Raw genomic sequence first — 112911 nt, 5'->3', positions numbered from 1 at the left:
CCTCGCGGCTGACGCTGCTGGACGAGACGGGCATCGCGTTCCGGGACGCCCACTGGCGGGACGACCTGCGGGAATGGCTCGCCCGGGGCGCCGACGGCAAGCCCGGGGTCTTCGACGCCGACGTCAGCGCGGTCCGGTACTGGAGCGCCGGCGACCTCGCCGCGGGGCCGTCCTCCGGGTCGTACCCGGCGAAGGGCATGCTGATCGTGCCCGCCTCCACCGCGTGCGTGGCCGGCGTGGCGCTCGGGCTGTCCAAGGACCTGCTCCAGCGTGCGGCGAGCGTCACCCTGAAAGAGCGCCGGACGCTGGTCGTGGCCGTCCGGGAGACCCCCTTGAACGGCCAGACCCTGCGGCATCTCGTGGCGCTGGACGACGCCGGCGCCCGCGTCGTGCCGACCTCGCCCGCCTTCTACGCGGGCGCCACCCACATCCAGGACCTGGTGGACTTCGTCGCCGGGCGGGTGCTGGACGCGGCGGGCGTCGGGCACGGCCTGTACCGGCGCTGGAAGGGCGAGCTGGGCGGCGGCGCACCGGGCGAGTAAGGCAAGCAGCAGTACCTCTCATCACTTCAGGAACTTTCACCGGAAGGCTTCGATCGCATGGACGCGGTGGACAGGCAGCTCATCCAGGCCCTGAGGGAGAACGGCCGGGCCTCGTACGCGGAGCTGGGGCGCCTCGTCGGCCTGTCGGGCCCCAGCGTCACCGACCGGATCAACCGTCTCGAGGCGGCCGGTGTCATCACCGGCTACCGCGCCACGGTGAACGCGGCCTCGCTCGGCCTCGGCGTCACCGCGCTGATCGGCATCTCGCTCTCCGACGCCGCCGACCACGAGGACGTCGCCCAGCGCCTGCGGGACCTGCAGGAGATCGAGGACTGCTGGTTCATCGCCGGCGACGACTCCTACATGCTCAAGGTGCGCGCGACCGACGTGGACGGGCTGGAGCGGATCATCCGGCGGCTCAGCGGCACCAAGGGCGTCTCGCGGACCCGTACCACGATCGTGCTCTCCACCAAATGGGAGAACCGGGTCGGGGAGCTGCCCGAAGAGGTCTAGGGATACGGTTGGCCGTGCTGTCGTAGAAAGGGCGTGTTGGCATGGACGTCGGGCTCAAGCGCGAGCTGGAGGAGAAGGTCCGCTCCGGTGAGCGGCTGACCCGCGAGGACGGCATCGCGCTGTACGAGTCGGACGACCTGGCGTGGCTCGGCGGTCTCGCGCACGAGGTACGGACCCGCAAGAACGGTGACGTGGTCCACTTCAACGTCAACCGGCACCTCAACATGACCAACGTGTGCACGGCCTCCTGCGCCTACTGCTCCTTCCAGCGCAAGCCGGGGGAGAAGGACGCGTACACGATGCGCATCGAGGAGGCGGTGAAGCTCGCCAAGGCGATGGAGTCGGAGAACCTCACCGAGCTGCACATCGTCAACGGCCTGCACCCGAACCTGCCGTGGCGCTACTACCCGCGCTCGCTCAGGGAGCTGAAGAAGGCCCTGCCGGACGTCTCCCTGAAGGCGTTCACGGCGACCGAGATCCACCACTTCGAGACCATCTCCGGGCTGAGCGCGAGCGAGATCCTCGACGAGCTGATCGACGCGGGCCTGGAGTCGCTGACCGGCGGCGGGGCGGAGATCTTCGACTGGGAGGTCCGGCAGCACATCGTGGACCACAGGACCCACTGGGAGGACTGGTCCCGCATCCACCGCCTGGCGCACGAGAAGGGTCTGAAGACCCCGTGCACCATGCTGTACGGCCACATCGAGGAGCCCCGCCACCGGGTCGACCACGTGCTGCGGCTGCGCGAGCTGCAGGACGAGACCGGCGGCTTCCAGGTCTTCATCCCGCTGCGCTACCAGCACGACTTCGTGGACATGAAGGACGGCAAGATCCGCAACCGCCTTCAGGCCCGTACGACGATGGCGACCGGCGCCGAGGCGCTGAAGACGTTCGCGGTGTCGCGGCTGCTGTTCGACAACGTCCCGCACGTGAAGGTCTTCTGGGTGATGCACGGCGTGCAGACCGCCCAGCTGGCCCTGCAGCACGGCGCGGACGACATGGACGGCTCGGTCGTCGAGTACAAGATCACCCATGACGCGGACAACTTCGGCACGCCGAACAAGCTGACCCGCGAGGACCTGCTGGAGCTGATCCGCGACGCCGGCTTCCGTCCGGTGGAGCGCAACACGCGCTACGAGATCATCCGCGAGTACGACGGCCCCGACCCGGCGCGCCGGGACTCGCCCCAGCCGATGCGCGTCTGACCTCCCGGCGGGGGTACCCGGGGGCCATGGCTGTCACCAGGGCCCCCGAGGACGCGTACACGGCGGAGCCCTTCGTGCCGGAGGGCGCCGGTCTTGCCGCGCTGCGCAAGGCCGCGGCCGGCTGCCGTGGCTGCCCGCTGCACGAGAACGCCACCCAGACGGTGTTCGGCGCGGGCAACGAGCACGCGCGCGTGATGCTCGTCGGGGAGCAGCCCGGCGACCAGGAGGACCGGCAGGGCAGACCGTTCGTCGGCCCGGCCGGCAAGCTGCTCGACAAGGCGCTCGCCGAGGCCGGCCTCGACCCGGGGGACGCCTATGTGACCAACGCGGTCAAGCACTTCAAGTTCACGCAGGCCGAGCCCCGCAAGCGCCGGATCCACAAGGCGCCGAGCCTGCGGGAGATGACGGCGTGCGGGCCCTGGCTCGCGGCGGAGCTGGCGGTCGTCGAACCGGAGCTGATCGTGGTTCTCGGCGCCACCGCGGGCAAGGCGCTGCTCGGCTCGTCGTTCCGGGTGGGCGAGGTGCGCGGCACCGTCCTGGAGCGGGAGATCCACGGCCGGCCCGAGCGGCTGGTGCCGACCGTCCATCCGTCGTCCGTGCTGCGGGCGCAGGACGAGGACCGCAGGGCCGCGTACGAGGGGCTGGTGGCCGACCTGAAGGTGGCTGCGCGAGCACTGGGGTAATAGCTAGCATCGCCGCATGCCACTTACCTTCACCCTGGACCCCGCCGTCACGCCCGAGCTCCGCGACGGCATCCTCGACCTGTGGACGGACGTCTCCGACGCGGGCGGCGCCGTCGGCTTCGTGCCGCCGGTGAGCCGGGAGGACGTCCGGCCGGAGCTCGTGAAGCACTTCGTGGCCATGGCCGAGGGCCGGCACCGGCTGCTCGTCGGGTGCGACGAGACGGGCACGCCCGCCGCGACCGCGTTCCTCGCCTTCAACACCCACCGCCTGATGCGGCACTGGGTGTGGCTCTACACGGTCATGGTCCACCCGAAGCACCAGGGCAAGGGGTACGGCCGGGAGCTGCTGGCCGCCGCCGCGGACGCGGCCCGCGGCTTCGACGGCATAGACGCGATACGGCTCACCTGCCGGGGCGGCCTCGGCCTCGAGCGGTTCTACGGCTCCTGCGGCTACAAGGAGGTCGGCCGCGTCCCCGGCGCCATCCGGGTGGCGCCCGGCGACGACCGCGACGACGTGATCATGCTGCTGCCGCTGCGCTGACGGCCCCCGGCCCACCCCCCTGCAAGATCGGCTGTCTGTCATGCTTCACTGGACGATGACCCTGTTTGGAATCGGACGACTGGATTGAGATGCTCCGCTACACGCTGATGCGCCTCGGCATCTTCGCCGGCTGCCTCGTCGTCGTCTGGGGAGCCGTCTACTCCGGCATCTTCCCGCGCGGCTTCGGCAACTCCAACGGCCTGTGGGTGCTGCTGCTCGCTCTCATCCTCTCGGCCCCGATCAGCTGGGTGGCGCTGCGCAAGGAGCGGGACCGGGCCTCGGTGCAGATCGTGAACAGGGTGGACCGGATGAAGGCCAACCTGGACGCCAGCCGCAGCCAGGAGGACGTCGCCGACGACGCCGCGCGGGCGCAGGGCGGGGCAGCCGCGTCCAACTAGTCTTGCCCCCATGGGCGGGGCGAGGACCAGGCGGATGCCGCGGGAGGTGCGCGAGCAGCAGATGCTCGACGCCGCGGTACGGATTTTCGGCCGGCGCGGCTACATGGCCGCCTCCATGGACGAGGTAGCCGAACTCGCCGGTGTCTCCAAGCCGTTGGTCTACCTCTACCTGAACTCCAAGGAAGACCTCTTCACCGCCTGCATCCGGCGCGAGGCCGCCGCCCTCACGGAGGCCGTCCGCGCCGGGATCCGCCCGGACCTGCCCGCCGACCGGCAACTCTGGGACGGCCTGAAGGCGTTCTTCGCGCACACCGCCGAGCACCCCGACGCCTGGTCCGTGCTGCACCTGCAGGCGCGGACGCACGGGGAGCCCTTCGCGGCCGAGGTCGCCGCGATGCGCGCGGAGATCGTCGCGTTCGTGACCCGCCTGTTCGCGGTCGCGGCCCGGGAGGCCCACCGCGCCCCCGACCTGCCCGAGCATGAGGTCGCGGGCCTGGCCGAGGCGCTGGTGGGCGCGGCGGAGTCGCTGGCCGCGTGGGCCAACGCGACCCCCGGCGTCACCGCGAGCCAGGCGGCGGCCACCCTGATGAACTTCGCGTGGTCGGGGCTGGGGAATCTGCTGAGCGGCAACGCCTGGACGCCGCAGCGTCCTGACGGCGCCTAGCTCACCTCACCGCACAGGTGCAGCCGGCCGCCGTCGCCCCGCAGCTCGAACCGGCCGGACCCGTCCGCCCCGTAAGCCACCGTCCCCGGCAGCAGCACCGGCGCCAGGAACCGGACCCGCACCTCCGCGGAACCGCGCGTGCCGTGGGCGGCCACGCAACGCGCCGCCGTCCACATCCCGTGCGCGATGGTCCGGGGGAAGCCGAAGAGCCGGGCGGTGAACGGGGACAGGTGGATGGGGTTGCGGTCGCCGGACACGGCGCCGTACCGCCGCCCGATGTCCCCGCCCAGCCGCCACTCGGCGACGACGGGCAGCGGGTCCGGCCGCTCGTCCCGGGGGCCGGCGGCCGCGCCGGTCCGGTGCCGCGCGAGATACGTGCTGCGCGACTCCCACACGACCGCCCCGGCGGCCCGCATCCCGGTGGCCACCGTGACTTCGGTGCCGCGCCGGTGCGGGGCCAGGCCCTCGATGCGCACGGCGAGTTCGTACTCCCCGGTCGCCGGGAGCGGGGCGTGCCGGGTGATCCGGATCGACGTGTGGACGAGACCGAGCAGGGGCAGCGGGAAGGCCCGGTCGGTCATCAGCCGCATGGCCAGCGGGAAGCCGAGGACGTGCGGATAGGTGACCGGGAGGTCGCCGTGGTCGGTGGGGAAGCCGCAGACGCGCTCGTAGGCGGCCAGCCGGTCCTGGTCGACCCGCACACCGGGCCGCACCAGGCGGGTGCGCGGGAAGCCGGCCTCGGGGGAGGGCCGTTTGAACGGGGATCGCAGCGCGCCGCGTACCAGTACCAAGCCGAGACCGTCGGCTGCCATGTCCTGCCCCCACTGCTTACTCTGGAGTAAGTTACCGGCGGTAATGCTACGTCACCAGGGAGCCGACGCTCAAACATGAGCCTTGCTCGCATAACCCCCGAGGTTGCACATCCCCGGCCCGGGACCACCCCCGAACCCGCACAACCCCCTCACGGCCGACCCGTACCATCACCTCCCTAACCTGCGGTAACCCCTTTCCATCGAGGCGCCGCGGGTGCACGCACGCCACAGGAGCCGCCCGTGTCCAGCCCGTTCCCGAACACCCCCGTGTCCCCCGGGCCGACCGTCTCCGCCACCGACTACGACGGCCGGCCGGTTCTCGTGGAGCCCTGGGTCCAGCGGCTGGACGGCGCCGTGCGGGAGGTGTCCGTGCCGCCGTTCGCACCCCCGGTCAAGCACGGCTCGCTCGCGGACCTGCCGTTCGACAACGCGGACGCCGCCCCCGCCGCCGTCGTGCTCAGCCGCAAGCTGGAGGACGGCCGCTGGCGGGACGTCACGGCAGCCCACTTCGCCGAACAGGTCCTCGCCGTGGCCAAGGGGCTGATCGCCGAGGGGCTGGCGCCGGGCGACCGGATCGCCGTCATGGCGCGCACGAGGTACGAGTGGACGCTGCTCGACTTCGCCGCCTGGGCCGCCGGCCTGGTCACCGTGCCGATCTACCCCACCTCCTCGGTGTTCCAGACCCGGTGGATCCTGCACGACTCCGGCGCGGTCGCCCTGATCGCCGAGACCGCCGCCCAGGCCTCCGCCATCGGCCCCGAACTCCAGCACCTGCCCGACCTGCGCCATCTGTGGGTGATGGAGAAGGACCACGTGACCCGGCTCGCCGAGGCCGGGGTGCAGGTGCCGGACGCGGAAGTCGCCGTACGGCGCGGCATGCTGGGCCCCGACACCCTCGCCACGCTGATCTACACCTCCGGCACCACCGGCCGCCCCAAGGGCTGCGCGCTCTCGCACGGCAACTTCTTCGCCGAGGTCGACAACGCCATCGAGCTGCTCTACCCGGTCTTCAAGGCCAAGGACGAGATCCCGTCGGTCCTGCTCTTCCTTCCCATGTCGCACGTCTTCGGGCGCATGGTGGCCATCGCCTGCGTCCGGGGCCGGGTCCGCCTCGGGCACGCGCCGAGCCTGGCCGCCGAGGATCTGCTGCCGGACCTCGCCGCCTTCAGACCGACCTGCCTGCTGACCATCCCGTACATGCTGGAGAAGATCTACAACTCGGCCCGCGCGAAGGCCGAGTCGGGCGGCCGGGGCGCGGTCTTCGACCGGGCCGCGGCGGTCGCCGTCCGCTACGGCGAGGCGCTGGAGGCCCGGCAGACCGGTGCCGGCAGCGGTCCGGGCCGCTCCCTGAAGACGGCCCGCACCTTCTACGACCCGCTGGTCTACCGCAGGATCCGCACCGCCATGGGCGGCCGGGTGCGGCACGTCATCTGCGGCGGCTCCCCGCTCGGCCGGCGCCTCGCCGCGTTCTACGCCGGCGCCGGCATCGATATCTACGAGGGCTACGGCCTGACCGAGACCACCGCCGCCACGACCGTCACCCCACCGCTCAAACCCCGCCTCGGCACGGTCGGCTGGCCGCTGCCCGGCACCCGCGTCCGCATCGCCGCCGACGGCGAGATCCTCGTCGCCGGCGACCATGTGCTGCGCGGCTACTGGGACCCGCAGGCCGGCGGCGTCGTCCCCGCGACCCGGGACGGCTGGCTGCCGACCGGCGACATCGGCGAGCTGGACGACGAGGGCTATCTGACGATCACCGGCCGCAAGAAGGAGCTGCTGATCACCTCGGGCGGCAAGTCGGTGGCCCCGGCCCCGCTGGAGAACTGGCTGCGCCAGCACCCGCTGATCTCCCAGGTGATGCTGGTCGGCGACGACCGCCCGTACATCGCGGCCCTGATCACCCTCGACCCCGACGGCATCGTGCACTGGCGCCAGATGATCGGCAAACACCCGGTGCCGCCCGAACTGCTCGTCGGCGACCCGGAGCTGGAGGCCGTCCTGCAGCGCGCCATCGACGAGGCCAACAAGCTGGTGTCCCGCCCCGAGTCCATCCGCCGCTTCACCGTCCTGCCCACGGACTTCACCGAGGAGGCAGGGCACCTCACCCCGTCGATGAAACTGCGCCGCGCGCAGATCATGGCCGACTTCGCGGCCGAGGTGGAGGCCCTGTACGGCCCGGCCACCGGCCCCTGAGCGGGCCGAGGACCCTCTCCTGAGGGTCGGCACCCGCTCCTCGCGCGCGGAGCGGGTTGCCGCCCGGACCGGCCGTGTCCCGTCAGTGATCCTCGTACGCCCCTGACATCCAGTCAATCCTTGGGTTTAGTGTCCAGACCCAAGGGACAGCTTGGGTGTTGTGACGCTCGACGACCTCCGTGTGTTCGTGGCCGTGTGCCGCGCCGGCAGCCTCAGTTCCGTCGCCCGGGACCTCGGCTGCACCCAGTCCGCCGTCAGCCAGCACGTCAAGCGCCTGGAGCGGGAGACGGGGACCGCGCTGCTGGAGCGGCTGCCCAGGGGAGTCCTGCCGACCCAGGCCGGGCGGATACTGGAAGCCGCCGCCGCGGAGGGCATCTCCGGGCTCGACATCGCCGTACGGCGGCTGCGCGACCTCGTGGACGGGCACAGCGGGTACGTCCGCGTCGCCACCGGCGCCACCACCGTCCGGCACTTCATGTCCGACGCCGTGGTCGCCTTCCGCCGCCGCCACCCGCAGGTCAACCTCGAGTTCCGCACGGTCAGTTCGGGACGCGGCACCTTCGACGCCCTCGCCGACGGCACCCTGGACCTGGCCTGGATCACCGTCGGCTCCCCGGTGCGCGGCATCGAGCAGCGGACCGTCGCCGAACTGCCCTGGGTGCTCGCCGTCGCCGCCGACGACCCCCTCGCCGGGCGCCCCCGTCTCGACGCGGCCGAGCTGACCGGCGTACGGCTGATCCGGCTGCCCCCGAACTCCACCTCGGCCGTCCACCTCGACGCGGCCTGCGCCGAGCTGGGCGTCCGCTTCACCTACGACACGAGCGTCGCCGACTGGGACACGGCCCTGCTCCTCGCCGAGCTGGGCGTGGGCCGGGCGGTCGTCCCCGCCGTACCCGGCCTTCCCGTGCCCGGCACGGGCGCACTGCGGCTCGTCCCGCTGCCCGGCCTGCGCCCGCTGCCGGTCGGCTGGGCCGTCCGCCGCTGGGACGCCCTCAGCCCTCCGGCACGGGCGTTCGCTGACACGGTCGCCGCTGCCCGGGGCTGAGCGGGAGCTCCGCCCAGACCGTCTTGCCGACGGTCCGCTCGGTGACGCCCCATCGCGCGGAGAGGACGAGGACGACCACGAGCCCGCGCCCGTGCCCGTCCTCCGCCCCGCCGTCCCGCAGCCGTGGCGCCCTGTCCCCTCGGGCGTCGCTCACCTCGATACGCAAGGTGTCCTTCTCCCGCAGCAGCCGCAGCCGCAACTCGAAGTCCCGGCCGGGCACGCGACCGTGGGTGACGGCGTTCGAGGCCAGCTCCGACACCAGCAGCTGTGCGGTGCCGTTCTGCTCGCTGTCGTGGGGATACCCCCAGGTGGCGAGCTGCTGACCGGTGAGCCGCCGGGCCAGCCGCGCGCCGAGAGGGGTGGCGCTGAGGCGCTGGACGAGTTCGGTGGCGTCGGTTGCGGGGGTGGAGATTTCTACGTTCACGTCACCGAGAGTGGTCGGTTCTCCCTACGCTGACCAGGGGACGCCCGGCGACTGAGCGTAGTCGTACGGGTGCGATCGGTTTGGTGTACGTGAGTCGGAGGTGACGGTGGAGGAACGCAGGCCGGAGACGCCCGCCGAGGCGAACGGATCGGCGACTGTCTTCGTCGTACTGGGTAAGCAGTTGAAGCTGCTGAGGGAGAAGGCGGGCCTGAACCAACGGGAGTTCGGCGACCTGGTCGGCTACGGCCCCGACCAGATCTCGGCCATGGAACGAGGGGTACGGACACCGAGGCCGGAGTTCCTGAAGAGGGCGGACGACCTCCTCAACGCCGGCGGGCTGTTCACCGAGGTCATCCCGCAGGTCGAGCAGGCGATGAGCAGGGCGCGGACACGGCATCCGGAGTGGTACCGGAGTTACGCGGCGATGGAGGCGGAGGCGGTGGAGCTGCACCACTACAACAATCACGCGGTGCAGGGCCTCTTGCAGACTGAGGAGCACGCACGAGCCGTGTTCGCCCAGCGGCGGCCGTTTCTCGATGAGGAGACCATCGAGAAACGGGTGGCTGACCGTCTCTCTCGCCAACAGGTCTTCCAGCGGTATCCCCGGCCCATCGTCAGTTACATCCTGGAAGAGGTAGTGCTCGACCGGCCGATCGGCGGGCGGCGTGTCCACGCCGAGCAGCTGCGCCACCTGGTCAACCTCAGCCGTATGCAGAATGTCGAGATCCAGGTGATGCCGACGAACATGGAGGAACACCCCAACCTAGGGAGCGCGTTCAACCTCCTGGTACCTAAAGGGCATGGCCAAGTGGCGTATGTGGAGGCGCAGGGATTCCCCCAGCTCATCACAGACCGGGAGGAGGTCCGGAAGATCGCCGACCGCTATGGGACCATGCGCGCAATGGCACTCAGTCCCAGGGAGTCCCGCTCCCTGATCATTCGGAAGCTGGAGGAGCTGTGAGCGTCGAGGACCTTGCTTGGTTCAAGTCCAGCTACAGCGATGGCGAAGGCGGCGATTGCCTAGAAGTGGCCGCGCACCCCACCGCCATCCACATCCGCGACTCCAAGACCCCCACCGCCCCCCACCTCACGGTCAGCCCCGCGGCATGGTCGGCCTTCGTTTCCTCGGGAACCGACCGGGACCGGATCGGTAACCCCCGTTCGTAGCCTGCCTTTCCACCCTCGCCGACTCCGTCCCCCCGAGCAGAGGTATGAAAGAAGACAACGAGGTTCGCCGGATCTTCCTGCTGAACCCGGACCAGCGTCTCCTCCGTGAAGCCGCGCGGACCGGCGTCCAGGTCCGGTCCGCCGAGGCCGACCCGCTGGACGAGCGGGCGCTGCGCCCCGTACTGGACGAGGCCGCCGCGGCCGGGCTGTTCGTCAACCCGGCCCGTTCCCTCCGTGTGCTCGCCGACCCGGACGCCGTACGGCGGCTCGTCCGCGACAACCGGCTGTCGCCGGACGCCGCCGGGCCCGCCACGGGCGGCACACGGCTCAGCGTGGAGACGCTGAGCGTGCACGGGATGCACCAGACCGTGGGGATCACGGCCCGCATGCCGTACGGGCTGCTGTACCCGGCGCCGCTGACGGAGGACACCGCGGCCGAGGTGCGCGCCGTGGTGACCGCCCTGCTGGATCTGACCGGATACCAGTACGGGCCGGCGCACACGAACGTCGAGCTGACCGCGCACGGGCCGGTGATCACCGGCTGCCGTGCGGGACTGGCCAGGGACCCGGTGCCGGAGCTGCTGAAGGCCGCCGGCGGGTTCGATCTGGCGGCCGGGGCCGTGCAGGTGCTGGCCGGGCGGCTGGTGGACACGGTCCGGCCGGGCCGGTACGCGGCGGCGGCCGTGCTGAATCCGCCGTGGCGGCTGGAGACCGGCGAGGTGGGCGTGCTGCCGCACGTGCGGCACGTGTCACCGCCGGACTCGCTGCGCCCCGGGCATCTGGTCGTGCACGCGGACTCGCCCGAGGTGGCGGCCCAGCGGGTGACGTCCCTGACGGAGCTGGTGACCGGGAACGGATCGGGAACGAACCGGTAGAGCCGCGCCGCACTGTTGATACGTCGCCGGAATCAGGACGACGACGCCAGCGACGTCGACAGGAGGCCGAGTCAGGTGCTGAAGTTCTCGATCCTCGGGGCACTGCAGATCCGTACCGTGGCCGGGCCCGCGGAGATCTCCGGCGATCTGCAGCGCGTCCTGGTGCAGACCCTGCTGGTCAGCGAGAGCCGTCCGGTGTCCGGGGAGAGCCTGGTCGAGGAGATGTGGGGCGAGGCCGTACCCGACAACCAGGCGAACGCGCTGCAGGCGCACGTCAGCAGGCTGCGCCGCAAGCTGCGCGCGCTGGAGCCGGACCGGCCGGCCTCCCGGGTCACCATCCACCCCTCCGGCTACCGGCTCGTCGTCGCCGACGGGGAACTGGACGCGGCGGAGTTCGTCGGGGCGGTACGGCAGGCGGAGTCGGCCTCGCCCGACGACGCGGCGCACGTGGCCCGGCTGCTCGGCGAGGCGCTCGGCCTGTGGCGCGGTCCGGTCTTCGGAGGCTTCCCCGGCGGAACCCTGTGCCAGCTGGCCGGGGCCCGCTACGAGGAGTACCGGATGCGCGCGATGGAGCTGCGGTTCGACGCCGAGCTGCGGCTCGGCCACCACGCGGCCGTGCTCGCCGAGCTGGCCGAGGCGCACACCAACCACCCGCTGCGCGAACGCTTCTGCGAGCAGCTGATGGTCGCCCTGTACGGCTCGGGCCGGCAGGCCGACGCCCTCGACGTCTTCCGGCGCATGCGCGGCCGGCTCGACGCGGAACTCGGCATCGAGCCGTCCCCGGCGCTGCGCAAGGTGGAGAGCGCCATCCTCCGCCACGATCCGGCACTTGCCCCGGACATGGGCCCGGTCCTGCTTCAACTGGCTTGAAAACACTGCTCGTCCGGCTCGTACCGAGAGACGTCGGGCGGTAGCGTGGAGATGCCTTCACGCGCCTCCCGGTTCGGGTACAACCTAGGATTGGCCCGAACTCACGGGCTGGGCGACGAAACGTAGCGGGGGGAACGGTACGTGGAATCGGCGGCATTGGGCCATCCTGTCGTACGGTTCAACATCCTCGGCCCGCTGGAAGGCTGGCACGGTGAGCACCGGGTGCGACTGGGCAGCCCCACGCAGGAGCGGGTGCTCGTCACCCTGCTGCTGGAGCCGGGCCGGATGGTGCCGCTCAGCCGGCTGGTGGCCGCCGCCTGGGACGAGGAGCCGCCGCAGACCGCGGGCCACCAGGTCCGCAAGGCCGTCGCCGCGCTGCGCACCCGCATCCCGGACGGCACCCGGCTGATCGTCACGGACGGCCCCGGATACCGCGCCGTCCTCGGTGAACACCAGCTGGACCTGCACGAGTTCGGACAGTGGTCCCGGCAGGCCCGGCAGGCGATGGCCGACGGCCGGCCCGAGGAGGCGGTCGGCCATCTGCGGGCCTGCCTGGACCTGTGGCGCGGCCCGGTCATGGCCGGCGCCGGCGGCACCGTGATCTCCGCCGCCTCCCTGGCGCTGGAGGAGCGCCACATGGCGATCGCCGAGCAGTACTACGAGCTGCAGCTCGAACGCGGCCAGTCCGCCGAACTCATCGGCCCGCTCCGGGAGCTGGTGACCGCGCACCCGCTGCGGGAGACCCTGCGCGGCCGGCTGATGCTGGCCCTGTACCGGGCCGGCCGGCAGGCGGAGGCGCTGGAGGAGTTCGGCCGGGTGCGCGAGCTGCTCGTGGAGGAGCTGGGCATCGACCCGGGCGTCGAACTCACCGGGCTGTACGAGGCGATCCTGCGCGACAGCCCCGAGGTCGCCCCCCGCCTGCCGCAGTCCGTGGCCGACCGCGCCGCCCTGCTGCTGCCGGCCCCGCTCGCCGGAACCGCCGGCCCCGAGGCCGCGCCCTGCACCCTGCCCTACGACCTGCCCGACTTCACCGGCCGCGACGAGGAACTGGCCCGCCTGCTCGAGGTGGGCCGGGCCCCGGCGGGCGGGGGCACCCGGATCATCGGTGTGGACGGCATGGGCGGCAGCGGCAAGACAGCGCTCGCCGTGCACGCCGCCCATCTGCTCGCCGCCGACTACCCCGACGGGCAGCTCTTCGTCGACCTGCGCGGTTTCAGCCCCGGCGAGAAGGCCCAGGAGCCGGGCGCCGTGCTGCACTCGCTGCTGCGCACCCTGGGCGTCCCCGACGAACGCATCCCGGACGACCTGGAGCGGCGTACCACTTTGTGGAGAACCGTTTCCGCACAGCGGAAGCTGCTGCTCGTCCTCGACAACGCCGCGGGCGCCGCCCAGGTACGGCCCCTGCTGCCCGCCTCCGAGGACTGCCTCGCCGTCCTCACCGGCCGGGTCCGCATGCTCGACCTCGACGGCGCCGAGTGGCTCTCCCTCGGACTGCTCTCCGCCGACGACAGCGTCACCCTGCTCACCCGCATGCTCGGCGCCGACCGCACCGGCGCCGAACCCCAGGCCGTCGCCCGGCTCGCCGGCCTGTGCGGCGGGCTGCCCCTCGCGCTGCGCGTCACCACCGCCCGGCTGCGCAACCGGCCCCGCTGGACCGTGCAGTACCTGGTCGACCGGCTCGCCGACGAGACCCGGCGGCTGCGCGAGCTCAGCGCGGGGGAGCGCAGCGTCGAAGCCACGCTCCGGCTGTCGTACCAGGCCATGGAGCAGGAGCAGCGCGCCGCCTTCCGGCTGCTCGGGCTGCACCCCGGCAGCGCCATCGACGTCCACTCGGCCGCCGCCCTGCTCGGCGCCGCCGCCCATGACGCCGAGGACGTCCTGGAGGACCTGCTCGACGCGCATCTGCTGGAACAGCACGAGGCGGGGCTGTACGTCTTCCACGACCTGGTGCGGACGTACGCGATGAGCGTGCGGGAGGCGGAGGACGACGCGGAAGGCGCGGTGGAGCGGCTCGTCACGTACTACACGCTCGCCACCGACCAGGCCTGCGAGATCCTCTTCCCCGGCCGCAACCGCTACGGCGACGTGCCCGAGCCGGGCGCGGCCGAACTGCCCCGCCTGGACGACGACGAGCAGGCGCTGTGCTGGTTCGACCGGGAGCGCGAGGCGCTGCTCGCGGTCGTCGCCCAGGCGGGCACGCACGGCATGCACCGCACCGCCGCGCTCCTCGCCCGCAACGTGCTCTTCTACCTCCATCTGCGCGGCCACTACCAGGAGTTCCGCGTCGTCAACCGGGTCGCGGTGACCGCCTGCCGGCAGCTCGACGACCCGGTGCTGCTGAGCCTGAGCCTGTGCAACCTGGCCGTGGGCCAGTGGTGGCTCGGCCACTTCCACGACGGCATCACCACCGCCCAGGAGGCCCTGGAACTCGTCCACGGCACCGATCCGCGGACCCGCGCCTTCAGCATCGAGGTGCTCGGCCTGCTGCACGGGGCGCTCGGCGACTTCGACGAGGCCCGCGCCTACCTCACCCAGGGCATCGCCCTGCACCGGGAGCTGGGCATGGACCGGGCGGAGGCGGAGGCGCTGGTCAACCTCAGCACCGTGCAGACCTGGTCGGGCCACTACGCCCAGGGCGCCTCGCTCGCCGCCCGCGCCACCGAGCTGAACCGGCGCCTCGGCGAACGCAACCACGAGATCTCCTCGCTGGCCTGGCTGGCGCTGGCCCACTTCGGCCTCGGCGAGGACGAACGGGCGCGGGCCGTCCTGTCCCAGGCGCTCGAACTGTGCGACGAGTCCCGCCAGCCGGGCAACGTGGCCTTCGTCCTCGCCCACTGGGCCCGCGTCTGCCAGCGCTTCGGCGAGGTGAGCCTGGCCGCCGAACACGCCGAGCGCGCCCTGGACCTGGTCGCCACCGGCGGCACGGTGCTGCGCCAGTCGTCCGTGGTGAACGTGGTGGGCGCGGTCCAGCTGCGCGCCGGCGCGGCCGACCGCGCCATGGAACTCCACCGCCGCGCCCACGAACTGGCCACCCGCCTCGGCTACCGCATCGAGATCGCCCGCGGCCTGCACGGCATGGCCGAGGCGGCCGAGGCCCTGGGCGACGGCCGAACGGCGTCCCGGCATCTGCGGGCGGCGCAGGCGCTGTACGACGCGATGGGGGTCACGGAGGCGGGACGGCGGTTGTAGCGCGGATGCCCGGGCCGGCCGACGGCCGGTGATCCCGGAGTCCCCGGAGTCCCCGGAGTCCCCCGGAGTCCCCGGTGTTCCCGGTGTGCTCGTGGAAACGGCACCGGCCGGGGGATGAGCCCGGACGGTGCCGTGGTCGCTGCGCTGACCGGCGCGCGGGGCGCGGTGCGGTCAGTGGCCGACGCTGAAGGTGAACCTTGAAGCTGAAGCGCTGAAGCGCTGAACGCCGAAGCGCCGGTTGCTGAACGCGGGGCGCCGGGTGCGTCAGCGTGCGACGACGAAGGGGTCGCGGTCGTCCGCCAGGGCCGGGCCGGGGTGCGCCGGGTGACCGGTGAGGTCCGCGGCGACGCGCACGAGCGGGCCCGGCACACCGGCCGCCGGAACGGCCGCCGCGGCGCCGAGCGCGATGACGCCCGTGCCGGTGAGCGCGACCAGAACCGTCTTCGTACGCGATGCGATGGCACGCATGTGGAAACCCCCAGGAAGAGACGGATCGGCGGTGACGGATCACAGGAGCGGATCGTCATCCGGCCGCCGGCTGCTCCCCGGCGACGCGACTGATGCTCTTGGCCGCCGATCCCCATGCCTTCCCCGCTGGTTCCCGGAGCAGGTCAGCCCACCGGTACTCCTGGTTTCAAGTGATTCTCGAGTGGTCCTCGAGCGTTTCTCCAGCGGTTCTCGAGCGCTCAAAATCGCTCTTGCGCGCCTGCCCGGCCGGAGTGCTTACGGGCGAACAGAAACGCCTGCGGGCTGGACTCCCCGGCCCGCTCGTCCGATGCGCGCACGGTGCTGGAGCCGAGCGCGAACCCGGCGTCCTCCAGCAGCCCGGCGATCCGCTCGGGGCGGCGCCGGTGGAAGTCCAGGACGACGGGGTGGCCCCACGGCTGGTCGTGCCGCCGCGTCTCCTCGCCCACCTGGAAGGCGAGGAGCAGGTGTCCGCCGGGCCTCAGCACCCGGTGGAACTCGGCGAACAGAGCGGGAAGTCCGTCGACGGGGGTGTGGATGCTCGAGTACCAGGAGACGGCGCCGGCGAGCGAGCCGTCGGCGAGGTCCAGGTCCAGCATCGAGCCCTGCCGGAAACGCAGTTCCGGATGGCGGCGGCGGGCGACGGCGAGCATCGACTCGGACAGGTCGATCCCGAAGACGTCGACACCGAGGGAGGCGAGATACGCGGTGGCCACGCCGGTTCCGCACCCGAGGTCGGCGACGCGTCCACCGTCGCCCACCATCTCGGCGAACCCGCCGAGCAGGGCCCGCTCCAACGGCCTCTCGCGCAGGTGGTCCCGGAACTGCTCGGCGTAGTCCTCGGCTACGGCGTCGTAGAAGGTACGGGTGGCAGCAAGAAAGTCGTCCTCGATCACGCCGCGCGACGCTACAGCCCGGCACCGACAACCCTGTCGCCCCGGGCGGGTGGGCGAGTCAGGCGACTCCGGTCGCCCTCAGCAACGCCGTCACCCCCACCGCCCCCAGGACCACCATGACGAACGGCGCCCTGAACCACGCCAGCAGCACGCCCGCCGCCACGCCGCCCACCCGGGCGGCCCCGGCGAATCCCCCGCCCTCGGTCAACGCCCCCGTGCCGGCCAGCGCCACCAGCAACACCACCGCCCCGGCCGACGCAAGCTCCGTCACCCGCTCCGGTATCGCGACGCGTCCGTGCAGCACCGGCCCCACCAGCCGCAGCGCATACGTCCCCACGGCCAGCACGAGAATCACGACGACACCGGCACTCATTCCGCGCCGTCCGCTCCGCCCCGCCGACGGCGGAAAAGCAGCAGCCCGCTCAGGGCGAGCAGCACCGGCACCCCGGACGGCACCGCGGGCGTGACCGCCAGAGCCACCACCGCCCCGGCCAGCGCGCACCGCCGTACCACCGCATCGGCCCGCACCTGAGGCAGCACCAGCGCCACCAGCACGGCCGGAAACGCCGCGTCGAGCCCGTACCGCGCCGTGTCCCCCAGCGCGCCCCCGGCCAGCGCGCCGCCGAGCACCCCGGTGTTCCACACGGCGAACAGCCCGAGCCCGGAGATCCAGAACGCCTGCCGCCGTCGTACCGGATCGTCCTGGGCGAGAGCGAAGGCGACGGTCTCGTCGGTGACCAGATGCGCCCCGAGGAACCGGCTCGCCCGCCCGCTCCCGAGGACGTCCGCCACCGCCAGACCGAACGCGGCCGTACGGGTGTTGAGCAGCAGCCCCGTCGCCGCCGCGGCGGCCGGACCGCCCCCGGCGAGCAGCACCCCCACCGCGCTGAACTGGGCCGACCCGGCGTACACCACCAGGGACATCACCACCGGCACCCACACCGGCAGCCCCCCGGCGACCGAGACGGCCCCGAAGGACACGCCGACGACACCGGTGGCGAGCCAGACGAGCGAGCTGTCCCGCACCAGGGACATGGCACCGGAGTGCTCCGGATCCTCCACGCGTGTTCGCTGCACCGAACGCATGTTTTCTACAATGGACAGTGACGCACCCGTCCGTCAAGCCGAACGATCGTACCGATGGAGCGAACGAACGCCATGTCCGAGCCGCCGCTTCCCCGGCCCCCCGCAGCCGCCCGCCTCCCGCTGGAATGGATCGCCGCCTCGCTCAAGCGGGAGCGCACCCGCACCGGCCTGTCCCTCTCCGAGCTGGCCAAACGCGCCGGCATCGCGAAGTCCACGCTCTCCCAGCTGGAGGCGGCGAGCGGCAACCCGAACGTGGAGACGCTCTGGGCGCTCGCGGTCGCGCTGGGCGTGCCGTTCAGCACCCTGGTCGAACCGCCGGCGCCGAGCGTGCGGGTGATCCGGGCCGGCGAGGGCCCGTCGGTCGCCTCGGGGCAGGCCGCCTACGTCGCCACCCTGCTGTCCGCGAGCCCGCCCGGGGCCCGCCGGGACATCTACCGCCTGTGCGCCGAGCCCGGCGCGGCCCGCGTCTCCGAACCCCACATCCCCGGCACGGTCGAGCACCTGATCGTCGCCTCGGGCCGGGTGAAGGCGGGTCCGGCGGGGGAGGAGGCCGAACTCGGCCCCGGCGACTACATGACCTGCCGGGGAGACGTGCCGCACTCCTACGAGGCGCTGCTGCCGGGCACGACTTTCCTTCTCGTCATGGAGCACACGTAGAGAATTCGCCGGAAATTCATCAGTGCGATGACGGCGGAAAAGGGCAGGAGCCCCGTCGCCGGAACGGCGCGGGGCTCCTTGGGTACTGCTCTCAGGTTCTGCGACCAGGGCGATCGGATCAGAAGATCAGATCGCGGTGACGTTCTCCGCCTGCGGGCCCTTCGGGCCCTGCGTGACGTCGAAGGACACCGCCTGGTTCTCCTCGAGGGAGCGGAAGCCAGTGGCGTTGATCGCGGAGTAGTGAACGAAGACGTCGGGGCCGCCGCCCTCCTGGGCGATGAAGCCAAAGCCCTTTTCGGCGTTGAACCACTTAACGGTTCCGGTAGCCATAAGCCCTCCTTGGGCTCAAAAAGGGTTGCCCTGCTCCAGAACCTGCAAGTGTGAAACTGGTGCTGCACAACTGCATACGTCTGAAAACGACGAGAGCCCGCGGTCACATGCTCCGCAGGCTCTGTACTGCAAGGGAAACCAAACTGCAACTTGCGGCAAGCCTAGCATCCGTGCAGCCGAATGCAATAGAGGTCAAGATCACGTCACCCGGATGTTTGAACCGCCGCTAACCCGTTCGGCGGTGGGGCCGGTACCGGCACCGTACAGGACGGGGTCTAGTCTCGCGATGTGGACAATTCTCGCACCCGGCCGCGCGTCGGCCACATCCAGTTCCTGAACTGTCTCCCCCTCTACTGGGGCCTGGCGAGAACCGGCACCCTGCTCGACTTCGAGCTCACCAAGGACACCCCGGAGAAGCTCAGCGAGCAGATCGTGCGCGGCGACCTCGACATCGGCCCCGTCACCCTGGTCGAGTTCCTGCGCAACGCCGGCGACCTGGTCGCCTTCCCGGACATCGCCGTCGGCTGCGACGGCCCGGTGATGTCCTGCGTGATCGTCTCGCAGGTTCCGCTGGACCGGCTGGACGGCCGCCGGGTCGCCCTCGGCTCGACCTCCCGCACCTCCGTCCGCCTCGCCCAGCTGCTGCTCGCCGAGCGCTACGGCGTCCACCCCGACTACTACACCTGCCCGCCCGACCTCAGCCTGATGATGCAGGAGGCCGAGGCCGCCGTCCTCATCGGCGACGCGGCGCTGCGGGCGAACCTGCACGACGGCCCGCGTTTCGGCCTGGACGTGCACGACCTCGGCACGCTCTGGAAGGAGTGGACCGGCCTGCCGTTCGTCTTCGCGGTGTGGGCGGCACGCCGGGACTACGCGGAGCGCGAGCCGGCCATCACCCGCAAGGTGCACCAGGCCTTCCTCGAGTCCCGCAACCTCTCCCTGGAAGAGGTCGCCAAGGTCGCCGAACAGGCCGCCCGCTGGGAGGCCTTCGACGAGGAGACCCTCGCCGAGTACTTCACCACCCTCGACTTCAGCTTCGGCCCGGCACAGCTGGAGGCCGTCGCCGAGTTCGCCCGCCGCGTCGGCCCGACCACCGGCTTCCCGGCGGACGTGAAGGTGGACCTGCTGCAGCCCTGAGCGCACGTCACTAGGCTGCCTCCCACAGGCGCTCGAGTCGGCGGCGCCGGGGTCGCCAGGCGGTGGGGGGAGCACGGCATGCAGCCGTTGGACGCGGACGAGCCGGCCGCCGTCGGGCCGTACCGGCTGCTCGGCCGGCTGGGCTCCGGCGGCATGGGCCGGGTCTACCTCGGCCGCAGCGCGGGCGGCCGTACGGTCGCCGTGAAGGTCGTGCACCCGCACTTCGCGCAGGACGAGGAGTTCCGCGCGCGGTTCCGGCGCGAGGTGGCGGCCGCACGGCGGGTCGGCGGCGCCTGGACGGCGCCCGTCCTCGACGCCGACCCGGACGCGGCCGTCCCGTGGGTCGCCACGGCGTACGCGGCCGGCCCCTCCCTCGCCGCCGCCGTCGCCGACACCGGCCCCCTGCCCGCGCACACCGTACGGGCCCTCGGCGCGGGCCTCGCCGAGGCGCTCGCGGCCGTGCACGAACTCGGGCTCGTGCACCGGGACGTGAAGCCGTCCAACGTCCTGCTGACCCTGGACGGGCCGCTGCTCATCGACTTCGGCATCGCCCGGGCCATGGCCGGCACGGCATCCCTGACCTCCACCGGCGTGTCCATCGGCTCGCCCGGCTACATGGCCCCCGAGCAGATCCTCGGCAAGGGCGCCACCGGCGCCGCCGACGTCTTCTCTCTCGGCGCGGTCCTCGTCCACGCGGCCACCGGTGAACCGCCCTTCCGCGGCGACACCTCGGCCGCGCTGCTCTACAAGGTCGTCCACGAGGAACCCGAACTCGGTCCCCTCACCGGTGAGTTGCGGGAGCTGGCGGCGGCCTGCCTGGCGAAGGACCCGGCCACCCGCCCGGCCCCGGCCGACATCGGCCGCCGCCTCGCCCCCGAAGGCGCCGGCCGCCTGATCTCCGGCGGCTGGCTCCCCGGCCCCCTGGTGGAACAGGTCAGCCGCAGCGCCGTACGCCTGCTGAACCTGGACACACCGAACACGGGGGAGCCGGTGCGCTCGGGACCGGTGGCCTTCGACACGCCCGCGGTGACGGGTCCGGCGGTCCTGCCCGCCCCCAACCCGGCGAGCCAGAGCGGCACCTTCGGCCCGGCACCGGTGATGCATGCCGGGGGCCCACCGCCCATGCCGCCCGGCCCACCAGGGGTTCCCCTGCCCGGGGCTCCACCGAAGACGGCGGCCGGTGCGGACGGGGCCGCGCCCGGGGCGCCGACCGTCGTGCCCGGACCACGGGACGCGGACGCGCCCGGCCGGCTCTCCGTCAGCGTGGCGGCGGCCTCCGCGCCGGGGGACGGCGGCCGCGGGCGCAGGCTGAGCTGCACGGTCGTGCTGGCGGTCGCCGGGGCGCTGGTCGTGGGCGGCCTGGGGGCAGGGCTGCTGCTGCGGCCCTGGTTCCACGACGACACCGCGGGGGGCGAGGGCAGCCGTCCCCCGGTCTCGACGGCGCCGTCGGCAGCCTCCAGCGACGCCGCCGAGCCAGGCGGCAGGCGCGGCGCGGTCCCGGCCCGCTACCTCGGCACCTGGGAGGGGCAGGCCGCCGCCCTCGGCGGCAGCCTCCCCGCGGGCACCTTCCGGCTCACCGTCCACCAGGCCGCCGTCGGGCAGGAGTTGGGGCGCCTGCGGCAGACCGACCAGATCGGCGGCGTGTGCACCGACGTCCTCACCCTGAAGAAGGTGACGAAGACCCAGGTCCTCGCCACCTCCAAGGGTGCCGCGGACAACCCCGGCCACTGCGTGCCCACCGCGCACCAGGTCGAGTTGACCCCGGTCGGCGACGATCTCAGGTTCACGTCGGACAGTTCCGCCGAGGGCAACCCGGTGGCCCGTCTGTCGAAGGCCGGTACGGCACGGTGAGCACGGGCGCGCTGGCCGCCGTCGCCGCCCTGTGGGGTGCGCTGGCCGGTGCGCTGCTGCCCCGCGCCGCCTACCGTTTCGCCGTACCGTCCGGTGAACCCTGGCGGGACCGCTGCCCGGACGGCCACCCGATCCGAGGCTGGCTCGGCCGGCTCGCGTGCGGCGCCTGCGGTGCAGCCGCCCGCCGAACGGCCGCAGCCCCCACCGCGGTCGCCACGGCCCTCACCTGCGCCGCCCTCGCCGCCGCCACCGGCGCCCGGCCCGAGCTGGCGGTGTGGCTGCTGCTCGCGCCCGTCGGGGTGCTGCTCGCCGTGGTCGACCTGAGGGTGCGGCGGCTGCCCGATCCGCTGACCCTGCCCCTCGCCGCCGCCGCCCTCGCCCTGCTGGGCCTCGCCGCGCTGCTGCCCGGGCACGCCGGCCACTGGCCCACCGCGCTGTACGGCGCCCTCGCGCTCGGCGCCGGCTACTGCGCGCTGTACCTCGTCAACCCGGGCGGCATGGGCTTCGGCGACGTGAAACTGGCCGTCGGGGCGGGCGCCGTACTCGGCTGGTACGGCTGGCCCACCGTCCTGCTCGGCGCCTTCGCCGGGTTCCTGCTCGGCGCGCTGTACGGCGCGGCGCTCCTCGTCGCACGGCGGGCCGGCCGCAAGACCGCGGTCCCCTTCGGCCCGTTCCTGCTGGCCGGTGCCCTCGCCGGGCTGCTGCTCGGCGCGTGCGCGGCCTGACGTCGGTCCGGGGAAAGCGCTGGCGTAGGCTGGTTCGGTCCGTCCACACCCTGTGACGAAAGGGAGCCGGTGACCGAGAAGGCCGACCTCCAGTCCGTGCTCGACCGAGCCGCAGCGGGCGGACGCATCACGCCCGAGGAAGCCCTCGCGCTCTACCGGGACGCCCCGCTGCACGCGCTGGGCGCCGCCGCCGACGCCGTACGCCGCCGCATGTACGCCGGGACCGAGCACATCGCGACGTACATCATCGAGCGGAACATCAACTACACGAACGTGTGCGTCACGGCGTGCAAGTTCTGCGCCTTCTACGCGGCCCCCAAGGACACGGAGAAGGGCTGGACCCGCGACCTCGACGACATCCTGCGCCGCTGCGCGGAGACGGTCGAGCTGGGCGGCACCCAGATCATGTTCCAGGGCGGCCACCACCCGGACTACGGCGTCGAGTACTACGAGAAGCACTTCCGGGCCATCAAGGAGGCGTTCCCGCAGCTGGTCATCCACTCCCTCGGCGCGTCCGAGGTCGAGCACATGGCCCGTATCTCCGGCGTGTCGGTCGAGGAGGCCATCACCCGCATCCACGAGGCGGGCCTGGACTCCTTCGCGGGCGCCGGCGCGGAACTGCTCCCCGAGCGCCCCCGCAAGGCCATCGCGCCGCTGAAGGAGTCCGGCGAGCGCTGGCTGGAGATCATGGAGACGGCGCACCGGCTGGGCGTGGAGTCCACCTCCACCATGCTGATGGGCACGGGCGAGACCAACGCCGAGCGCATCGAGCACCTGCGGATGATCCGGGACGTGCAGGACCGCACGGGCGGCTTCCGCGCCTTCATCCCGTACACCTACCAGCCGGAGAACAACCACCTGAAGGGCCGCACCCAGGCCACGATCTTCGAATACCTCCGCATGATCGCCATCGCCCGCCTCTTCCTGGACAACGTCCGGCACATCCAGGGCTCGTGGCTGACCACGGGCAAGGAGGTCGGCCAGCTGTCGCTGCACTACGGCGCGGACGACCTGGGCTCGATCATGCTGGAGGAGAACGTGGTCTCCTCGGCCGGCGCCAAGCACCGCTCCAACCGCCTGGAGATCATCGACCTGATCAGGAAGGCGGGACGGGTCCCGGCCCAGCGCTCCACGACCTACGAGCACCTCGTCGTCCACGACGACCCGGCGAACGACCCCGTCGACGACCGCGTGGTCTCCCACATCTCCTCCACGGCCATCGAGGGCGGCACGGCCCACCCGGAACTGAAGCTGCTGACCTCCAACTGACCGCGCCTTGCTGACGATTCACGCCGACTCCAGGGGGCGGGCCCTCGCCGTCGAGGGCGCGCTGATCGCGGGCGCGGGCCCCCTGGAGGAGCTGGCCGCCGCGTACCCGCACGCGCGCGTGCGGACCTGGCCCGGCATCATCACCCCCGGGTTCGTCAACCCGCATGGCACGGAGCTGCTGGAGGAGGCGTACCACCCGGATCCCCGGGAGGCCGACGCCCTCGGTACCGAGCCGCTCACCGGCGACGCGCTCTCCGGGCTCGCGCTGGACGACGTCCGCTGGGGAGCGAGCGCACGGCGCGGAGTGCAGCGGATGCTGGCCCACGGCACGGTCGCGGCGGCCTGCGAGCCGCTGCGCAACCGCGCGGTCCGGGACGCCGTGCGGCGCACCGGACTCACGCTCGCGGGCCGTGCGGAGCGGCCCGGGGGCGTCCCGTCCCTCGACCCGCTCGCCTCCGGTCTGCCGCCCGTGACCGCACCCCCGCGCACCCCGGGCTCCGCCGCCCGCTTCGCGGTCTTCGACGTCCACGACGAGACGGAACTGACCGAGCGCGGAGCCGGCACCTGCGTGGCGACGGTCATCGACGGCCGCCTGCTCTTCCGCCGCCGCTAGCCTCCGCGGACGCCCCGCCGAACGCGCCCTCCTCCTGCTCCACCCCGCTGCAGTCGGTCGCCGCGTCGTCCGCCCCCGACTCCTCTTCCGCGCCACGAGATCGCCCTGGTCCTGGCCGTCCCGCTGATCGACCGGTTCTGGGACGTGCCCGCCTTCGAGACGTACCTGCCGCTGGACAGCCAGTGGTTCATGTTCGGCATCGGCTGGATCCTGATCGCCGTCTTCGTCCTGCTGTGCGGCTGGGCCGAGGACGTCGCGGCACGCAGGAAGCCGAGGCTCCTGCCGTGAGAGGGGGCTGCAACAATGGGCGGGTGACCCGCGCTTCCCTGAACAAGCAGCCGCACGAAGTCGCCTCGATGTTCGACGACGTGGCGGAACGGTACGACCTGACGAACGACGTGCTGTCGCTCGGCCAGGACCGGCGCTGGCGCAAGGAGGTGGCGAAGGCGGTCGACGCACGCCCCGCGCAGAAGGTCCTCGACCTCGCCGCCGGCACGGCGACCTCGTCGCTGCCCTTCGCCCGCACGGGCGCCTACGTGGTCCCCTGCGACTTCTCGCTGGGGATGCTCCAGGTCGGCAAGAAGCGGCACACCTGGCTGCCCTTCACGGCCGGCGACGCCACGCGGCTGCCGTTCAAGGACGACACCTTCGACGCCGTGACGATCTCCTTCGGGCTGCGCAACGTGCAGGACACGGACGCGGCCCTCGCCGAGATGCACCGGGTGACCCGGCCCGGCGGACGCGTGGTGATCTGCGAGTTCTCGCACCCGACCTGGGCGCCCTTCCGCACCGTCTACACCGAGTACCTGATGCGGGCCCTGCCGCCGGTCGCGCGCGCCGTCTCCTCCAACCCGGACGCCTACGTCTACCTCGCCGAGTCCATCCGCGCCTGGCCCGACCAGCCCGCCCTCGCCGAGCGGCTGCGGAAGGCGGGCTGGTCGAAGGTGGCGTGGCGCAACCTCACCGGCGGTGTGGTCGCGCTGCACCGGGGGTTCAAGGAGAGCTGAGGCCCGCGCCGGGCGTCAGCGGTCGATCATCTCGAAGGCGTCGCCTGGCTCGCCGAGTTCGCGTTGCAGCCCTCCGGCCGGCGGTCGCGGGATGCGCGGCTCGCGCACACCCCCGCCGCCCTCGCCCTCACCGAAGTCGAACCACACGTACACCATCGAGTCCCGCGGCACCTCGGCGCCGGGCTGCGGATACTGGCGTACGACGTAGTCGACGACCGCGCGGTGGAAGTCCGGGCGGTCCGGCGCATTGAGGAACAGGCCCTGCGCCCGGGCCGTCTCGCGCGCGTCCACGGCCATCAGTCCGACCAGCCGTGGCACGCGCACTTCGGGTGTTTTGGGTGTTATGCGCACAGATGTCACCCCCAGCGGTACTGGAAGGGTAACTCCCGCGCGCCCCGCCCGGAAGGGATCGGTGTCTTTCCGTAACAGACGACTACTGTCCGTCATCGAGACGGAGGCGGAAGCAGAGGGCGTCCTCGTCCAGCGTGGGATGCGGATAGGTCTCCGCCGGCTTCATGCCGAGCCGTCGGGTCACCGCGATCGACCGCTCGTTGCCCGGCCGTACCATCGCCACCACCTCCGGGACCCCGGCCGCCCGCAGCCGGCGCAGCGTCTCGTGCGCGGCCGCGGTGACGTACCCCTTGCCCCAGTGCGCGCGCCCGAGCCGCCAGCCGATCTCCGTCTCGCCGACCGGTCCCCAGCCGGGCCGCCAGGGCTGCGCTCCGGTGAACCCGAGGACCTCACCGGACTCGTCCAGCACGGTCCACAGGCAGAAGCCGAGTTCGGCGTCGTGCCGCCGCTGCCGCGCGGTGAGTTCCTCGTAGACCGACAGGGCCGCCGACCTGCCGCCGTAGAACTCCATGACCTCGGGGTCGTCGAAGACCCGGTGCCAGGCGATCGCGTCCTCATGGGTGGGAACACGCAGCCGTACCGCGGGGAGAGGTCGGTTCACAGGGCAGCCCTTCAGCCGGGTGATCAATTCTGCTGAATAGACTGCCCCTGTCCAGTGCCGGTCGGCACGCAGATTTCGAACTTGGGGAGATCCCGCCGTGACCGTCGTGAAGGAGCCCCTCTCCGAGAACACCGCCGACGTCATCGTCGTCGGCGCGGGGCCGGCCGGCTCCACGACCGCGTACCACCTCGCCAGGGCCGGTCTCGACGTCCTGCTGCTGGAGAAGACCGAGTTCCCGCGCGAGAAGGTGTGCGGCGACGGCCTCACCCCGCGCGCGGTCAAGCAGCTCGTCGCCATGGGCATCGACATCTCCGAGGAGGCCGGCTGGCTGCGCAACAAGGGCCTGCGCATCATCGGCGGCGGCTCCCGCCTCCAGCTGGACTGGCCGGAACTCGCCGCCTACCCGAACTACGGACTGGTCCGCAAGCGCGACGACTTCGACGAGCAGCTCGCCCGCAACGCCCAGAAGGCGGGCGCCCGCCTCTTCGAGCGCTGCAACGTCTCCGGCCCGGTCGTCGACGACCGCACCGGCCGCATCACCGGCGTCACCGCCAGGCTCGGCGAGGAGAAGCGCGAGGTCACCTTCCACGCGCCGCTCGTCGTCGCCGCCGACGGCAACTCCACCCGCCTGTCCCTCGCGATGGGCCTGCACCGCCGCGAGGACCGCCCGATGGGCGTCGCGGTGCGCACCTACTTCACCTCGCCCCGCCACGACGACGACTACCTGGAGTCCTGGCTGGAGCTGTGGGACCGCCGCGGCCCCCAGGACCGGCTGCTGCCCGGCTACGGCTGGATCTTCGGCATGGGCGACGGCACGTCCAACGTGGGCCTCGGCGTGCTGAACACCTCCGCCGCCTTCAAGGAGCTGGACTGGCGCGAGATCCTCAAGGCCTGGTGCGCCTCCATGCCCGAGGACTGGGGCTACACGCCCGAGAACATGACCGGCCCCATCCGCGGCGCCGCCCTCCCCATGGCCTTCAACCGCCAGCCCCACTACACGCGCGGCCTGCTGCTCGTCGGCGACGCCGGCGGCCTGGTGAACCCCTTCAACGGCGAGGGCATCGCCTACGCCATGGAGTCCGGCCAGATCGCCGCCGACGTCATCGTGCAGGCACACGCGCGTGCCACCCCCGCCCAGCGCGAGATCGCGCTGCAGCGCTACCCGCGCGTGCTGAAGGACACCTACGGCGGCTACTACACCCTCGGCCGCGCCTTCGTGAAGCTCATCGGCAACCCGAAGGTCATGCAGATCGCCACCCAGCGCGGCCTGACGCACCCGCTGCTGATGAAGTTCACCCTCAAGCTGCTGGCCAACCTCACCGACCCCACGGGCGGCGACGCCATGGACCGCATCATCAACGGCCTGAGCAAGGTGGCCCCGAAGGCCTGACCAGGAGCCGACGGCCGCACTAGGTCCTGTCGTCAAACTCCCGCCGTCCGCCCGGAGGGCGGGCCTCGCGCCCGCTGCGGAGCAGCTGATGCATGCCGTAGGTGCGTGCTCTGGGGGTCCCCCCGGCCGAAGGTTGGGGGAGTGCCGGGCCCTGGCCCTCGTACTGGACGTACTTGGGCCTGGGCCCGGTGCGGCGAGTGGGGGCACCTCCCACGCCCTTAAGGCAGTGGGGGAGCGTGCATGGCGTCGCGGGGCTGGGGGTCCCCCCGGCCGAAGGCTGGGGGAGGGAGTTTGACGACAGGGCCTAGGAGGCGAGAGCCGCGGCGTTGGCGGCCCGCCGGGCGAGCACCTCGTCCCGCCGGGCCGCCATCTGCCGCAGCGCGTCCTTCTTCTCCCGCTTGGAGAGCCGGTCCAGGTAGAGGTGGCCGTTGGTGTGGTCGGTCTCGTGGGCGAGGCAGCGCGCGAAGTACCCCGTGCCCTCGACGACGATCGGGTTGCCGTCCCTGTCCTGCCCGCGCACGACGGCCCGGTCCGGCCGCGGTACGGCCATCACCGCGCCCGGCACCGACAGGCAGCCCTCGCCCTCGTCCAGCAGCCGTCGCCCGATCGTAGGCGTTTCCAGCACTGGATTGACGATGTGTCCGACATGTCGGATTCCATCGTCATCGGGGCAGTCGTACACGAACAGCCGCAGATCAACCCCGACCTGATTCGCCGCCAGGCCCGCGCCTTCGGCGACGTACAGGGTCAGGAACATGTCATCGATGAGGGCGGCGAGGTCCGGCCCGAACTCCGTGACGTCCCGGCACGGCTTGTGCAGGACCTCCTCGCCCACCTCGGTGATCCGGCGCACCGCGCCGCGCCCGGCCTCGGGGGCGTGGCGGGGGTAGTGGGCGGCGGGCCTTCCCTGGACGAACACGCGTGGCATCGCACGGTCTCCTTCGCTCGTGGAGGACCGCCGGACGGCGGCCCGAGCGAGAGCATGCCAGGAAGACCGCCGGGGCGCGCCGGGAACGGCGCAAGGGCCGCTGCCCCCGAGCGGCTGCGGCCCTACGCGCGTGAGAGGTGCCAGGTGCCCTCAGAGCACCCGCACGGCGCCGCTCGGCGGGTCGTACGACAGCGGGTGCTCCCCGACGCCGCTGGAGGGGTTCTGTGCGCCGACGAACATGCCGTCGCCCACGTACACCGCGACGTGGTAGGCGCTGCCCGCGCTGCCCCAGTACAGGATGTCGCCCGGCTGCAGGTTGCTCAGCGACACCTGGGTGCCGGCCGTGGACTGGTCCTGGGAGACGCGCGGCAGGCTGATGCCCACCTGCTTGAAGGCGGTCTGCACCAGGCCGGAGCAGTCGTACGCCGACGGGCCGGTGGCGCCGGAGACGTACGCCTTGCCGATCTGCGCCTTGACGAAGGCGACGACGGCGGCGGCCGAACCGGTGGCCGTGGAGCCGCTCGTGGAGGTGCCGGCGCTCGTCGTGGCGGCGAGCGTGGTCCGCTCGGCGTTGCGGGAGGCGCGCTCGGCGGCGGCCTTGCGGGCGGCCTCCTCGGCCTTCTTCTTCGCCTCGGCGGCCTTCTGCTTCGCCTCGGCGAGGTCCGCCTTGGCCTGCTTCGCGGCCTTCGCGGCGGCCGCGTCACGCTCGGCCTGCAGCTGGTAGTTCGCGGCGGCCTGCTGGGTGGCGTCCGCGGACTGGGCGGCCTGAGCGGCCAGGTCGGCCGTCAGGGTGGGCAGTTCGAGGGTCTGCGTCACCGGCTCGGCCGCGTTCGCCGAGCCGGACGCCCCGGCGACTGCCAGGGTGCTGAGGACGCCACCGGCAACTCCGGCCCGCATCGCGAGGGACGACGCGCTGCGGCGGGGCTTCCGGTGGCTGCGTATGTGAGCGGTGTGGGACATGGGAACAACCGGTACCAGGGGCTCCTTCATATCTTCAAGAAACGTGTGCTCCGCCACAGTTGCTCAATCGAGACCGAGAATCCCGGGTGCGTCGCTCTTTATTGACGCCGTAACGGACATTGCGGACGCCGGTGATCAAGGGCTTGATCACGGTCTTTGATCATTACGTCCGAATTGCTCCCCACCTACCACCGGTTGGGGTGATTGGCCAAGCCCGGTTCTCGGGGGTCTCTCATCGATGTGGCGGAGGTCACGGAACGGTTACCTGAAACGCGGCGTCCTGTATGCGCACGGCTCGTGAACGCGTGCACGCGTCCGGACCCCGTCCACATCGCACCCCGCGCCTCCCTCTGATGTGTGAACGCGCCCCTCTATCAGCCGTCCGTGTCCAGCGCCAATTTGCATGCACCGGAACACTCTTGATATGGAGACGCGCCCTCCTGCCTGCGACGACGAGCGAGAATGTCACTTCTGGTGATCAACTGAACGCTTCGCGTATGAAGATCACTCATCATCCGACTTCATGATCCTTCGTCAGGTGGTGGAGATCACAAAGGTCGTGCAATACCCCGTGTCGCAGATCACAGAGCGACGGGCATAAGATGCGTGGCAACTGGGCTTGTGACCTGCTTCACATGTTCTCGATCTTCGCCCGGGACGGCGGGGTTCCGAGGGACTTGTGAGGCGGAAGTGAGCGCAGTGCACCAGTGCAACCGCCAGCAGTCAGTGCCGACTGAGAGGAGCGAGGAGCGGTGAACGCGTATGCGCCCATCCTCGTACTGGGAGCCCTCGGGGCAGGCTTTGCGATCTTCTCCGTGGTCATGGCCACGCTGATCGGTCCGAAGCGGTACAACCGCGCCAAGCTCGAGGCCTACGAGTGCGGTATCGAGCCGACCCCCACGCCGGCCGGCGGCGGGCGCTTCCCCATCAAGTACTACCTGACGGCGATGCTCTTCATCGTCTTCGACATCGAGATCGTCTTCCTCTACCCCTGGGCCGTCACCTTCGACGCCCTGGGGATTTTCGGGCTCGTGGAGATGCTGCTCTTCGTGCTCACCGTCTTCGTCGCGTACGCGTACGTATGGCGGCGCGGCGGCCTGGAATGGGACTGAGGGGCCTTTAGACATGGGACTCGAAGAAAAGCTGCCGAGCGGCTTCCTGCTGACCACCGTCGAGCAGGCCGCGGGCTGGGTGCGCAAGGCGTCCGTCTTCCCCGCGACCTTCGGCCTCGCCTGCTGCGCCATCGAGATGATGACCACCGGCGCCGGCCGCTACGACCTGGCGCGCTTCGGCATGGAGGTCTTCCGCGGCTCACCGCGCCAGGCCGACCTGATGATCGTCGCCGGCCGGGTCAGCCAGAAGATGGCGCCGGTGCTCAGGCAGGTCTACGACCAGATGCCCAACCCCAAGTGGGTGATCTCCATGGGCGTCTGCGCCTCCTCGGGCGGCATGTTCAACAACTACGCGATCGTCCAGGGCGTCGACCACATCGTCCCGGTCGACATCTACCTGCCGGGCTGCCCGCCCCGCCCCGAGATGCTGATGGACGCCATCCTCAAGCTCCACCAGAAGATCCAGTCCTCCAAGCTCGGCGTCAACGCCGAGGAGGCGGCCCGCGAGGCGGAGGAGGCGGCGCTCAAGGCCCTGCCCACGATCGAGATGAAGGGGCTGCTGCGGTGAGCGACGCGAACGGCAACGGCACGCACGGCGTGAACGGGTCCGCGAACGGGGTGAACCCCGAAAAGGACCTCTCCGCCTCCAACCTCCCCGGCCAGCGCGGTCAGGGCGGCGAGGAGATCCGCGTCCAGCGCGGCATGTTCGGCGCCAACAACGGCGGCGACACCTCCGGCTACGGCGGCCTGGTCCGCTCGGTCCGACTCCCGGGACCGGCGAGCCGCCCCTACGGCGGCTGGTTCGACGAGGTCGCCGACGAGCTGGAGGGCGCCCTGGAGGAACAGGGACTCCTCCCCGGCAACGCCATCGAGAAGACGGTCGTCGACCGCGGCGAGATCACCTTCCACATCGAACGCGAGCACCTGGTCCGCGTCGCCCGCACGCTGCGCGACGACCCGGCCCTGCGGTTCGAGCTGTGCACCGGCGTCAGCGGCGTCCACTACCCGCACGACAAGGGACGCGAGCTGCACGCCGTCTACCACCTGCGCTCGATCACCCACAACCGGCAGATCCGCCTCGAGGTCAGCGCCCCCGACAGCGACCCGCACATCCCGTCGCTCGTCTCCGTCTATCCGACGAACGACTGGCACGAGCGCGAGACGTACGACTTCTTCGGAATCGTCTTCGACGGTCACCCGGCCCTGACGCGGATCATGATGCCGGACGACTGGCAGGGCCACCCGCAGCGCAAGGACTACCCCCTCGGCGGCATCCCCGTCGAGTACAAGGGCGCCCAGATCCCGGCTCCGGACCAGCGGAGGTCGTACTCGTGAGCAGCACCCAGTCAGCAGCCGCCCGGGAAACCACCGAGGGCACCGTCTACACGGTCACCGGTGGCGACTGGGACGAGGTCGTCCAGTCCGCGACCCGCGCCGACGACGAACGCATCGTCGTCAACATGGGTCCCCAGCACCCCTCCACCCACGGAGTGCTCCGCCTGATCCTCGAGATCGAGGGCGAGACGGTCACCGAGGCCCGCTGCGGCATCGGCTATCTGCACACCGGCATCGAGAAGAACCTCGAGTACCGCACGTGGACGCAGGGCACCACCTTCGTCACGCGCATGGACTACCTGACGTCCTTCTTCAACGAGACCGCCTACTGCCTCGCCGTCGAGAAACTCCTCGGCATCGAGGACGACATCACCGAACGCGCCAAGATCATCCGAGTGCTCCTGATGGAGCTGAACCGGATGTCCTCCCACCTGGTGTGCATCGCCACCGGCGGCATGGAGCTCGGCGCCACCACGATCATGATCTACGGCTTCCGTGATCGTGAAATGATTCTCGACCTCTACGAGCTCATCACGGGCCTTCGGATGAACCACGCGTACATCCGACCCGGCGGACTCGCCCAGGACCTGCCGCCCGGCGCGGTGGACCAGATCCGCGAGTTCGTGAAGAAGATGAAGAAGAACCTCCCGGAGTACGACAAGCTCGCCACCGGGAACCCCATCTTCAAGGCCCGCATGCAGGACATCGGCTACCTCGACCTGGCCGGCTGCATGGCCCTCGGCGCCACCGGCCCGATCCTGCGCTCCACCGGCCTGCCGCACGACCTGCGCAAGGCACAGCCGTACTGCGACTACGAGACGTACGACTTCGAGATCCCGACCGCCGACACCTGCGACGCCTACGGCCGCTTCCTGGTCCGCCTGGAGGAGATGCGCCAGTCACTCAGGATCATCGAGCAGTGCCTCGACCGGCTCCAGCCCGGCCCCGTCATGGTCGCCGACAAGAAGATCGCCTGGCCCGCCCAGCTCGCCCTGGGCCCGGACGGACTCGGCAACTCCCTCGACCACATCAAGAAGATCATGGGCACCTCCATGGAGGCCCTGATCCACCACTTCAAGCTCGTCACCGAGGGCTTCCGCGTCCCGCCGGGACAGGCGTACGCGGCCGTCGAGTCCCCCAAGGGCGAGCTCGGCGTGCACGCCGTCTCCGACGGCGGGACCCGCCCCTACCGGGTCCACTTCCGCGACCCGTCCTTCACCAACCTGCAGGCCATGGCGGCGATGTGCGAAGGCGGCCAGGTCGCCGACGTCATCGTCGCCGTCGCGTCCATCGACCCCGTGATGGGAGGCGTCGACCGGTGACCACCTCTTCTTCGGAGCGGGGCGTCAGCCTGGGCATGCCCGAACTGCCCGCACCCGCGTATCCGGACGACGTCCGGGCCCGGCTGGAGGCGGACGCGCGCGAGATCATCGCGCGCTACCCGGACTCCCGGTCCGCCCTGCTTCCGCTGCTCCACCTCGTGCAGTCGGAGGAGGGCCATGTCACGCGCACCGGAATGCAGTTCTGCGCGGACATGCTGAACCTGACCACGGCCGAGGTCACCGCCGTCGCCACCTTCTACACCATGTACCGGCGCAAGCCGTCCGGCGACTACCAGGTCGGCGTGTGCACCAACACGCTGTGCGCGGTGATGGGCGGAGACGCGATCTTCGAGACCCTCCAGGAGCACCTGGGCGTCGGCAACGGCGAGACCACCGACGACGGCAAGATCACCCTGGAGCACATCGAGTGCAACGCGGCCTGCGACTACGCGCCGGTCGTGATGGTCAACTGGGAGTTCTTCGACAACCAGACGCCCGCCGGCGCCAAGCGCCTGGTCGACGACCTGCGCGCGGGACGGCCCGTACAGCCCACGCGCGGGGCGCGGCTGTGCACGTTCAAGGAGACCGCGCGGATCCTGGCCGGCTTCCCCGACGAGCGGCCCGGGGCCGTCGAGGAGGGCGGCAGTGCGGGACCCGCGTCGCTGGTGGGCCTTCGCCTGGCGAAGGGAGAGGCCGCACCCGCGCGCGTGGTCCATCCGCGCGGAGGTCCGCATGAGGAGCCGCAGGGCAGGGTGCACGAACCGTCGCCGTCCGAGCACCTCAGCTCCCATGACGCGCCGCAGGAGACATCGGCCTCCGACCCCGCCCACCCGGCAGGGCCTACCGCCGAGGAGGGGGAGTGATGACCGTGGTACCCGAGGTCAAGGACACGAGCCCCGAGAAGCTGCTCGCACCCGTGCTGTCGGCCTTCTGGGACGAGGACCGGTCCTGGACCCTGGACGTCTACCGGAGGCACGAGGGGTACGAGGGGCTCCGCAAGGCGCTCGCCATGTCACCGGACGACGTGATCGCGTACGTCAAGGACTCAGGTCTGCGCGGCCGCGGCGGCGCCGGATTCCCGACCGGAATGAAGTGGCAGTTCATTCCGCAGGGAGATGGAAAACCGCACTATCTAGTTGTCAACGCCGACGAGTCGGAGCCCGGAACCTGCAAGGACATCCCGCTCCTCTTCGCGAACCCGCACAGCCTCATCGAGGGCATTGTGATCGCGTGCTATGCCATCAGGTCGTCGCATGCCTTCATCTATCTGCGTGGTGAAGTCGTCCCCGTTCTGCGGCGGTTGCACGAGGCCGTGCGCGAGGCCCACGCGGCGGGCTACCTCGGCGAGAACATCCTGGGCAGCGGACTCGACCTGACCCTCACCGTGCACGCCGGCGCCGGCGCGTACATCTGCGGTGAGGAGACCGCGCTGCTGGACTCGCTCGAAGGCCGCCGTGGTCAACCGCGGCTGCGTCCCCCCTTCCCTGCCGTGGAAGGCCTCTACGCCTGTCCGACTGTTGTGAACAACGTCGAGTCGATCGCGTCGGTTCCCGCGATCCTGAAAAACGGCAAAGACTGGTTCAGGTCGATGGGCAGCGAGAAGTCCCCGGGCTTCACGCTCTACTCGCTCAGCGGCCACGTCGCCGCCCCCGGCCAGTACGAGGCCCCGCTCGGCATCACGCTGCGCCAGCTGCTCGACATGAGCGGCGGCATGCGGCCCGGCCACCGGCTGAAGTTCTGGACGCCGGGCGGCTCCTCGACGCCGATGTTCACCGACGAACACCTCGACGTCCCCCTCGACTACGAAGGAGTGGGCGCCGCGGGCTCCATGCTCGGCACCAAGGCCCTGCAGTGCTTCGACGAGACGACCTGCGTGGTGCGCGCGGTGACCCGCTGGACCGAGTTCTACGCCCACGAGTCCTGCGGCAAGTGCACGCCCTGCCGCGAAGGGACGTACTGGCTGGTGCAGTTGCTGCGGGACATCGAGGCCGGCAAGGGCACCATGGCCGACCTCGACAAGCTCGCCGACATCGCCGACAACATCAACGGCAAGTCCTTCTGCGCCCTCGGCGACGGCGCCGCGTCCCCGATCTTCTCCTCGCTGAAGTACTTCCGCGAGGAGTACGAGCAGCACATCACGGGCCGGGGCTGCCCCTTCGACCCGGCCAAGTCGACGGCCTGGGCGGACCGCCCGGAGGTGAACGCATGACCGTGACCACCAGTGCTCCCACAGGTGGGGGCGAGGCGGCGGTCCCGCCGGAGGACCTCGTCACGCTGACGATCGACGGCATCGAGACCAGCGTGCCCAAGGGCACCCTGGTCATCCGCGCCGCCGAACAACTCGGCATCGAGGTCCCCCGGTTCTGCGACCACCCCCTGCTCGACCCCGCCGGCGCCTGCCGCCAGTGCATCGTCGAGGTCGAGGGCCAGCGCAAGCCGATGGCGTCCTGCACCATCACCTGCACCGACGGCATGGTGGTGAGGACACAGCTCACCTCCCCGGTCGCGGAGAAGGCCCAGAAGGGTGTGATGGAGCTGCTGCTCATCAACCACCCGCTGGACTGCCCGGTCTGCGACAAGGGCGGCGAGTGCCCGCTGCAGAACCAGGCCATGTCGCACGGCAACGCCGAGTCCCGCTTCGACGGCAAGAAGCGCACCTACGAAAAGCCGGTGCCGATCTCCACCCAGGTGCTGCTCGACCGCGAGCGGTGCGTGCTGTGCGCCCGCTGCACCCGGTTCTCCAACCAGATCGCGGGCGACCCGATGATCGAGCTGATCGAGCGGGGCGCCCTCCAGCAGGTCGGCACCGGCGAGGGCGACCCCTTCGAGTCGTACTTCTCCGGCAACACCATCCAGATCTGCCCCGTCGGCGCGCTCACCTCCGCGGCCTACCGTTTCCGCTCCCGCCCCTTCGACCTCGTCTCCTCGCCGTCGGTGTGCGAGCACTGCTCCGGCGGCTGCGCCATCCGCACCGACCACCGGCGCGGCAAGGTCATGCGGCGCCTCGCCGAGAACGACCCCGAGGTCAACGAGGAGTGGATCTGCGACAAGGGACGCTTCGCGTTCCGGTACGCGCAGCTCAAGGACCGCCTCGACACCCCGCTCGTCCGGGGCGCCGACGGCGTCCTGGAGCCCGCCTCCTGGCCGGAGGCCCTGGAGGCCGCCGCGCGCGGACTCGCCGCCGCCCGCTCGCGGGCCGGCGTCCTCATCGGCGGCCGGCTGACCGTCGAGGACGCCTACGCCTACAGCAAGTTCGCGCGCGTGGCGCTCGACACCAACGACATCGACTTCCGCGCGCGCGTGCACAGCGGCGAGGAGGCCGACTTCCTCGCCTCCCGGGTGGCCGGCCGCGGCCGCGACCTCGACGGCACGGGCGTCACCTACACCTCCCTGGAGAAGGCGCCCGCCGTCCTGCTGGTCGGCTTCGAGTCGGAGGAGGAGGCCCCCGGCGTCTTCCTGCGGCTGCGCAAGGCCTGGCGCAAGCGCAAGCAGAAGGTGTTCGCGCTGGCCACGCACGCCACCCGGGGCCTGGAGAAGGCGGGCGGCACCCTGCTGCCGGCCGCGCCCGGCACCGAGACCGAGTGGCTGGACGCCCTCGCGAGCGGCGTCGGCCTGGAGGAGCCCGGCACGCGGGCCGCGGAGGCGCTGCGCGCCGAGGGCGCGGTCATCGTCGTCGGCGAGCGGCTCGCCGCGGTCGCCGGCGGCCTCACCGCCGCCGTACGCGCCGCCACCGCCACCGGCGCCCGGCTGGTGTGGATCCCGCGCCGGGCAGGTGAACGCGGCGCCATCGAGGTCGGTGCGCTGCCGTCGCTGCTGCCGGGCGGCCGCCCGGCAACCGACCCGCGCGCGCGGGAGGAGGTCGCCGCAGTCTGGGGGCTCGCCGAACTTCCGGTGCGCTACGGCCGCGACACCCACCACATCATCGAGGCCGCCGCCACCGGTGAACTGTCGGCCCTCCTGGTCGCCGGGGTCGAGGTCGCCGACCTGCCCGACCCGGCACGCGCGCGTGAAGCGCTCGACAGCGTCGGCTTCCTGGTGTCGCTGGAGCTGCGGCCCAGCGAGGTCACCGAGCACGCCGACGTCGTCCTGCCGGTCGCCGCGGCCCCCGAGAAGGCGGGCACGTTCCTCAACTGGGAGGGCAGGGTGCGGTTCTTCGAGGCCGCCCTCAAGCCCGACCAGATGACCCGCCGTCTCGCGCCGACCGACGCGCGCGTGCTGCAGATGCTCGCCGACGCCATGGACGTCCACCTGGGCCTGCCGGATCTGCGCACCACGCGGGCGGAGATCGACCGGCTCGGCCTCTGGGAGGGCCCGCGCGCCCTCGACCCGCACGAGACCGCGGGCACGCTGCCCCGCCCCGCCGCCGGGGAGGCCGTGCTCGCCGGGCACCGGCTCCTCCTCGACCAGGGCGTCCTCCAGGAGGGCGACGAGGCGCTCGCCGGCACCCGGCACGCCGCGCACGCGCGCGTGTCCGCCGCGACAGCGGCCGAGGCAGGGGTCCAGGACGGCGGGATCCTCGCCGTCACCGGCCCGGCCGGCGTCGTGGAACTGCCGCTGCAGATCACCGAGATGCCCGACCGGGTGGTCTGGCTCCCGCTGAACTCGGCCGGCGCGGGCGTCGCCTCCGACACCGGGGCACGACCCGGCTCACTCGTCCGCATCGGCCCGGCGGCATCCGCCGAACAGGCCCCCGAGGAGGTGGAGGCATGAGCCCGTACCTCGCAGCTGAAGACCTCTCGATGTTCGGCCGCGACCCCTGGTGGCTGGTCGTCGTGAAGGCCGTGTTCTGCTTCGCCTTCCTGATGGTGACCGTGCTGTTCTCCATCGTCTGGGAACGCAAGGTCGTCGCCTGGATGCAGCTGCGCATCGGCCCGAACCGGCACGGCCCCTGGGGCCTGCTCCAGTCGCTCGCCGACGGCGTGAAGCTGATGCTCAAGGAAGACATCATCGTCAAACGCGCGGACAAGGCGGTCTACGTCCTTGCGCCGATCGTCGCGGCCATCCCGGCCTTCATGGCGATCGCGGTGATCCCCTTCGGCCCGGCCGACAACGAGATCTCGATCTTCGGTACGCGCACCGCGATGCAGCTCACCGACCTGCCGATCGCGATGCTCTACATCCTCGCCATCGCCTCCGTGGGCATCTACGGCATCGTCCTGGCGGGCTGGAGCTCCGGATCCACCTACCCGCTGCTCGGCGGCCTGCGCTCCTGCGCGCAGATGATCTCCTACGAGATCGCCATGGGCGCCGCGTTCGCCTCGGTGTTCCTGTACTCGGGGTCGATGTCGACCTCCACGATCGTGGCGCAGCAGCACGACCGCTGGTACATCCTGCTGCTGCCGGTCTCGTTCATCCTCTACATCGTCACGATGGTCGGCGAGACCAACCGCGCCCCCTTCGACATGCCGGAGTCCGAGGGCGACCTCGTCGGCGGCTTCAACACCGAGTACTCGTCCATCAAGTTCGCGATGTTCATGCTCGCCGAGTACGTGAACATGGTGACGGTCTCCTCCGTGTCGACCACCCTGTTCCTCGGCGGCTGGCGCGCACCCTGGCCGATCAGCACCTTCTGGGAGGGCGCGAACCACGGCTGGTGGCCGCTGCTCTGGTTCGTGATCAAGGTCCAGCTGCTGCTGTTCTTCTTCATCTGGCTGCGCGGCACGCTCCCCCGCGTGCGCTACGACCAGCTGATGAAGCTCGGCTGGAAGGTCCTGATCCCGGTCTCCGTCACCTGGCTGATGCTGGTGGCGACCGTACGGGCCCTGCGCAACGAGCACTACGACTTCGCCGACATCGCCCTGCCCGTCGGCGGCGCGGTCCTCGCCCTGGTGGTGATCTCCTACCTCGTCGACATGTTCCGCGAGAAGGCCAAGGCGGCCGGGCAACCCGCCGCCGAACCGGCCGGATTCGACCCGATGGCGGGCGGGTTCCCCGTGCCTCCGCTGCCCGGACAGGAGCTGCCGCCGGTGCCGAGGCGCCGGCCGCGCCGCGAGCGCGAGCTGATTGTCAGTGGCGGGTCGGACACTGTTAGTGACGGATCTACGGAGGGAAAGGAGGCGTCCGATGGCTGAGGAGCCCAAGGAGACCAAGCCCGGTTTCCTGAACCCCGTGGCCGGCTTCGGCGTGACCTTCAAGGCCATGTTCAAGAAGCGGCTGACCGAGCAGTACCCGGAGCAGAAGAAGACCACGGCTCCGCGGTTCCACGGACGGCACCAGCTCAACCGCCATCCGGACGGCCTGGAGAAGTGCGTCGGCTGCGAGCTGTGCGCCTGGGCCTGCCCAGCCGACGCCATCTACGTGGAAGGCGCCGACAACACCGACGAGGAGCGCTACTCGCCGGGCGAGCGGTACGGCCGCGTCTACCAGATCAACTACGCCCGCTGCATCCTGTGCGGCCTGTGCATCGAGGCGTGCCCCACGCGCGCGCTGACGATGACCAACGAGTTCGAACTGGCCGACTCCAGCCGCGCCAACCTCATCTACACCAAGGAGCAGCTGCTCGCCGGCCTCGAAGAGGGCATGGTCGACACACCGCACGCGATCTTCCCCGGGACGGACGAGCAGGACTACTACCGGGGCCTGGTGACCCAGGCCGCGCCCGGCACGGTCCGCCAGGTCGCCCTGTCCAAGGGCGAGGTCCCGCAGGAGGCCGCGTCCACCTTCGGCGAGGACGAGCCGGCCTCGGAGAAGGTGATCGGCCGATGACCGCACAGCTCGCCGCCTACACCACCTCCACCGGTGAGGCCTTCCAGTTCTGGGTCCTCGGCACCGTCGCGGTGATCGGCGCCCTGTGCACCGTCTTCATGAAGAAGGCCGTGCACAGCGCCCTCTGCCTCGCCGGAACCATGATCGTCCTGGCGGTGTTCTACCTCGCCAACGGCGCCTACTTCCTGGGCATCGTGCAGATCGTCGTCTACACCGGCGCGATCATGATGCTGTTCCTGTTCGTGGTGATGCTCGTCGGCGTCACGGCCGCGGACTCCCTGAAGGAGACCATCAAGGGCCAGCGCTGGCTGGCCCTGGTGTGCGGGATCGGCTTCGGCGTCCTGCTGTTCGCCGGCATCGGCAACGCCTCCCTGAAGGAGTTCGCCGGCACCGGCCAGGCGAACGCCAACGGCAATGTGGAGGGCCTCGCCTCCCTCATCTTCACCAAGTACGTCTTCGCCTTCGAAATCACCGGCGCCCTGCTCATCACGGCCGCCGTCGGCGCCATGGTGCTCACCCACCGCGAGCGCACCGAGCGCGCCAGGACCCAGCGCGAGCTGTCCGAACAGCGCGTGAGGGACGGCAAGTACGTACCGCCGCTGCCCGCCCCGGGCGTCTACGCCCGGCACAACGCGGTCGACATCGCGGGTCTGCTCCCAGACGGCACCCCGTCCGAGCTGACCGTCAGCAAGACACTGCGCGAACGCGGCCAGATCCGTGACGTGTCGGCGGAGGCGCTCAACGACCTGCGGGCGCTGGAGCAGCGCGCGGAGGAACGCCTGGAGCGCAGGGCCATCGAACCGGCGACGTTCAAGCGGCCCGAGGAGGCGTCGAAGTGAACCCGGTCAACTACCTCTACCTCGCCGCCCTGCTGTTCACGATCGGCGCGACGGGCGTCCTGATCCGGCGCAACGCCATCGTGGTCTTCATGTGCATCGAGCTGATGCTGAACGCCTGCAACCTCGCGTTCGTCACCTTCTCCCGGATGCACGGCAACCTCGACGGCCAGATCATCGCCTTCTTCACGATGGTCGTCGCCGCCGCGGAGGTCGTGGTGGGCCTCGCGATCATCGTGTCGCTGTTCCGTACCCGCCACTCGGCCTCGGTCGACGACGCCAGCCTGATGAAGCTGTAAGGGGTCGGAAGAATCGTGGAGAACCTGATCGCGCTGCTCATCGCGGCGCCCCTGCTCGGAGCGGCCGTCCTCCTGGTCGGCGGCCGGCGGCTCGATGCCGTCGGCCACTGGATCGGCACGCTGCTGTCGTTCGTCTCCTTCGCCTTCGGTATCGCCCTCTTCGCCGACCTGCTGGGCAAGGGGGCCGACAACCGGACGCTGACGCAGCACCTGTTCAGCTGGGTGCCGGTGGCCGGCTTCCAGGCGGACATCACCTTCCGCCTGGACCAGCTGTCCATGACGTTCGTCCTGCTCATCACGGGCGTCGGCTCGCTGATCCACCTTTACTCGGTCGGGTACATGGAGCACGACGAGCGGCGCCGCCGCTTCTTCGGCTACCTGAACCTGTTCCTCGCGGCGATGCTGCTGCTCGTCCTCGCCGACAACTACCTGCTGCTGTACGTCGGCTGGGAGGGCGTCGGCCTCGCCTCCTACCTGCTGATCGGCTTCTGGCAGCACAAGCCCAGCGCCGCGACGGCCGCGAAGAAGGCCTTCCTGGTCAACCGCGTCGGCGACATGGGCCTGTCGATCGCGGTCATGCTGATGTTCACCACCTTCGGCAGTTTCGCCTTCGGCCCGGTCCTCAGCCACACCGGCGACACCTCCGAGGGCAAGCTGACCGCCATCGGCCTGATGCTGCTGCTCGCCGCCTGCGGCAAGTCCGCCCAGGTGCCGCTGCAGTCCTGGCTCGGCGACGCCATGGAGGGCCCGACGCCCGTCTCGGCCCTGATCCACGCCGCGACGATGGTGACCGCGGGCGTGTACCTGATCGTCCGCTCCGGAGCCATCTTCAACGCCGCCCCCGACGCACAGCTCGCCGTCACCGTGGTCGGCGCGGTCACGCTCCTGTTCGGTGCGATCGTCGGTTGTGCCAAGGACGACATCAAGAAGGCGCTGGCCGGCTCGACCATGTCGCAGATCGGCTACATGGTGCTCGCCGCGGGCCTCGGCCCCATCGGCTACGTCTTCGCGATCATGCACCTGGTGACGCACGGCTTCTTCAAAGCCGGCCTGTTCCTCGGCGCCGGCTCCGTCATGCACGGCATGAACGACGAGGTCGACATGCGCAAGTACGGCGGCCTGCGCACGTACATGCCGGTCACCTTCATCACCTTCGGCCTCGGCTACCTCGCCATCATCGGCTTCCCGGGCCTGTCCGGCTTCTTCTCCAAGGACAAGATCATCGAGGCGGCCTTCGCCAAGGGCGGCACCGAGGGCTGGATCCTCGGCGGCGCGGCCCTGCTGGGCGCGGCCATCACCGCCTTCTACATGACGCGCGTGATGCTCATGACGTTCTTCGGCGAGGAGCGCTGGAAGAACCAGCCCACCCGCTCCCCTGAGGCCCCGAGCGCGGAGCCCGCCGCCGAGCACCACGGCGAGCACGCCGAACCGCACCCGCACGAGTCCCCGAAGGTCATGACGATCCCGATGATCGTGCTGGCCGTCGGCTCCGTCTTCGGCGGTGGCTTCTTCAGCATCGGCGACCGCTTCCTCAAGTGGCTGGAACCGGTCACCGGACACAGCGAGGGCCACTCCCCGGTCGGCGCCGCGACGGTCACCGCCGCGACCATGGTCTGCCTGGTCATCGGTGTCGGCATCGCCTGGGCCCAGTACGGCCGCAAGCCGGTGCCCGCCGTCGCCCCGCGCGGCTCGCTCCTCACCCGCGCGGCCCGCCGCGACCTGCTCCAGGACGACTTCAACCACGTGGTCCTGGTGCGCGGCGGCGAACACCTCACGCGCTCCCTGGTGTACGTCGACCACACCCTGGTCGACGGCGTCGTCAACGGCACGGCGGCCGGCTTCGGCGGCCTGTCCGGCCGGCTGCGCCGGATCCAGAACGGCTTCGCCCGCTCCTACGCGGTCTCGATGTTCGGCGGTGCGGCACTCCTGGTCGCCGCCACCCTGCTGATGAGGGCGGTCTGATACCGATGTCCTTTCCTCTGCTGACAGCGACGGCGGCGCTCCCGGCCGTAGGGGCCGTCGCCACGGCCGCCGTACCGGCCGCGCAGCGCACCGCCGCGAAGTGGCTGGCGCTGCTCGTCTCGCTCGCCACGCTCGCCCTGGCGATCGTCGTCCTGGTCCGCTTCGACCCGGGCGGCTCCCGCTACCAGCTCACCGAGTCCCACGCCTGGATCAAGGACTTCGGCGTGCGCTACGAACTGGGCGTCGACGGCATCGCGGTGGCGCTGATCGCCCTGACCGCCGTCCTCATCCCGTTCATCATCCTCGCGGGCTGGCACGACGCCGACCCGCTGGAGACGGGCAGCCGCCGCTGGCGGCCCACCCAGGGCTTCTTCGCCCTCATCCTCGCCGTCGAGGCGATGGTGCTGATCTCCTTCGAGTCCACCGACGTCTTCCTCTTCTACATCTTCTTCGAAGCCATGCTCATCCCGATGTACTTCCTCATCGGCGGCTTCGGAGACCGCGCCCACGCGCAGGGCGAGGCAGCGGCCTCGACCCAGCGGTCGTACGCGGCGGTGAAGTTCCTGCTCTACAACCTGGTCGGCGGTCTGATCATGCTGGCCGCGGTGATCGGCCTCTACGTGGTCGCCGGGAACTTCAGCCTCCAGGAGATCGCGCAGGCCCGCGCCAACGGCTCGCTGCACATGGCCACGAGCACCGAACGCTGGCTGTTCCTCGGCTTCTTCTTCGCCTTCGCGGTGAAGGCGCCGCTGTGGCCGCTGCACACCTGGCTGCCCAACGCCATGCAGGAGTCCACCGCTCCGGTCGCCGTCCTCATCACCGCGGTCGTCGACAAGGTGGGCACCTTCGCGATGCTCCGCTTCTGCCTCCAGCTGTTCCCGCAGGCCAGCAAGTGGGCGACGCCGGTCATCCTCGTCCTGGCCCTGATCAGCATCGTCTACGGCGCACTGCTCGCCGTCGGCCAGCGGGACATCAAGCGCCTGGTCGCCTACGCGTCGATCTCGCACTTCGGCTTCATCATCATGGGCATCTTCGCGATGACCAGCCAGGGCCAGTCCGGTGCGACCCTCTACATGGTCAACCACGGCATCTCCACGGCCGCGCTGATGCTGGTCGCCGGCTTCCTGATCTCCCGGCGCGGCTCGCGGCTCATCGCCGACTACGGAGGCGTGCAGAAGGTCGCCCCGGTGCTCGCCGGCACCTTCCTGATCGGCGGCCTCGCGACCCTCTCGCTGCCCGGACTCGCCCCGTTCGTGAGCGAGTTCCTGGTCCTGGTCGGCACCTTCACGCGTTACCCGGTGATCGGCATCATCGCCACCTTCGGCATCGTCCTCGCCGCCCTTTACACCCTCGTGCTGTATCAGCGGACGATGACGGGCCCGGTGAAACCCGAGGTGTCGGCGATGCCCGACCTCCGTGTGCGGGAACTGCTGGTCGTCGCCCCGCTGATCGTCCTGCTGATCTTCCTGGGCGTCTATCCGAAGCCCGTCACGGACATCGTCAACCCGGCGGTCAAGCAGACCATGTCCGACGTACACAAGACCGACCCCAAGCCCTCGGTGGAGGCGGCCAAGTGAGCACAACAGCCGTCCACAGCCTGTGGACAACCGCGGCCGACCCGATCACGAAGATCCCGGCACCCAAGATCGAGTACGGACAGTTGTCGCCGACGCTGATCGTCGTCGGCGCGGCCCTGGTCGGGGTGCTGATCGAGGCCTTCCTCCCGCGCAGGTCCCGCTACTACGCCCAGGTGTTCGTGTCCGTCGTCGCGCTGTGCGCCGCGTTCGCCGCGGTGGTCGCGCTGGCCGCCGACGGCTACGGCACCACCAAGGCGCACATCGCGGCCATGGGGGCGATCGCGGTCGACGGCCCGTCCCTGTTCCTGCAGGGCACGATCCTGCTGGCCGGACTCGTCGGCCTGTTCACCTTCGCCGAGCGGCGCCTGGACCCGGCCGCGCACGGCAACCGCGTCGACTCCTTCGCCGCTCAGGCCGCCTCCGTGCCCGGCAGCGACAGCGAGAAGGCCGCGGTCAAGGCCGGTTTCACCACCACCGAGGCCTTCCCGCTGCTGCTCTTCGCGATCTCCGGCATGCTGGTGTTCCCCTCGGCCAACGACCTGCTGACCCTGTTCGTGGCCCTGGAAGTCTTCTCCCTGCCGCTGTACCTGCTGTGCGCGCTGGCCCGCCGCAAGCGGCTGATGTCGCAGGAAGCCGCCGTCAAGTACTTCCTGCTCGGCGCGTTCGCCTCCGCGTTCACCCTGTTCGGCATCGCCCTGCTGTACGGCTACGCGGGCTCCGTGTCGTACGCACGCATCGCCCAGGTCGTCGACGGCACGGTCACCAACGTCGACCCGGCGCTCGCGGGCACCATGGGCAACGACGCGCTGCTGCTGCTCGGCAGCGCCCTGATCGTGATGGGCCTGCTGTTCAAGGTGGGCGCCGTGCCGTTCCACATGTGGACGCCGGACGTCTACCAGGGCGCGCCGACGCCCGTCACCGGCTTCATGGCCGCGGCGACGAAGGTGGCCGCGTTCGGCGCGCTGCTGCGCCTGCTGTACGTCGTCCTGCCCGGAATGCGCTGGGACTGGCGGCCGGTCATGTGGGCGGTGGCGATCGTCACCATGCTCGGCGGCGCGATCGTCGCGATCACACAGACCGACATCAAGCGGCTGCTGGCGTACTCGTCCATCGCGCACGCCGGATTCATCCTCGCGGGTGTCATCGCCACCTCGAAGGACGGCGTCTCCTCGGTCCTCTTCTACCTGGCCGGCTACTCCTTCGTGACGATCGGCGCGTTCGCCGTGGTCACGCTGGTGCGCGACGCCGGCGGCGAGGCCACCCACCTGTCGAAGTGGGCCGGTCTGGGCCGCCGCTCCCCGCTGGTCGCGGCCGTCTTCGCCGTCTTCCTCCTTGCCTTCGCCGGCATCCCGCTGACCTCCGGTTTCGCGGGGAAGTTCGCCGTGTTCAAGGCGGCGGCGGACGGCGGCGCGGCCCCGCTGGTCGTCATCGGTGTGATCTCCTCGGCGATCGCCGCGTTCTTCTACATCCGCGTGATCGTGCTGATGTTCTTCAGCGAGCCCAGGCCGGAGGGCCCGACGGTGGCCGTCCCGTCCCCGCTGACCATGATGGCGATCGCCGTCGGCGTCGCGGTGACGCTGGTGCTGGGTGTGGCTCCGCAGTACTTCCTGGACCTGGCCGGCCAGGCGGGAGTGTTCGTGCGCTGACACTTCCCGGCAGCACGACGGCCCGGCACTTCGGGGGGTGCCGGGCCGTCGCGCTGCCCACGGAGGATCCACGAGCCTGTGGATAACTCCGGGGCTGTCGGTCCGGGCCCCTATGGTGGAGGCAGCGGTCGAGATACGACACACGGGGGACCGGCGGGGGACAGGACGATGGGTGCGACGGGCGGGATCAGCGAGATGCCACAGGTGACCGAGGGGCCGGACACGGCCGGCAGCGAGACGCTGGCCACACTGCACCGGGTCTTCGGATACGACGCCTTCCGGGGCGAGCAGGAAGCCATCATCGAGCATGTGGTGGCGGGCGGCGACGCCGTCGTCCTCATGCCCACCGGCGGCGGCAAGTCGCTGTGCTACCAGATCCCGGCCCTGGTCAGACCCGGCACCGGCGTGGTGATCTCACCGCTGATCGCTCTCATGCAGGACCAGGTGGACGCCCTGCGCGCCCTCGGCGTGCGCGCTGGCTTCATCAACTCCACGCAGGACTTCGACGAGCGGCGCATGGTCGAGGCCGAGTTCCTCGCCGACGAGCTGGACCTGCTGTACCTGGCGCCCGAGCGGCTGCGCCTGGACGCCACGCTCGACCTGCTCTCACGCGGCAAGATCTCCGTCTTCGCGATCGACGAGGCGCACTGCGTGTCCCAGTGGGGCCACGACTTCCGCCCCGACTATCTCACCCTCTCCCTCCTCGGCGAGCGCTGGCCGGACGTCCCGCGGATCGCCCTCACGGCCACGGCCACCCGCGCCACCCACCAGGAGATCACCCAGCGGCTCAACCTGCCGACGGCCCGGCACTTCGTCGCCAGCTTCGACCGGCCCAACATCCAGTACCGGATCGTGCCCAAGGCCGACCCGAGGAAGCAGCTCCTGGCCTTCCTCCGGCAGGAGCACCCCGGCGACGCCGGCATCGTCTACTGCCTGTCACGCAACTCGGTGGAGCGCACGGCGGAGTTCCTCACCGCCAACGGCATCGAGGCCGTTCCCTATCACGCGGGCCTGGACGCGGGCACGCGCGCCGCCCACCAGTCCCGGTTCCTGCGCGAGGACGGCCTGGTCGTGGTGGCGACCATCGCCTTCGGCATGGGCATCGACAAGCCGGACGTCCGCTTCGTCGCCCACCTGGACCTGCCCAAGTCGATCGAGGGCTACTACCAGGAGACCGGCCGCGCCGGCCGCGACGGACTGCCGTCCACGGCCTGGATGGCGTACGGCCTGAACGACGTCATACAGCAGCGCAAGCTGATCCAGTCCGGCGAGGGCGACGAGGCGTTCCGCCGCCGGGCCTCCGCGCACCTCGACGCCATGCTCGCCCTGTGCGAGACGGCCCAGTGCCGCCGCGGCCAGCTGCTCGCCTACTTCGGCCAGGACCCCGACGCGGCGGCCTGCGGCAACTGCGACACCTGCCTCACCCCGCCGGAGACCTGGGACGGCACGGTCGCCGCGCAGAAGGTGCTGTCGACCGTGGTGCGGCTGCAGCGCGAGCGCGGGCAGAAGTTCGGCGCCGTGCAGATCGTCGACATCCTGCTCGGCAAACGCACCGGCAAGGTCATCCAGTTCGACCACGACCAGCTGTCCGTCTTCGGCATCGGCCAGGACCTCACCGAGGCCGAATGGCGCGGTGTCATCCGGCAGCTGCTCGCCCAGGGACTGCTCGCGGTCGAGGGGGAGTACGGCACCCTGGTCCTCACCGAGGCGAGCGGCTCGGTGCTGCGCAGCGAGCGCCAGGTGCCGCTGCGCAAGGAGCCGAAGAAACCGGTCGCCACCCGGTCGCGGCAGCCCGGCGCGTCCGGCGACCGCAAGGCCAAGGCGGCCGCCGCGGACCTGCCCGACGAGCTGCTGCCCGCCTTCGAGGCGCTGCGCGCCTGGCGCGCCGAACAGGCCCGCGAGCAGGGCGTACCGGCGTACGTCATCTTCCACGACGCCACGCTGCGGGAGATCGTCAGCCGCCGGCCCGCCTCGGTGCGCGAACTGGGCACGGTCAGCGGTGTCGGCGAGAAGAAGCTGGCGACCTACGGAGAAGGCGTGCTGGCCGTGCTGGCCTCCCTGGACGGACCCGCCCCCGCCGCCGACAGCCCGGCCGCCGACACCCCGCCCGCCGACTGGCCCGAGCCCGACCAGGAGCCGGAGCCGGACGACTGGATATAGCGAGCCCGTCCAAGGGGATGCGGGGAACGGTCACACGCCCCGTGCCGCGTAAGCCCTGACGTCCGCGTCCGAGTCGGCCGTGGCCGTGGCGAGCGCCGCACGCGCCTCCTCGGCTGCACGGTGCCGGGTCAGAGCCAGCACCGCCGCCTTGCGGACATCGGCGTTCGAGTCGGCCAGCGCCTTGGCGAGGGCGGGGACCGCGGTCTCGGCGGAGGCGACCGACAAGGCGGTGGCGGCGCCCGCGCGGACCTGCCACGCCGGGTCGGACAGCGCGGCCACGGCACGCTCGGCGAGCGGCACCGGGCAGCCGGTACCGGCCAGCGCGGCGAACGCGGCACCGCGCACCAGCGGATCACCGTCCACGGTGAGCCGGCCCAGGGCGGCCACCGGCAGATCACGGTCCGCAGAGGCCAGGGACTCGGTGCCGACGGCGGCCAGGGCCTTGGCCACCGCGACCCGGACCTCCCGGGCGGGATCGTCCGCGGCACGCGCGAGGAGCCCGACCGCATCGACCGAGACGAGCGCCCGTACGGCCTCGGTGCGGACGGTGACGTCGGGGTCGTCCAGCGCCGCCGCGAACACCCCGGCCCCACCGAGCCGCAGCGCGCGCAGCACATCAAGGGCGGCAGCCCGGACCACGGGGTCGGCCGCGGCGAGGGCACCGGTCAGGGCGGCGCCCAGCGCGGGCTCCGGCGGCAGGGTCTCGACCAGCTCCCGCAGCACGGCCGCGGCGGTCGCACGGACCTCGGCATCGGGGTCGAGGAGGGCACCCGCCAGGGCCTGCGCGGTGCCCGGCGGCACGGTCTCGGTGAGGACCGAGACCGCCGTACGGCGGACGGCAGGATCGGCGTCGCCCAAGTACGGCTCCAGCAAGGCGAGTTCGGGCTCCGCCTCGGCCAGCTCCAGCAGTTCCAGGAGCCGGGGCGAGGCGGTGCCCGGCGTACCGGCCCGGCCGGCCGCAGCGGCGGCGCGCACGGACACCGGTCCGCCGGCGACCGGTGCCGCCTCACGCGGCCCGGCCGTGGCCACGTCCTCGGCACGGACCTCGCCCAGCCGCCGGGAAGGACCGCCGACCGGCGTGAACTCCTCGACCGGAACCAGATACGGAGCCACGGGACGAGCCGTGAACTCCATCGCACCAGAGGGGGACTTGTGCAGATCGAGATGGTGGAACCAGGACACGTCGTCCCGGCCGGGATGGTCGAGACGGTCGTGGTAGAGGCCCCAGCGGGACTCGGTGCGGGCGAGAGAGGCACGGGCGGCCATCTCGGCGCAGTCCCGGATGAACGTCACCTCGGCGCAGCGCATCAGCTCGTGCGGGGTGCGGGCGCCCATGGCCGCGATGTCGGCGCGCATCCGCTCGAAGGCCTCCAGGGCGAGCGAGAGCCGGGCGCCGGACTTCGGCGGTGCCACGTAGTCGTTCACGAAGCGGCGCAACTTGTACTCGACCTGGGGCTGCGGCGGGCCGTCCGGGTTGCGCAGCGGGCGGTAGATCAGCTCGTGCGCCTCGGCCACCTGGTCGGCGGGAAGCTCCCCCTCGTACGCGGTGTACTGAGCGGCGTCCGCGCCCGCGAGGTCGCCGAAGACGAAAGCGCCGATCATGTAGTTGTGCGGGACGCAGGCGAGGTCGCCGGCGGCGTACAGACGGGGCACGGTCGTACGGGCGTGGTCGTCGACACGGACACCGGAGGCCGAGTGGCCGCCGCACAGGCCGATCTCGGAGATGTGCATCTCGACGTCGTGGGTACGGTAGTCGTGCCCGCGGCCGGCGTGGAACGTGCCGCGAGTGGGCCGCTCGGTGGAATGCAGGATCGACTCCAGCGCGGAGATCGACTCCTCGGGAAGGTGGCTGAGCTTGAGGTAGACCGGGCCGCGGTCGCTGGCGACCTCGGCGGCGAACTCGGCCATCATCTGCCCCGACCAGTAGTCGGAGTCCACGAAACGCTCACCGTGCCGGTTGACCTGGTAGCCGCCGAAAGGGTTGGCGACGTAGGCGCAGGCCGGGCCGTTGTAGTCCTTGATCAGCGGGTTGATCTGGAAGCACTCGATGCCGGTCAGCTCGGCGCCTGCGTGGTAGGCCATCGCGTACCCGTCACCGGCGTTGGTGGGGTTCTCGTAGGTGCCGTAGAGGTAGCCGGAGGCGGGCAGGCCGAGCCGGCCGCAGGCGCCGGTCGCGAGGATCACGGCGCCCGCGCGGACGGTGACGAAGGCGCCGGTGCGCGTGTGGAAGCCGGCGACGCCCACGGCCCGCCCGCCGGCGGTCAGGACCCGCACCGGCATCACCCGGTTCTCGATCCGGATCCGTTCCCGCATCTCGCGCCGCCGCAGCTGCCGGTACAGGACCTTTTTGACATCCTTGCCCTCTGGCATCGGCAGTACGTACGAGCCGGAGCGATGCACCTGGCGCACCGCGTACTCTCCGTGCTCGTCCTTCTCGAACTTGATCCCGTACGACTCCAGCCGCTGGACCATCGCGAACCCGCGGGTCGCGGTCTGCCGGACCGTGGACTGGTCGACGATGCCGTCGTTGGCGCGGGTGATCTCGGCGACGTAGTCGTCGGGTTCGGCGCGGCCGGGAACGACCGCGTTGTTGACGCCGTCCATGCCCATGGCGAGCGCACCGGAGTGGCGGACGTGGGCCTTCTCCAGCAGCAGGACCCTCGCGCCGCGCTCGGCGGCGGTCAGCGCGGCCATGGTGCCGGCGGTGCCGCCGCCGACGACGAGGACGTCACAGCTCAGCTCCTCGGCGTCGGTGACGGCGGGAATCTCCAGGGAAGTGGACGCGGGGGTGGTCACCGGGGTGCCTTTCAGGAGCCGAGCGAGGAAAGGATGTCGCGGCGCAGGGCCACGCGGGCCGGGGCGTCGACGGCGCCGCGGTCGCGCGGCCCGGGAACGTCCCGTACGGCGGCCACCCGGCCGGAACCGAGCAGGGCCACACGATCGCCGAGGAAGAGGGCCTCGTCCACGTCGTGCGTGACGAAGACGACGGTCGCACCGGTGCCGCGCAACACCTCGACCAGCAGGTCCTGCATGCCCGAACGGGTCTGGGCGTCCAGGGCGCCGAAGGGCTCGTCCATCAGGAGGGCCCGCGGGCTGTCCGCCAACGCGCGGGCCAACTGGGCGCGCTGGCGCTGCCCGCCGGACACCCGGTGCGGCAACTGCCCCGCCTGCAGGCTGAGTCCGACCCGGCCGAGCCACGACTCGGCGCGCGAACGCCGTTCCGCGCGCGGCACGCCGCTGATGGCGAGCGGCAGTTCGACGTTCCCGCGCAAGGTGCGCCACGGCAGCAGCGCGTCCTCCTGGAAGACCAGCGCCCGGTCCGCCGACGCCCCCGCCAAGGGGACGCCGTCCGCCTCCACCGTGCCGCCCAGCGGAGACAGCAGCCCGGCGAGCGTGCGCAGCAGCGTGGACTTGCCGCAGCCGGAAGGGCCGACGACGGTGAGGATCTCACCGGGGGAGACGTCCAGGCCGACGTCGTACAGCACCGGCGCGCCCGGGCGGCCGAGCGTGGCGGCCCGGAAGGTGAGCCGGGTGCCTCGCACGGCGTCCCCGGAAACCGGCGCGACGGGAGCGGTCACGGTCTCAGACGAGGTGCTCATCACGGGCCTCCTCGGTGTCCTTCTCGCCCTGCTGCTCGCGCTGGGCCTGGTGCTCGGGATCGGGCTCGCGATCGGTGGGGACGGGGGCTGTGACGGGCCGGGGCGCGCGGGCGCGGCCGACGGGGATGTACGAGGCGCGGGGCAGCCAGTGGGTCAGGCGCCGTCCGATGAGTTCCACGGCCGTGGAGGTGACCCAGCCGAGGATGCCGATGGTGACCATGCCGACGAAGACGCCCGGGTAGTTCACCACCGTGTAGTCCTGCCAGGTGCGGTAGCCGACCCCGTACTGGCCGGAGATCATCTCGGCGGAGATCACGCAGATCCACGACACGCCGATGCCGACCGACAGCCCGCCGAAGATGCCGGGCAGCGCCCCTGGCAGCACGACCGAACCGAGGATCCGCAGCCGGCCGCCGCCCATGGTGCGCACCGCTTCCTCCCAGACAGGCGGCAGCGCGCGGACCGCGTGCCGGGTGGAGACCAGGACGGGGAAGAAGGCGGCGGTGCAGGTGATGAAGACGATGCCCTGCTCGTTGGAGGGGAACAGCAGGATCGCGACCGGGACGAGGGCGATCGCCGGGATCGGGCGGATCACCTCCAGGACCGGACCGAGCAGGTCCTCGGCCAGGCGCGAGCGGGCCACCAGCACGCCGGTGGCCACGCCGAGGACGGCGGCCAGCGCGAAACCGGTGAGGATGCGGGTGAGGCTGTCGGTGAGATCGGTCCAGTAGTCGCCGCCGGAGAGCCGGCCGGCGAAGGCGCGGGCCACGTCGGCGACCGTCGGGAACTGCGAGAAACGCAGCCACAGGTCGACGTTCAGGCTGGTCAGCACCTGCCACAGCCCGAGCAGAGCGGCGAGGGAGGCCGTGCGGAGCGCATACCGCGCCAGGGGATGCCGGGTCATGAGGCACGCTCCAGGGCCTCCCGGTACGACACCGTGTGGGCGCCGCCGTGGGCGGTGACGTACGCGTGAGCCGTTGACGGGGCGACGAACGGCAGCAGCCGGTCACCGTCGGCCACCCACACCGCCTTGTCGGCGAACCACAGGGTGCCGGTGGTGGCGTCCGGTACGTAGGCGGCGTGGATGCCGCCCTGGTGGGCGGCCACGTAGGCCAGCAGTTCGTTGGGCGACTTGAAGGAGAGGGTCTTCTCACTGCCCTTGGGCCATACCTCGCCGGCGGCCGGGGCGGGTCCGGCCGCTAGCCGCCGGGCGTAGGACGCGCCGAGGGCCTTCTTGACGTAACGGTCGTCGACGAAGGAGTCCACGTCGACGTCGCCGGTCAGCTTGGCGGCCTTCAGCACGGACACGTCCTGCTTCAGCGCGGAGACGAGCTGCGGTTTGACGGCCGGGTCGAAGGTGGCGATGCCGTGAGCGCCGTTGTAGAGGTAGACGACCTCGGCGGGCAGGCCGGTGGCCTTGGCGACCTTCTCGGCGGCGGTCACGGGATGGGCGCTGAGATAGTCCGTCGCCTCCGCCTGGGCCTTCAGGAAGGCCCCCAGAACCGCCGGATGCCGCCGGGCGAAGTCCTCGCGGGCGGTGACGCCGTGGAAGGTGGGCAGGTTCAGCTCGGCGCCGTCGTACAGGGCCTTCGCCTTGCCCTGGTAGGCGAGCAGGCCCGGCCATGCCACGAACTGCGACAGGGCGTCCACGCCGCCCGAGGAGAGCGCCGAGGCGCCCACGGCCGGCTGCTGGTTGAGTTTGGAGATGCCCTTGTCCGGGTCGATGCCGGCGCGCTGCAGGGCCCGTACGAGGGTGCCGTCGGCGGCGGATCCGACGCTGGTGGAGACCTTCTTGCCCTTCAGGTCCTGCAGGGTGGTGAGCTTGGAGTCGGGTGCGGTGACGACCGTGTTGAGACCGCCGCGCAGGTTGTAGCCGGTCACCGACACCAGGCGGGTGGGGCGTCCGAGCTGCTTTCCGCGGGCCGCGTTGAGCAGCAGCGGGAAGTCACCCATCGAACCGATGTCGATCTTTCCGGCGGTCATCTGGGCGGTGATCGGGGCGCCGGTGGCGTAGTCCTGCCAGTCGACCTTGTAGGTGTGCCCGTCGTGCAGGGAGTTGAGCTGCTTCTCGAAGGAGCCGAGGGACCGCAGCAGGGTGCCTGCGGTGACGGTGTTGATGGTCTTGGACTGGTAGCCGACGGTCACGGTGACCGTGGAGCCGCTGCCCGCCTCCGCGCTGCCGCCGCAGGCGGACAGGGGAAGCAGAAGGGCGACGGCGGATCCGGCGACGGCGGTTCGTTTCATGGTGGTTGTACCTCTCACCGGAGCAGGTAGGGCATGTTGACGGTGACGGCTCCGGTGGGGCAGCGGGCCGCGCACGGGCCGCAGTACCAGCACTCGTCGACGTGCATGTACGCCTTGCCGCTGGTCTCGTCGATGGCGAGGGAGTCCAGCGGGCACATGTCCACGCAGAGGGTGCAGCCGTCGATGCACTTCGACTCGTCGATGGTCACGGGCACGTCGGCCCGCTGGGGCGCCAAGGGCATGGCTGTCTCCAGGAAACGTGCAGGCAGGGGTGAGTGCGGCGGGTGCGCTACGACCGGTGGAGCAGGCCGCTCATCGTGATGCGGTCGCCGCGGAAGCGGATGAACTCCAGGTCGACGGGGCGGCCGTCGGCGAGGTGGGTGAGGCGTTCCAGCATGAGTACGGCGGCGCCGCGCGGGGCCTCGAGCACGGCGGCGGAGTGGGCGTCCGCCGTCACCGCCTCCAGGGTGATCTCGGCGTGGCCGAGGGGCCGGCCGGTGATGGCTTCCAGGAGGCGGAAGACATCGGTGTTCTCCAGGTCTGCGCCGAGCAGGGCGGTGCCGAGGTCGAGCGGGATGTAGGTGAGGTCGAGGGAGAGGGGCAGGCCGTTCAGGCGGCGCAGGCGTTCGATGTAGAGGACGTCGGCGCCGGCGGGGACGCGGAGGCGGTCGGCCACCGGGGCGGGTGCGGGCGCGGGGCCCATGGTGCGGACCTCGTTGGTGACGCGGCCGTGTTCGCGGAGGGTTTCCGCGAGGCCCATCAGACGGTCGAGCCCGTGCGGGTATTTGCGGGCGACGACCACGGTGCCGACGCCGGGCAGCCGTTCCACGAGGCTCTCGGCCCGCAGCAGGTCCAGGGATTGGCGGACGGTGTTGCGGGAGGCGCGGTAGTCGGCGGCGAGGGTCGATTCGTGGGGGAGGGGGCCGCCGTGGAAGGCGCCGGTGAGGATCTGGTGGCGCAGCAGATCGGCGAGTTGCCGGGCCCGGTCCGCACGCAGCCGGCGACGCGTGCGGTGGGCGGCGACGGTGGTCGCGGCGCCCTGACCGGCATGGTCGCGGGGACGGTCGGTGGCTGGCATGGCTGGAACCATACCGACGCGGTAGGGAAAGTGGTGTTGCCGCTGTGTTGCGCCGCCTGAGGGGCCGTGGGATACGGCACTGAGCTGCGCGTCTGCCTGTTCCGCCGGGCAGATGCGCCACCCGGCGGGCCGGTCAGGACAGTGCCGTCAGGCCCGGGGCGAACGTGATCAGCAGGGGCAGCAGGGGCACCAGTGCGGCCACCGTCGTCGTCAGGGCCCGGTGCCGGCGGAGCAGCCGGGGCGGCGGCTCCAGCAGGCGGTCCACGCGTTCGCCGAGGAGGCGCCGGCTGGAGGCGCAGGACAGCACGCCCCGGTGCTGGTTCAGCTCGATCAGGGCGAGAGCCGTGGTGAGGTGTCCGCAGCGCCGCGACGCGGTGTCGTCGGCGGCCAGCTCGACCAGGCGGTGCGTCTGGTCGCAGAAGTGCGCGAACAGCGGCACGCGCGGGAAGCCCGTGGCGAGCGCGGTGGACAGGTGCAGCAGCCAGTCGTGATGGGCACGCGCGTGCCCGCGTTCATGGGTGAGGACGGCATCCAGCTGGTGATCGGTGAGGCGTTGCAGCGCTCCGGTCGTCACGACCAGCTGCGGCGGGTGCCCCGGCATCCACCAGGCGTCTGGGTACTCGTCCTCCAGCACCAGCATCGGGCCGCGCGCCGCCGGAAGCCCGGCCGGCAGGTCGGGGGCGCGCTCCCGGAGCTGCGCACGGGCCTGGCCGCGGCTGCGGCGGGCCTCCACCAGTTCCCGGGCCAGCATCGCCGTCGTCCAGGCTGCCCCGCACGCCAGCAGCATGGTGAGGGCGGTGGCCCACACCGGCGTGGAGGAGAGGTCGTAGGCGGCGGTGACGGAGGGCGGCGCGGGGGCGAACACCCGGTCGCGGACGGTGTGGAAGACGGCCGCCGCGCCCAGGACCAGTGCGGCCAGGCAGCACAGCAGGACGGTGGCGACCAGGCACTGCCACACCCACAACGCGACCACCGGTTCCCGCTCGGGCCATGCGGCGCGGGTCAGCGCGCGCGGCACCGGCAGGGCGGCCGTGAGGGCGACGACGCTCAGCAGGAGCAGGCAGACGGTCATGCCGGGGCTCCGGTTCCTGATCGGAGAGTTGTCGGGTGTCGGGTGGTGCGGAGCGATGCGCGCGAGGGCGCGTCGCGTGGTGCGTGTCCGCCCAGTATGACGGTGAAGGGCGGCCGGAGTCAGGTCTCGGAGACGATCCGTTCCGCGGCTCCGGCCGCCTCTTTCGTTCGCGTCGGGGCGCCCGCCGCACGGGGGCGGAGGAGTCGCCCAGCCGCAGGGCGGCGGCCGGGGAGACGAGCGCCGGCGGTGGCGGGATCACCGAGGTGCCGGCGCCCGTGCCCAGGCCGCGCCGCCGTCCGTCAGCCCGCCACGATCCGCCCGCTGACCTCACCCAGGCCGACACGCAGTCCGTTGGCGCCAGGAGCCCAGGCCGAGAGGGTCACCACGTCGCCGTCCTCAAGGAAGGCGCGTTTGCCGTCCGGGAGGTCGAGGGGGTCCCGGCCGTTCCAGGTCAGCTCCAGCAGCGAGCCGCGCTGGCGCTCCTCGGGGCCGCTCACCGTGCCCGAGCCGTACAGGTCGCCGGTGCGCAGCGAGGCGCCGTTCACGGTCATGTGGGCGAGTTGCTGGGCGGCGGTCCAGTACATGGTCGAGAACGGCGGCTCGGAGACCACATGCCCGTTGACGGCGATGGAGATCCGCAGGTCGTAGCCGCCGGGTTCGATGCCGGGCGCCGAGTCGTCCAAGTAGGGCAGCAGCGGGTGCGTGCGCTGCGGAGGCGCCACGCGCGCGTGCTCCAGCGCTTCCAGCGGGGTGATCCACGCCGACACGGAGGTCGCGAAGGACTTGCCGAGGAAGGGACCGAGGGGGACGTACTCCCAGGCCTGGATGTCGCGTGCGGACCAGTCGTTGAGCAGGCACAGCCCGAAGACGTGGTCGCGGAAGCGGTCCAGTGGCACCGGGCTGCCCAGGGCGGAGGGCACGCCCACGACGAAGCCGACCTCGGCCTCGATGTCCAGCCGGACCGACGGGCCGAAGACGGGTGCCGGGTCGGTGGGGGCCTTGCGCTGCCCGGACGGCCGTACGACGTCCGTGCCCGACACGACGACCGTGCCGGAGCGGCCGTGGTAACCGATCGGCAGGTGCTTCCAGTTGGGGGTGAGGGAGTCCTCGGCGTCGGGGCGGAAGATCCGGCCGACGTTGCGGGCGTGGTTCTCCGAGGCGTAGAAGTCGACGTAGTCCGCCACCTCGAAAGGCAGGTGCAGGGTCACCTCGGACAGGGGGTGGAACAGCGGCTCGACGGTCTCGCGGTGCGCGGGGTCGGTGACCCAGTCCGTGAGCGCGCGCCGTACCTCGGACCAGGCCGGGCGGCCGGCGGCCAGCAGTGCGTTGAGGGTGGGCCGCGCCAGCAGCGAGTGGTGCGGCGAGCCCAGGGCGGCGGCTGCGGCGCCCGCGTCGAGGACCTGGTCCCCGAGCCGGACACCGACCCTGCGCTCCGTGCTGCCGGAGGGCGAGAACACGCCATAGGGAAGGTTGTGCGGGCCGAAGGGGTCGCCCTCGGGGACGTCGAAGGGGGGCATGGGGTGCTGCCTCACTCTCATCCGGGCCGTGCATGGCGATCGTTCCATGTGGTCGGGCCACACGTTACGGCTGTGATGCGTGTCTTGGGCAGAGCCCCATGCCGCGCTCCGAGGAGTGTCCGGGAAGTGCCCGAAAGGTATGTGTCGAGGGGCCTTCGAAAGGTTGCCCGCACCCCGCCTAAAGAGTTCGCAATGTCCGAATAGGCCTTGTCGGAGGCGGCAATTCCGGCTTAGCGTCCTTTGGGGACACGGACGGGGTGGGTCCGTTCCATTTGGGGGGACACGTGGGGGGACCCGTGGCCGGAGACACCGTCGGTGTGCCATTCGAGGCGGACCGGGACGTGCCGGGACTGATCGTCAAGTTCGGCGACTATCCGCTGCACCACGGCGGCGTCGGCGCCATCCGCAGCCTGGGCCGGCTGGGTGTGCCCATGTACGCCATCACGGAGGACGCGTACACGCCCGCGGCCTCCTCGCGCTATCTGAAGAGGGCCTTCGTGTGGCCGACGACCGGCGCGGAGGACCCCGGACACCTGGTCGAGGGGCTGCTGCGCGTCGGCCGCCGTATCGGCCGCCCCGCCGTCCTCGTCCCCACGGACGAGGAGGCCGCCGTACTGATCGCCGAGCACCAGGACGAGCTGGCCGGTTCCTTTCTGTTCCCGCGCGTCGATCCCGGGCTGCCGCGCCGGCTCGCCAGCAAGCAGGGTCTGCACGAACTGTGCGTGGAGCACGGCCTGGCCAGTCCCGCGTCGGCGTTCCCGGAGTCGTACGAGGACATCGTCGCCTTCGCCGACACGGCCCGCTTCCCGGTGGTGGCCAAGAACCGGGAGGCGTTCGTCCGGCGCAGCAAGCCCGCCGTCAACGGCACCACGAAGATCGCCACGCGCGCGGGGCTGCTCTCCCTCGCGCGTGACTGGGGCGACAGACCCGGCGTGATCCTCCAGGAGTACCTGCCGCGCGAGGAGGCCGAGGACTGGATCGTGCACGCCTGCTTCGACCAGGACTCCAGCCCGCTCGCGCTGTTCACCGGCGTCAAGGTGCGCTCGTGGCCGCCGCACGCCGGCATGACGGCGAACGCGTACGTCGTCGACAATCCGGAACTCGCCGACCTCGCCGCGCGTTTCATCAAACAGATCGGCTACAGCGGCATCATCGACCTCGACCTGCGCTTCGACCGGCGCGACGGACAGTACAAGCTCCTCGACTTCAACCCGCGCATGGGCGCCCAGTTCCGGCTGTTCGAGAACGAGTCGGGCGTGGACGTCGTACGCGCGATGCATCTGAACCTGACCGGCCGCCCCGTTCCGGAGGGGGAACAGCGGGCCGGCCACCGCTACATCGTGGAGAACATCGACCTGCCCGCCCTCCTCGCCTACCGCCGCAGCGGCTATACGACGCCGCACGCGCCGGCGAGGGCGAGCGGGACGGAGCTGGCCTGGTTCGCGGGTGACGACCCGCTGCCGTTCCTCACGATGCTCGCCCGCTTCGTGCGCCCGGGCGCGAAGCACCTGTATCAGCTGTGGCGGACCAACCGCCGCGGCAGCGGCACTTCCACGAAGTAGGCAAGGCCACCGCGCGTGGCACACCGTGTCCTGGGGAGGGACTTCGTGACTCGACCGGTTGCAGTGATCGGGGCCGGGCCGTTCGGCCTGTCCACCGCCGCCCATCTGCGGGCGCGCGGCGTTCCCGTCCGCGTCTTCGGCGACCCCGTGGTCAGCTGGCGCGACCACATGCCCGAGGGCATGCTTCTGAAGTCCACGCCCGCCGCCTCCGACTTCGACTGCCCCCAGCCCGGACACACCCTCGCCGACTACTGCGACGCGGCCGGCATCCGCCGCCTGGTGACCGACGAGGACATCATCCCGGTGGAGACGTTCATCGCCTACGGCGAGTGGTTCCAGCAGCAGCTGGTGCCCGACCTGGAGCGGGTGCGGGTCGTCTCCGTGGACCGCGACAACAGCGGCGGCTTCGAACTGAAACTGGACTCGGGTGAGATGTTCACCGCGCGCGCGGTCGTCGTCGCCACCGGGCTGTCGGGCCTGGCGTATCTGCCGGCGGAGCTCGCGGGTGCCGCGGCCGACGGACCGGCGCCCACCGCAGCGGTCTCGCACAGTTCCCAGCACCACGACCTGGGCCGCTTCGCCCGCAAGGAGCTGATCGTGGTCGGCGCCGGCCAGTCCGCGCTGGAGACGGCGGCGCTCGCTGCCGAAGCGGGGGCACGCGTGCGTGTCGTCGCGCGCGGCCGTGGCCGGGTGGCCTTCGGCGCCCCACCCTGGAAGCAGCCGAAACTGCGGCCCGAGTCCCCGTTCGGCCGCGCCTGGTCGCTGTGGGCGCTCAGCTACTACCCGCACCCCTACCGCTATCTGCCCGAGGCCGCGCGGCACTTCCTGGTCCGCCGGGTCCTCGGCCCGCTCGGTGCCTGGTGGCTGCGCGAGCGCTTCGAAAGCGCCGTACAGGTGCAGGAGGTGGAGCGGGTCGTGGCCGCGGAGGCGCCGGACGGCAGCCCCGTCCTCACCGTCCGCACCCACGGCGGGCGCACCGAGCGGCTCACCGCCGACCACGTCATCGCCGCCACCGGCTACCGCGTCGACATCGCGGCGATGGACTTCCTCGGCCACGGACTGCGCACCCGGCTCGCGGTGAGCCGCGGCGCCCCCAAGCTCGGCGCCGGCTTCGCGTCGTCCGTCCCCGGCCTGTACTTCACCGGTCTGCCGGCGGCGTCGTCGTACGGCCCGGTGATGCGTTTCGTCTGCGGCACGGAGTTCGCCTCCCCGCGCCTGGCGAAACACCTGGCGGCGGCACACGGCTGACACGGATGCGGAACCATGCGTCACGTCACCGGCCCGCGTCCGGTCACCCCTCGAGCCGGCCATCAGGGAGCGGGGGAACGCCACTTGGGGCCGATCAGCACGTAAGTGCGCAGGGCGGCACGGTGAGTCGAGGGGGCGCGGTATCCGTATTCTCTGATCATGGCAGCCTCCCCCGCATATGCACTGATCGCCACCGACCTGGACGGAACGCTGCTGCGCGGCGACGACACCGTCTCCGACCGGTCGTTCGCCGCGCTCGCGCGGGTGGCGCGGGCCGGCGCCCGGCACCTGGTGGTCACGGGCCGCCCGGCCCCGCGGGTACGGCCCCTGCTCGCGCGCCTCGGCTGCACGGGGCTCGCGGTGTGCGGACAGGGCGCACAGGTCTACGACGCCGGGAGCGGCCGGCTGCTGTGGTCGGTCCGGCTGGACCGGGAGCTCGCCGAGACCGCGCTCGGCAAGATCGAGGCCGAGGTGGGGCAGGTCTACGCGGCCGTCGACCAGGACGGCGTGGAGGGGCTCACGCTCATCGAGCCCGGGTACCGGATGCCGCACCCGACCCTGCCGGCGGTCCGGGTCGGCCGGCGCGACGACCTGTGGTGCGCGCCGATCAGCAAGGTGCTGCTGCGCCATGCCGTCCTGTCGGACGACGAGTTGGCGGCCGTGGCGCGCGCGGTGGTGGGCTCGCTGGCCACGGTCACCATGTCCGGGCCGGGGACCGTGGAGCTGCAGCCGTGCGGGGTGACCAAGGCGACCGGTCTCGCGCTGGCCGCCGAGCGTCTCGGGGTCGCGGCGGGGGAGGCGCTGGCGTTCGGCGACATGCCCAACGACATCCCGATGTTCGACTGGGCGGGGCGCGGGATCGCCATGGCCAACGCGCATCCCGAACTCAAGGCGGTGGCGGACGAGATCACCCTGTCGAACGAGGACGACGGCGTCGCCGTCGCCCTCGAACGACTGTTTCCGGTCCGCTGACCCTCGCGCACCGGACGGACCGGCCGCCGGCACATCGGTACTCGGCCGCCCGGCGAAGGCCGCGCGCGGCCCGCGTGTGCGCGTGTACGCGCGCACGCGCACGCGTGCCGGATGCCCGGCGGCCGCCCGGTACACCCCCGTCCGTCAGGTGCGGGGAACGTGCCGGGCGGCCGGGGTCGGAGCGGCCGCGGCGCCGGCGGCGGCCGGAGTCGCTGGACCGTTCAGGGGCGGGCCCGTGGAGGCGCAGGGGCCCTCAGGGAGTGGGCTGTGGAGGTGTGTGGAGGGCCGTCAGTAGGCGCTGTTGACGTTGTCGATGGACCCGTAGCGGGCGGCGGCGTAGTTGCAGGCCGCGGTGATGTTGGCGACGGGGTCGTACGGGCTGAAGGAGGTGCCGGCCACGTGGTACGCCTTGAACGTGGGATCGATCACCTGGAGCAGGCCCTTGGACGGGATGCCCGCGGCGGCGTTGGAGTCCCACAGGTTGACGGCGTTCGGGTTGCCGGAGGACTCCCGCATGATGTTGCGGTAAATGCCGTCGTAGGTGCCGGGGATGCCCTTCTGGGACATGATCGCGAGCGACTGGCGGATCCAGCCGTCCAGGTTGTTCCGGTACCCGCCGGGGGTGGCGGGGGTCGTGGTGCCGCTGGTGGTGGCCGCGGAGGCGCTGGTGGCGCCGATGAGCGGCAGGGCGAGTACGGCGGCGCCGGTGCCGGCGGCGGCGAGGACGCGGGCGAGGCGGCTGTTGCGGGGTCGGCGGTGCCGAGCGGCTGCAGGCATGGGGACGTTCCTCTCCGACGCCTGCGAGGTGAGCTGTCGGGTTCGGGCGGGGAGGTGCCCGGCCGTGCCCAAAGGAGACACGGCTTCACCCCTAGCCGTACCGGTGCGGTGCCGACCGGTCCGGCGACTTACCTGGGTCCCCCGCTCCTGCCGTACGAATGGTCCGTGGATGGGTGAGCGGGCGGCGGCAGGATTCGGCGTCCGCCCGACGGCCGGGAAGGTATGCGAGAGCACACGCCGGGAACAAGTGTCTGCGTCACATAATGCCCCATTTGGCCTTGATCGATGCCGTGTGGGGTACTTGATCCTTTGCGGTTGCCAAGTCTCAACTCGCCGCCCGGGCAAAGAGGGAGAGGGGTGCGGCGGGTTCCCGCCTGTGAGGCGGCGCGTGACCCAACTCACGAAATAACAAAGTATTCCAAATCCGACATGAGGGATTTGCGTGGATCGGCTGAGTGGCGGAACCCGTGGCATGGTGCCCGTCGTTGTCGTGGTGATCGCGATGTCTGCCGATGCCGTAGGTGATCGCGGCGGCATGGAGGAGGGTGCACGGGGAGGCTCCGCCCGCCTGTCGTTCGCGACAAAGCGGGTGGGTTCCTGTTAAGTCGATGAATGTACGTTTTTACCACTTGATCGAAAACATACCGGTCATGGCCCGGTAGCACCCGGGCTGGACCGGTGGGCGCTATCGGTGATCGAACAGGGACCGGATACGCTGACTTGAGTGATGGCAGCGACCTATCGACAAACCGTGTAATCGCCAGTAGACACCAGCAGACAGGAGACCCCTCGTGACCGTCGTCGGGCCGTTCGGGCTGAGCGTGCGGGACCAGGCTCTGGAAGCCGATGTCCAGGCCGGATTGGCGGCTGTCGAGGAAGGCTTGCTCGAGGCCACCAAGAGCGAGGTCCCGTTCATCACGGAGGCAGCGCAGCACCTCGTACGGGCCGGCGGGAAGCGGTTCCGGCCGCTGCTCGTGATGCTCGCGGCCCAGTTCGGCGACCCCTACGCGCCGGGCGTCGTGCCGTCGGCCGTGGTCGTGGAGCTGACCCACCTGGCCACGCTGTACCACGACGACGTCATGGACGAGGCGGCCGTGCGACGCGGCGTGGACAGCGCCAACACCCGCTGGGGCAACTCCGTCGCGGTCCTCACCGGCGACTTCCTCTTCGCCCGCGCCTCCCAGATCCTCGCCGACCTCGGCCCCGAGGCGGTCCGGGTGCAGGCCCTCGCGTTCGAACGGCTGGTCACCGGCCAGATCCTGGAGACCGCCGGTCCCTCCGACGGCCGCGACCCGGTCGAGCACTACCTCGACGTGCTCGCCGGCAAGACGGGCTCGCTGGTGGCCGTGTCCTGCCGGTTCGGGGCGATGATGTCGGGCGCCGACGAGACGGTCGTCGACGTGCTCACCCAGTACGGCGAGCGGCTCGGGGTCGCCTTCCAGCTCGCCGACGACGTCCTGGACGTCGCCTCCGACTCCCACGAGTCGGGCAAGACACCGGGCACCGACCTGCGCGAGGGCATCCCCACGCTGCCCGTGCTCCGGCTGCGCGAGCGCGCCGCCCGCCTGCGGCTGCCCGAGGACATCGCCCTGTGCGAGCTGCTGGACTCGGACCTCAGCGACGACGCCCGGCACGCCGAGGCGCTGGCCGCGCTGCGCGCCCACCCCGCGCTGGAGCAGGCCCGCCGGGACACCGTCCGGTACGCGGAGGAGGCCCGCGCCGCGCTCGCCCCGCTGCGGGAGTGCGACGCCAAGGCGGCGCTGCTGGAGCTGTGCGACGCGGTCGTCCACCGGGCCGGCTGACCCGCCTCGCCCGCACTCCTCCGACGACGCGCGCCACGTCGGACTCCGGCGCCACGCCACCTCGTACGGCCACGCGCGCGTGCCTGCACGAAATCGCGAGCGTACCCGTGCGACCTCCGGCCTGTACGTGTGCGACTTCGGGCCGCGTGTCCGTGCGACCTCGGGCCCCGTGTCCGAACGACCCTCCCGCCCCGTACGGCCCCCTCCGTTCCGGTGGACCCCTACGGGTCGGCGCAGCCGGATGCCCTGCGCGTCATACCGCAGGAGTACACGGAGTTGGCTCCGAGGTCTGACGCTTCCTCAAGGCCGATTTGGTGAGATGGAAACCACGGAAATCACCACTCCTCACCGATTCGGGTGAGAATGGCGGCTCAGGTGGACCAGCGTGAGGACAGCCGCCGCCGACGACGGAGGTAAGGCAGACATGGCACCGTACGAATCCGACGACGCAGTGGACGCCGCACGAGTGGACGCCACGCGGGACGAGGAAGCGCACGCCGGCCGCCGCAAGGCCGCCCGCTACGCGGTCCCGGTCGCGGTGGTGGGTGTGGCTGCGGCCACGATCGGTCTGGTCCCGGCGCTCGCCGCCTCCGGTGACCCCGACCTGCCCAAGATCACCGCCCAGCAGCTCATCGAGAAGATCGCCAAGTCGGACGTCCAGCAGATGTCCGGGACCGTGCGGATCGACACCGACCTCGGCCTGCCCGACCTCGGCGGCCTGGAGAACAGCCTGGCCTCCGGCGCCGCCAAGGGCTCCGGCGACGGCTCCTCCGCCGACCCGCAGTCCAAGCTCACCGAACTGGTCTCCGGCACGCACACCCTGCGCGTCGCCGCCGACGGCCCGGAAAAGCAGAAGCTGTCGCTGCTGGAGAGCGGCTCCGAGTACAGCCTCATCCACAACGGCAAGAACGTGTGGGGCTACGACAGCAAGAGCAACGAGGTCTACCACGGCACCGCGGCCGACTCCGGCACGGAGCACCGGGCCGAGCCCCCGGCCACCCCGAAGGACTTCGCCGGCCAGGCCCTGAAGTCGGTGGACGACACCACGTCCGTCACCGTCGACGGCACCGAGCGGGTCGCCGGCCGCGACGCCTACAAGCTGCTGGTCAAGCCCCGCCAGTCCGGCACCACGGTCGGCGCGATCAGCATCGCCGTCGACGCGAAGACGGGCATGCCGCTGAAGTTCACGCTGACCCCGAAGAGCGGCGGCGCCGCCGTCCTCGACGTGGGCTTCGCCCAGGTCTCCTTCGCCAAACCGGCCGCCTCCACCTTCGCCTTCACCCCGCCCAAGGGCGCGAAGGTGACGGAGCAGAAGCAAGACGCGGCGCCCCGGAAGCACGAGCGGGCGACCGGCGAGGGCTTCGGCAAGGGCATGAACGGCTCCGACGTCCTCGGCAAGGGCTGGACGTCCATCGCCACCTTCGACACCGGCGCCAAGGGCGGCCTGCCGGCCGGCTCCAAGACCGGTGACCTCGGCGGCTTCCTCGGCTCGCTGGGCGACAAGGTGTCGGGCGGGTTCGGCAAGGGCACGTTCTTCTCCACCCGTCTGGTCAACGCCCTGATCACCGACGACGGCAAGGTGTACGTCGGCGCGGTCACCAAGGACGCCCTGGTGAAGGCGGCCGACGCGCGAAAGTGACCCGCTTCGGGCACTACGGACCGTGACCGGACGTTGACCCTTCAGAAGAGCACGCATCGAGGGGGGGAGCCGATGGACGGACCGTCCGCCACGCAGCGGGAGGCGGGGGACGCCGAAGAGCGTGCCCCGGGGCACCCGGAAGAGCGTGCCCCGGGGCAGCCGGAGGAGCGTGTCCCGGAGGACGCGGAGGCGAGCGTCATCGCCACCCGCGGCCTGACCAAGCGCTACCGCGGCGGACAGCTCGCCGTGGACGGCCTCGACCTGACCGTCCCGGCGGGCAGCGTCTTCGGCTTCCTCGGTCCGAACGGCTCGGGCAAGACCACCACCATCCGCATGCTGATGGGCCTGATCGAGCCGACCGCGGGCACGGCCCGCGTGCTGGGCCGCCCGATGCCCCGGGCGGCCCGGTCCGTCCTTCCCCAGGTCGGCGCGCTCATCGAGGGTCCGGCCCTGTACGGCTTCCTCTCCGGCCGGGACAACCTGCTGCGCTACGACGCCGCCGACCCGACCGCCGACCCCCGCACGCGGCGTGCCCGTGTCGCCGCCGCCCTGGACCGGGTGGGTCTCGCGGCGGCCGCCGGCAAGAAGGCGAAGGCGTACTCGCTCGGCATGAAGCAGCGCCTCGGCCTCGCCGCCGCGCTGCTCCAGCCGCGCCGGCTGCTCGTGCTGGACGAGCCCACCAACGGCCTCGACCCGCAGGGCATGCGCGAGATCCGCACCCTGATCCGGGAGCTGGCCGCCGACGGCACGACGGTCTTCCTCTCCTCCCATCTCCTCGACGAGATCGAGCAGGTCTGCACCCATGCCGCGGTCATGGCACGCGGCCGGCTCATCACCCAGGGAGCGGTGGCCGACCTGGCGGCCGGGGCGCGCGGCCGGCTGGTGGTGACGACCCCGGATCCGGCCGAGGCGGCCAGGGTGCTGAAGGAACAGGGCGTCGGGGACGTCACCGCCGAGGGTGACCGGGTCACGGGCGAACCGCCGGCGCGGGACCTGGCCGAGGTGAACGCGGCCCTGGTCGCGGCGGGGGTACGGGTCCGGGGCTTCACGGTCGAACGGGCCTCGCTGGAGGACGCGTTCGTGGCACTGACGGGGGAGGGCTTCGATGTCGCGGGCTGAGACGTTTCCCGGAGGCGAGCCGGTCCCCGCCTCCGGGCCGGCCCCGGAGGCAGAGCCGGTCCCCGCGTCCGGGACGACTGAGAAGGCCGAGCTGATCTCCGAGCCCGGGCCGACCACCGAGCCCGGGCCGACCCCCGAGTCCGGGCCGACCCCCGAGTCCGGGCCGGCTCCCGCGCCGGCCGTACGCAGGCCGAGCCCCCTGTGGGCGTTCGGGCTGCTGCGCAGTGAGCTCGTCACGACGCTGCGCCGCTGGCGCACGCTCGCGCTGCTCGGGGTGCTGGCCGCCGTGCCGGTGCTGGTGGGGATCGCGGTGAAGATCCAGACGCGGGGCGGTGGGACGGCGGACCACAGTGGCCAGGGCCCGGCGTTCATCACGCAGATCACCAACAACGGCCTGTTCCTGGTGTTCACGGCACTCGCCGCGACGCTGCCGTTCTTCCTGCCGATGGCCGTGGGGGTCGTCGCGGGCGACGCGATAGCGGGCGAGGCCGGCGCGGGCACCCTGCGCTATCTGCTGGTCGCGCCGGCCGGCCGTACCCGGCTGCTGCTCACCAAGTACACGACCGTGCTGGCCTTCTGTGTGCTGGCCACGCTGGTCGTCGCCGTCTCCGCGCTGATCGTGGGTGCGCTGCTCTTCCCGCTCGGCGAGCTGACGACGATATCCGGTACGCGGATCAGCTTCGCCGAAGGCCTTGCCCGGGCCCTGCTGATCGCCCTCGTGGTCGCTGCCTCACTGGTCGGCGTGGCGGCGCTCGGCCTGTTCGTGTCGACGCTCACGAGCAGCGGCATCGCGGCGATGGCCACCACCGTCGGGTTGCTCATCACCGTTCAGATACTCGACCAGATACCCCAGCTGCACGCCCTGCGGCCGTACTTCTTCTCGCACTACTGGCTGTCCTTCGCCGACCTGATGCGCGACCCCGTCTACTGGGACGACCTGACGAAGAACCTCGGCCTGCAGGCGCTGTACGCGGCCGTGTTCGGCTCGGCGGCCTGGGCGCGGTTCACGGCGAAGGACATCAGCGCGTAGGCGTTGCCCGCCTTCCGGAGCGTGCTAGGCGGTCTGGTGCGGGAACCGCGCGAGGGGCGCGTCCTGTGCGAAGAACGTCTTCGCGCGGGCCAGCGCGTCGGTGTCCTTCAGCACGTCACCGGGCGCGCTGCCGTTGCCGAGCAGCACCCCGCCGAAGCGCATCCCCAGGTAGGCGGCCGAGTTGTTGAGCGTGCCCACGTAAGGGTCGGCGACGGACGGCTCGGAGTCGGCGAGCGCGGCGACGCCCCAGAGCGTGCGCCCGGCGAGGGTCGCCCTGAAGTCGACGCCGGGGGTGCGCAGCCAGGCCGACCAGTAGTCCAGGTAGCGCTTGGTCAGGCCGGACACCGAGTACCAGTACAGCGGGGAAGCGATCACGATGTCCGTGGCCGCGAGGGTGGCGTCCAGCAGCAGACCGGTGGTGCTGTCGGACGGCGGCCGCACATGGTCGCTGTCGTGCCGCAGGTCCACGAAGTCGGGCAGGGGATGCTCGGCCAGGCGGATCCAGCGCTGCTCGACGTCGCCGGGCAGTTGCTCGGCCGCCGCGCGGGCCAGCAGTTCGGTGTTGCCCTCGGCGCGGGCGCTGCCCAGGACGAAGAGGAAACGACGGCTCATGGGTCCCCCAGGGCGTGTCGTACGACTGATAAAGGCGCATGCATTTTATGCACACGCAAGCAAGTCGCGCCAGGGCGGTCCGCGCCGGGTGCCGGGGTGCGGCTGGTGCGAGGCTGTGACGCTGCGGTGACGCGGAAGCCGAAGCGGGCCGACACACTGGTTGGCAGGACGCGTACGACCGGATCGCGACGCCGGGGGAGTGAGGGAAGACCGATGTCTCGAGTCAGCTTCGAGAAGAAGCGGGCGCAGCAGCCCGCGGCGCATCCGGCGGTGATACCGGTCCGGGTGTTCGGCACGGGAGGCGCGTCGGTGGGCGGGACGTCGGTGGTGGCGGCGCCGGGTGAGGAGATCCAGCAGGCCGTCCTTGACCACCTCCAGCGCCTGGCCATCAGCGTCGGCGCCCCCATACGCGCCACGATCCACGACGACCGTGAGGGCTGTGTGGTTCCCCTGGAGGTCTCGGCGGACGGCTCAAGCCGGGTCACGGGCGAGGCGGTACGGGTGGCCACGCCGGTGAAGCCGAGCGTGGCGGCCGCGGCCGCACCGGGGCGGTCGGCCACGGCGGCCGGGGTGTCGCGGCAGGAGCCGGTCACGGTGCCGAGGCCGCCGAGCGCGCAGCCCGGCTCCCCGGCGCTGTCGCAGGAGCAGCCTGCCGTCGTGGACGCCGTCTCGCCGACGGGCGTGCAGGACGCGCCGCCCGTGACGCGGCCGCAGCCCGTTCCGGCCGGGACCTCACAGGCGCCGACGGGACAGTTCGGCCCCGCGCCGGTCATGCGAGCCGTGCAGGCCCCGGCACCCGTCGTCGCTGACCCGGAGCCCGATCTCGCGTCCATGGCCCCGACCACGGCCACCCCCACTCCTCCCCGGGGTTTCGACGCCGTGGCGGAGGAGGTGCTCGGGGACGGACCCCTGACCGAGACCGCGGAGGGCGCCGAACTGCTCGCCGGGCCCATGGCGCGGATCAACGAGGCCGTGCGGTCCGGCCGTATCGAGGCGGCGGCGGAACTCGCCGGCCGTACCGTCGCCGAGGCGACCACCGTGCTGGGCCCCGGCCACGCCGAGGTGCTGCACCTGCGCGAACTGTCCGCCTACATCGCCTATCTGGGAGGGGACCCGGTCCGCGCCTGCCGGCAGTCCCTGGACCTCGCCCGGCTGCGCCGGCAGGCGCGGGACGCGGAGGCCGCCTACGGGAACGTGCAGAGCGCGGCGACCGCGTGGCGCGCGGTGCGTGACCCCGAGGAGGGCCTGCGGCTCGGCCACGACCTGATCGAGCTGTGGACGGACCTCACCAACGAGCCGGGCCCCGCCGCCGACGACCCGCGCCCGCTGGAGTCGGCCCGCGCCCGCATGGTCCGCCTCACCGACCGGGCGGCCCGCGCCGCGCGGCCGTAACCGGCGTCCCGCACAGTCCCGCCTGCCGCGGGTCGGGATTCCTACTGCAGGCAGAATTCGTTGCCCTCCGGGTCGGCCATCAGCAGCCACTGCCCGGCGGGCTCGTTCACCTCGCGCACCACGCGCGCGCCCAGCGCCTCCAGCCGCGCCGCCTCCGCCGCGCGCCGCTCCGGGCCGACGTGCACGTCGAGGTGGAGCCGGTTCTTGACGGTCTTCGCCTCCGGCACGCGCTGGAACAGCAGCCGCCGCCCGAGCCCCGTGCCGGTCTCCGGGTCGTACGGGTCCTCGGGATGCCGTACGGCGATCAGATCGCGGAAGGCGGACCGGCCGCGGTACTCGACCGTGGCCTCGACGGGCAGCGCGCCGAGGGACAGCAGCCGCTCGACCAGGGCGCTGTTGTCCTCGGCCGTGTAGTGCAGTGCGGCGGCCCAGAAGTCGGCCTGGGCGTGCGGGTCGGCCGCGTCGACGACGAGCTTCCAGTGCAGCGGCGCGGGCGTGGGAGTGGGCGTGGCGCCGGGTGTCGGAGTGGTCATGGTGACCACTTATAGCCGCGCCCACCCGCTGGAGGAGGCGGTTCCGCAGGCTCCGGGTCGGCTACGGCGTCGCGGCCTCCGCCTCCGGATCGGGTCCGGGGGTCACCTTCTCCGTGTCCGGGTCGGACCCGGAGATCAGGCTCTCCGCGGTGCGTACGGCGGTCCCGGCCGTGCCGGCCGGCAGGCCGTTGCCCGCGGCCGCGGTCGCCCTGGCGAGCGCACGTGCGCCCCGGCGGGCGGAGCGCAGCGCGTCGCCCGTGAGGAGCATCAGCGCCAGCCAGACCAGCGCGAACCCGGCCCAGCGCTCGGGCGGCATGGCCTCGTGGAAGTAGAGGATGCCGAGCAGGAACTGGAAGACGGGCGCGAGGTACTGCAGCAGGCCCAGCGTGGACAGCGGGACGCGGATCGCCGCCGCGCCGAAGCACACCAGCGGTACCGCGGTGACGAGACCGGTGGAGGCGAGCAGGGCGGCGTGCCCGGCGCCCTCGTTCACGAAGCTCGCCCTGCCGTGTGCGCCGAGCCACAGCAGATAGCCGAGCGCGGGCAGGAACTGGATCGCGGTCTCGGCGGCCAGCGACTCGACGCCGCCGAGGTCGACCTTCTTCTTCACCAGGCCGTAGGTGGCGAAGGAGCAGGCGAGCACCAGGGAGATCCACGGCGGACGGCCGTAGCCGATGGTCAGGACCACGACGGCGGCGAGGCCGGTGGCGACCGCCGCCCACTGCACGGGCCGCAGCCGCTCCTTCAGCAGCAGCACGCCCATCGCGATGGTCACCAGCGGATTGATGAAGTACCCGAGGGAGGCCTCGACCACATGGCCGGCGTTCACGGCCCAGATGTAGACGCCCCAGTTCACGGTGATGACGGCGGCCGCCACGGTGACCAGCGCGAGCCGGCGCGGCTGGCGCAGCAGCTGCCCCGCCCAGGCCCAGCGCCGGGCGAACACCAGGGCGACGGCGACGACGAGCAGGGACCACACCATGCGGTGGGCGAGGATCTCCATCGCCCCGGCGGGCTTCAGCAGGGGCCAGAACAGGGGCACCAGGCCCCACATGCCGTAGGCGGCGAAACCGTTCAGCAGGCCTATCCGGTGCTCACCCTTGGACTTCTCGGCCACCGGCCCCTCCTCTCGCAGTCAGACACGCGAGAACGAAGGTAGCGCCGAGGACCCCCCGCTGTCATGCGCGTATCGGTATACGGTCATGACAGCGGGATGGTCGAAGGGCGACAGCCGGGCAGGGGCCGGTGATCAGCCCTTGAGGGCGGCGGTGACCGCCTCCGTCAGCGGGGTGGTGGGGCGTCCGATCAGCCGCGACAGGTCGCCGGAGGTGATCACCAGCTCGCCCTTCTCGATCGAGGCGTCCACGCCGGCCAGGACCGCCGCGAGCGGCCCGGGCACCCCGACGCCGGTCAGGATGCCGGTCAGGGCCTCGACCGAGACCGGGGTGTACGCGATCTCCCTGCCGGTCTGCCGGCTCAGCTCGGCCGCGTACTCGGCGAAGCTCCACGCCTCGTCGCCGCCCAGCTCGTACGTCGTGTTCTCGTGGCCCTCGCCGGTGAGCACCGCGACCGCCGCGGCGGCGTAGTCGGCGCGGGCGGCGGAGGAGACCCGGCCGTCGCCGGCGGCCTGCACGACCGCGCCGTGCTCCAGCACCGGGGCGAGGTTCTCGGTGTAGTTCTCGTGGTACCAGCCGTTGCGCAGCAGGCTGTACGGCAGGCCGGAGGCGAGCAGCGCCTGCTCCGTCGCCCGGTGGTCGTCGGCGAGCGTGGCGGTCAGGCTGCCCGGGGCGCTGGTGTACGCGAGCAGCGCCACACCGGCCGCCTTCGCCGCGTCGATGACGACCTGGTGCTGCCCCACCCGGCCCTTGTCGAACTCGTTGCCGGAGATCAGCAGCACCTTGTCGCCGGCGGCGAACAGGCCGTCGAAGGTCTCGGGCGCGTTGTAGTCGGCGACGGCCAGCCTGACACCACGGGCGGCGAAGTCGGCGGCCTTCGCCGCGTCGCGCACGACGGCGGTGATCTGCTCCGCCGGAACCTTCTCCAGCAGCTGCTCCACGACATGGCGGCCGAGGTGGCCGGTGGCTCCGGTGACGACGATGCTCATGGTTCACGACTCCTTGTGCGGTGGGTATGCCACTCACCCTAGGAAGTGCGCTTACTTATGGAAAGTACCCACTTTGAAGTAAGGTACTGGCGTGTCGGTAAGTGATCGGTCGGGCGATCCCGAGACCCTGTGCCCCCACCGCCTCGTCCTGGAGCACGTCACCAGCCGCTGGGGGGTGCTGGTCCTGATCCAGCTCCTCGACCGCCCCTACCGGTTCAGCGAGCTGCGCCGGGCAATCAGCGGCCTCGGCGGGCGCGGCGTCAGCGAGAAGATGCTCGCGCAGACCCTCCAGACCCTGGAGCGCGACGGTCTCGTGCACCGGGACGCCAAGCCCGTCATCCCGCCGCGCGTCGACTACTCGCTCACCGGCCTCGGCCGTGAGGCGGCGGAACAGGTGCAGGCGCTGGCCCGGTGGACCGAGCGGCGCATGGACGACGTGCTCAGCGCCCGCCGGGCATACGACGAGGCCCGGGACGTACGGTCCCGGGCCTCGTGATGGAACGGCGTCGTCAGCCGATGACGGTCCAGGTGTCGCCGCCGGCGAGGAGGGCGGCGAGGTCGCCCTTGCCCTTCTGCTCGATGGCGGTGTCGAGCTGGTCGGCCATGGCGGTGTCGTAGACGGGCCGGTCGACCGAGCGGAACACACCGATGGGGGTGTGGTGCAGGGTGTCGGGGTCGGCGAGCCGGGACAGGGCGAAGGCGGTGGTCGGGGACGCGGAGTGCGCGTCGTGGACGAGGACGTCCGCCTCGTTGTCGGGTGTGACGGTGACGACCTTCAAATCGCCGGTGGCCGGGTCGCGCACGACGCCGCGGCTGCCGTCGGGACCGAAGCGGATCGGCCGCCCGTGCTCCAGCCGGATGAGGGCTTCCTCGGCCTGCTGCTTGTCCTTCAGGGCGTCGAAGGCGCCGTCGTTGAAGATGTTGCAGTTCTGGTAGATCTCGATCAGCGCGGTGCCGGGGTGGCCGGCGGCCGCGCGCAGCACCTCGGTGAGGTGTTTGCGGTCGGAGTCGATGGTGCGGGCCACGAAGGAGGCCTCCGCGCCGATCGCCAGGGAGACGGGGTTGAACGGGGCGTCCAGGGAGCCCATCGGCGTCGACTTGGTGATCTTGCCGAGTTCGGAGGTCGGGGAGTACTGGCCCTTGGTGAGGCCGTAGATGCGGTTGTTGAACAGCAGGATCTTGAGGTTGACGTTGCGGCGCAGGGCGTGGATGAGGTGGTTGCCGCCGATGGACAGGGCGTCGCCGTCGCCGGTGACCACCCACACGGACAGGTCGCGGCGGGATGTGGCCAGGCCGGTGGCGATGGCGGGGGCGCGGCCGTGGATGGAGTGCATCCCGTAGGTGTTCATGTAGTACGGGAAGCGGGAGGAGCAGCCGATGCCGGAGACGAAGACGATGTTCTCCTTCGCCAGCCCGAGTTCGGGCATGAAGCCCTGCACGGCGGCCAGGATGGCGTAGTCACCGCAGCCCGGGCACCAGCGCACCTCCTGGTCGGACTTGAAGTCCTTCATCGACTGCTTGGCCTCGGCCTTGGGGACCAGCTGCAGCAGTCCGTTGCCGGCGTCAGTCATCGATGGCCTCCTTCAGCGCCTTGGCGAGCTGTTCCGCCTTGAACGGCATGCCGTTGACCTGGTTGTAGGAGCGGGCGTCGATGAGGTACCTCGCCCGGATCAGGGTGGCCAGCTGCCCGAGGTTCATCTCCGGGATCACCACCGTGTCGTACCGGCCCAGGACCTCGCCCAGATTCCGCGGGAAGGGGTTGAGGTGACGCAGGTGGGCCTGGGCGATGGAGGCTCCGGCCGCGCGCAGCCTGCGTACCGCCGCCGTGATCGGCCCATACGTCGAGCCCCAGCCGAGCACCAGCGTGGCCGCGCCGTGCGGGTCGTCGACCTCCACGTCGGGAACCTCGATGCCGTCGATCTTGGCCTGCCGGGTGCGGACCATGAAGTCGTGGTTGGCCGGGTCGTAGGAGATGTTCCCGGTGCCGTCCTGCTTCTCGATCCCGCCGATACGGTGCTCCAGCCCCGGTGTGCCCGGGACCGCCCACGGCCGCGCCAGCGTCTGCGGATCACGCTTGTACGGCCAGAACACCTCGGTGCCGTCGTCCAGGGTGTGGTTGGGGCCGGAGGCGAACTGCACCCGCAGGTCGGGCAGCTCCTGAAGGTCCGGGATCCGCCACGGCTCCGAGCCGTTGGCCAGATACCCGTCGGACAGGAGCATGACCGGGGTGCGGTAGGTCAGCGCGATCCTGGCCGCCTCCAGGGCCGCATCGAAGCAGTCCGCCGGAGTCTTCGGCGCCACGATCGGCACCGGCGCCTCGCCGTTGCGGCCGAACATCGCCTGCAACAGGTCCGCCTGCTCGGTCTTGGTCGGCAGCCCCGTCGACGGCCCGCCGCGCTGGATGTCCACCACCAGCAGCGGCAACTCCAGGGAGACCGCGAGGCCGATCGTCTCGCTCTTGAGCGCGATGCCGGGGCCGGAGGTGGTGGTCACCGCCAGGGAGCCGCCGAAGGCCGCGCCCAGCGCGGCGCCGATCCCGGCGATCTCGTCCTCCGCCTGGAAGGTGCGCACCCCGAAGTTCTTGTGCTTGGACAGTTCGTGCAGGATGTCGGAGGCCGGGGTGATCGGATACGAGCCCAGGAACAACGGCAGATCGGCCTGCTGCGAGGCGGTGATCAGGCCGTAGGCCAGGGCCAGGTTGCCGGAGATGTTGCGGTAGGTACCGGTCGGGAACGCGGCGGCCGCCGGGGCGACCTCGTAGGAGACCGCGAAGTCCTCCGTCGTCTCCCCGAAGTTCCAGCCCGCCCGGAACGCGGCGATGTTCGCCGCCATGATCTCGGGCTTCTTCGCGAACTTGGCCTTCAGGAACTTCTCCGTGCCCTCCGTGGGCCGGTGGTACATCCACGACAGCAGACCGAGGGCGAACATGTTCTTGCTGCGCTCGGCCTCCTTGCGGGACAGGTCGAAGTCCTTCAGCGCCTGCACCGTCAGCGTGGTCAGCGGCACCGGGTGCAGGCTGTAGCCGTCGAGTGTGCCGTCCTCCAGCGGGGAGACGTCGTAGCCGACCTTCTGCAGGGCGCGCTTGGTGAACTCGTCGGTGTTGACGATGATCTCCGCGCCGCGCGGGAGATCGCCGATGTTCGCCTTCAGCGCGGCCGGGTTCATCGCGACCAGCACGTTCGGCGCGTCACCCGGGGTGAGGATGTCGTGGTCGGCGAAATGCAGCTGGAACGACGACACACCGGGCAGGGTGCCGGCCGGAGCACGGATCTCGGCGGGAAAGTTCGGCAGCGTCGAAAGGTCGTTGCCGAACGACGCTGTCTCCGAGGTGAACCGGTCCCCGGTGAGCTGCATACCGTCACCCGAGTCCCCCGCAAACCGGATGATCACCCGATCCAGACGCCGGACATCCTTGGCGCCACCCGGTTTGCGCTGTTCTCCGACGACGGCTCCGTCGGTCTGCTCCGCCTGGCTGCTGACCTGGCTGGTCACTGAACTGGACCTCCTTCGAGGCGGCTGTCCGGGGCGTGGTCATCCCACGGACCATCCCAGGATCAACCCTACGTCGGTTAGGGTCGCCTTCCCGAGGCCATCCACGGATTGGACGACAATTCGAGTCGGCCTGTGGCGCTTGCGCGTGATGCTGCGGGCGCTTTCGGGTCGGCACGGCGCTGACGTGGGGGCGTCCTTTCCCGGTTGCCTCCTCCGGTCTTCCTCCCGGGTACCCGCCATCCACAGAAGCCGGACCGTCTGACGCCCCGCTGACACAGTGTCGTTCGGTCAGGAGTTCAGATAGGTCAGCACGGCCAGAACACGCCGGTGGTCCCCTTCGCTCGGAGCCAGGCCGAGCTTCAGGAAGATGTTGCTGACGTGCTTCTCCACGGCGCCGTCGCTGACCACCAGCTGCTTGGCGATCGCCGAGTTCGTGCGGCCCTCCGCCATCAGCCCGAGCACCTCGCGCTCCCGCGGCGTGAGCCCCGCCAGCACGTCCTGCTTGCGGCTGCGGCCGAGCAGCTGCGCCACCACCTCGGGGTCCAGCGCCGTACCGCCCTGGGCCACCCGCACCACCGCGTCCACGAACTCGCGCACCTCGGCGACCCGGTCCTTGAGCAGGTAGCCCACGCCCCGGCTGGAGCCGGCCAGCAGCTCGGTGGCGTACCGCTCCTCCACGTACTGCGACAGCACCAGCACCCCGAGCCCCGGATGCGCCTTCCGCAGCCGTACGGCCGCCCGCACGCCCTCGTCGGTGTGCGTCGGCGGCATCCGTACGTCCGCCACCACCACGTCGGGCAGCTCGCCCTGGGCGTCCAGGTCGGCGACGGTCTTCACCAGCGCCTCCGCGTCGCCGACGCCGGCCACGACGTCGTGCCCGCGGTCGGTCAGCAGCCGGGTCAGGCCCTCCCTGAGCAGCACTGAGTCCTCGGCGATGACCACCCGCACCCTGTCCTCCACGATCTTCCGGCCCCCCATGCCCGATCCCGCTCCACGACGACGTACGTCCGTACGGGGGCCAAGCATTCCAGCATTCAGTACGCGCCGCCTGCGGATCCCGCCGGGGGAGGGGCCGGTCCTTCGGGGGAAGGGGACGGTCGGAGGGGAGGGATCGGTGAGCGGCACGCGCCGGGCGGGGATTCGGGGCTTCCGCGGCTCGTGTCAGGTGCGCCAGGGCAGTTCCGCGATCACCCGGGTCGGGCCGCCGGCCGGGGAGTCCACCACGAGCACGCCGTCCACCGCGTCCAGGCGCCCGGCGAGGCCCGCGAGCCCCGAGCCGCGGGAGACGTCCGCGCCGCCCACACCGTCGTCGATGACCTGCACCATCAGCCGGTCCTCCGTGCACCACACGTCGACGGACGCGGACCTGGCCCTGCTGTGCTTGCTGATGTTCTGCAGCAGTTCGGAGACGGTGAAGTAGGCGATGCCCTCGATGGCCGGGGCCGGCCGGGCGGGCAGGTCCACGTCCACCCGCACCGGCACGGTGCAGCGGGAGGCGACCGCGGACAGCGCCGCGTCCAGACCGCGGTCGGTCAGCACCGCCGGGTGGATGCCGCGGGCGAGATCGCGCAGCTCCTGCAGCGCCGTCTTCACCTCGCCGTGCGCCTCCTCCACCATCCGCGCCGCCGCCTGCGGATCCTCGCTGAGCTTCTCCTTCGCCAGGCCCAGATCCATGGCCAGGCCGACCAGCCGGGCCTGCGCACCGTCGTGCAGGTCCCGCTCGATGCGCCGCAGGTCGGCGGCGGCCGTGTCGACCACCACCCCGCGGTCCGACTCCAGCTCCACCACCCGCTCCGACAGCGACGACGGCCCCAGCAGCCCCCGCACCAGCAGCGCGTCCACCGTCGTCAGCGCCCGTACGATCCACGGCGTGACCAGCGTGAACACCAGCCCGACCAGCGCGGTCACGGTGATCTCGAAGGGGTTGTCGAGATAGACGCTGTGATGCGCGTCGCCGTACAGCTGGATGCCGTCCTGGCCCACGTACGCGGGGAAGACCCAGAACCACAGCGGGTACGTCAGCAGCGCCCAGCCCGTCGTCCACAGGCTCACCACCACCGAGAACGAGAACACCGCCCACGGGAACTGCACCAGCGCGTACAGCAGGTTCCGCCACGAGGCGCCGCTCTTGAGCACCGCGCCCATCCAGGCAAGCGGCCCCGGCCGGCGCGTCCGCAGCGGCTCGGGCTCGGCCACCTCCAGCCGCAGCAGACCGCGCGCCCGCGCCCGCTCCAGCGCCGCGAACCCGCGGCAGCCGGCCAGCGCCGCCGCGAGGACCGGGACGCCGAGGAAGGTCACCAGCAGGCCCGCGCCGAGCGACGCCATGGTCACCGTCCAGGTGAACAGCATGACCGAGATCGGCAGGCTCAGCAGGACATAGCCGAACTCGCGCCAGCTGCGCGCCTCGAAGGGCGCCCGCAGCGCGGCGGGCAGCCGATGACGGGGGCCGGCGGATTCGTCGTCCCCCGGCCCGTACCCGTAGTACCCGTGCCCGTACTCCGTGGCCATCGATCCCGTCCCGTTCCTCTCGTCCCAGCGGCGCTTCAGCCGTGTCTCCAGACTCGTGCGGCGGGGCCTGCCGGGCCATGGAGTCCGTCGGCGTCTTGGGGCGGGGGTTTTCCCCACCCCTCGCCTCCGGCGGCCGCCTGTCGGCCGGTGCCGGGGCTTGTCGGTACGGCCGGTTTGCGGGGCCGTCGTGCGTCGTTGTCGTGGGGGTGCAGCGCGTCATCGTCGTAGCAGCGCGTCATCGTCATAGGGGCAGCGAGGGGGTTGCAGCCGCCGTACCCGGATCCGGAGCCGTCCGCTACCGGGCCGGACGCGGACCCCCTGTCACTCGCCCCGGTCCCGCCACGGGAGTTCCGCCGTGACCACCGTGGGGCCGCCGGGCGGTGAGTCGAGGACGAACAGGCCGTCCACCGCGCCCAGGCGGTCCGCGAGGCCGCGCATGCCGGTGCCGCCCTCGAGACGGGCGCCGCCCCGGCCGTCGTCCCGGACCTGGATGAGCAGCCGGTCCTCCGCGCGCCACACGTCCACGGACGCGGACCGGGCCCGGCTGTGCTTGCTGATGTTCTGCAGGAGTTCGGAGACGGTGAAGTAGGCGATGCCCTCGATGGCCGGGGCCGGGCGGTCCGGCAGGTCCACGGTCACCTTCACCGGCACCGTGCAGCGGGTGGCGACCGAGGACAGGGCCGCGTCCAGGCCCCGGTCCGTGAGCACGGCCGGGTGGATGCCGCGGGCGAGATCGCGCAGCTCCTGCAGAGCCAGCTTCACCTCACCGTGCGCCTCCTCCACCATCGCCGCCGCCGAGTCCGGGTCCTCCAGCAGCTTCTCCTTCGCCAGACCGAGCCCCATGGCCAGGTTGACCAGCCGGGCCTGCGCCCCGTCGTGCAGGTCCCGCTCGATGCGCCGCAGGTCGGCGGCGGCCGTGTCGACCACGACCCCCCGGTCCGACTCCAGCTCGGCGATACGGCGCTCCAGCTCGTCCGACGGCGACAGCAGCCCGCGCACCAGGAAGCGGTCCACGTTCGTCAGTCCCCGCGTGAGATACGGCAGCACAGGCCACAGCACGAACAGCGAGGTCAGCACCGTGCAGAAGGTGAGAATCCCCCAGGGCAGCCGGATCAGGTCGTACAGCAGCGTGCGCCAGCCCACCGGATCCTTCAGCGCCATCCACAGCCGCTGCGCCGGCCCGCCGCTCCTCGCGAACGGCAGTGGCGTCGGCTCCTCCACCCGCACCCCGAGCAGCCACCGCGCGCGGGCCCGCTCCAGCTTCCCCAGCTGCCGGGCGCCCAGCAGGCTCAGCGCGAGCAGCGGCAGGCCGACGACGGTGATCGTCAGCGACCCGCCGACGGACAGCACGGTGATCGCGTAGACGAAGCCGAACACCGTCACCGGCAGGTTCAGCACGAGATACAGGATCTCCTTCCACGTGTGCGCGTCGTACGCCGGCCGGACCGGAGGCAGACGGTCGGTGCCGTCGGCCCGGTCGACGGCTGAGCTGGTAGCGGTCATGCCGGTCAGCCTGCCGTGCCCGGGCCTCCGCGCGCCATGCGGTATGCCGCCCTCCGCCGACGGGGGAAAACCCCACCCCGCGCGGGTCGCGATTTCCGCGCCGCCCGCCTCTTGGTGTGTCTCATGGCGCGACTGGCTGCTTACCGCCTCTTTATCAGGGCCTAGACTCCCGTGCGTACAGATCGTCGAATCACACGCATCGCAGGATGCGTCAGGTCACGAGGTCAGGGAGCGAGGGACGACGGTGCGGGAGACGTTGGGGGACTCGACGGCCGCCGCGGCGCACGTCATCGCGGCGGGCTACTTCCGGTCCTACTCGGTCGTGGGCCTGCTCGCCCTCGTCGGCGTGCTGTTCGTCGCGGTCGCCTTCGGCGCGGGCCGGCTGCTGCGGCCGGTCGTGCCGACCCCCGAGAAACTGCTGACCTACGAGTGCGGCGTCGACCCCGTTGGCGAGGGCTGGGCCCACACCCAGGTCCGCTACTACGTCTACGCCTTCCTCTACGTGATCTTCGCGGTCGACTCGATCTTCCTGTTCCCCTGGGCGACGGTCTTCGCCGCCCCCGGCTACGGCGCGACGACGCTCGTGGAGATGTTCCTCTTCCTCGGCTTCCTCGCCGTGGGCCTGCTGTACGCATACAAGAAGGGCGTCCTGGCATGGACGTGAACCCGGAGCCCGTGTACCTGCCGGAACCCAGGCGACTGGGCGCCCTGGCACGCCTGGCCCCCGAGCCGATGAAGGTGATCCTGAACTGGGGCCGCCGCTACTCGCTGTGGGTCTTCAACTTCGGCCTCGCCTGCTGCGCGATCGAGTTCATCGCCGCGTCGATGGCCCGCCACGACTTCATCCGCCTCGGCGTGATCCCGTTCGCGCCGGGCCCGCGCCAGGCCGACCTGATGGTGGTCTCCGGCACGGTCACCGACAAGATGGCCCCGGCGGTCAAGCGCCTGTACGAGCAGATGCCGGAACCCAAGTACGTCATCTCCTTCGGAGCCTGCTCCAACTGCGGCGGCCCCTACTGGGACTCCTACTCCGTCACCAAGGGCGTCGACCAGATCATCCCCGTGGACGTGTACGTCCCCGGCTGCCCGCCGCGCCCCGAGGCGCTGCTCCAGGGCATCCTCAAGCTCCAGGAGAAGATCGCCCGCGAGTCGCTGGGGGAGCGGTACGGCGAGGCCCGCCCGTCCGCGGCCGCCCTGACCAGCGACCTGGTGAAGCCCCCGGTACCGGCCGCTGAAGGTGATGCTCAGTGACTGTCGGCTGGCTGCCCGCCCCGGTCGAGGAACTCTTCGGCACGGACGCCACGGCCGAGGAGGCGTACGACCTCCTGACCGTCGACGTGCCCGCGTCCTCCTGGCTCACCGCCCTGGAGACGGCCCGTACGACCCTGGGCTGCACCTACTTCGACTGGCTGAGCGCGGTCGACGAGCCGGGCACGGGCTTCCGCGTGTCCGCGCACGTCGTCGCCCTCGCGCCGGTCCGCCGGCTCCTCGTCCGTACGACCGTCCCGCACGACGCGCCCGCACTCCCCTCCGCCGTCGGCGTCTATGCGGGCGCCGCCTGGCACGAGCGCGAGACCCACGAGATGTTCGGCGTGGTGTTCGAGGGCCATCCGGGTCTGGAGCACCTGCTCCTGCCCGAGACCTTCGAGGGCCACCCGCTGCGCAAGGACTTCGTCCTCGCCGCGCGTGTCGCCAAGGCCTGGCCCGGCGCGAAGGAGCCCGGCGAGTCCGAGCACGGCGGCCCCAAGCGCCGCCAGATGCTGCCCCCGGGCGTACCGGACCCCAACGAGTGGGGCCCCCTCAAGGGCCAGCTCCCCCCTGCCCCGACCCGCCCGGCCCGGGGCGCGGGCCGCCCGGCGAGCGAACGCCCCGCGCGCGCGGGCACGGCCGGCGAGCGCCCGGAGCGTCCGGTACGACGCACCCGCACGGCAGCGGAGGGCTCGGCGAGCCAGACGACCGGTGCGGTGGCGGCTGATGCTGGTACTGCTGGCGCCGGTGCTGGTGGTGCTGTCGGGGCACCTACGGGTACCGCCGGTGCCGCCGGTGCGCGTCCGCGCCGGATGCGCAGCGCGAGCGAGGGCTCGCCCAGCCAGACCCGGGAGCCGGCCGCGACCGGGAGCCAGGCGGACCAGGGCGCGTCGGAAGGTCCGGCCGCCGAGGCCTCCGTGGCCCACGAGTCCACCCCGGCGCCCCGTCCGCGCCGCGCCCGCAGCGCCTCCGAGGGCTCGGCGTCCCAGCGCGCCGAGGCCGGGACGTCGGACGAGCAGCCGCAGCCCGCGGATCAAGCACAGCCGCACACACCGTCGGACCCGGCCACCGCGCCCCGCCGCCCCATCACCCCCCGCAGCTCGGACGCCCCCTGGCACCACGCGCGCCCGGCTTTCGAGGAGCCGGCGCCGGAGCCGAAGGCCCAGCCGGAGCCGGAGGACGGGCGACCGGAGTCCGAGCGCGAACAGCCGGAGTCCGAGCGCGAGCAGCCGGAGGCGTCGCGTGGCCCCTCTGGGCAGCCCGCCCCTCCAAGCCCCGCAGGCGACCCCGCCCCCCAACCCGGTGACCCCGAAACCGGACCCGGTGACCCGCACGACCCCGACCCCACAGGAGGCACGCAGTGAACGGCGCGTTGGACGTCGCCCTGCGACTCCTGGGCGTGTTCGTGGTCTTCCTCACCTTCCCGCTGATCGTGGGCCAGACCGAGCACAAGGTGATGGCCCATATGCAGGGCCGCCTCGGACCGATGTACGCGGGCGGCTTCCACGGCTGGGCCCAGCTCATCGCGGACGGCGTGAAGTTCGCGCAGAAGGAGGACGTGGTCCCGGCCGGCGCCGACCGCCGCGTCTTCCAGCTCGCCCCGGCCGTGGCCCTGCTGCCGTACCTCCTCGTGCTGCTCGCCATCCCGATCGGCCCGGGCGAGGGCGCCGTCGGCCAGGTCCTGGACGCGGGCGTGTTCTTCGTGCTCGCCGTGATGGGCGTGGGCGTGCTCGGCTCGCTCATGGCCGGCTGGGCCAGCGCGAACAAGTTCTCCCTGCTCGGCGGTCTGCGCACGGCCGCCCAGCTGCTCGCCTACGAGCTTCCGATGCTGCTCGCCGCGGCCTCGGTCGCCATGGCGGCGGGCACGGTCTCCCTGCCCGGCATCCTGCACGCCTTCCACTGGTGGTGGGTGCCGTGGCAGATCACCGGCGCCGTCGTCTTCTTCGTCGCCGGGCTCGCCGAGCTGCAACGCCCGCCGTTCGACATGCCGGTCGCCGACTCGGAGATCATCTTCGGCGCGTACACCGAGTACACCGGCCTGCGCTTCGCACTGTTCCTCCTCGCCGAGTACGCCGGCATCGTCGTCCTGTGCGGCCTGACCACCGTCCTCTTCCTGGGCGGCTGGCACGGCCCCTGGGGCCACGACGGCATGGGCTGGCTGTGGACCCTGCTGAAGACCGCGATCCTCGCCTTCCTCGTCATCTGGCTCCGCGTCACCTACCCGCGCCTGCGCGAGGACCAGCTCCAGAAGCTGTCCTGGACCCTGCTCGTCCCCCTCTCCCTCGCCCAGATCGCCCTCACCGGCATCGTCAAGGTGGTGATCTCCTAGTGGCCCCCATCCCCGGCAGCGGCCTCGCCAAGGGCCTGGCCGTCACCCTCCGGACGATGACCCGGAAGACGGTCACCGAGCAGTACCCGGACGCCCAGCCCGAACTGCCGCCCCGCACGCGCGGTGTCATCGGCCTGTTCGAGGAGAACTGCACGGTCTGCATGCTCTGCGCCCGCGAGTGCCCGGACTGGTGCATCTACATCGACTCCCACAAGGAGACCGTCCCGCCGGCCGCCCCGGGCGGCCGCGAGCGCAGCCGTAACGTCCTCGACCGGTTCGCCATCGACTTCTCCCTGTGCATGTACTGCGGTATCTGCATCGAGGTGTGTCCTTTCGACGCGCTGTTCTGGTCCCCGGAGTTCGAGTACGCCGAGACCGACATCCGCGACCTCACCCACGAGCGGGACAAGCTGCGCGAGTGGATGTGGACCGTTCCGGCCCCGCCGGCCCTGGACCCCGCGGCAGAGGAGCCCAAGGAGATCGCCGCAGCCCGCAAGACCGCCGAGAAGCTGGCGGCCGCCCAGGCCGAGCCGCAGGAGCCGCAGGGAGGCGAGTCGTGAGCCCCGCCGCAGCCGTCGGCCTCGCCCCGGCCGTGAACCTCGCCGGTGCCCGGCACGCCACCCTCGCGGCCGCCGCCCACCCGGGCTTCCTGTCCCCGGCCGGCGTCGAGATCGCCTTCCTCCTGGTCGGCGTGGTCACCCTCGGCGCCGCCCTGGTCACCGTCACCACCCGCCAGCTGGTGCACGCCGCCCTGTGGCTGGTGGTCGCGCTCGGCGGACTCGCCGTGGAGTACCTGCTGCTCACGGCCGAGTTCATCGCCTGGGTCCAGGTCCTGATCTACGTCGGTTCCGTCGTCGTCCTCCTTCTGTTCGGTCTCATGCTCACCAAGGCCCCCATCGGCCGCTCACCGGACGCGGACTCCGGCAACCGCTGGGCCGCCCTGGCCGTCGCGGTCGCCTCGGCCGTCGCCCTGGTCTGGGTGGTCGTCGACGCCTTCCGCACCACCTGGGTCGACCTGAGCGGCCCGGCCGCCGGCTCCACCCGGGTCACCGGCCAGAGCCTGTTCCGGAACTGGGTGCTGCCCTTCGAGGCCCTGTCCGTGCTGCTCCTCGCGGCGCTGGTCGGCGCGATCGTCCTGTCCCGCAAGGCGAAGACGGAGCCGGGCTCTCCTGATGTGAACTCCCGGCCGGTCACCCGGAGTTCCCCTTCCGTCACGGATTCCGGAATTCACCCGGTCGAGCAGGAAGGCGCCCGCTGATGCACCTCGCCTACCCCGCCGTGCTCTCCGCCCTCCTGTTCTGCACCGGCCTGTACGGCGTCCTCGCCCGCCGCAACGCGATCCTGGTCCTGATGTCGGTCGAGCTGATGCTCAACGCCGTCAACCTCAACCTCGTCGCCTTCGACGTCTGGCTCAGCCGCGCCGCGAAGGACACCCTGCACTCCGGCCAGGCGCTGACCCTGTTCACCATCGCCATCGCCGCCGCCGAGATCGGCATCGGCCTGGCCATCGTGCTCGCCGTCTACCGCAACCGCGGCACCTCCGACATCGACAAGCTCCGCGACACCGCAGAGGGCCCCGGCACCGAGGGACCGGGCTCCTCGGCGGCCGAGAAGGCTGAGGCCACCGCGTGACCACGACCACCCTCGCCGTCCTCGTCCCCCTTCTGCCGTTCCTCGGCGCCGCAGCCGGACTGCTGCTCGGCCGCACCACGCCCGGGTTCCTCCGCCCGCTCGCCGTGCTGCCGCCGCTGGCCTCGCTCGTCCTGGCCGCGCTCGTCGCCGTACGCCAGGGCGGCGGACAGGCCGTGGACGGCCACACCGAGCTGACGCCCACCGGCTCGGTCCCGATCGAACTGGCGCTGCACATCGACGGCTTCGCCGCGCTCGTCGCGGTCCTGGTCGCGTTCGTCGCCGCCTGCGTGCAGATCTACTCCACGGGCTATCTGCGCGACGACCCGCGCTACCCCTCGTACGCCGCTCTCGTCTCCCTGTTCACCTCCGCGATGCTCCTGGTCGTCTACTCCGGCGACCTGATCGTGCTGCTGGTCGGCTGGGAAGTCATGGGCATCTGCTCCTACTTCCTGGTCGGCCACTACTGGGAGACCCCCGAGGCCCGCGCCGCCTCCCTGAAGGCCTTCCTCGTCACCAAGCTCGGCGACGTGCCGTTCCTCATCGGCCTGTTCGCGCTCGCCGGCGACGCCGGGTCCTTCCGCGTCACCCGCGTCCTCGGCGCCGTCGCGAGCGGTCACCTGCACCACCCGACGGTGATCGCCCTGCTGCTCCTCGCGGGCGTCGCGGGCAAGTCGGCGCAGTTCCCGCTGCACACCTGGCTCCCGGACGCGATGGCGGGCCCCACGCCCGTCTCGGCGTTGATCCACGCCGCGACGATGGTCGCCGCCGGCGTCTACTTCATCGCCCGTCTCCTCCCCGTCTTCGAGGCCTCCCGGGCCGCGATGACCGTCCTCGCCGTCATGGCCGCCGTCACGATGGCCGGCTCGGCGCTCGCCGCGCTCGCCCAGGACGACATCAAGCGCGTCCTCGCCTACTCGACCATCGGCCAGCTCGGCTACATGACCGGCGCCCTCGCCGTCGGCGACCGCGGTGCCGCCGTCTTCCACCTCCTGTCCCACGGCGCCTTCAAGGCGCTGCTGTTCCTCGCGGCCGGCGTGATCATCCACGCCGCCGGCACCAACTCGCTGGCCGCCATGTCCCGCATGCACGGCCTGCGGGACCGCGTCCCGGACGCCTACTGGACGATGACCGTGGCCCTGCTCGCGCTCGCCGCGATCCCGCCCTTCAGCGGCTTCTTCTCCAAGGAGTCCGTCCTCGGCGCCGCCGAGCGGGTGGCCGACGGGCACACCGACCACGCCCCCGGCGCGGCGGGCTGGATCGTCCTCGTCGCCGGGCTGGTCACCGCCCTGCTCACCGCCGCCTACGCGGCCCGGCTGTGGCTGCTGGCCTTCCGCGGCCGGGGCGCCGAGGCCCCCGACCACGGCCGCCAGCCGCCGGCCATGACCGTGGTCCTGTGGATCCTCGCCGTGCCCTCCCTGGCCTTCGGCGGGTTCGCCTACCGCGCGCTGCCCGGCTGGTTCGACGGCCGCGACCTGACCCCGACCCTGCTCACCTCCATCCTCGGCACCGGCCTCGCCCTGGTCGGCGGGCTGCTCACCTACGGCGCCTGGCAGCGCACCGCCCGGCTCGCCGACCGGGTCCCGCTGGGCGCGGTCGCCGCCCACCCGGAGGAGGACGCCGGGCTCGTCGAGGCCGAGGCCATCGCCACCCACGAGCCGGCCTACGGCGACATCGCCTACGCGCCCGACCCCGCGGACCCGGCGCGGCTGCTGCTCGGCCCGCTGCGCCGCCACGCGGCCGCCGGCTTCCACCTGGACGTCGTGTACGCGGCGCTGTTCGTCCGCCCGGTGCAGGCCGGAGCGAGTCTCGTCCGGTTCCTCGACCGCGAGGTCGTCGACACCTACGTACGCGGCGCGGCCGCCCTGCCCCGGCTGCTCGGGGCCGCCGTACGGCGTGCGCAGACCGGCAATGTGCAGACCTATGTGAGCGCGCTGCTCGCCGGCACCGTCGTCCTGGCGGTCGCCGTCGTCCTCGTCGCCACGGGAGCGTGAGCAGGCGTGATCGATATCAACGAGTCCGTGATGCAGTTCCTTCTGGCATTCACCGTCGTCGGCCCGCTCCTCGGCGCCGTCGCCGCCCTCCTTCCGGCCCCGCCCGGCCTGAAGGGGAAGTCGCCCGAGCAGGCCGTGCTGCGGCACGGCGTGACCGTGACCGGCGCGATCCTCATCGCCGCGATCGTCCTCGCGCTCGGCTTCGACCACGGCCATCCGTCGAGGATGCAGGCCACGACCGACATCAGCTGGATCCCCGCGCTCGACGTGCGGATCCACCTCGGCATCGACGGCATCTCCCTCCCCCTCGTCGTCCTGACCGCGCTGCTGACCTTCCTGTGCGCGCTGTACTCCTACTTCAACCCGCCCAAGGGCGGGTCCCCGAAGGCGTTCGTCGCGCTGCTGCTCCTGCTCGAGTCCGGCACGCTCGCGACCTTCGCCGTCCTCGACCTGCTGCTGTTCTTCCTCGCGTTCGAGATGGTGCTCATCCCGATGTACTTCCTCATCGCCCGCTGGGGCGGCGAGGGCCGGACCCGGGCCGCGTGGAAGTTCATCCTGTTCACGCTGCTCGGCTCCGTCGTCATGCTGCTCGGCCTGCTCCTGATCGGAATCAAGGCGGGCACGTTCGACATGGTGGCACTCGCCACTGACAACGGCCGGTCGCTGACCGCGTCCGTGCAGGTCATCGCCGTTCTGGCGATCGGGATCGGGCTCGCGGTGAAGTCGCCGATGTGGCCGCTGCACAGCTGGCTGCCCGACGCCCACACCGCCGCCCCCACCGTCGGATCGGTCCTGCTGGCCGGTGTCCTGCTCAAGATGGGCACGTACGGGTTCGTCCGGATCCTGCTGCCGGTCGCGCCGCACGGCTTCCACACGTTCGCGCCGTACCTCGCCGCGTTCGCCGTGGTGGGGATCATCTACGGGTCGCTCGCCTGCCTGGCCCTCGCCAAGCGGGGCGCGAAGGGCGACCTCAAGCGGCTGATCGCCTACTCCTCCGTCGGTCACATGGGCTTCGTCCTGCTGGGCATCGCCACCATGACACCGACCGGCGTCAACGGCGCCCTGTTCGCCAACATCGCCCACGGCCTGATCACCGGCCTGCTGTTCTTCCTGGTCGGCGGGTTGAAGGACCGCACCGGCACCACCGACCTCGACACCCTCGCAGAGGAGACCGGCCTCGCCCTGTACGGCAGGGCCCCGCGGCTCGGCGGACTGCTCGCCTTCGGCGCCGTCGCCTCGCTCGGACTGCCCGGACTCGCCGGGTTCTGGGGCGAGATGCTGGCCCTGTTCGGCGCGTTCAGGCCCGCGGCCGACCTCAGCCGGCCGGCGTTCCTCACCTTCATGGCGATCGGCGCGTTCGGCACCCTGCTGACGGCCGCGTACATGCTGATCGTGGTCCGCCGCGTCTGCATGGGCGGCGTCGAGCAGGAGGTCCCGAAGCTCGCCGACGTCCGCGGTTACGAGTTCGCCGCCTGGACCCCGCTCGTCGCCCTCACCGTCGTCGCCGGACTGTGGCCGAGGGCACTGCTCGGCCTGACCGACCCGGCCGTGCACCAGCTCCTCGCAGGAGGCACCCGATGAGCGCCCAGCCCCTCGCCGAGTCGCTGGTCCAGTCCGTCGACTGGCTCGCCGTCGCCCCGCCGGCCATCGCCGCCGCGGCCGGACTCGTCGTCCTGGTCGCCGACCTGTTCCTGCCCGAGGCCCGCAAGCCCGTCCTGGGCTGGATCTCCGTGGCCGGACTGGCCGCGGCCGCGCTGATGCTGCTGCCGCTCCTCGACGGCGACCGCAGCACCTTCTGCGTGACCGGCGCCACGCGCGCGTGCAGCTACACCGCCGACCACTTCACGCTCGTCATCCAGTTCCTCGTCCTCGGCGGCGCGCTGCTCGCGGCCCTGCTGTCCGTGACGAACCTCGAGGACGACCAGCGGCGCGTCCCGCCCGGCGAGTTCTGGTTCCTGCTGCTGTCCTCCGCGGCCGGCGCCGCCCTGCTGCCCGCCTCCCGCGACCTGGCCACGCTGATCGTCGCCCTGGAGGTCGCCTCCCTGCCCGCCTTCGCCCTGGTCGGCATCCGGCACGGCGACAAGCGGTCCTCCGAGGCGGCCCTGAAGTTCTTCCTGTCCTCGGTGACGGCCACCGCGGTCAGCCTGATGGGCGTCAGCTTCGTCTACGCCTCCACCGGCACCCTCTACCTCACCCAGGTCGCCCAGCGCCTGCCCCACGTCGGCGGCCAGCTGCACACGCTCGCCCAGGCCGGCGTCGTCCTCACCCTGATCGGCTTCGCCTTCAAGACGGCGGCCGTCCCGTTCCACTTCTGGGTCCCCGACACCTACGTGGGCGCGCCGCTGCCCGTCGCCGCGTACCTGTCGGTCGTCGGCAAGGCGGTCGGCTTCTCCGGGCTGATCCTCGTCACGGTCGTCGCGTTCCCGTCGTACGCCGACGTCTGGGGTCCCGCGCTCGCCGTCCTCGCCGCGCTCACCATGACCGTCGGCAACGTCGGCGCCCTGCGCCAGCAGGCCACGCGCGCGTACAGCGCCGTACGGCTGCTCGCCTGGTCCTCCGTCGGGCAGGCCGGCTACCTGCTGGTGCCGATCGCCGCCGCCGGGTACGCCCAGGACCCGCAGAAGGCGATCGGCTCCACGGTGGCTTATGCGCTGATGTACGGCGCGGTGAACATCGGCGCGTTCGCGGTGGCCGCCGTGGTGGGTCGCAGCCGGGCCCTGAACCGCATCGCCGACTACCGGGGGCTGTACGCCGCCAATCCGCTCACCGCGCTCCTGCTGGCGTTCTTCCTGCTGTGCCTGGCGGGGCTGCCGCCGGGCGTCATCGGGCTCTTCGCCAAGGTCATCGTGTTCTCGTCGGCCGTCGACGCGGGCCTCGGCTGGCTCGCCGTCGTCATGGCCGTCAACGTGGTGATCGCCCTCTTCTACTACCTGCAGTGGACGGCCCTGCTGTTCCGCGCCCCCGAGGGCGAGCCCGCCCGGCACCGCGTGCCCGCCCCCCTCACGGCGGCCCTCGCCCTCACCGGCGTACTCGGCGTCGCCCTGTCCGGAGCACCCCAGCTGGTCCTCCGCTTCGCCGCCACCGGGCTGTTCTGAGCCTCGGCCGTGCGCGTGAGCCAGACGGTCCTGGCCACGCGCGAGTGAGGCACTCTGCCCCGGGCACGCGCGCGTGAGCCACTCGGCCCCGGGCACGCGCGCGTGAGCCACCGGTGGCGGCCTTCCCAACGCGCGTGAGCCACTCGCGGGCCCTCTACGCGCGCGGTGAGCGACCCGCGGCGGCCTCCCACATGTGTGTGAGCCTCCCCGTGGCCGGCCTCCACGCGCGTGTGGCCGTGCGCGCCGCCGTCACCCGGCCGGAGCGCTCCCTCACCCGTCCGGCCCCGGCGCGCGCCCGCACCCACCAGGGAACTCACGGCTGCCGCCTGGCGTTGTCACAGGCGGGAGGGTCCACTGGACCAAAGTGTTCCCCAGCTGCACGACTTGGAGGGCGCACGGTGCACCGCCGGCACAACGGGCTCAGGACCGCAGTACTCCTCGGGGGGCTGTCCGCACTCATCATCGTCATCGGCAGCTTCTTCGGCCGTGCCGGCCTGGTCGTCGCGGTCCTGATCGCCCTGGGCACGAACGCGTACGCGTACTGGAACAGCGACAAGCTGGCCCTGCGCGCGATGCGTGCCCGCCCGGTCAGCGAGTTCGAGGCCCCGGGGCTGTACCGGATGGTGCGCGAGCTGTCCACACAGGCCCGTCAGCCCATGCCCCGCCTGTACATCTCGCCCACGGAGGCCCCGAACGCCTTCGCGACGGGCCGCAACCCGCGCAACGCCGCTGTGTGCTGCACCGAGGGCATCCTCCGCCTGCTGGACGAGCGCGAGCTGCGCGGCGTCATCGGCCATGAGCTCAGCCACGTCTACAACCGGGACATCCTGATCTCCTCGGTGGCCGGCGCGCTCGCCTCAGTGATCATGTTCCTGGTGAACATCGCCTGGCTCATCCCGGTCGGCCGCTCGGACGACGACGACGGCCCCGGGCTTCTCGGCATGCTCCTGATCATGATCCTCGGCCCGCTGGCCGCCACCCTCATCCAACTGGCCATCAGCCGCTCCCGCGAGTACGAGGCCGACGCCTCCGGCGCCCAGCTCACCGGCGACCCGCTCGCCCTCGCCGGTGCCCTGCGCAAGCTGGAGACCGGAACCCAGCAGCTCCCGCTGCCGCCCGAGCCGCAGATCCAGACCGCCAGCCACATGATGATCGCGAACCCGTTCCGCGCCGGTCAGGGCATGAGCAAGCTGTTCTCCACCCACCCCCCGATGGCGGACCGCATCGCCCGGCTCGAGAACATGGCGGGCCGGCGGCACTGAGGGCGCGCGGGCCAGGAGCGCATGCCGCCCGTACCGCGCGTGGGCCAGGAGCGCATGCCCGCCCACACCGCGCGTGGACCAGGAGCCCTTGTCCGCCTCCTCCGGCGGAGTCTGCGCCGTTCCGCGGGCCAGGCGGTCCCAGGAGTGGATCAGCGTCCGCCGAAGCCCTGGTCGGTGGTCACGATCTCGCGGCCCAGCGGCATGAGGGAGACGGGGATCAGCTTCAGGTTCGCCCAGCCGAAGGGGATGCCGATGATCGACAGGAACAGCGGGATGCTCGTGATCAGGTGACCCAGCGCCAGCCACCACCCCGCGAAGATCACCCAGATCACGTTCCCGATGAACGACCCCGCACCGGCGCCCGGCCGCTCCACGGCAGTCCGGCCGAACGGCCACAGGACGAACCCGGCGATGCGCAGGGACGCGATGCCGAACGGGATCGTGACGATGAGGATGAAGCAGATCACCGCGGCGATCAGGTAGCCGACAGCCATCCAGAGGCCACAGAAGATCAACCACAGGATGTTGAGCAGCAGGTTGAACACCTTCATGATCGGTACCTCTCGGGTCGCACGCCGGCATGCCTGCTGCCATCAGTATCAACTGATCTTTCGTACGGGCGGAACCGCACCGGCCCTGTAGCACGATCGGGAACGTCCTGGGACGGCCTGCCGCGCGGGCGTCGAGCCGGGCCGAGCACGGCAACCGCGCGGTGGGCTCCTGACGTCCTCTCCATCGACACGGCACGGACCACGCGCGCGTGGACAGCGAGTCCTCACCGGATTCTCAGGCGCCGGACAGTGCGGACACAGCGCGGAAGGGCAGGTTCACGGCATGGGCATCATCGCTTGGATCATTCTGGGACTGCTGGCCGGAGCCATCGCCAAGATCCTCCTGCCGGGCCGCGACCCCGGCGGCTTCATCGGTACGACCCTGATCGGCATCGCGGGCGCGTTCATCGGCGGCTGGATCTCGGCCCGCTGGCTGCACCACCCGATCAGCAAGAGCTTCTACGACGGCGCCACCTGGGTCGCGGCCATCGGCGGTTCGCTGGTGCTGCTGATCGCGTACCGCATCCTGTTCGGCAACTCACGCGACTGAGCTCGGCGTCGACGACACGGTCCGGAGCACGGCGTGGACGGCACAGGGTCCGGAGCGCGGCATCGGCGGCGCCGAGGCGTCGGGAGCACGGAAGGGCGGGCACCGCTCGGGGGCGCCCGCCCTTCCTGACTGCCGGCGGTGTCCCGCCGGGATGTCCGTTCCGGCTCTCCTACCGGTAGTTCACGAACTGCAGCGCGAAGTCGAAGTCCTTGCCCTTCAGCAGCGCGATCACGGCTTGCAGGTCGTCACGGCTCTTGGAGGAGACGCGCAGCTCGTCGCCCTGAACCTGGGCCTTCACGCCCTTCGGGCCCTCGTCACGGATGATCTTCGCCACCTTCTTGGCGTTCTCCTGGGAGATGCCCTCCTGGATCGACGCGAAGATCTTGTACTCCTTGCCGGACAGCTGGGGCTCGCCCGCCTCCAGCGCCTTCAGCGAGATACCGCGCTTGATCAGCTTGGACTGGAAGACGTCGAGGACGGCCTTCACCCGGTCCTCGGAGTTCGCCTCCATGAGGATCTTGTCACCGGACCATGAGATCGAGGCACCCACGCCCTTGAAGTCGTAGCGCTGCGAGATCTCCTTGGCGGCCTGGTTGAGGGCGTTGTCGACCTCCTGCCGCTCGACCTTCGAGACGATGTCGAAACTGGAGTCGGCCATGTCCTGTGGCTCCTTGTATCGGGTGCGTATCGGGTGCGTGCCGGCGTGCGCGGCGGCGGCCGCCGGGCCCGGCGTCGTACCGGGCCGCATCCGCACCAGCCTAGCCACCCCGGGAGCCGGCAGGTGGAGATCAACCGGGTGGCGAAACACCCCCCTGTATCGGGTATTGTTTACGTCGTCGCCAGGGAGCGCCGCCGAAGAGCGGTTCGAACTGGTTGTCAACCCGGCGGTGTGCCCGAGCGGCCAAAGGGAGCAGACTGTAAATCTGCCGGCTTCGCCTTCCCAGGTTCGAATCCTGGCGCCGCCACACGGGAACGAGAGCCCCGTGACCTGCGAGAACAGCAGGTCACGGGGCTCTCGTCGCGTATCCGTGATCAGGCGATCAGGTCTCGGCGGTGGGCGGTGTCAGTGGAACCTGGCGGCCATGCCGGCCTCGTGGTGAGTGGCGGGCTGCTGGGTGATGGCGTCCGCGCGGCCGGTCGCCCCGGCTCGTGCGGCGGCTGCCGGCTCCAGCAGGGACCAGCCGTCGATCTCCACCGCGGCTCGCGTCCCCGGCTGCCATCCGCGTCTCGACGCCGCGTCGAGCAGGGCTCGGACGGCGCCGGGTTCGTGCAGGTTCAAGGTGGCGCCCCGGACGAATCCCACGTCTCCGGAGCCCAGGGGCGGCCCACCCGGAACGTACCGGCCCGGGCCCTCGGTGAAGACGATGCGCAGTGGGCCGCCACTGCCGGTCGGCTGCGGGTACAGCGTGAGGGTCTGGCAGCAGGTCCGGCCGCTGCCCGCCGCGCTGTGGCTGTGGCTGTGGCTGTGGCGGAGCGTCCACAGATACGCGCGCCCGTCTGCAACCAGCCGGCGGGGCTTCTTCGGAGGGCGGGGCACGGAGCCGAGCGTACGCGGACCGGTCAAGACAGGTGCATCCCGCTCCTCGCGCTTTCCCGACTCTTCACTAGAATCGAATGTGTGAACGAAGACCGTCCCCTGACGCGTCTCGACATGCTGCGTTTCGCCCGTCGCGTCGTCGAACACCAGGCCGCGCGGCAGCTCGCCCTGATGGACCGGTGGATCGCGGACGAGGAACGTCGGGAGGCCGAACGGCAGCGCCGCCTCGGTTCCCGGCAGGCCGCACCGGAGTGGCTGCTGGAACGCGGTCTGAACGGGCGCAGCGCGGTGTACGTCCACGTCGGCGGCTGCACAACCGCCGGCGGACGCGCCAGGGCGGTCGGTCGCGATCAGGCCGTACGCGCGCTGACGGAAGGAGGTGTCGCCGCGTGCCCGCTGTGCCGCCCCGACACCGTGCTGGGGATTCTGGAATGACCGGTGCGGGTGCGAGCCCGTCCGGTCCGGACGATGCTGGAGCCATGGCCGGGAAGCGACCCATCATCGTGCACCTGCCGTCCCCGACCGGCGGCCGCCGGGTCCGGGTGGACGGCGAGATCCTCGGCCTGGCGCACAACGTGGCGGACCTGGTGGAGTTCCTGCGCCGCGCGGGGCTGGAGATCGAGCCGGAAGAGGTGGCCGACTCGCCCCTGATCGACTGGCGCGGGGTGGGCCCCGACCGCTGGGAAGCCGAGACGCGCACCTGAGGGAGAGGCCCGCGCCGCGCGACGCCGGCGCGTACCTCGCACACCGGTGCCGCGCGGCTCGGGGCACCGGTGTTGCCCCTGCCCGCGTGCGGGCACACTGACGGCATGTCCTCGCGACGCAGAACCTGCCCGGTGTGCCACCGCGACATCGCCGTCGTCGCGGGCCGCTTCGCGCGGCACGACCCGCCCGGGGCCCGGGAGAACGGCGAACTCGTCTCCTGCTCCGGGTCGCGGCAGCCGGCGCAACTCGGAGCCGTCCAGCAGGCGTTGGACGGTTACGCCGTGCCGGAGTTTCCCGGGCAGCTGCGTCTCTTCTGAGGTCTTCGAGAGCCGGCGGATCTGACGGGGTGGCAGGCGGGCGGTGCGGCGGGCCCGGTGGCGGGTACGACCGTTCAACGGCCGGTGACCCGCCTCAGTTCCCGGCCACCGCCTTCACCGCGACCGACACCGGCGTCGAACCGCTGATCAGCTCCAGCGTCAGGCCGGCCGTCGCCGGAGTGTCCACCAACTCCGCCAGTACGGCCGCCACATCGTCCCGGGGGACCGCGCCGCGCCCGGTGTGCGCCTCCAGCCGGACCAGGCCGGTACCCGCGTCGTCCGTGAGCGAACCGGGGCGCAGGATCGTCCAGTCCAGGGACTCCTGGCGGGTGATGTACGCGTCCGCCTCGCCCTTGGCGCGCAGGTACACGTCGAAGACGTCGTCGCCCTCGTGCGCGGGATCCGCGCCCATCGAGGACACCACCAGAAAACGGCGCACACGCGCGCGTACGGCCGCGTCCGCGAACAGCACCGCCGCGCCCTTGTCCACCGTCTCCTTGCGGGCGGCGCCGCTGCCCGGGCCGGCGCCGGCAGCGAAGACCGCCGCGTCGGCGCCCTGCAGGTGCGCCGCGACCTCCTCCACCGAGACGGACTCCAGGTCGAGGAGCACAGGTTCCGCGCCGACCGCCCGCAGATCGTCGCCCTGCTCCGACTTGCGGATGATCCCCGCGACCTCGTCCCCGCGCGCGGAGAGCAGGCGCTCCAGGCGCAGCGCGATCTGACCATGACCACCAGCGATGACAATGCGCATGAATCCGACCGTACGCCCGAAGAGGCCCATCCGCCGCACGGGTTAACCGGGGTGGCCGAACCGTCCCAGGCTCACGCTCGCACGCGCTGGTGTGTACGGGTCCCTACGGTGCGTGTGTTCCGGGAAACGGTGCGCTGGGCGTGTGCCTCCCAGGCGTGCGGCATCGGCGTGGGGCGGCCGCCGCCGACCGCGCCCGGTATGCGCCTTCCAAGCTCGCGCCTCCAAGCCTGCGGCCCGGCGTGACGCTGGTGCATGCCGACCGTGCGCTCGGCGTGAGGCTGGTGCGGCCGACCGTGCGGCCCGGCGAGGCGGCTGCTGCCGACCGTGCGCCCGGCACCGGCCGCAGGACTGCGCCCGGCCCCTCACGACAGTTCTCCGCGCCCCTGCCGCGGCAGGCCCAGTTCGACCGCGGCGGCCGAGTCGCAGTACTCGCGTACGGCGCTCGTGCGGGCCACCACCCGGCCCCGGTGGACCACGATCCGGCTGTAGGCCAGGGACAGCGCGCCGGCCAGGCGGTCGCCGCGTACGGCGAGCAGGTCGGCGGGGAAGCCCGCCTCCACGCGTACCTCCGGCAGGCCCAGCACCGCACGGGCCGACGCGCTGACGGTGTCGTAGGCGTCCTCCGGGCGCAGGCCCTGGGCGGCGGCCAGGAGGTAGGCCGCCTCCAGAGGGTCACCGCGGCCGACGGGGTTGGAGAGGTCCCGTACGGCGCCGCTCCCCGCCGACACGCGCACCCCGGCCGCGCGCAGCAGCCGTACCGGAGCGGCGCCCCGGTGATCGGCGCCGCAGCAGCCGCCCTGGGGCAGGCACACGACCGTCACGCCGGCCGCCGCGAGCTGGTCGGCGGCGCGTGCGGCGGCCTCCTCGGGCAGGCGGGCGAGACCGGCGCACGGACCGATCGTCACACCGGGCCGCAAGCCCCCGGCCATGGCCGCGAGCCGGGAGAGCCGGGCCGGATCGGCCGCGTCCGTGTGCAGGTCCACCGGACAGCCGTGCTCGGAGGCCACCTCCAGGACCGTCTCCACATAGCCCGTGGGATCGGGGTCCAGGTCCGGGCAGCCGCCCACCACAGAGGCGCCCATCTTGACCGCGTCCCGCAGCATCGCCCGCCCGTCGGCCCCCGCCACGCCGGTCAGCAGCCGGGGCATCGCCACCGCCGTCAGCTCCGCCAGTCCCCGCAGCGAGCGCCGCGCCCGCAGGACGGCGACCAGTGCGCCGAGCCCCTGGACGTCGCCCACGCGTACGTGCGCGCGTACCGCGGTCGCCCCGTGCCCGAGCTGCAGCAGAGCCGCCTCCGTCGCCCGGCGCTGGACGTCCTCGGGGGCGAACGACACCGGGCCGGGGTGCTCGGCGGACAGTGCGGTGTCGCCGTGGGCGTGCGGTTCGGCCGGGGCCGGCAGGAGCAGGTAGCCGCTGAGGTCCACGCGCGTGCCGCCCGTCCGGGCCGGGCCCGGCGCCAGGCTGCCCGCCGTGCCCACCGCCTCGATGCGCCCGCCGCCCAGCCGTACGTCCACGGTCCGGCCGTCGGTCAGCCGCGCCCCGCACAGCAGCAGGGCGGCGGGGTCGGACCGGCCCGAAGGGCCCGAGGAGTCCGACGGCGGGTGGGGCTGCGGCTGACTGTCGGGCATCGCGCTCCAGGAAAGGGGCCGGGGGCTCGGGCTGGCCCGCGTGGGAAACCGGGGCCGAACCCCAAGATCACGCAGAGCGAGTCGAGCCTAGGGTGGCGCGCCGGACCCGACTGCGCAGGAGCGCAATAGTCGTACCGGTGGCTCCGCCCATGGCAGTACACGCGTCCCCCACGCGCGTGGCCCGCCGCCCGGCGTGGTGACGTCCAAGCGGTGGGCCGCTCGGCGTGGTGACCTCCACGCGCGTGACCCTGCTCGCCACGGTTACCTCCGCGCGTGCAGCGCGTGCAGCGTCTGCATCGCGGGTACCGCGAGTACGCGTGTACCGCCTCTACCCGTGTAACGCGAGTACCGCCTGTGTCCAGTGAGGCCTGCCGGCCGCACTCACTCGGCATGGCGATGGCCAAGGCCCTGCGAGGCCCGGGCGGGGGTGGGGACGGACCGCCGGATACGGATTTGGGTGAACGGCGGCGGACCGTGTAATGTCTTCATCGCTCGCCCCAATAGCTCAGTCGGCAGAGCGTCTCCATGGTAAGGAGAAGGTCAACGGTTCGATTCCGTTTTGGGGCTCTGGTGTGAGAGGTACCCGCCGAAAGGCGGGGCCCGATCGCATCGCAGCGGTGTAGCTCAGTCGGTAGAGCAAGCGGCTCATAATCGCTGTGTCACCGGTTCAAGTCCGGTCACCGCTACTCACAGTAGCCGATTGCGGGGTCGGTCCTTCGATCGGCTACTCTTTCTTGCGTTGAATTAGTCCACCTGTTCGTCTTAGGAGCACTCACGTGGCTGCCACCGACGTCCGCCCGAAGATCACGCTGGCCTGCGTGGAGTGCAAGGAGCGGAACTACATCACCAAGAAGAACCGGCGTAACAACCCGGACCGTCTTGAGATGAAGAAGCACTGCCCGCGCTGCAACGCGCACACGGCTCACCGCGAAACGCGCTGACCAGGGCTCACCAGGCTCGTACGCGAGGCCGTCCCCTCCCAAGGGGGCGGCCTCGCGGCGTTTCACCGCTCCACGGTTGACCGGAAGCTCCAGGTCGCCGAGTCACCGCATTCACGGCAGACACCGCAGTCAACGGAGTCACCGCAGTCACCCAGTCACCGGAATCACGATCAACCGAGTAACCGGGACCGCATCGCTTCACCGGCGTTCGGCGGCCGGGCGCCCGCCTGTCCCCCTGCGCATTCCCCGCCGGGATTCCCGCTAATTTGGGGCCATCACAGCAGACATCAGGAGGTGCCGGGCCATGGCGCTCGACCAGTCCTTCGTGGGACGGACCTACCCGCCCACCGCGCCCTATGAGGTGGGCAGGGAGAAGATCCGCGAGTTCGCCGAGGCGGTGGGCGAGACCAACCCGGTCTACACGGACCCCGAGGCCGCCAAGGCCTTCGGTCATTCCGATGTGATCGCCCCGCCGACCTTCGTGTTCGCCATCACCTTCCCGGCCGCGGGGCAGATCGTCGAGGACCCGCAACTCGGCCTCGACTACAGCCGCGTGGTGCACGGCGACCAGAAGTTCGCCTACAGCCGCCCGGTGCGCGCCGGCGACCGGCTGACGGTCACCTCCACCATCGAGGGCATCAAGTCCCTCGCGGGCAACGACATCCTGGACATCCGCGGCGAGGTGCACGACGAGGCGGGCGAGCACGTCGTGACCGCCTGGACCAAGCTGGTGGCCCGCGCGGCCGAGGAGGCGTGAGGACCTGATGACGGCGAAGATCGCGTACGACGACGTCGAGGTCGGCACCGAACTGCCGGCGCAGACCTTCCCCGTGACCCGCGCCACGCTGGTGCGCTACGCGGGCGCCTCCGGTGACTTCAACCCGATCCACTGGAACGAGAAGTTCGCCAAGGAGGTCGGTCTGCCGGACGTCATCGCGCACGGCATGTTCACCATGGCGGAGGCGATCCGCGTGGTCACCGACTGGACCGGGGACCCGGGCGCGGTCGTCGAGTACGGCGTCCGCTTCACCAAGCCGGTCGTCGTGCCGAACGACGACAAGGGCGCGCTGATCGAGGTGAGCGGCAAGGTCGCGGCCAAGCTGGACGACAACACCGTGCGCGTGGACCTGACGGCGACCAGCGGCGGCCAGAAGGTGCTCGGCATGTCCCGGGCGGTCGTTCGACTGGCCTGACGGCTGCACCCGAAGACGGGATGTAAGGGGCGCTCACCCTTGTGTGGCGCCCCTTACGCGGCGCGTTCTTCATGGTGAGGCGCCCCTTACGCATGGTGGGACGCCCCATACGTGCAGCGGCTCACCCGGTGCCGAACAGGGGCCCTTGCCAGGTTAGTGATTGAGTACTAACTTACGTCTCATGCCCAGGATGAGTGCAGAGGAGCGGCGCGAGAGCGTCATTCGTGCGGCCATCGCGGAGTTCGCCCAGAAGGGGTACTACGGCACCTCCACGGAGGCGATCGCGAGCCGCGTCGGTGTCTCTCAGCCCTACCTCTTCCGGCTCTTCCCGGGCAAGAAGGCGATCTTCACCGCCGCGTCGCTCCGGTGCGTGGACGACACCTGCAAGGTGTTCGAGGAGGCGGCCGACGGGCTGGAGGGCGAGGAGGCCCTGCATGCCATGGCCAACGCCTACGTGCGGCTGATCACCGATCAGCCCGAGAAGCTCCAGATGCAGATGCAGACGTACATCACCGTCGCCGCGGCCGAGGCGGAGGGCGACCACGAGTTCGGTGAGGCCGTGCGCCGCGCCTGGATGAAGCTCTGGGACACCGTCCATCTGCCGCTGGGCGCGGACGACGGTGAGACCACGACCTTCCTGGCGTACGGAATGCTCATCAACACCCTGACCGCCATGGGGTTTCCGCCGGAACACCGTGTCTGGCAGGCGATGTACCCGTCGGCCCGGATGAAGGGCCGGCTGGAGAAGTAGCAGAACAAGGCGGGAGGCAGCGGCCTTTTTCTGCACAGGAAAGTTAGTCATCAATAACTAATCGGATCACTCTCTGGGGGAGAGATGTCACAGCGGAACGCGCCGACCACAGCGCGCGCCGGCGCCGCCTGGGCGCTCGTCGTCACCAGCGTCGCCGGATTCATGGCAGCCCTCGACAACCTCGTCGTCACCACCGCCCTGCCCTCCATCCGCAAGGACCTGGGCGGCGCGCTGGACGACCTCGAGTGGACCGTGAGCGCCTACACGCTCACCTTCGCCGTCCTGCTGATGTCCGGCGCGGCGCTCGGCGACCGCTTCGGGCGCCGCCGGCTCTTCATCGCCGGGCTCACCGTCTTCACCGGCGCCTCCGCCGCAGCGGCCATGGCCCCCGGCATCGGCTCCCTGATCGCCGCCCGTGCGGTCCAGGGCGTCGGCGCGGCCGTCATGATGCCGCTCACCCTGACCCTGCTGACCGCGGCCGTGCCCGCCGCCAGGCGCGGGACGGTGTACGGCATCTGGGGCGCCGTGAACGGGCTCGCCGTGGCCTCGGGTCCGCTCATCGGCGGCACCCTCACCGAGCACGTCTCCTGGCACTGGATCTTCTGGCTGAACGTTCCGCTCGGCCTGATCGCCCTCCCGCTCGCCCGGCTGCGGCTCGCCGAGTCCTACGGCACCGGCGCCCGGCTCGACATCCCCGGGACCCTGCTCGCCAGCGGCGGCCTCTTCGGGATCGTCTACGGCCTGGTCCGCGGGCCCGCCGACGGCTGGACCGACACCCTGGTCCTGACCGCGCTCTTCTCGGGCGGCGCACTGCTGGCCGGGTTCGTCCTCTACAGCTCCCGCGCGGACGCCCCCATGCTGCCGATGCGGCTGTTCCGGTCCCGCGCCTTCTCCGGCATCAACGCGGCCAGCCTGCTGATGTTCGTCGGCATGTTCGGCTCGATCTTCCTGCTGAGCCAGTACATGCAGGGAGTGCTCGGCTACTCGCCCACCGAGGCGGGGCTCAGGATGCTGCCGTGGACCGGCATGCCGATGCTCGTCGCGCCGCTCGCGGGGATCCTCTCCGACCGCATCGGCGGCCGCCCGGTCGTCGCCGCGGGGCTGTTCCTGCAGGCCGCCGGCCTCGGCTACATGGCCGCCGTGGCCACCACCGACGCCTCCTACGCCGCCCAGCTGCCCGCCCTGGTCATCAGCGGGGTCGGCATGGCCCTGTACTTCGCGCCGGCCGCCAACCTGGTGATGTCCAGTGTCCGCCCGCACGAGCAGGGCATCGCCTCCGGCGCGAACAACGCGCTGCGCGAAGTGGGCGGCGCGCTCGGCATCGCGGTGATGTCGTCGATCTTCTCCGCGCAGGGCGGCTACGACAGCGCCCAGAGCTTCGTGGACGGCCTGCGGCCCGCCCTGGTCACCGGCTCGGCGGTGGTTGCCGTCGCCGCGGCCGCGGCCCTGGCGATCCCGGCCCGCCGAAGCGCCGCCCGGCTCGCCGCGACGGAAGGGGAGGCAGCCGCGGGCACCGGGGAGTCCGACGGCTCCGGAGCAGGTACCGGCGCCGCGGAGACGGGTGTCCCCGAGGTCGGTGCCCGGAAGGCCGCTGGCGCCACGACGAGCGCTTCCGAGGCCGCTGTCACTGAGACAGCTGCCGCTGGGACAGCTGCCCCGACGGCCACCGCCGCGGAGACCGCCGCCCGCTGAGGCACGGTCCGGAATCCCGCCGCCGCTGACCGCAAGGAGTTCGCGATGCCCGCACTTCCCTGGACCGTGCCGAACACCCCACCGCAGGACGCCGAGGTGCACGTTTTCGCCTCGCGCTTCGAGACCCGCTCCCTGTGGGGCGCCCTCCGCTTCCTCGCCCGCACCCCGGCGGTGTGGCGGCAGGCCGGCCGTGCGCCCGGCGCCTACGGGGCCGCTCTCAAGGCGCAGCCGCTGCGGCGGACCTTCTGGACGCTGTCCGCCTGGGAGTCGGCGGACGCCCTGAAAGCCTTCGCCCGATCCGGCGCGCACTGGCCCGCCTCGCGGCAACTGGCCGCCCATATGCGCGACGTCACCTTCGCCACCTGGCAGACCTCCGGCGACAGGCTGCCGGTGAGCTGGGCGGAGGCGGAACGGCGGCTTACGTAGACGCGACCCGAGGAGACGGGGCGCGGGGAGAAGAACGGCGTCCACGCGCGCGTGGCTTCCAAGACGGGGCCTCGCGCGCGTACGCGTGTGCCGGAGCCGCCGTAGGAAGGCACACGTGGCGGCCGCGCCCGGCTCCGCGGCCGTCGCCCGTGTGGCTGCGGCGGTGTCGGTGCCGTCTCGTAGTCTTGGGGCCGTGCAGGTACTCCACGACGCCCCTCTTGCCCCGCTGACCACCTTCCGGCTGGGCGGTCCCGCGACGCGGCTGGTCACGGCCGAGACCGACGCCGAGGTGATCGCCGCCGTCCGCGAGGCCGACGACAGCGGGACCCCGCTGCTGGTCATCGGCGGCGGGTCGAACCTGGTCATCGGCGACAAGGGCTTCGACGGCACCGCCCTGCGCATCGCCACACGCGGTGTGGAGCTGCGCGGTACGACGCTGGAGCTGGCGGCCGGCGAGGTGTGGACGGACGCCGTCGCCCGCACGGTCGAGGCCGGGCTCGCCGGGATCGAGTGCCTGGCCGGGATCCCGGGATCGGCCGGCGCCACGCCGATCCAGAACGTGGGCGCCTATGGCCAGGAGGTCTCCTCCACCATCACCGAGGTGATCGCCTACGACCGGCGCGCCGGGGAGACCGTCACGCTGGCGAACGAGGAGTGCGCCTTCTCCTACCGCCACAGCCGCTTCAAGGCCGACCCCGAGCGCTACGTCGTGCTGCGCGTCCGGTTCGGTCTGGAGGACGCGGGCGGGCTGTCCGCGCCCCTGAAGTACGCCGAGGCGGCGCGCGCGCTCGGTGTCGAGCCCGGCGACCGGGTTCCGCTGGCCGACGCGCGCGCGACCGTGCTGAAGCTGCGCGCCGGGAAGGGCATGGTCCTCGACCCTGAGGACCACGACACCTGGTCCGCCGGGTCCTTCTTCACCAACCCGATCCTCACCGACGAGCAGTTCGCCGCGTTCCACGCGCGCGTGCGCGAGCGGCTGGGCGACGGCGTGGAGCCGCCCGCCTACCCGGCGGGGGAGGGCCGTACGAAGACCTCCGCGGCCTGGCTGATCGACAAGGCGGGCTTCACCAAGGGCTACGGCACCGGCCCGGCGCGCATCTCCACCAAGCACACCCTCGCCCTCACCAACCGGGGCGCCGCCACCACCGAGGACCTGCTGGCGCTGGCCCGCGAGGTGGTCGCCGGCGTTCGCGAGGCCTTCGGCATCACGCTGGTCAACGAGCCGGTGACGGTCGGCGTCAGCCTGTAGCCGTACCGGCGGCTCAGTGCAGCGTCCCCGCCCCTGGCCGTACCGGCGGCTCAGTACGCCACCCCCACCCCCTGCTTCACCGTCCCCGTGTCGTCGATCATCGCCAGCATGGCGTGGGCGACGTCGGCGCGTGCGATGAAGCGCCCCTTGGGCGGGAAGCCGCCGACCACGGTGCGGTAGCGGCCGGTGAGCGGCTTGTTCTGCAGGCGCGGCGGCCGTACCGACGTCCAGTCCGTGCCGCTGCGGGCCAGTTCGGCCTCCATCTCGCGCAGGTCGGCGTAGACGTCCTTGAGGATCGCCGAGACCAGGCCGCGCACGGCCCGGTCCAGGGCGCCTTCCCCCTCGGGGGCGGGGCCGACGGGGCCGGCGCTGACCACGAGCAGCCGGCGTACGCCCTCCGTCTCCATGGCGCGCAGGACCGTACGGGTCAGCCGGGTGGCGACCCCGGCGTCCTTGCGGCTGCGCGCTCCCAGGCCGGACAGGACCGCGTCCCGGCCCCGGACGGCGGTGCGCAGCTCCTCGGGGTCCGTCAGGTCGGCGCGGACCACCTCCAGCGCCTCGCCCCTGACGTCGAGCCGGGCCGGATCGCGGACGACGGCGGTGACCCGGTGCCCGGCGCCGAGCGCCTGCCGCACGATCTCCCGGCCGATGCCGCCGGTGGCGCCGAAAACAGTGAGGTTCATGTGTGCTCCCGTAGGCGGTATGGGTGGGTGAGTGTTCACTCACCCCTGCTTCCCTCTAGAGTGGGTAAGCACTCACTCACCCGTCAAGCGATTGGGAGCCCATGGAGCAGAAGCCGGCGCGTGTCCGCATCCTCGACGCCGCCCACGAGCTCATGCTCACCGCCGGACTCGCCCGCGCCACCACCAAGGAGATCGCCCGCGCGGCCGGCTGCTCGGAGGCGGCCCTCTACAAGTACTTCGACAGCAAGGAAGAGCTGTTCGTGCGCGTCCTCGCCGAGCGGCTGCCCCGGCTCGGCCCTCTGCTGGGCAGCCTCGCCGCCGAACCGGGACAGGGCACCCTGGAGGACAACCTCACCGAGATCGCCCGCCAGGCCGCACTCTTCTACGAGCAGAGCTTCCCGATCGCCGCCTCCCTGTACGCCGAGCCCAAGCTCAAGCAGCGCCACTTCGACGCCCTGCGGGGGCTCGGCTCCGGCCCGCACCGGCCCATCCGGGACCTGGACGCCTATCTCCGAGCCGAGCAGGCCGCCGGCCGGATCCGCGCCGACGCCGACACCTTCGCCGCGGCCTCCCTGCTGCTGGGCGCCTGCGCGCAGCGCGCGTTCGCCTACGACGCGACCGACACGGGGGAGCGGCCGCCCGTCGACGAGTTCGCCACGCGGCTCGCGAGGACGCTGCTGGGCGGAATCTCCGCTCCGCCGGACTCCGCCTGAAGAACCGCCGGAAGGACCGCCTCGAGAAACGCCTCGAGAACCGCCGGAAGGACCGCCTCAAGACCTGCGGACACGCACGCACGCGTGCCGGTGCTTTCTCTTCGGCTCGCGCTTCCTCCCCGGCGGCCCGGACGCCGCCGCCTCAGGCCGGCGGGCGGGTCAGCCAGTCGTCCACGCCCGCCAGCAGCCGCGCCTTGACGTCCTCCGGCGCCGCCGAGCCGCGCACCGACTGGCGGGCCAGTTCGGCGAGTTCCGCATCCGAGAAGCCGTGGGCGTGGCGGGCGATCTCGTACTGGGCGGCCAGCCGGGAGCCGAACAGCAGCGGGTCGTCGGCGCCGAGCGCCATCGGGACGCCGGCCTCGAAGAACGTGCGCAGCGGGACGTCCTCCGGTTTCTCGTACACGCCGAGCGCCACGTTCGACGCCGGGCACACCTCGCAGGTCACCTGGCGGTCGGCCAGCCGCTTCAGCAGCCGCGGGTCCTCCGCCGCGCGTACCCCGTGCCCGATCCGTGAGGCGTGCAGGTCGTCCAGGCAGTCCCGGACGGAGGCCGGCCCGGTCAGCTCGCCGCCGTGCGGAGCCGACAGCAGACCGCCCTCGCGCGCGATGTGGAAGGCGCGGTCGAAGTCCCGGGCCATGCCCCGCCGCTCGTCGTTGGAGAGCCCGAAGCCGACCACGCCCCGGTCCGCGTACCGCACCGCCAGGCGGGCCAGCGTGCGGGCGTCCAGCGGATGCTTCATACGGTTGGCGGCGACCAGCACCCGCATGCCGAGCCCGGTCTCCCGCGAGGTGGTGTCGACCGCGTCGAGGATGATCTCCATGGTGGGGATCAGCCCGCCCAGCCGGGGCGCGTACGACGTCGGGTCCACCTGGATCTCCAGCCAGCCCGAGCCGTCCCTCAGGTCCTCCTCGGCGGCCTCCCGGACCAGGCGCTGGATGTCCTCCGGTGTGCGCAGACAGGAGCGGGCCGCGTCGTACAGCCGCTGGAAACGGAACCAGCCCCGCTCGTCCGTGGCCCGCAGCCTCGGCGGCTCGCCGCTGGTGAGGGCTTCGCTCAGGGCCTCCGGCAGGCGTACGCCGTACTTGTCGGCCAGTTCCAGGACCGTTCCCGGCCGCATCGAGCCGGTGAAATGCAGGTGCAGATGGGCTTTCGGCAGCTCAGAGAGGTCACGTACACGCTCCATCCCAGGATCCTGCCGTACGCACCCGTCCCACCGGTAGCCGTTTCCCCGTACGTGGTCTTGCTCGCACAAACGAACAGGGGCGCCTGCGAAAGCTCACAGGCGCCCCTGTCCGAAACGGACCGCTCGGACCGCTCAGTCCCTGGCCTCCGCCAGCAGCTTCTGGATGCGGCTCACGCCCTCGACGAGGTCCTCGTCGCCCAGCGCGTACGACAGCCGCAGGTAGCCCGGCGTGCCGAAGGCCTCGCCCGGGACGACCGCGACCTCGGCCTCCTCCAGGATCAGCGCGGCCAGCTCGACCGTGTCCTGCGGGCGCTTGCCGCGGATCTCCCTGCCCAGCAGCGCCTTGACCGACGGGTAGGCGTAGAAGGCGCCCTCGGGCTCCGGGCAGACCACGCCGTCGATCTCGTTGAGCATCCGCACGATCGTCTTGCGGCGCCGGTCGAAGGCCTCGCGCATCTTCGCCACGGCCTGAAGGTCACCGGAGACGGCGGCCAGCGCGGCCGCCTGCGCCACGTTGGAGACGTTCGAGGTGGCGTGCGACTGCAGGTTGGTCGCGGCCTTGACGACGTCCTTCGGGCCGATGACCCAGCCCACGCGCCAGCCGGTCATGGCGTACGTCTTCGCCACGCCGTTGACCACGATGCACTTGTCGCGCAGCTCGGGCAGGAGCGCCGGCAGGGACACCGCGGCGGCGTCGCCGTACACCAGGTGCTCGTAGATCTCGTCGGTGAGCACCCACAGGCCGTGCTCCAGGGCCCAGCGGCCGATCGCCTCGGTCTCGGCCTCGGAGTACACCGCGCCGGTCGGGTTGGACGGGGAGACGAAGAGCACGACCTTCGTCTTCTCCGTGCGCGCCGCCTCCAGCTGCTCCACCGAGACGCGGTAGCCGGTCGTCTCGTCGGCCACGACCTCCACCGGGACGCCGCCGGCCAGGCGGATCGACTCGGGGTACGTCGTCCAGTACGGCGCCGGGACGATGACCTCGTCGCCCGGGTCGAGGATCGCGGCGAACGCCTCGTAGATGGCCTGCTTGCCGCCGTTGGTGACCAGGATCTGCGAGACGTCGGGCTCCCAGCCGGAGTCGCGCAGCGTCTTGGCGGCGATCGCGGACTTCAGCTCGGGCAGGCCGCCGGCCGGCGTGTAGCGGTGGTACTTCGGGTTCTTGCAGGCCTCTACGGCCGCCTCGACGATGTAGTCCGGAGTCGGGAAGTCGGGCTCGCCGGCGCCGAAGCCGATCACCGGACGCCCGGCGGCCTTCAGGGCCTTGGCCTTGGCGTCCACGGCGAGGGTGGCGGACTCGGAGATCGCGCCGACTCGGGCGGAGACCCGGCGCTCGGTGGGTGGGGTTGCAGCGCTCATGGAGCCCATCGTTCCAGACCGGAAATGTCCCCGGCACACGGGTTTCACGGACTGAACAACCACGGGTCGAAGCGTGAACACGGGTCCGAATCCGGGCCCCGGCCAGGACGATCTTTGGCCAGACGCCCCCGGACGGGCTCTTTCTGTTCGACGCCGGGCCCCGGACCACGTACACTCTCACCTCGTTGGCCTTCAGCAGCCGCCGCCGAGCCGGTGCACACCGCGCACCCGTCCGGATGCGGTACGTTGGGGGACACACAAAGGGTCGTAGCTCAATTGGTAGAGCACCGGTCTCCAAAACCGGCGGTTGGGGGTTCAAGTCCCTCCGGCCCTGCTACACACACCGCCAGGATGTGTGCGCATGTACGTACTGCAATGCACCGCCGTGCGGCTCAGGAACCGGGCGCGGCACGGCCACGACCCGGGATCAGGTGAGGACAATGACGGACGCCGTGGGCTCCATCGACACGCCTGACGCCCAGGACGAGGCGCTCGAGTCGAAGAAGAAGGCCCGCAAGGGCGGCAAGCGCGCCAAGAAGGGCCCGCTGAAGCGCCTCGCCACGTTCTACCGCCAGATCATCGCGGAGCTCCGCAAGGTCGTCTGGCCGACGCGTAACCAGCTGACGTCGTACACGACCGTGGTGATCTTCTTCGTCGCCATCATGATCGCGCTGGTGACCGTGATTGACTATGGGCTCAACCACGCGGCCAAGTACGTCTTCGGCTGAGCCAAGAGCGAAGGGCGCCGTGGTACCGGCGCCCGTTTTCGCATGTTCCACCCCTATGTATCCAGGAAGAAGCAGCCACCGTGTCTGACCCGAACCTGAACGACGACGCCATCGAGCCTCGCGGCAACGCTGCCGAGATGGTGGACGACGAGCTCGACATCGTCGAGGGCGCGGACGAGCAGGACGAGTTCGAGGCTGCCGAGGCCGAGGCGGGGGAGCCGGCCGAAGAGGCTGCCGTGAACGTCGAGGACGAGGAAGGCGAGGCCGCCGACGAGGAGGCCCCCGCGGAGGCTGAGGCCGCCGAGGAGGAGCCGGCCGCGCCCGTCGACCCCGTCGAGGCCCTGCGCGAGGAACTGCGCAACCTGCCCGGCGAGTGGTACGTCATCCACACCTACGCCGGTTACGAGAACCGCGTGAAGACCAACCTGGAGCAGCGCGCCGTCTCGCTGAACGTCGAGGACTACATCTTCCAGGCCGAGGTGCCGCAGGAGGAGGTCGTCCAGATCAAGAACGGCGACCGCAAGACGATCAAGCAGAACAAGCTGCCGGGTTACGTCCTGGTCCGCATGGACCTGACCAACGAGTCCTGGGGCGTCGTCCGCAACACCCCGGGCGTGACCGGCTTCGTCGGCAACGCCTACGACCCGTACCCGCTGACGCTGGACGAGATCGTCAAGATGCTCGCCCCGGAGGCCGAGGAGAAGGCCGCCCGCGAGGCCGCCGAGGCCGAGGGCAAGCCCGCCCCGCAGCGCAAGGTCGAGGTCCAGGTGCTGGACTTCGAGGTCGGCGACTCGGTCACCGTCACCGACGGCCCGTTCGCCACGCTGCAGGCGACCATCAACGAGATCAACCCCGACTCGAAGAAGGTCAAGGGCCTGGTGGAGATCTTCGGCCGCGAGACGCCGGTCGAGCTGTCCTTCGACCAGATCCAGAAGAACTAGTTCCCGCGAACCCGGTTCCCCGGAACCGGGTTCTTCTGGACTTCGTGCTTCCGCGCAGGTCAGGCAGGCCGTCACGGTCCGCCTGACCTGCACGGTTTTTGGCCGCGCATCTATACCCGTTATCGTTGTGCGGTATGCCTGCGTCAGGGTCGCGATCCTCGCGCGGGCATGGACCCGAATGAAAGGACCCGGAGAGCCATGCCTCCCAAGAAGAAGAAGGTCACGGGGCTCATCAAGCTCCAGATCCAGGCCGGTGCCGCCAACCCGGCCCCGCCGGTCGGCCCCGCGCTGGGTCAGCACGGCGTGAACATCATGGAGTTCTGCAAGGCCTACAACGCCGCGACCGAGTCGCAGCGCGGTTGGGTCATCCCGGTGGAGATCACGGTCTACGAGGACCGCTCCTTCACCTTCATCACCAAGACGCCGCCGGCCGCGAAGATGATCCTCAAGGCCGCGGGCATCGAGAAGGGCTCCGGCGAGCCGCACAAGACCAAGGTCGCCAAGATCACCGAGGCGCAGGTCCGCGAGATCGCCCAGACCAAGATGCCCGACCTGAACGCGAACGACCTGGACGCCGCCGCGAAGATCATCGCCGGTACCGCGCGTTCCATGGGCGTCACGGTCGAGGGCTGACCTCACCCCCTAGCAGTCATGCGGCCGTAGCCGGTCGCACGTGGCAGGGCCTGCTCGGCCCGAGGACCACGACTCCTCAACGAACACACAGGAGCAAGTTGTGAGCAAGCGCAGCAAGGCTCTCCGCGCTGCGGACGCCAAGGTCGACCGGGAGAAGCTGTACGCCCCGCTCGAGGCCGTCCGTCTCGCCAAGGAGACCTCCACGACCAAGTTCGACGCCACCGTCGAGGTCGCCTTCCGTCTGGGTGTCGACCCGCGCAAGGCCGACCAGATGGTCCGTGGCACCGTGAACCTTCCGCACGGCACCGGTAAGACCGCCCGGGTCCTGGTCTTCGCGACCGGCGACCGTGCCGAGGCCGCGCGTGCCGCGGGCGCCGACATCGTCGGCGCCGACGAGCTGATCGACGAGGTCTCGAAGGGCCGCCTGGACTTCGACGCCGTCGTCGCCACCCCGGACCTCATGGGCAAGGTCGGCCGCCTCGGCCGCGTCCTCGGCCCGCGTGGTCTGATGCCGAACCCGAAGACCGGCACCGTCACCCCCGACGTGGCCAAGGCCGTCTCCGACATCAAGGGCGGCAAGATCGAGTTCCGCGTCGACAAGCACTCGAACCTGCACTTCATCATCGGCAAGGCGTCCTTCGACGACGCCAAGCTGGTGGAGAACTACGGCGCCGCGCTGGAGGAGATCCTCCGTCTGAAGCCGTCCGCCGCCAAGGGTCGCTACATCAAGAAGGCCGCCATCACCACCACGATGGGCCCCGGCATCCCGGTCGACCCGAACCGCACCCGCAACCTCCTCGTCGAGGAGGACCCGGCCGCCGTCTGAGCCGTCCGCTCACCCCGGTAGCCGCGTCCGGTACGCGTGCATGAGGGCGGGCCCTGCAACCTTCCAGGTGCGGGGCCCGTCCTTTCTTTGTGCGGCCGCCGGCCGTACGGCTTTCTTCGGAGGGCTTTCTTCGGAGGGCCTTCTTCAGAAGGGCTTTCTTCGGACGGCCTGTGGGACGGCTGTCAGTGGCCTGGGCTACGGTGCAGGCACTCGACTTGCATGGGGGTAGGACAAGATGAAGAGCACGACGGCGCGCCGGATGAGCCTTTCCATAGCGGCGGTGGCCGCGCTGACCGGGGTGGCCGCGTGCGGCTCCTCGAACTCCGGGAAGGACGGCAAGGCGGCCGGCGGCGGCGCGATCAACGTCAGCCCCATCGCCGCGCTGCGCACCGCCGAGCAGTCCACGAACAAGGCGGACTCCGCCAAGGTGCGGGGCACCACCTCCCTCGGCGACCTGATGTCGATGACCGCGAACGGCGCGCTCACCTGGGGCCACGGCCTCAAGGGCAACCTCACCATCACCTACACCGGTGGGCAGATGGCCGAGATGATGCGCAAGGCCGGCACGGAGTCGATGCAGGCCCGCTATCTGCCGGACGCCTACTACGCCAAGATGAGCGACCGGTTCGCCCAGGAGGCGGGCGGCAAGCACTGGATCCGGTACGGCTACGACGACCTCGCCAAGTTCAGCGGCGCCTCCGGCTCCTACCTGAAGGACCAGGCCCAGACCTCGACGCCGAACCAGTCCGTGAAGATGCTGCTGGCCTCCGGCGACGTGAAGAAGGTCGGCGAGGAGACCGTCTCCGGCGTCCGCACCCGGCACTACGCGGGCACGGTGAACGTCGCCGACCTCGCGGGCCGCAGCAGCAACCTCAGCGCGGACCAGCTGGCGGCCCTGAAGAAGCAGCTGGACCAGGCCGGCATCACCACCGACGCCGTGGACATCTGGATCAACGACCAGAACCTGCTGGTGAAGAAGACCGAGAAGGCGAACACCGCCCACGGCGTCCTGAACAGCACCGCCTACTACAGCGACTACGGCGTGCCGGTCTCCGCCGAGGCGCCGCCGGCCGGCGACACCAAGGACTTCAAGGACCTGATGAAGTCCCTCGGCACCGCGGGCTCGGGCAACACGTCCACCGGTTCCGGCACCGGCATCACCTCCTGAGGCGGCCGGAGAACGCTCAGGAGCCGCTCCGGCCGGCTCCTGAGCCCGGCGGAGGGCCCCTGCCCTCCCGCTCGCCGGTCGGCTCCTGAGCCCGACGGAGAGCCCCTGAGCCCCGTAGCGGAAGCCCGGGCAGTCGGGGAGGCCCAGAGGCCTGCGCCGCAGCCGTAGGCCCTCGGAGGCACCCCACCGCAGCCGTACGGCCCCGGCGGCCCCAGCGGGGCCCAGCCCCGGAGCCCCGGAGCCCCGAACCCCGAGCCGACGGGCTCCGCGCGGAGCCCCCGGGAACGAATCCACCGGCTCCCAAGCCGCCGTACAGACCGATTTGCTCGGCGGTGCCCCGGTCCCGTACTCTCTTGCAGAAGCCAAAGACCGCTGGTCGTTGCCGCGCGCTCCGAGCGAGGGTGCGGTGGCCGAAGGATCCGCTGAAAAGTGGGCGACCCGCGCAGGTGACAGTGGAAGAACTCCCGGAAGTGCGCGCGCCGAGCGCGTGTGCGGCCGGTCGAGTCCGCCCCGTGCGCCTGCGCCGGGGCGTTTCGTTTTCCCCAGTCCTCCTTCGGGTCCGCGCGGTCCGAATCACCCGGAAGGAGGCCGAGGCTCTATGGCGAGGCCCGACAAGGCTGCCGCGGTTGCCGAGCTGACGGACAAGTTCCGCAACTCGAACGCCGCCGTGCTGACCGAGTACCGC

112 protein-coding genes, 4 tRNA genes, 1 pseudogene and 1 riboswitch (2 of these 118 cut by a window edge) are annotated in these 112911 nt (G+C 71.5%); of the genes and pseudogenes, 80 read left to right on the top strand and 37 right to left on the bottom strand.

What is annotated here, in order from left to right; translation table 11 throughout:
- The 7 genes from OG956_RS14820 to OG956_RS14790 all read left to right on the top strand — a co-directional run.
- Window positions 1-542, top strand: the 3' portion of a protein-coding gene (locus OG956_RS14820) for a UbiX family flavin prenyltransferase (protein WP_330342841.1). 109 nt of this gene lie to the left of the window's left edge; only the last 542 of its 651 coding nucleotides appear in the window; its start codon lies beyond the left edge, outside the window; the stop codon is at window positions 540-542.
- Between the two features lie 57 nt (window positions 543-599).
- On the top strand, window positions 600-1055 hold the full coding sequence (locus tag OG956_RS14815; protein ID WP_330338438.1) for an Lrp/AsnC family transcriptional regulator: 456 nt from the start codon (window positions 600-602) through the stop codon (window positions 1053-1055).
- 41 nt (window positions 1056-1096) lie between these two features.
- On the top strand, window positions 1097-2260 hold the full coding sequence (mqnE, locus tag OG956_RS14810; protein ID WP_330338437.1) for an aminofutalosine synthase MqnE: 1164 nt from the start codon (window positions 1097-1099) through the stop codon (window positions 2258-2260).
- Window positions 2261-2286: 26 nt separating this feature from the next.
- Window positions 2287-2943 carry a UdgX family uracil-DNA binding protein gene (locus tag OG956_RS14805; RefSeq protein ID WP_330338436.1) on the top strand — a complete coding sequence of 219 codons (657 nt, stop codon included), beginning with the start codon at window positions 2287-2289 and terminating at the stop codon, window positions 2941-2943.
- A 16-nt stretch (window positions 2944-2959) separates the two neighbouring features.
- Window positions 2960-3484, top strand: a complete 525-nt coding sequence (locus OG956_RS14800; protein ID WP_330338435.1) for a GNAT family N-acetyltransferase — start codon at window positions 2960-2962, stop codon at window positions 3482-3484.
- An 89-nt stretch (window positions 3485-3573) separates the two neighbouring features.
- Window positions 3574-3882: a DUF4229 domain-containing protein gene (locus tag OG956_RS14795; protein WP_330342840.1), complete on the top strand. Its 309-nt coding sequence runs from the start codon at window positions 3574-3576 to the stop codon at window positions 3880-3882.
- A gap of 10 nt (window positions 3883-3892) precedes the next feature.
- Window positions 3893-4546: a TetR/AcrR family transcriptional regulator gene (locus OG956_RS14790; RefSeq protein ID WP_330338434.1), complete on the top strand. Its 654-nt coding sequence runs from the start codon at window positions 3893-3895 to the stop codon at window positions 4544-4546.
- Here the strand turns inward: OG956_RS14790 and OG956_RS14785 are convergent.
- Complete coding sequence (locus tag OG956_RS14785) at window positions 4543-5358, bottom strand: MaoC family dehydratase (RefSeq protein WP_330338433.1); 816 nt, start codon at window positions 5356-5358, stop codon at window positions 4543-4545. The two genes, OG956_RS14790 and OG956_RS14785, sit on opposite strands and share 4 nt — an antisense overlap.
- Before the next feature lie 267 nt (window positions 5359-5625).
- Between OG956_RS14785 and OG956_RS14780 the strand changes: the two genes are divergently transcribed.
- On the top strand, window positions 5626-7551 hold the full coding sequence (locus OG956_RS14780; RefSeq protein ID WP_330342839.1) for an AMP-dependent synthetase/ligase: 1926 nt from the start codon (window positions 5626-5628) through the stop codon (window positions 7549-7551).
- A gap of 160 nt (window positions 7552-7711) precedes the next feature.
- Entirely contained in the window at window positions 7712-8596 is an 885-nt protein-coding gene (locus OG956_RS14775; protein WP_330338432.1) for a LysR family transcriptional regulator, read from the top strand.
- On the opposite strand, the gene OG956_RS14770 is transcribed toward OG956_RS14775, so the two are convergent.
- Entirely contained in the window at window positions 8544-9020 is a 477-nt protein-coding gene (locus tag OG956_RS14770; RefSeq protein WP_330338431.1) for an ATP-binding protein, read from the bottom strand. The genes OG956_RS14775 and OG956_RS14770 overlap by 53 nt on opposite strands.
- A 106-nt stretch (window positions 9021-9126) precedes the next feature.
- Here OG956_RS14770 and OG956_RS14765 point away from each other — a divergent pair, with 106 nt between their 5' ends.
- The 5 genes from OG956_RS14765 (at window position 9127) to OG956_RS14745 (ending at window position 15121) form a co-directional block, all read left to right on the top strand.
- Window positions 9127-9981, top strand: coding sequence for a helix-turn-helix domain-containing protein (locus tag OG956_RS14765; protein WP_330342838.1), 855 nt, complete (start codon window positions 9127-9129; stop codon window positions 9979-9981).
- Complete coding sequence (locus OG956_RS14760; RefSeq protein ID WP_330338430.1) at window positions 9978-10187, top strand: DUF397 domain-containing protein; 210 nt, start codon at window positions 9978-9980, stop codon at window positions 10185-10187. Before OG956_RS14765 ends, OG956_RS14760 begins: the two co-directional genes overlap by 4 nt.
- A gap of 44 nt (window positions 10188-10231) precedes the next feature.
- On the top strand, window positions 10232-11062 hold the full coding sequence (locus OG956_RS14755; RefSeq protein ID WP_330338429.1) for a hypothetical protein: 831 nt from the start codon (window positions 10232-10234) through the stop codon (window positions 11060-11062).
- A gap of 75 nt (window positions 11063-11137) precedes the next feature.
- Entirely contained in the window at window positions 11138-11932 is a 795-nt protein-coding gene (locus OG956_RS14750; protein WP_330338428.1) for an AfsR/SARP family transcriptional regulator, read from the top strand.
- A gap of 141 nt (window positions 11933-12073) precedes the next feature.
- A complete protein-coding gene (locus tag OG956_RS14745) occupies window positions 12074-15121 on the top strand; it encodes an AfsR/SARP family transcriptional regulator (RefSeq protein ID WP_330338427.1) in 3048 nt (1015 codons plus the stop codon).
- 264 nt (window positions 15122-15385) lie between these two features.
- On the opposite strand, the gene OG956_RS14740 is transcribed toward OG956_RS14745, so the two are convergent.
- From OG956_RS14740 to OG956_RS14725, 4 genes are all read right to left on the bottom strand, one after another.
- Window positions 15386-15589, bottom strand: a complete 204-nt coding sequence (locus OG956_RS14740; RefSeq protein WP_330338426.1) for a hypothetical protein — start codon at window positions 15587-15589, stop codon at window positions 15386-15388.
- A 218-nt stretch (window positions 15590-15807) separates the two neighbouring features.
- Window positions 15808-16482: a class I SAM-dependent methyltransferase gene (locus tag OG956_RS14735; RefSeq protein WP_330338425.1), complete on the bottom strand. Its 675-nt coding sequence runs from the start codon at window positions 16480-16482 to the stop codon at window positions 15808-15810.
- A 58-nt stretch (window positions 16483-16540) separates the two neighbouring features.
- Window positions 16541-16855: an AzlD domain-containing protein gene (locus OG956_RS14730; RefSeq protein WP_330338424.1), complete on the bottom strand. Its 315-nt coding sequence runs from the start codon at window positions 16853-16855 to the stop codon at window positions 16541-16543.
- Window positions 16852-17568 (bottom strand): AzlC family ABC transporter permease, encoded by a 717-nt coding sequence (locus OG956_RS14725; RefSeq protein ID WP_330338423.1) that lies wholly within the window; start codon window positions 17566-17568, stop codon window positions 16852-16854. Before OG956_RS14725 ends, OG956_RS14730 begins: the two co-directional genes overlap by 4 nt.
- Before the next feature lie 72 nt (window positions 17569-17640).
- Here OG956_RS14725 and OG956_RS14720 point away from each other — a divergent pair, with 72 nt between their 5' ends.
- Entirely contained in the window at window positions 17641-18225 is a 585-nt protein-coding gene (locus OG956_RS14720) for a helix-turn-helix domain-containing protein (protein WP_443065677.1), read from the top strand.
- A 126-nt stretch (window positions 18226-18351) separates the two neighbouring features.
- On the opposite strand, the gene OG956_RS14715 is transcribed toward OG956_RS14720, so the two are convergent.
- The gene (locus tag OG956_RS14715; protein WP_330338421.1) at window positions 18352-18555 is read right to left on the bottom strand and encodes a cold-shock protein; all 204 of its coding nucleotides are present in this window, start codon (window positions 18553-18555) and stop codon (window positions 18352-18354) included.
- A 288-nt stretch (window positions 18556-18843) separates the two neighbouring features.
- On the opposite strand from OG956_RS14715, the gene OG956_RS14710 reads away from it, so the two are divergent.
- The 7 genes and pseudogenes from OG956_RS14710 (at window position 18844) to OG956_RS14680 (ending at window position 25157) form a co-directional block, all read left to right on the top strand.
- On the top strand, window positions 18844-19692 hold the full coding sequence (locus OG956_RS14710) for a menaquinone biosynthetic enzyme MqnA/MqnD family protein (protein ID WP_330338420.1): 849 nt from the start codon (window positions 18844-18846) through the stop codon (window positions 19690-19692).
- A 78-nt stretch (window positions 19693-19770) separates the two neighbouring features.
- Window positions 19771-21543 carry a serine/threonine-protein kinase gene (locus tag OG956_RS14705; protein ID WP_330338419.1) on the top strand — a complete coding sequence of 591 codons (1773 nt, stop codon included), beginning with the start codon at window positions 19771-19773 and terminating at the stop codon, window positions 21541-21543.
- Entirely contained in the window at window positions 21540-22268 is a 729-nt protein-coding gene (locus OG956_RS14700) for an A24 family peptidase (protein ID WP_330338418.1), read from the top strand. The genes OG956_RS14705 and OG956_RS14700 overlap by 4 nt, the downstream gene beginning before the upstream one ends.
- 69 nt (window positions 22269-22337) lie before the next feature.
- The gene (gene mqnC, locus OG956_RS14695; protein ID WP_330338417.1) at window positions 22338-23537 is read left to right on the top strand and encodes a cyclic dehypoxanthinyl futalosine synthase; all 1200 of its coding nucleotides are present in this window, start codon (window positions 22338-22340) and stop codon (window positions 23535-23537) included.
- Between the two features lie 7 nt (window positions 23538-23544).
- Complete coding sequence (locus OG956_RS14690) at window positions 23545-24150, top strand: hypothetical protein (protein ID WP_330338416.1); 606 nt, start codon at window positions 23545-23547, stop codon at window positions 24148-24150.
- A 93-nt stretch (window positions 24151-24243) separates the two neighbouring features.
- Window positions 24244-24438: pseudogene (locus OG956_RS14685) on the top strand (acyltransferase family protein); the annotation flags it as partial.
- A 23-nt stretch (window positions 24439-24461) separates the two neighbouring features.
- On the top strand, window positions 24462-25157 hold the full coding sequence (locus OG956_RS14680; RefSeq protein WP_330338415.1) for a demethylmenaquinone methyltransferase: 696 nt from the start codon (window positions 24462-24464) through the stop codon (window positions 25155-25157).
- 15 nt (window positions 25158-25172) lie between these two features.
- Here OG956_RS14680 and OG956_RS14675 read toward each other — a convergent pair whose 3' ends face one another.
- Both OG956_RS14675 and OG956_RS14670 read right to left on the bottom strand, forming a co-directional pair.
- Complete coding sequence (locus tag OG956_RS14675) at window positions 25173-25481, bottom strand: PASTA domain-containing protein (protein WP_330338414.1); 309 nt, start codon at window positions 25479-25481, stop codon at window positions 25173-25175.
- 109 nt (window positions 25482-25590) lie between these two features.
- The gene (locus tag OG956_RS14670) at window positions 25591-26109 is read right to left on the bottom strand and encodes a GNAT family N-acetyltransferase (protein WP_330338413.1); all 519 of its coding nucleotides are present in this window, start codon (window positions 26107-26109) and stop codon (window positions 25591-25593) included.
- 97 nt (window positions 26110-26206) lie between these two features.
- Here OG956_RS14670 and OG956_RS14665 point away from each other — a divergent pair, with 97 nt between their 5' ends.
- The gene (locus OG956_RS14665; protein WP_330338412.1) at window positions 26207-27499 is read left to right on the top strand and encodes a geranylgeranyl reductase family protein; all 1293 of its coding nucleotides are present in this window, start codon (window positions 26207-26209) and stop codon (window positions 27497-27499) included.
- A gap of 304 nt (window positions 27500-27803) precedes the next feature.
- Here OG956_RS14665 and def read toward each other — a convergent pair whose 3' ends face one another.
- Together def and OG956_RS14655 are read right to left on the bottom strand one after the other, a co-directional pair.
- The gene (gene def, locus OG956_RS14660) at window positions 27804-28427 is read right to left on the bottom strand and encodes a peptide deformylase (protein ID WP_330338411.1); all 624 of its coding nucleotides are present in this window, start codon (window positions 28425-28427) and stop codon (window positions 27804-27806) included.
- Window positions 28428-28577: 150 nt separating this feature from the next.
- Window positions 28578-29387 (bottom strand): C40 family peptidase, encoded by an 810-nt coding sequence (locus OG956_RS14655; RefSeq protein ID WP_330338410.1) that lies wholly within the window; start codon window positions 29385-29387, stop codon window positions 28578-28580.
- 752 nt (window positions 29388-30139) lie between these two features.
- On the opposite strand from OG956_RS14655, the gene OG956_RS14650 reads away from it, so the two are divergent.
- The 15 genes from OG956_RS14650 (at window position 30140) to recQ (ending at window position 48341) form a co-directional block, all read left to right on the top strand.
- Entirely contained in the window at window positions 30140-30499 is a 360-nt protein-coding gene (locus tag OG956_RS14650; RefSeq protein WP_003992243.1) for an NADH-quinone oxidoreductase subunit A, read from the top strand.
- Window positions 30500-30512: 13 nt separating this feature from the next.
- Window positions 30513-31067 (top strand): NuoB/complex I 20 kDa subunit family protein, encoded by a 555-nt coding sequence (locus OG956_RS14645; protein ID WP_007383964.1) that lies wholly within the window; start codon window positions 30513-30515, stop codon window positions 31065-31067.
- Window positions 31064-31834: an NADH-quinone oxidoreductase subunit C gene (locus OG956_RS14640; protein ID WP_330338409.1), complete on the top strand. Its 771-nt coding sequence runs from the start codon at window positions 31064-31066 to the stop codon at window positions 31832-31834. The genes OG956_RS14645 and OG956_RS14640 overlap by 4 nt, the downstream gene beginning before the upstream one ends.
- Entirely contained in the window at window positions 31831-33156 is a 1326-nt protein-coding gene (locus OG956_RS14635) for an NADH-quinone oxidoreductase subunit D (RefSeq protein WP_330338408.1), read from the top strand. Before OG956_RS14640 ends, OG956_RS14635 begins: the two co-directional genes overlap by 4 nt.
- Window positions 33153-34019 carry an NADH-quinone oxidoreductase subunit NuoE gene (nuoE, locus tag OG956_RS14630; RefSeq protein WP_330338407.1) on the top strand — a complete coding sequence of 289 codons (867 nt, stop codon included), beginning with the start codon at window positions 33153-33155 and terminating at the stop codon, window positions 34017-34019. The genes OG956_RS14635 and nuoE overlap by 4 nt, the downstream gene beginning before the upstream one ends.
- Window positions 34019-35365, top strand: coding sequence for an NADH-quinone oxidoreductase subunit NuoF (nuoF, locus tag OG956_RS14625; RefSeq protein WP_443065560.1), 1347 nt, complete (start codon window positions 34019-34021; stop codon window positions 35363-35365). Before nuoE ends, nuoF begins: the two co-directional genes overlap by 1 nt.
- Window positions 35362-37866 (top strand): NADH-quinone oxidoreductase subunit G, encoded by a 2505-nt coding sequence (locus tag OG956_RS14620; RefSeq protein WP_330338405.1) that lies wholly within the window; start codon window positions 35362-35364, stop codon window positions 37864-37866. The genes nuoF and OG956_RS14620 overlap by 4 nt, the downstream gene beginning before the upstream one ends.
- Complete coding sequence (nuoH, locus tag OG956_RS14615) at window positions 37863-39227, top strand: NADH-quinone oxidoreductase subunit NuoH (protein ID WP_330338404.1); 1365 nt, start codon at window positions 37863-37865, stop codon at window positions 39225-39227. The genes OG956_RS14620 and nuoH overlap by 4 nt, the downstream gene beginning before the upstream one ends.
- Window positions 39220-39861, top strand: coding sequence for an NADH-quinone oxidoreductase subunit NuoI (nuoI, locus tag OG956_RS14610; RefSeq protein WP_208899384.1), 642 nt, complete (start codon window positions 39220-39222; stop codon window positions 39859-39861). The genes nuoH and nuoI overlap by 8 nt, the downstream gene beginning before the upstream one ends.
- Window positions 39858-40700: an NADH-quinone oxidoreductase subunit J gene (locus OG956_RS14605; RefSeq protein ID WP_330338403.1), complete on the top strand. Its 843-nt coding sequence runs from the start codon at window positions 39858-39860 to the stop codon at window positions 40698-40700. Before nuoI ends, OG956_RS14605 begins: the two co-directional genes overlap by 4 nt.
- Window positions 40697-40996, top strand: coding sequence for an NADH-quinone oxidoreductase subunit NuoK (gene nuoK, locus OG956_RS14600; RefSeq protein ID WP_023547474.1), 300 nt, complete (start codon window positions 40697-40699; stop codon window positions 40994-40996). Before OG956_RS14605 ends, nuoK (OG956_RS14600) begins: the two co-directional genes overlap by 4 nt.
- Before the next feature lie 15 nt (window positions 40997-41011).
- A complete protein-coding gene (gene nuoL / locus OG956_RS14595; protein ID WP_330338402.1) occupies window positions 41012-42958 on the top strand; it encodes an NADH-quinone oxidoreductase subunit L in 1947 nt (648 codons plus the stop codon).
- Between the two features lie 5 nt (window positions 42959-42963).
- Window positions 42964-44535: an NADH-quinone oxidoreductase subunit M gene (locus tag OG956_RS14590; protein WP_330338401.1), complete on the top strand. Its 1572-nt coding sequence runs from the start codon at window positions 42964-42966 to the stop codon at window positions 44533-44535.
- Window positions 44532-46181, top strand: a complete 1650-nt coding sequence (gene nuoN, locus OG956_RS14585; protein ID WP_330338400.1) for an NADH-quinone oxidoreductase subunit NuoN — start codon at window positions 44532-44534, stop codon at window positions 46179-46181. Before OG956_RS14590 ends, nuoN begins: the two co-directional genes overlap by 4 nt.
- Before the next feature lie 168 nt (window positions 46182-46349).
- Window positions 46350-48341, top strand: a complete 1992-nt coding sequence (recQ, locus tag OG956_RS14580) for a DNA helicase RecQ (RefSeq protein ID WP_330338399.1) — start codon at window positions 46350-46352, stop codon at window positions 48339-48341.
- Between the two features lie 30 nt (window positions 48342-48371).
- Here the strand turns inward: recQ and OG956_RS14575 are convergent, their stop codons facing one another.
- The 8 genes from OG956_RS14575 to fahA all read right to left on the bottom strand — a co-directional run bounded on the left by OG956_RS14575 (window position 48372) and on the right by fahA (window position 57851).
- The gene (locus OG956_RS14575) at window positions 48372-51137 is read right to left on the bottom strand and encodes a fumarate reductase/succinate dehydrogenase flavoprotein subunit (protein ID WP_330338398.1); all 2766 of its coding nucleotides are present in this window, start codon (window positions 51135-51137) and stop codon (window positions 48372-48374) included.
- Between the two features lie 11 nt (window positions 51138-51148).
- Window positions 51149-51940 (bottom strand): ABC transporter ATP-binding protein, encoded by a 792-nt coding sequence (locus tag OG956_RS14570; RefSeq protein ID WP_330338397.1) that lies wholly within the window; start codon window positions 51938-51940, stop codon window positions 51149-51151.
- The gene (locus OG956_RS14565) at window positions 51924-52844 is read right to left on the bottom strand and encodes an ABC transporter permease (protein ID WP_330338396.1); all 921 of its coding nucleotides are present in this window, start codon (window positions 52842-52844) and stop codon (window positions 51924-51926) included. Before OG956_RS14565 ends, OG956_RS14570 begins: the two co-directional genes overlap by 17 nt.
- Window positions 52841-54184: an ABC transporter substrate-binding protein gene (locus OG956_RS14560; protein ID WP_330338395.1), complete on the bottom strand. Its 1344-nt coding sequence runs from the start codon at window positions 54182-54184 to the stop codon at window positions 52841-52843. The genes OG956_RS14565 and OG956_RS14560 overlap by 4 nt, the downstream gene beginning before the upstream one ends.
- Window positions 54185-54198: 14 nt before the next feature.
- Window positions 54199-54426, bottom strand: a complete 228-nt coding sequence (locus OG956_RS14555) for a 4Fe-4S dicluster domain-containing protein (protein WP_067119265.1) — start codon at window positions 54424-54426, stop codon at window positions 54199-54201.
- Between the two features lie 47 nt (window positions 54427-54473).
- On the bottom strand, window positions 54474-55262 hold the full coding sequence (locus tag OG956_RS14550; protein WP_330338394.1) for a GntR family transcriptional regulator: 789 nt from the start codon (window positions 55260-55262) through the stop codon (window positions 54474-54476).
- 133 nt (window positions 55263-55395) lie between these two features.
- Window positions 55396-56334, bottom strand: coding sequence for a M56 family metallopeptidase (locus OG956_RS14545; protein ID WP_330338393.1), 939 nt, complete (start codon window positions 56332-56334; stop codon window positions 55396-55398).
- Between the two features lie 299 nt (window positions 56335-56633).
- Window positions 56634-57851 carry a fumarylacetoacetase gene (fahA, locus tag OG956_RS14540; RefSeq protein ID WP_330338392.1) on the bottom strand — a complete coding sequence of 406 codons (1218 nt, stop codon included), beginning with the start codon at window positions 57849-57851 and terminating at the stop codon, window positions 56634-56636.
- A 317-nt stretch (window positions 57852-58168) separates the two neighbouring features.
- On the opposite strand from fahA, the gene OG956_RS14535 reads away from it, so the two are divergent.
- From OG956_RS14535 to OG956_RS14525, 3 genes are all read left to right on the top strand, one after another.
- Window positions 58169-59413, top strand: a complete 1245-nt coding sequence (locus OG956_RS14535) for a carboxylate--amine ligase (protein WP_330338391.1) — start codon at window positions 58169-58171, stop codon at window positions 59411-59413.
- A 45-nt stretch (window positions 59414-59458) separates the two neighbouring features.
- Window positions 59459-60661 carry an FAD-dependent oxidoreductase gene (locus tag OG956_RS14530; protein WP_330338390.1) on the top strand — a complete coding sequence of 401 codons (1203 nt, stop codon included), beginning with the start codon at window positions 59459-59461 and terminating at the stop codon, window positions 60659-60661.
- Between the two features lie 159 nt (window positions 60662-60820).
- The gene (locus OG956_RS14525) at window positions 60821-61633 is read left to right on the top strand and encodes an HAD family hydrolase (RefSeq protein WP_330338389.1); all 813 of its coding nucleotides are present in this window, start codon (window positions 60821-60823) and stop codon (window positions 61631-61633) included.
- Between the two features lie 288 nt (window positions 61634-61921).
- On the opposite strand, the gene OG956_RS14520 is transcribed toward OG956_RS14525, so the two are convergent.
- Entirely contained in the window at window positions 61922-62410 is a 489-nt protein-coding gene (locus OG956_RS14520; RefSeq protein WP_330338388.1) for a transglycosylase SLT domain-containing protein, read from the bottom strand.
- Window positions 62411-62413: 3 nt separating this feature from the next.
- Window positions 62414-62585: riboswitch (cyclic di-AMP (ydaO/yuaA leader) on the bottom strand.
- Between the two features lie 616 nt (window positions 62586-63201).
- On the opposite strand from OG956_RS14520, the gene OG956_RS14515 reads away from it, so the two are divergent.
- The 4 genes from OG956_RS14515 to OG956_RS14500 all read left to right on the top strand — a co-directional run bounded on the left by OG956_RS14515 (window position 63202) and on the right by OG956_RS14500 (window position 68000).
- Window positions 63202-64212, top strand: a complete 1011-nt coding sequence (locus OG956_RS14515) for a polyprenyl synthetase family protein (protein WP_330338387.1) — start codon at window positions 63202-63204, stop codon at window positions 64210-64212.
- Between the two features lie 424 nt (window positions 64213-64636).
- Window positions 64637-65851 carry a LolA family protein gene (locus OG956_RS14510; RefSeq protein ID WP_330338386.1) on the top strand — a complete coding sequence of 405 codons (1215 nt, stop codon included), beginning with the start codon at window positions 64637-64639 and terminating at the stop codon, window positions 65849-65851.
- Window positions 65852-65923: 72 nt separating this feature from the next.
- A complete protein-coding gene (locus OG956_RS14505) occupies window positions 65924-66970 on the top strand; it encodes an ABC transporter ATP-binding protein (protein WP_330338385.1) in 1047 nt (348 codons plus the stop codon).
- On the top strand, window positions 66957-68000 hold the full coding sequence (locus OG956_RS14500) for an ABC transporter permease (RefSeq protein WP_330338384.1): 1044 nt from the start codon (window positions 66957-66959) through the stop codon (window positions 67998-68000). The genes OG956_RS14505 and OG956_RS14500 overlap by 14 nt, the downstream gene beginning before the upstream one ends.
- 24 nt (window positions 68001-68024) lie before the next feature.
- On the opposite strand, the gene OG956_RS14495 is transcribed toward OG956_RS14500, so the two are convergent.
- Window positions 68025-68612: a flavodoxin family protein gene (locus OG956_RS14495; protein ID WP_330338383.1), complete on the bottom strand. Its 588-nt coding sequence runs from the start codon at window positions 68610-68612 to the stop codon at window positions 68025-68027.
- 213 nt (window positions 68613-68825) lie between these two features.
- Between OG956_RS14495 and OG956_RS14490 the strand changes: the two genes are divergently transcribed.
- A complete protein-coding gene (locus OG956_RS14490) occupies window positions 68826-70004 on the top strand; it encodes a hypothetical protein (RefSeq protein WP_330338382.1) in 1179 nt (392 codons plus the stop codon).
- 41 nt (window positions 70005-70045) lie between these two features.
- Here the strand turns inward: OG956_RS14490 and OG956_RS14485 are convergent, their stop codons facing one another.
- The 3 genes from OG956_RS14485 to OG956_RS14475 all read right to left on the bottom strand — a co-directional run bounded on the left by OG956_RS14485 (window position 70046) and on the right by OG956_RS14475 (window position 72641).
- Window positions 70046-70537, bottom strand: coding sequence for a VOC family protein (locus OG956_RS14485; protein ID WP_330338381.1), 492 nt, complete (start codon window positions 70535-70537; stop codon window positions 70046-70048).
- A 61-nt stretch (window positions 70538-70598) separates the two neighbouring features.
- The gene (gene rarD / locus OG956_RS14480) at window positions 70599-71654 is read right to left on the bottom strand and encodes an EamA family transporter RarD (RefSeq protein WP_330338380.1); all 1056 of its coding nucleotides are present in this window, start codon (window positions 71652-71654) and stop codon (window positions 70599-70601) included.
- Window positions 71655-71786: 132 nt separating this feature from the next.
- A complete protein-coding gene (locus OG956_RS14475) occupies window positions 71787-72641 on the bottom strand; it encodes an SDR family oxidoreductase (protein WP_330338379.1) in 855 nt (284 codons plus the stop codon).
- A gap of 91 nt (window positions 72642-72732) precedes the next feature.
- Here OG956_RS14475 and OG956_RS14470 point away from each other — a divergent pair, with 91 nt between their 5' ends.
- Window positions 72733-73137 carry a winged helix-turn-helix transcriptional regulator gene (locus tag OG956_RS14470; RefSeq protein ID WP_330338378.1) on the top strand — a complete coding sequence of 135 codons (405 nt, stop codon included), beginning with the start codon at window positions 72733-72735 and terminating at the stop codon, window positions 73135-73137.
- Between the two features lie 13 nt (window positions 73138-73150).
- On the opposite strand, the gene OG956_RS14465 is transcribed toward OG956_RS14470, so the two are convergent.
- The 5 genes from OG956_RS14465 to OG956_RS14445 all read right to left on the bottom strand — a co-directional run bounded on the left by OG956_RS14465 (window position 73151) and on the right by OG956_RS14445 (window position 80144).
- Window positions 73151-74212, bottom strand: coding sequence for a 2-oxoacid:ferredoxin oxidoreductase subunit beta (locus OG956_RS14465; protein WP_330338377.1), 1062 nt, complete (start codon window positions 74210-74212; stop codon window positions 73151-73153).
- A complete protein-coding gene (locus OG956_RS14460; RefSeq protein ID WP_330338376.1) occupies window positions 74205-76133 on the bottom strand; it encodes a 2-oxoacid:acceptor oxidoreductase subunit alpha in 1929 nt (642 codons plus the stop codon). The genes OG956_RS14465 and OG956_RS14460 overlap by 8 nt, the downstream gene beginning before the upstream one ends.
- Before the next feature lie 288 nt (window positions 76134-76421).
- Window positions 76422-77111 (bottom strand): response regulator transcription factor, encoded by a 690-nt coding sequence (locus OG956_RS14455; protein WP_330338375.1) that lies wholly within the window; start codon window positions 77109-77111, stop codon window positions 76422-76424.
- A gap of 183 nt (window positions 77112-77294) precedes the next feature.
- A complete protein-coding gene (locus OG956_RS14450; RefSeq protein WP_330338374.1) occupies window positions 77295-78641 on the bottom strand; it encodes a sensor histidine kinase in 1347 nt (448 codons plus the stop codon).
- A 321-nt stretch (window positions 78642-78962) separates the two neighbouring features.
- Window positions 78963-80144, bottom strand: a complete 1182-nt coding sequence (locus tag OG956_RS14445) for a sensor histidine kinase (protein ID WP_330338373.1) — start codon at window positions 80142-80144, stop codon at window positions 78963-78965.
- Between the two features lie 244 nt (window positions 80145-80388).
- Between OG956_RS14445 and OG956_RS14440 the strand changes: the two genes are divergently transcribed.
- From OG956_RS14440 to htpX, 11 genes are all read left to right on the top strand, one after another.
- Complete coding sequence (locus tag OG956_RS14440; RefSeq protein ID WP_330338372.1) at window positions 80389-80808, top strand: NADH-quinone oxidoreductase subunit A; 420 nt, start codon at window positions 80389-80391, stop codon at window positions 80806-80808.
- Window positions 80799-81395 carry an NADH-quinone oxidoreductase subunit B gene (locus OG956_RS14435; protein ID WP_330338371.1) on the top strand — a complete coding sequence of 199 codons (597 nt, stop codon included), beginning with the start codon at window positions 80799-80801 and terminating at the stop codon, window positions 81393-81395. Before OG956_RS14440 ends, OG956_RS14435 begins: the two co-directional genes overlap by 10 nt.
- The gene (locus OG956_RS14430; protein ID WP_330338370.1) at window positions 81392-82756 is read left to right on the top strand and encodes an NADH-quinone oxidoreductase subunit C; all 1365 of its coding nucleotides are present in this window, start codon (window positions 81392-81394) and stop codon (window positions 82754-82756) included. The genes OG956_RS14435 and OG956_RS14430 overlap by 4 nt, the downstream gene beginning before the upstream one ends.
- Entirely contained in the window at window positions 82753-83721 is a 969-nt protein-coding gene (locus OG956_RS14425; RefSeq protein ID WP_330338369.1) for a complex I subunit 1/NuoH family protein, read from the top strand. Before OG956_RS14430 ends, OG956_RS14425 begins: the two co-directional genes overlap by 4 nt.
- Complete coding sequence (locus OG956_RS14420; RefSeq protein WP_330338368.1) at window positions 83721-84281, top strand: NuoI/complex I 23 kDa subunit family protein; 561 nt, start codon at window positions 83721-83723, stop codon at window positions 84279-84281. The genes OG956_RS14425 and OG956_RS14420 overlap by 1 nt, the downstream gene beginning before the upstream one ends.
- A 32-nt stretch (window positions 84282-84313) precedes the next feature.
- Complete coding sequence (locus tag OG956_RS14415) at window positions 84314-84979, top strand: NADH-quinone oxidoreductase subunit J family protein (RefSeq protein WP_330342837.1); 666 nt, start codon at window positions 84314-84316, stop codon at window positions 84977-84979.
- Window positions 84979-85353, top strand: a complete 375-nt coding sequence (gene nuoK, locus OG956_RS14410; RefSeq protein WP_330338367.1) for an NADH-quinone oxidoreductase subunit NuoK — start codon at window positions 84979-84981, stop codon at window positions 85351-85353. Before OG956_RS14415 ends, nuoK (OG956_RS14410) begins: the two co-directional genes overlap by 1 nt.
- Window positions 85350-87344: an NADH-quinone oxidoreductase subunit 5 family protein gene (locus tag OG956_RS14405; protein ID WP_330338366.1), complete on the top strand. Its 1995-nt coding sequence runs from the start codon at window positions 85350-85352 to the stop codon at window positions 87342-87344. The genes nuoK (OG956_RS14410) and OG956_RS14405 overlap by 4 nt, the downstream gene beginning before the upstream one ends.
- 6 nt (window positions 87345-87350) lie before the next feature.
- Complete coding sequence (locus OG956_RS14400; RefSeq protein WP_330338365.1) at window positions 87351-88925, top strand: NADH-quinone oxidoreductase subunit M; 1575 nt, start codon at window positions 87351-87353, stop codon at window positions 88923-88925.
- Entirely contained in the window at window positions 88922-90439 is a 1518-nt protein-coding gene (locus OG956_RS14395) for an NADH-quinone oxidoreductase subunit N (RefSeq protein ID WP_330338364.1), read from the top strand. Before OG956_RS14400 ends, OG956_RS14395 begins: the two co-directional genes overlap by 4 nt.
- Before the next feature lie 398 nt (window positions 90440-90837).
- The gene (htpX, locus tag OG956_RS14390) at window positions 90838-91701 is read left to right on the top strand and encodes a zinc metalloprotease HtpX (protein WP_330338363.1); all 864 of its coding nucleotides are present in this window, start codon (window positions 90838-90840) and stop codon (window positions 91699-91701) included.
- Window positions 91702-91850: 149 nt separating this feature from the next.
- On the opposite strand, the gene OG956_RS14385 is transcribed toward htpX, so the two are convergent.
- Window positions 91851-92252 (bottom strand): YccF domain-containing protein, encoded by a 402-nt coding sequence (locus OG956_RS14385; protein ID WP_330338362.1) that lies wholly within the window; start codon window positions 92250-92252, stop codon window positions 91851-91853.
- 283 nt (window positions 92253-92535) lie between these two features.
- Here OG956_RS14385 and OG956_RS14380 point away from each other — a divergent pair, with 283 nt between their 5' ends.
- A complete protein-coding gene (locus OG956_RS14380) occupies window positions 92536-92802 on the top strand; it encodes a GlsB/YeaQ/YmgE family stress response membrane protein (RefSeq protein ID WP_330338361.1) in 267 nt (88 codons plus the stop codon).
- A 169-nt stretch (window positions 92803-92971) separates the two neighbouring features.
- Here the strand turns inward: OG956_RS14380 and OG956_RS14375 are convergent, their stop codons facing one another.
- Window positions 92972-93460 (bottom strand): YajQ family cyclic di-GMP-binding protein, encoded by a 489-nt coding sequence (locus tag OG956_RS14375; RefSeq protein WP_171153728.1) that lies wholly within the window; start codon window positions 93458-93460, stop codon window positions 92972-92974.
- A 225-nt stretch (window positions 93461-93685) separates the two neighbouring features.
- Between OG956_RS14375 and OG956_RS14370 the strand changes: the two genes are divergently transcribed.
- Window positions 93686-93767, top strand: a tRNA-Tyr gene (locus OG956_RS14370).
- Window positions 93768-93865: 98 nt separating this feature from the next.
- Here the strand turns inward: OG956_RS14370 and OG956_RS14365 are convergent.
- Entirely contained in the window at window positions 93866-94339 is a 474-nt protein-coding gene (locus OG956_RS14365) for a hypothetical protein (RefSeq protein ID WP_330338360.1), read from the bottom strand.
- 81 nt (window positions 94340-94420) lie between these two features.
- Here OG956_RS14365 and OG956_RS14360 point away from each other — a divergent pair, with 81 nt between their 5' ends.
- The 3 genes from OG956_RS14360 to OG956_RS14350 all read left to right on the top strand — a co-directional run bounded on the left by OG956_RS14360 (window position 94421) and on the right by OG956_RS14350 (window position 95361).
- Window positions 94421-94774, top strand: a complete 354-nt coding sequence (locus tag OG956_RS14360) for a DUF6233 domain-containing protein (protein WP_330338359.1) — start codon at window positions 94421-94423, stop codon at window positions 94772-94774.
- A 44-nt stretch (window positions 94775-94818) separates the two neighbouring features.
- Window positions 94819-95043 (top strand): hypothetical protein, encoded by a 225-nt coding sequence (locus tag OG956_RS14355; RefSeq protein ID WP_330338358.1) that lies wholly within the window; start codon window positions 94819-94821, stop codon window positions 95041-95043.
- A 105-nt stretch (window positions 95044-95148) separates the two neighbouring features.
- On the top strand, window positions 95149-95361 hold the full coding sequence (locus tag OG956_RS14350; RefSeq protein ID WP_330338357.1) for a hypothetical protein: 213 nt from the start codon (window positions 95149-95151) through the stop codon (window positions 95359-95361).
- A gap of 94 nt (window positions 95362-95455) precedes the next feature.
- Here the strand turns inward: OG956_RS14350 and OG956_RS14345 are convergent, their stop codons facing one another.
- Both OG956_RS14345 and OG956_RS14340 read right to left on the bottom strand, forming a co-directional pair.
- Window positions 95456-96112: an SDR family oxidoreductase gene (locus OG956_RS14345; RefSeq protein ID WP_330338356.1), complete on the bottom strand. Its 657-nt coding sequence runs from the start codon at window positions 96110-96112 to the stop codon at window positions 95456-95458.
- Between the two features lie 362 nt (window positions 96113-96474).
- Window positions 96475-97740: an amidohydrolase family protein gene (locus OG956_RS14340; protein WP_330338355.1), complete on the bottom strand. Its 1266-nt coding sequence runs from the start codon at window positions 97738-97740 to the stop codon at window positions 96475-96477.
- Between the two features lie 494 nt (window positions 97741-98234).
- Here OG956_RS14340 and OG956_RS14335 point away from each other — a divergent pair.
- The 9 genes from OG956_RS14335 (at window position 98235) to OG956_RS14295 (ending at window position 103992) form a co-directional block, all read left to right on the top strand.
- A tRNA-Thr gene (locus tag OG956_RS14335) sits at window positions 98235-98307 on the top strand.
- Between the two features lie 46 nt (window positions 98308-98353).
- Window positions 98354-98426: transfer RNA gene (locus OG956_RS14330), tRNA-Met, on the top strand.
- A 90-nt stretch (window positions 98427-98516) separates the two neighbouring features.
- Complete coding sequence (gene rpmG / locus OG956_RS14325; RefSeq protein WP_003948671.1) at window positions 98517-98681, top strand: 50S ribosomal protein L33; 165 nt, start codon at window positions 98517-98519, stop codon at window positions 98679-98681.
- 304 nt (window positions 98682-98985) lie between these two features.
- Entirely contained in the window at window positions 98986-99438 is a 453-nt protein-coding gene (locus OG956_RS14320; RefSeq protein WP_153539332.1) for a MaoC family dehydratase N-terminal domain-containing protein, read from the top strand.
- 7 nt (window positions 99439-99445) lie between these two features.
- Window positions 99446-99874 (top strand): MaoC family dehydratase, encoded by a 429-nt coding sequence (locus OG956_RS14315; RefSeq protein ID WP_330338354.1) that lies wholly within the window; start codon window positions 99446-99448, stop codon window positions 99872-99874.
- Window positions 99875-100055: 181 nt separating this feature from the next.
- On the top strand, window positions 100056-100625 hold the full coding sequence (locus OG956_RS14310) for a TetR/AcrR family transcriptional regulator (protein WP_330338353.1): 570 nt from the start codon (window positions 100056-100058) through the stop codon (window positions 100623-100625).
- 84 nt (window positions 100626-100709) lie between these two features.
- Entirely contained in the window at window positions 100710-102317 is a 1608-nt protein-coding gene (locus OG956_RS14305) for a DHA2 family efflux MFS transporter permease subunit (protein WP_330338352.1), read from the top strand.
- Window positions 102318-102362: 45 nt separating this feature from the next.
- A complete protein-coding gene (locus tag OG956_RS14300) occupies window positions 102363-102743 on the top strand; it encodes a DUF3291 domain-containing protein (protein ID WP_330338351.1) in 381 nt (126 codons plus the stop codon).
- Between the two features lie 193 nt (window positions 102744-102936).
- Entirely contained in the window at window positions 102937-103992 is a 1056-nt protein-coding gene (locus OG956_RS14295; protein WP_330338350.1) for a UDP-N-acetylmuramate dehydrogenase, read from the top strand.
- A 50-nt stretch (window positions 103993-104042) separates the two neighbouring features.
- Here OG956_RS14295 and OG956_RS14290 read toward each other — a convergent pair whose 3' ends face one another.
- A complete protein-coding gene (locus OG956_RS14290) occupies window positions 104043-104675 on the bottom strand; it encodes an NAD(P)-dependent oxidoreductase (RefSeq protein ID WP_330338349.1) in 633 nt (210 codons plus the stop codon).
- A gap of 101 nt (window positions 104676-104776) precedes the next feature.
- Between OG956_RS14290 and OG956_RS14285 the strand changes: the two genes are divergently transcribed.
- The gene (locus OG956_RS14285; RefSeq protein ID WP_330338348.1) at window positions 104777-105388 is read left to right on the top strand and encodes a TetR/AcrR family transcriptional regulator; all 612 of its coding nucleotides are present in this window, start codon (window positions 104777-104779) and stop codon (window positions 105386-105388) included.
- Between the two features lie 142 nt (window positions 105389-105530).
- Here OG956_RS14285 and OG956_RS14280 read toward each other — a convergent pair whose 3' ends face one another.
- Together OG956_RS14280 and OG956_RS14275 are read right to left on the bottom strand one after the other, a co-directional pair.
- Window positions 105531-106571: an adenosine deaminase gene (locus OG956_RS14280; RefSeq protein ID WP_330338347.1), complete on the bottom strand. Its 1041-nt coding sequence runs from the start codon at window positions 106569-106571 to the stop codon at window positions 105531-105533.
- A 132-nt stretch (window positions 106572-106703) separates the two neighbouring features.
- Window positions 106704-107930, bottom strand: a complete 1227-nt coding sequence (locus OG956_RS14275) for a pyridoxal phosphate-dependent aminotransferase (protein WP_330338346.1) — start codon at window positions 107928-107930, stop codon at window positions 106704-106706.
- A gap of 261 nt (window positions 107931-108191) precedes the next feature.
- Here OG956_RS14275 and OG956_RS14270 point away from each other — a divergent pair.
- The 7 genes from OG956_RS14270 to rplJ all read left to right on the top strand — a co-directional run.
- A tRNA-Trp gene (locus tag OG956_RS14270) sits at window positions 108192-108264 on the top strand.
- 106 nt (window positions 108265-108370) lie between these two features.
- Window positions 108371-108658, top strand: coding sequence for a preprotein translocase subunit SecE (gene secE, locus OG956_RS14265; protein WP_023547417.1), 288 nt, complete (start codon window positions 108371-108373; stop codon window positions 108656-108658).
- Window positions 108659-108738: 80 nt separating this feature from the next.
- Window positions 108739-109599 (top strand): transcription termination/antitermination protein NusG, encoded by an 861-nt coding sequence (nusG, locus tag OG956_RS14260; protein WP_330338345.1) that lies wholly within the window; start codon window positions 108739-108741, stop codon window positions 109597-109599.
- Between the two features lie 198 nt (window positions 109600-109797).
- Window positions 109798-110232, top strand: a complete 435-nt coding sequence (gene rplK, locus OG956_RS14255) for a 50S ribosomal protein L11 (protein ID WP_030345386.1) — start codon at window positions 109798-109800, stop codon at window positions 110230-110232.
- Between the two features lie 100 nt (window positions 110233-110332).
- Window positions 110333-111058 (top strand): 50S ribosomal protein L1, encoded by a 726-nt coding sequence (gene rplA, locus OG956_RS14250; protein ID WP_330338344.1) that lies wholly within the window; start codon window positions 110333-110335, stop codon window positions 111056-111058.
- Window positions 111059-111293: 235 nt separating this feature from the next.
- Window positions 111294-112226, top strand: a complete 933-nt coding sequence (locus OG956_RS14245) for a hypothetical protein (RefSeq protein ID WP_330338343.1) — start codon at window positions 111294-111296, stop codon at window positions 112224-112226.
- A gap of 598 nt (window positions 112227-112824) precedes the next feature.
- Window positions 112825-112911: the start of a 50S ribosomal protein L10 gene (gene rplJ / locus OG956_RS14240; protein WP_023547412.1), read on the top strand. Its footprint extends 444 nt past the window's final position; 87 of the gene's 531 nt are visible here — the first part of the coding sequence; it begins with the start codon at window positions 112825-112827; the stop codon falls past the right edge of the window.

Origin of the sequence: Streptomyces sp. NBC_00557 (assembly GCF_036345995.1) — a bacterium.
In the GTDB taxonomy this organism is placed as follows: Bacteria; Actinomycetota; Actinomycetes; order Streptomycetales; family Streptomycetaceae; genus Streptomyces.
Note: the sequence above shows the minus strand (reverse complement) of the source record. Positions and strands in the feature narration are given on the sequence as shown.

Coding starts and splice junctions, on each gene's coding strand:
- mqnE (WP_330338437.1), top strand. CDS start 1,097: ATGGACGTCGGGCTCAAGCGCGAGCTGGAGGAGAAGGTCCGCTCCGGT.
- OG956_RS14350 (WP_330338357.1), top strand. CDS start 95,149: ATGTCCTCGCGACGCAGAACCTGCCCGGTGTGCCACCGCGACATCGCC.
- OG956_RS14755 (WP_330338429.1), top strand. CDS start 10,232: ATGAAAGAAGACAACGAGGTTCGCCGGATCTTCCTGCTGAACCCGGAC.
- OG956_RS14320 (WP_153539332.1), top strand. CDS start 98,986: ATGGCGCTCGACCAGTCCTTCGTGGGACGGACCTACCCGCCCACCGCG.
- OG956_RS14520 (WP_330338388.1), bottom strand. CDS start 62,410: ATGCCTGCAGCCGCTCGGCACCGCCGACCCCGCAACAGCCGCCTCGCC.
- OG956_RS14720 (WP_443065677.1), top strand. CDS start 17,641: ATGTCCGAGCCGCCGCTTCCCCGGCCCCCCGCAGCCGCCCGCCTCCCG.
- OG956_RS14815 (WP_330338438.1), top strand. CDS start 600: ATGGACGCGGTGGACAGGCAGCTCATCCAGGCCCTGAGGGAGAACGGC.
- OG956_RS14375 (WP_171153728.1), bottom strand. CDS start 93,460: ATGGCCGACTCCAGTTTCGACATCGTCTCGAAGGTCGAGCGGCAGGAG.
- OG956_RS14795 (WP_330342840.1), top strand. CDS start 3,574: ATGCTCCGCTACACGCTGATGCGCCTCGGCATCTTCGCCGGCTGCCTC.
- OG956_RS14355 (WP_330338358.1), top strand. CDS start 94,819: ATGGCCGGGAAGCGACCCATCATCGTGCACCTGCCGTCCCCGACCGGC.
- OG956_RS14565 (WP_330338396.1), bottom strand. CDS start 52,844: ATGACCCGGCATCCCCTGGCGCGGTATGCGCTCCGCACGGCCTCCCTC.
- OG956_RS14445 (WP_330338373.1), bottom strand. CDS start 80,144: ATGACCGCTACCAGCTCAGCCGTCGACCGGGCCGACGGCACCGACCGT.
- OG956_RS14475 (WP_330338379.1), bottom strand. CDS start 72,641: ATGAGCATCGTCGTCACCGGAGCCACCGGCCACCTCGGCCGCCATGTC.
- OG956_RS14380 (WP_330338361.1), top strand. CDS start 92,536: ATGGGCATCATCGCTTGGATCATTCTGGGACTGCTGGCCGGAGCCATC.
- OG956_RS14560 (WP_330338395.1), bottom strand. CDS start 54,184: ATGAAACGAACCGCCGTCGCCGGATCCGCCGTCGCCCTTCTGCTTCCC.
- def (WP_330338411.1), bottom strand. CDS start 28,427: ATGCCACGCGTGTTCGTCCAGGGAAGGCCCGCCGCCCACTACCCCCGC.
- nuoI (WP_208899384.1), top strand. CDS start 39,220: ATGGCTGAGGAGCCCAAGGAGACCAAGCCCGGTTTCCTGAACCCCGTG.
- nuoH (WP_330338404.1), top strand. CDS start 37,863: ATGAGCCCGTACCTCGCAGCTGAAGACCTCTCGATGTTCGGCCGCGAC.
- OG956_RS14725 (WP_330338423.1), bottom strand. CDS start 17,568: ATGCGTTCGGTGCAGCGAACACGCGTGGAGGATCCGGAGCACTCCGGT.
- OG956_RS14485 (WP_330338381.1), bottom strand. CDS start 70,537: ATGACCACTCCGACACCCGGCGCCACGCCCACTCCCACGCCCGCGCCG.
- OG956_RS14590 (WP_330338401.1), top strand. CDS start 42,964: ATGTCCTTTCCTCTGCTGACAGCGACGGCGGCGCTCCCGGCCGTAGGG.
- OG956_RS14465 (WP_330338377.1), bottom strand. CDS start 74,212: ATGACTGACGCCGGCAACGGACTGCTGCAGCTGGTCCCCAAGGCCGAG.
- OG956_RS14730 (WP_330338424.1), bottom strand. CDS start 16,855: ATGAGTGCCGGTGTCGTCGTGATTCTCGTGCTGGCCGTGGGGACGTAT.
- fahA (WP_330338392.1), bottom strand. CDS start 57,851: ATGCCCCCCTTCGACGTCCCCGAGGGCGACCCCTTCGGCCCGCACAAC.
- OG956_RS14285 (WP_330338348.1), top strand. CDS start 104,777: ATGGAGCAGAAGCCGGCGCGTGTCCGCATCCTCGACGCCGCCCACGAG.
- OG956_RS14790 (WP_330338434.1), top strand. CDS start 3,893: ATGGGCGGGGCGAGGACCAGGCGGATGCCGCGGGAGGTGCGCGAGCAG.
- OG956_RS14340 (WP_330338355.1), bottom strand. CDS start 97,740: ATGCCCGACAGTCAGCCGCAGCCCCACCCGCCGTCGGACTCCTCGGGC.
- OG956_RS14290 (WP_330338349.1), bottom strand. CDS start 104,675: ATGAACCTCACTGTTTTCGGCGCCACCGGCGGCATCGGCCGGGAGATC.
- OG956_RS14555 (WP_067119265.1), bottom strand. CDS start 54,426: ATGCCCTTGGCGCCCCAGCGGGCCGACGTGCCCGTGACCATCGACGAG.
- OG956_RS14450 (WP_330338374.1), bottom strand. CDS start 78,641: ATGGCCACGGAGTACGGGCACGGGTACTACGGGTACGGGCCGGGGGAC.
- OG956_RS14385 (WP_330338362.1), bottom strand. CDS start 92,252: ATGAAGGTGTTCAACCTGCTGCTCAACATCCTGTGGTTGATCTTCTGT.
- OG956_RS14395 (WP_330338364.1), top strand. CDS start 88,922: ATGAGCGCCCAGCCCCTCGCCGAGTCGCTGGTCCAGTCCGTCGACTGG.
- OG956_RS14655 (WP_330338410.1), bottom strand. CDS start 29,387: ATGTCCCACACCGCTCACATACGCAGCCACCGGAAGCCCCGCCGCAGC.
- OG956_RS14715 (WP_330338421.1), bottom strand. CDS start 18,555: ATGGCTACCGGAACCGTTAAGTGGTTCAACGCCGAAAAGGGCTTTGGC.
- OG956_RS14490 (WP_330338382.1), top strand. CDS start 68,826: ATGTCTCGAGTCAGCTTCGAGAAGAAGCGGGCGCAGCAGCCCGCGGCG.
- nuoF (WP_443065560.1), top strand. CDS start 34,019: ATGACCGTGGTACCCGAGGTCAAGGACACGAGCCCCGAGAAGCTGCTC.
- OG956_RS14510 (WP_330338386.1), top strand. CDS start 64,637: ATGGCACCGTACGAATCCGACGACGCAGTGGACGCCGCACGAGTGGAC.
- OG956_RS14315 (WP_330338354.1), top strand. CDS start 99,446: ATGACGGCGAAGATCGCGTACGACGACGTCGAGGTCGGCACCGAACTG.
- OG956_RS14785 (WP_330338433.1), bottom strand. CDS start 5,358: ATGGCAGCCGACGGTCTCGGCTTGGTACTGGTACGCGGCGCGCTGCGA.
- OG956_RS14455 (WP_330338375.1), bottom strand. CDS start 77,111: ATGGGGGGCCGGAAGATCGTGGAGGACAGGGTGCGGGTGGTCATCGCC.
- OG956_RS14345 (WP_330338356.1), bottom strand. CDS start 96,112: ATGCGCATTGTCATCGCTGGTGGTCATGGTCAGATCGCGCTGCGCCTG.
- rplK (WP_030345386.1), top strand. CDS start 109,798: ATGCCTCCCAAGAAGAAGAAGGTCACGGGGCTCATCAAGCTCCAGATC.
- OG956_RS14525 (WP_330338389.1), top strand. CDS start 60,821: ATGGCAGCCTCCCCCGCATATGCACTGATCGCCACCGACCTGGACGGA.
- OG956_RS14275 (WP_330338346.1), bottom strand. CDS start 107,930: ATGAGCGCTGCAACCCCACCCACCGAGCGCCGGGTCTCCGCCCGAGTC.
- OG956_RS14570 (WP_330338397.1), bottom strand. CDS start 51,940: ATGAGCACCTCGTCTGAGACCGTGACCGCTCCCGTCGCGCCGGTTTCC.
- recQ (WP_330338399.1), top strand. CDS start 46,350: ATGGGTGCGACGGGCGGGATCAGCGAGATGCCACAGGTGACCGAGGGG.
- OG956_RS14435 (WP_330338371.1), top strand. CDS start 80,799: ATGGACGTGAACCCGGAGCCCGTGTACCTGCCGGAACCCAGGCGACTG.
- OG956_RS14550 (WP_330338394.1), bottom strand. CDS start 55,262: ATGCCAGCCACCGACCGTCCCCGCGACCATGCCGGTCAGGGCGCCGCG.
- OG956_RS14705 (WP_330338419.1), top strand. CDS start 19,771: ATGCAGCCGTTGGACGCGGACGAGCCGGCCGCCGTCGGGCCGTACCGG.
- OG956_RS14495 (WP_330338383.1), bottom strand. CDS start 68,612: ATGAGCCGTCGTTTCCTCTTCGTCCTGGGCAGCGCCCGCGCCGAGGGC.
- OG956_RS14300 (WP_330338351.1), top strand. CDS start 102,363: ATGCCCGCACTTCCCTGGACCGTGCCGAACACCCCACCGCAGGACGCC.
- OG956_RS14280 (WP_330338347.1), bottom strand. CDS start 106,571: ATGGAGCGTGTACGTGACCTCTCTGAGCTGCCGAAAGCCCATCTGCAC.
- OG956_RS14505 (WP_330338385.1), top strand. CDS start 65,924: ATGGACGGACCGTCCGCCACGCAGCGGGAGGCGGGGGACGCCGAAGAG.
- OG956_RS14605 (WP_330338403.1), top strand. CDS start 39,858: ATGACCGCACAGCTCGCCGCCTACACCACCTCCACCGGTGAGGCCTTC.
- OG956_RS14545 (WP_330338393.1), bottom strand. CDS start 56,334: ATGACCGTCTGCCTGCTCCTGCTGAGCGTCGTCGCCCTCACGGCCGCC.
- OG956_RS14310 (WP_330338353.1), top strand. CDS start 100,056: ATGCCCAGGATGAGTGCAGAGGAGCGGCGCGAGAGCGTCATTCGTGCG.
- nuoK (WP_330338367.1), top strand. CDS start 84,979: ATGCACCTCGCCTACCCCGCCGTGCTCTCCGCCCTCCTGTTCTGCACC.
- OG956_RS14800 (WP_330338435.1), top strand. CDS start 2,960: ATGCCACTTACCTTCACCCTGGACCCCGCCGTCACGCCCGAGCTCCGC.
- OG956_RS14305 (WP_330338352.1), top strand. CDS start 100,710: ATGTCACAGCGGAACGCGCCGACCACAGCGCGCGCCGGCGCCGCCTGG.
- secE (WP_023547417.1), top strand. CDS start 108,371: ATGACGGACGCCGTGGGCTCCATCGACACGCCTGACGCCCAGGACGAG.
- OG956_RS14620 (WP_330338405.1), top strand. CDS start 35,362: ATGACCGTGACCACCAGTGCTCCCACAGGTGGGGGCGAGGCGGCGGTC.
- OG956_RS14740 (WP_330338426.1), bottom strand. CDS start 15,589: ATGCGTGCCATCGCATCGCGTACGAAGACGGTTCTGGTCGCGCTCACC.
- OG956_RS14500 (WP_330338384.1), top strand. CDS start 66,957: ATGTCGCGGGCTGAGACGTTTCCCGGAGGCGAGCCGGTCCCCGCCTCC.
- OG956_RS14245 (WP_330338343.1), top strand. CDS start 111,294: ATGAAGAGCACGACGGCGCGCCGGATGAGCCTTTCCATAGCGGCGGTG.
- OG956_RS14805 (WP_330338436.1), top strand. CDS start 2,287: ATGGCTGTCACCAGGGCCCCCGAGGACGCGTACACGGCGGAGCCCTTC.
- OG956_RS14645 (WP_007383964.1), top strand. CDS start 30,513: ATGGGACTCGAAGAAAAGCTGCCGAGCGGCTTCCTGCTGACCACCGTC.